The following is a 93,991-nucleotide window of genomic DNA, read 5'->3' on the forward strand; positions in this document are numbered from 1 at the left end:
CCGACCGGGGCGCTCGGCAACAGCGGCTTGATCGCCTTCCAGGCACCGTCGCTGAGGTGACTCGGGTAGCGTTTTTTTGCGTAATCTTCTTGCTGCATTTCTGGGGCATGTGGGCCACTTCCTAGAAAAAATCGTAGGTTAAGCCATTACGCGATTAATTTCCAAACAGCCTCTAAAGCGTATGTAAACCCTATTGCTAACTGAACTTTCTAGGAGGTTTTGTATGTAAATGTTAGCGAATAGAAACCTAGGTGTAAGCTCGCCGACGGCAAGGGCAAACCCGTGAGGGGTCCTTTGAACTCCGGAGGAAACGCCCCGTGCGGACCCGCATGCGGGGTGTGGAGGCCGGGGGAGAAAAACCCCCCGGCTATCCGATTATAGGCTTTCTGCATCCCAAAACGCCTATCCGCCGCCGGTGCGCTTTTCTTCACGCACTCGCTTGAAAATCTCCTCAGCAAGGTGTTCATGGGCTGCTGAACGAAACTCCTTATCGGTCATCACGCGCGAAAATATATCCTCGTTGTTTTCCATGCGGTCAATGAACAGCTCATCCAGCATGCGCTCCAGAAATGCGGAGAAGTTTGGCAGGTTGTTTGCCCTTGCCGCTTCAACGATTTTCTCATTTTCCTCTGCGCTTGCGGTGATCTGGTCGAAGAACAGTTGATCAGCTTCAGTAAAGTCTGTGCCAAAGCGCTCGTTGAGCTTTTCGACCAGTGACGACAGCGGCACTGGCTCCTCCCGTACAGCACTGGTGCCAACGTCGGTCGGACCTTTCAGGGGGTAGGCCTTGCCAGTTCCCAGTTCGATAGAACCTTCCGTCATCTGTTGCAGGCGGAAATAGCGCAAGGCCACTTCGTCGTCGAGCGCGAAGGCCTGTCCATCGCCCGGCGGGGGAAGCTTGGAAAGCAGGTTGCGAACGAAGGCGTAGAATTTTTCCAGTTCGCTATCCTGATACGGAATGATCTGCGACAGAAAAGCGTAGAGATTACGGTAAGCCGTCAACTGACCACGAAACTCTTCCTGTTCCGCTTCCTCCCTGTCACTGAAGCGCGCAACCGCCGCATCAAGCACCGCATTCATGACTCGGTGATCGGAAGCCGAGTGATCCCGTTTGCTCCGATACCACACCTCTGCGAAGGCATTAACATCATCGGGCGCAAATATGGCCCAACCCAGCAGCTTGTGTTGCAGCTCGGACAACTGGTGCGGATCGGCATTCTCGCCGACAGGCGTAGCCTCGTAGTAGGGCTTGAAGGCCTGATAGATATCGTCTTCCTCGTTGGCGAAGTCCAGCACGAAGGTACGGGCCTTGCCCGGGGCCACACGGTTGAGGCGCGACAAGGTTTGCACCGCCTGTACTCCCGCTAGCCGTTTGACCACATACATGGTCTGCAACAACGGCTGGTCGAAACCGGTCTGGTATTTTTCCGCGACCAGCAACACACGGTAATCCTCACGCTCGAAGGTTTCCGGCAGCTCACTTTCGGCAAGGCCGTCATTCATCGCGACCTCGGTGTAAGCGGAACCGGGGTCGTCTGGATCTTCAACGCTACCGGAAAAAGCGACCAGCGAGCGGATGCCGCAATAGCCGTTGTCCTTGATATAGCGGTCAAAGGCCAGTTTGTATTTCACCGCAGCCAGCCGCGAGCCAGTCACTACCATGGCCTTGGCGCGCCCGCCCATTTCGCTCATCACATACAAGCGGAAATGCTCGACAATCACCGAAACCACTTGCCCGATATTGACCGGGTGCAATTCCAGATAGCGACTCAGGGCTTTGGCGGCCTTCTTGCGCGGTACATCCGGATCGTTCTCCACCTGCTTGATCAGACCGAAAAAGCGCTTGTAGGTGATGTAGTTCTGCAGCACATCCATGATGAAGCCTTCCTCGATGGCTTGACGCATGGAGTACTCGTGAAACGGAGAGCTGCCGGAGGGGCCCGGCTCATCGAACAGGGCCTTGGTCTTGAATTTTGGCGTGGCGGTAAAAGCGAAAAAGCTAAGGTTCGGCTGCCGTGCCCGCTTCAGCGAATCCCGCAGGATCGCCGCCTTGGCCTCATCCGATAGCGCGTCGTCTTCTTCATCCGACAACTGGGCGGCAATCGCCGCCTCGATGCCATCCTTGTTCAGCATGCCCCGCAACTCGGAGGCCGTCTCGCCACTTTGGGAGGAATGCGCTTCATCCACAATCACAGCGAAACGCTTGCCAGCGGTGCTGATCTTCACGCCTGAGCCCTTTTTCTCCAGCGTGGAAAGCGCCTGAGAGATGAAGGGAAACTTCTGCAAGGTGGTGATGATAATTGGCGTGCCGCCAGACAGCGCCTGAGCCAGTTGCTGGGTGTTCTCGTCGATCTTCTCCACCACCCCGGTCTTGTGCTCGAACTGGTAGATAGTGTTCTGCAACTGCTGGTCCAGCACGCGGCGATCCGTTACCACCACCACCGAGTGAAAGACCTTCTGGTCTTCCGCGTCGTGCAGGCTGGCCAGCCGGTGCGCCAGCCAAGCGATGGAATTGGATTTCCCCGACCCCGCCGAGTGCTGCACCAGATAGTTGTGCCCCGAGCCATGAGCGCGCGCATGATCAACCAGCTTGCGCACCGCATCGAGCTGGTGATAACGGGGAAATATCATGGTCTCCTTGCGCACGGTGCGCGCACCCTTGTCGGTCTTGACCTGCCGCTCCTTCACCTCCAGGTGCATGAAGCGTTGCAGGATATCCATGAGGCTGTCTTTGGCCAGCACATCATCCCACAGGTAGTGGGTTTTCCAGTTGTTCTCCACCGGCGGGTTGCCCGCGCCATGATCATGCCCACGGTTGAAGGGCAGGAAGACGGTATCCTTGCCCTTCAGGCGCGTGGTCATCCAAGCCTCGTCCGGATCCACGGCAAAATGCACCAGGGCGCGCTTTTTGAAGGCAAATAGCAGATCGCGTTCATCGCGGTCCTGCTTGTACTGCTTGACGGCATCAGCCGCTCGCTGGCCGGTGAGCTGGTTTTTCAATTCGGCGGTGACCACCGGCAAGCCGTTCAGGCTCAGGGTGACATCGATAATGCAGCGGCGATTCTTGCCATCGGCCTTCTTCATCACAGAGGTGAAGGCAACTTGCCGGGTGACGGTCAAGCGGTTCAGCGCGTAGGCGGCTGCCGCCTCCGGGTTCATGCCGGAATTGGGGCGAAAGTGCGCCAGTCGGAAGGTCTTGCCGTAGCACTTGAAACCATAGCGCAGCACATGCAACGTGCCCTTGATCTCCAGCTCCTTGGCGAGACTGTCCAATACTGTCGCTCGGGTTTTGTCACCCAGCAAGGCTTCCAGTTGGCCCCATTTGGCCGCTTGGCTGTCCTGCAGAAAGCCGATCACATCCTCGGGGAACAGCGCCAGCGTTTCGTCATAACCAGTCGCTTCGCGCCTGTCGTAGCCGCCCACGCTGGTCAGGCCGGCTTCGATGGCGGTTTCAAAGGCGAGTTCGGAATGGCCACCCATGGATCAAATCTCCTGTACCGAGGTGTTCTGCAACTCGGCCAGCGCCTGGCCATGCACCTCATCAAAATGGTAATAGCGAATGGATGGGGCAGCGCGCAGTTGCCGATTGGGTTCAAGATAGGCATCCGGATTATCGTTCTCGGCGAAAACGAACTTGCGCAGATGGACCTTGCGCTTGTCACCCGTGTAATGCTCGATAGTGCGCTTGAGGCTGTGGACCCAGCAGGCACCTGCCTTGAGCTGCGGCACGATCTTCTCCGCGGTCAGGCTCTTGGACTTGAACTCAATACAATCGGCGCAGAACCGTTGTCCCCTAACATAGAAAATAACGAAATCGCAGCGCTTGGACCACGGCTTTGCGGTATCGTCCAGAAAGTGAAATAGCGCTGGTTTGTTCTTCCGCTTTGCCGTCTCGAAGTCATCATGGTCAAGCTTGAAGGCCATGCCGGAGCCCGGCAATAACAGTTCGATATTGCGTTTCTGGGGCTTGGTGTCTTCTGACCGAAAGTACTTCTCACTCAGAATGACCTTACCATCCGAACCATCATGAACGACATACTCGCTGTTTACATAGGCCTTTAGGTGCTCAAAGAAGGTGGAGGCCGCTAACGTCATTGCAGCCCTCCGATTTGGCCCGTGACGGCGGCGGTGATTAGGGCCGAGCGGTACTTTTCTAATTGATTTATTGACTCCCGAATTCTTTCGCCTACTGCTTCGTGCTCGTTGTCCGACTGTATGCACACCTTCCAAATTGCCGATGTTTCATCTAACGGCGGCACTGGAACCCAAATATCCCTTAGCTGCTGACTATCTATGCCACTTATCGTTACCTGCTTGGTAATCGAAAGAATTACAGCTCGACAAATAGCCGATTGGAAATAATACGATAAGAAGCCAGAGATCTTTTCGGCGTGCAAAGGTCTAATCCTAATCATCGAACTTTCAAACAAATGATCCTCTGAAAGATGGCTAATTCTTACTGACTTCCCTGAGCCTTCGAAAACCAAAGATCTGCGAGCAATTAGAAAATCTCCTTCTTTTAGCCCCCACTTCTCAACTTCTGACGTAGAAGCCAATACCCTGTCGTTTGTGCCGCCATCAAAAGTGACTCCCCTGAAGGCTTCCCCCATTTGCACGAAAGCAACGCCATCGACGGCAAACTGATCCTTCGGTTTGTACAGTCCATTGATGGTCCCCCCGTCTAATAGGAATCGTAAACGCTTCACCTCCCAATGCGCCGGAATATCCCCCAGCCAGTTGATGCCGGAGGGCTTCATGGGGGCGTCGGGGTTGAGGCCCTTGGTGACGGCTCGGGTGATCAGGGCCTGGCGCTTTTCCGCCAGCCGGTCCAGCAGGGCGCGCTTTTTCTCGATCAGACCGTCGATGCGGGCGGTCTTTTCATCCAGAAACTGCGCGATGCGGCGTTGGGTTTTGAGGGGTGGGAAGCTTACCTGAATCGCCGCGAGCTCATCCCGAGAGAGTTCAACGAATGTTGTTCCGTTAGCAACTGCATTCAGTTCAGGGACACGAGATTTGAGCAGATAGTATAGAAATGCTCCGTCAACGCGCTCATTTGGGATAATTCCACGACAACCTTGATTAAAGGTCATTGGTTCAGCAGTGATGGCCATATGACCGATGGGTGCCCGAGTTGAGATCAGGACCGACCCAACTGGCAAGATGTTTAAATTGTTTTCTATTACCGCTTTTTCAGTAACTTGGCGTTTTGTGAGAGCGATTCTATCGCCCACTAGTTTGCCTAAGTCTTCTGGCGTCGCCCATCTTACGTCACCATCCCAGTATTCGGCTTCACCACTAGCCGGCGTAGTTCCATTCTTAATTCGTCCGAAATAACGTAGCGAGCCTGAGTAGTTTGGAATCATCCCACCAACCCCTTCAACAGCCCGGCAATCTCCCCTTCCAGTTCGGTAATCTCCTGTTCGATCTCCTCCAGCGGGCGCGGTGGCTTGTAGACGTAGAAGTGCCGGTTGATAGGGATTTCATAACCCACCTTCGTTTTGCTGTAGTCCACCCAGGCATCGGGCACATGGGGCAGCACCTCGCGGGCCATATAGGCGTCTATATCGTCCCTAAAGGCGGCCACCAGCTCCTCATTAGGCTTGTCCGGGCCAAACTGCATGGGCAGGGGCAGTTGGGTACCCTCGGGCAAGGGGATGTTCTCGGTGTCGCGCAATTCGCTGTCCGGCTCCGGCCTGCCCTTGCTGTCGCGGCAGATTTCCGCGTTGGGGTCGCGTTCGCCCAGGGCGTTGAAGATGGCCTTTTTGATCGGTGCCGGGAGCTTGAGGCCAGCGGCTTTGGCAGCGGCGTTCAGCTCCGCTTCGAAAACGGCGCGGTCGATGAACTGCCCCTTGGGCGCCAGGCTGGCCAATAAGGTACGAATAGCCTCTTGCTGTTGTTGCCCTTCTGCGATCTCTTTGGCAGCCGCAGCCTCATTCTTGCGCTTTTTCGACGTGGCCAGGTTGGCAAAGGCGGTCTGTTCATCCAGCCGGGCGATGCGCTCGGGCGTGGCTTCGAAGTTCATACGCAGGGGGCGCTCCACCGTCACCTTGAGAAAGCCGAACTCGCGGTTCTCGAAAATGCGGGAGACCACGCGGGTTTCGGTGTCGCCGTTGATTCTTACATCAGCGGTTTCACCGTCCTGGTAGTTGCCATAGAGGCGGGTGAGATAACGGATCTGGTCTTCGGTGATCTCGTTACGCTTGTTGTTGAGGCATTTCTTCATGCGCTGGGAAAAGCGCGTGCCGTCGATCAGTTGCACCTTGCCGCGCCGCTCCGGGGCCTTGCGGTTGGTCACCAGCCAGACATAGGTGAAGATGCCGGTGTTGTAGAAAAGCTGATCGGGCAGCGCGACAATGGCATCGAGCCAGTCGTTCTCGATGATCCAACGGCGGATATTCGACGGCCCGGAACCGGCATCACCGGAAAACAGCGGCGAACCGTTGAAAACGATGGCGATCTTAGAGCCGACGGCGTCGTCATCCCCTTCCTTGTAGGGGTGCATCTTGGCGATCATGTGCTGCAGGAACAGCAGGGAGCCATCGTTGATGGCGGGCAGTCCGGCACCGAAACGCCCGGCAAACCCCATCTCCTTGTGTTCTTTCTCGACGACTGTTTTCTGGTCTTTCCACTCCACGCCAAAGGGCGGGTTGGCCAGCAGGTAGTGGAACTGCTTGCCCTCGAAGCCGTCGCGGGTTTTGCCATCGCCCAGGGTGTCACCCAGTACTATGCTGCTGGTGTCCTCGTCTTTGATCAGCATGTCTGAACAGCAGATAGCCCAGGACTCGTCGTTGTATTCCTGCCCGAACAGCGCCAGATTGGCCTGACTGTTCTGGTCGAGAATGAACTTCTCCGATTCCGACAGCATGCCGCCGGTGCCGCAGGCCGGGTCATAAATGGTGCGGTAGATGCCCGGTGTGTAAACATCATGCTCGCCGGTGTAGACCAGATTGGCCATCAGACGGATAACCTCGCGCGGGGTAAAATGGTCCCCGGCCTCTTCGTTGGCCTGCTCATTGAAGCGCATTACCAGATGCTCGAAGAGGTAACCCATTTGCAAGTTGTCGATGCGGTCTGGGTGCAGATCTACTTCGGCCATCGCCTTGACGATGGTGAACAGGCGGTTGCTGGCATCGAGCTTTTCGATCTGGTCGGTGAACTTAAAGCGCTCAAAGATGGCTCGGGCCGTAGGCGAGAAGCCATTAATATAGGCTACCAGGTTGGGCGCGATGTTCTCCGAGTCACCCAGCAACTTCTCGAAGGTAAACGGACTGGTGTTATAGAGAGGATGGGTGCGATTCGGGTCGGCTGCCTTGCCCAGCAGCTTATCCATGGCATTTTCCGGCATACCTTGAGCAGACAGCTTCTCGTATTGCTTCAGCACCGCGTCTTTGGTGGGCTCCAACACACAATCCAGTCGTCGTAGCACAACTATAGGCAGCATGACCAAGCGGTACTGAGGGGGGCGGTAAGGGCCGCGAAGACGGTTGGCTATTTCCCAGATGTGGCTTTTGAGTTGGTCGTGCAACTGCAAGTTCATTTAGGTGGTTTTCCTTTTGATATTCGTGCGCGTTTCTGTAGATAAAATTCTCACCAGTGATGCGCGAGAAGCCCACGGCTAAAGCCGTGGGGAGGGTGTCAACCAACCAGATGCGCCAAGCTTTGCGTGGCGCGCTAACGTCCGGCTCACGCGCCGGTTTGGAGCTGCCAAGCAGCGGAAAATCGTTCGCTGTGCAGCCGATTGTTAAACTCTTAATTGTACGTTATTCTGTACATGATAAACATCTTGTACAGGAGCGCCCCTATGGATGCCATCAGCTACACAGCCGCTAGAAGCAACCTGGCAAAAACTATGGAACAGGTCTGCGAAGACCATTCTCCGGTGATCATCACCCGGAGCAAGTCGCCGTCCGTGGTAATGATCTCTCTTGAAGATTATGAGGCGTTGCAAGAGACTGCATATCTCCTGCGCGCACCAAAGAACGCCCGTCGTTTGCTGGAATCCGTTGCCGAGCTGGAGCAAGGCGGCGGCCAAGAAAAAGAACTGCTTGAATGAAACTCATCTTCTCCGCAAACGCCTGGGAAAATTATCTGTACTGGCAGAAAACCGACAAAAAGCTCCTGAACCGAATCAACAAGCTGATCAAGGAGACGAAACGAGAACCGTTCGCGGGCGTCGGCAAACCGGAGCCCCTCAAATACAGTGTCGCTGGTTACTGGTCCCGCCGAATTAACGACGAACACCGCATGGTCTACAAGGTGACGGATGACGCATTGCTCCTTGCCCAGTTCCGGTATCACTACTGATTTAACGTTGAGGTTCACTGCTTGCGATTGAGTGTAGCGAAATTGCAATCCATGTGTAACCGCTTGTTATGTGCAATATGGGCAGGCTATTTCTGTTCAAGCAAAGAAGCAAAAGTCCTCGGCTGTATATTTATAGCCCCATTCATGTTGCTTTCAGCTTGGGCGTGCTAGGCTTGATTTCAAGGCTTAGCACGCAGTGCTTCAGTGCAGTACGGCAAAAGCATATAGGCAATCCCTGTCACCCTTGATCTTTGTTAGGAGGCGTTATGAAAAACACTCTGTTTTATTCTGCCCTGGCCGCCATGTTAGTGTTGGCATCGAGCGCGCAGGCGATTAAATTCAATCCGGACGCCCTGCGCTCCATGCAGGAAGAAGGTTTGAAAATCGCCAATCAATTGCATACCGAACGGCCATACCGGCTCGGCGGTCAATGTCTGCACCTTGAGGGGGATTTGCAGAACTTTCCGGCCAATGTGGTCTTGCAACCCTGCAATGACTCGGCGCATCAGCGCTGGCGCTTTGATGAACACAGTCGCTTTCGCAATCAAAGCGGTGCCTGCATGACGGTGCAAGGAGAGAATGCCATCGCCGGTGCCTGTGGTGAAGGGGATCCCTTTATCTGGACGCTGGGCACCAATGGACAGATGACCCACAAGGCCAGTGGACAGTGCCTCAGTGCACACGGTGATGCGAGCAAGCCTGGGACCAATGTCGGGATTGCCGCGTGTAATGGCAACGGCGCGCAACTCTGGCAGCCTTGAGGGCGCTTCGCCCCCGTTTGACGCCCGCTTGAATTGGGCGCATCCAGTCCCCATCATGGCCCAGATACAGGTATAATCTGCCCCACATCCTGTTTAACTCACGGTTGGAAACCTCTGCCAATATGCCTACCTATGATTATCGCTGTGAAAGCAATGGCCACATCGTTGAAGTGATGCACCGCATGAATGATCAGATCGCTACCTGGGGCGAGTTATGCACCAAAGCCGGGATTGAACCGGGCAATACGCCGCTTGATACCCCGGTCACCCGTTTGGCGACCGGCGGCAATGTGATCAGTCACAGCAGCAAAGGGGCGAGTGAACCCATGTCACCGTGCGCGATGGGGAATTGTGCCGGTGGCATGTGTGGTCTGGGCTAAGCGGATCCAGGCCCCGCGTATCACCCGGCGAGATGAAATCAGGCAGCCACGCGCTGCCTGATTTTGTTTGCACCTATCCAAGGTGAGTGGAGCGCATGGAGCAGTATAGCGGCACCGTGTTGGTGGTCGAGGATGAAGAAAAACTTGCGCGCATCCTGCTTGACTATCTCGAACGGGCAGGCTTTGTGGCGCATTGGCTGGGCGATGGGCGCGAGGTGGTGAGCTGGGTGCAGCAGCACGCGCCGGTGCTGGTCTTGCTGGACTTGATGTTACCCGGACGTGATGGCATGGACATTTGCCGCGAAATCCGCAGCTTCAGTCAGGTGCCGATCATCATGACCACGGCGCGGGTCGAAGAAATCGACCGCGTACTGGGGCTTGAACTGGGCGCGGATGATTACATCTGCAAACCCTACAGTCCTCGCGAGGTCGTCGCCCGCGTGAGTGCGGTCCTGCGACGCAGTGCAACCCCCGTACAAGACACCCCGGAAGGCCCGCTGCGGCTTGATGAAGCCCGGCTGCGCGTCAGCAGCCCGGTGGGGGAAATTGAGCTGACCTCGGTGGAATTTGCCCTCCTGCAAACCCTGTATCATGCCCCCGGCCGAATTTTTTCACGCGATGCCTTGATGGATCGTATCTACCGCGACGAGCGGATTGTGTCGCACCGTACCATCGACAGCCATATCAAAAAACTGCGCCGTAAACTGGCGACCTTGACACCGGATGAAGATCATATACATTCGGTTTACGGGGTGGGCTATCGTTACGAAGCGCCGCACTGAAAGCGACGGCTGGAAGCTGCCGCCACGTTTTATGCGGAGCTGGAGCTCCGCGCTCCCATGATATTCCAGGTTCCTTAATTATGTCCTCTGCCCTATTTGAAAGCCAACTCAGCAGCCTGTCTTTGTTACATCGCGGAAAGGTCAGAGATATTTATGCGGTGGATGCTCAGCGCCTGCTGATGGTTACCACCGATCGCCTGTCGGCCTTTGATGTCATCCTGCCCACACCGATTCCCGAGAAAGGCGCCGTCCTGACGCGCATCTCACGCTTTTGGTTTGAGCGCCTCGCCTCTCTCATTCCGCATCATCTGCTGCTTGATGACCTTGCCACCCTTGGCCTAAGCCCCGAGGAAATGACCGCCATTGCCTCGCGTGCATTGGTGGTGAAACGCCTCAAGGCCCTGCCGGTTGAAGCGGTGGTCCGGGGCTATCTGATCGGCTCAGGCTGGAAAGATTATCAACGCACGGGGTCTGTGTGCGGCATTGCCTTGCCAGCAGGCTTAACATTGGCGGAAAAATTACCCGAAGCGATCTACACACCCTCCACCAAAGCTGCGGTAGGCCGCCACGATGAAAATATCGACTTTGCCCAAACCGTGACATTACTCGGTGAAGCGCTGGCGCATCAGGTCAAGGACATGGCCCTGCGTCTCTACCACGAAGCAGCCGCCTACGCCCTGACCCGAGGCATCATCATCGCAGACACCAAATTTGAATTTGGCCTGGATGCAGACGGCACCCTGCACCTCATTGACGAGGCGCTGACCCCCGATTCCTCACGCTTCTGGCCGGTGGATCAATACCGTGCGGGGGAAAATCCGCCATCTTTTGACAAGCAATATGTACGCGATTACCTCGACACCTTGAACTGGGACAAAAAAGCCCCCGGCCCACAACTCCCCCCAGACATCGTGACCCAAACCGCACAGCGCTATCACGAGGCCTTGCAGCGCCTAACCCAGCAGGCATAAAAACGTCGTGGCATCTTGCAGATGCCGCCACTTGGGAGCGCCACGCACCAGCTCCGCAGCATGAAACGCCACCCACCCGAGCGGCACAACGTAGCGGCGGCTTCTAGCCGTCGCTTTTTTAGAGCGGCACAAAGATCGCCATCTGGTAGAAAGATTCTTTCAGAACATCAAACCGTTCAGGCGAATCGCCACGCGCGATGAGCGGCTGGCAAGGAACTACCACGCGCTATTGTGTCTTGTTTCTGCTGTCATCGGGCTGGGGGCTGGCTTGATGATTAACGCCTCCTGGGTAATGTTTTGCCTTTCCTGTCCAGAATCCTGCAGTCAATCTGCTCCTAAAAACCTAAACAAAGTTGCTTATGCGATTTTTAGGCACTTCGCTCTCCGTTGATAACACCCTTGCGGGCGAGCAACTGGAGTCCTGGTTGAGCAGTCCCAACCGAATGGCCGGTCAACACCGGCAACATGGGCGGTTTCAGCCGTCGAAACCCAGCTTGCGCCATAAAAGTGGCCTCGGCGTTCATCCTGAACAGAGAACAACTTTGCGATTCGACTTCGACCCCGACCAGGGAACGCGAAACCTTCGCGCTTGTAGATAACCTATCTACAATAGAGAATCCTTATAAACAATGAAGAAAAATCAAGAACTTTTTTTTGCTCTTGATGTAAGCGTGCTGTCATTGTCCTCAATGTCGGATAATCTCTGCCTGCGCATCGTATCAACGGGCAAGCCGTACATGAAAGCAGGTACTGGGCGTGCCCTTGATTCGATACAGACCTTCATTTAGCATCAATCACTTATTGATTTGGATATACACAATGAGCCATCCCTCCAACGAATTTTTACAATTTTGTCTGCGCCGGGGCGTGTTGCGCTTTGGTGAGTTTACCCTTAAGTCGGGACGCATCAGCCCGTATTTTTTCAATGCGGGCCTGTTTAATACCGGCGCGGATCTGGCCTGTCTGGGGCGTTTTTATGCCAATGGCTTCATCCACAACGAGATTAAGGTGGATACCCTGTTTGGCCCGGCCTATAAAGGCATTCCACTGGTTGCAGCCACTGCCGTGGCCTTGGCCGATCAGCATGGCCTGGATTTGCCTTATTGTTTTAACCGTAAAGAGGCCAAAGACCACGGCGAAGGTGGGCAGCTGGTGGGTGCGCCGTTAAGCGGGCGGGTGTTGATTGTCGATGATGTTATCACGGCTGGTACCGCCATCCGCGAGGCGGTGGACATTATCCAGGCCGCTGGGGCAACCCCGGTCGGGGTCTTGATTGCCCTGGATCGCCAGGAACGCGGTCAGGGCGAGCGCTCTGCCATTCAGGAAGTGGAGCAAAGTCTGGGTCTGTCTGTGTGGTCGCTTGCAAGCCTGAGTGATTTAATCGCATTTCTCGCCCAACAGGATGAAATGGCTCCGCATTTGGACGCCATGCGCGCCTATCGACGGCAATATGGTGTTTAACACCGCTATGCTTAGCGCCAAAATTCCGGACGTTCATGCCTTCAGTAAAGATCGCGCCACATATCCGTTTAACGCCAAGGTAATGATAAATAAGGAATTATTTCCATACTCCTAGGAGCAAGCCGGGAGATGTTGGGAACCTTTGCTTTTTTTTTGTGGTCGTTTTTAGCTTAACGCCGAGTCAAACATTCTTAACGGTTCATTTATTCAATCTGCTGGGAAGGCATCGTGATGCTGTTTGCTGTGTTATCGGGTTTTTTGCTGGCCACAGTGGCGCCTTGGTTGCACCGCCTGTTTGGCCGTCATAGCGGTTGGGCGCTGGGGGCCTTGCCGCTGGGGCTGTTTATGTATTTCGGCAGTTTTTTGCCCGAAATTCAGCAAAACGGCCCGCTGGTGATTGACTATCCGTGGGTGCCGGGGCTGGAGATTCGTCTGTCGTTTCTGGTGGACGGTCTGAGCCTGTTGTTTGCGATGCTGATCAGCGGGATTGGCTTTTTCATCATCAGCTATGCCGGGCGCTATCTGGAGTCGCATCGTGATCTGGCGCGCTTTTATGTGCTGATTCTGGCCTTTATGGCCTCGATGCTGGGGCTGGTATTGTCCAATAACCTCATTGCCCTGTTTGTGTTTTGGGAGCTCACCAGCATTACCTCCTATCTGCTGATTGGCTTTAATCATGAGGATGAGGATGCGCGCAAGGCCGCCTTGCAGGGCTTGTTTGTCACGGTGGGCGGCGGGCTTGCCCTGCTGGCGGGCCTGGTGATGCTGGGGATGGTGGCCGGTAGCTATGAGTTATCCGAGATTTTGACCCAAGGCGAGTGGCTGCAGGCACATCCGTGGTATTTGCCGATAGTGTTGCTGATTGTGCTGGGGGCGTTTACCAAATCTGCGCAGGTGCCGTTTCATTTCTGGTTGCCCAATGCCATGGCGGCGCCAACCCCGGTGTCGGCGTATCTGCATTCTGCCACGATGGTCAAGGCCGGGGTGTATCTGCTGGCGCGCTGTTATCCGGGGCTGGGGGGGACGCAGACCTGGCTGTTTTTGCTGGGGGTATTTGGCGCCATCACCATGCTCACCGGTATTGTCATGGCGGTGCGCAGTACCGGCATCAAGCGGGTGCTGGCTTATTCCACGGTGATGGCCCTGGGAACCATGACCATGCTCATCGGCTTGGGTACCGAGAAAGCGATTCTGGCGGCGATGGTATTTTTACTCGCCCATGCCCTGTATAAAGCGGCGCTGTTTTTGCTCGCCGGGGTGCTGGATCATGGTGCAGGCTGCAAGGATTTTCTGCAAACCGGCGGGCTGCGCCGGGCCATGCCGATCAGTACCCTGATTGCGGCCCTGGCGGCGTTGTCGCTGGCCGGGGTGTTACCGCTGTTTGGCTTTATCGCCAAAGAGCTTTTGTTTGAGGCCACCTTGCAGGCCCCGCGCTGGGCCTGGTTATTTGCCTTTGCCGCGTGGTCGGCGGCAATTTTGGTGGTCGCTGTGGCGGCGATCGTTGGCATTCGCCCCTGGTATGGGGCACCGGTCCAAACCCCGATTCCGGCGCATGAGGCCCCGCCGGCGATGTTGTTAGGCCCGGCGGTGCTGGCGCTGCTCGGGGTGTTTTTTGGCCTGTTTCCCTGGGTGATTGCCTACGGCTTGCTAGAACCTGCGGCCAGCAGCGTGTATGGCCAGCCGATCAGCCTGCCGCTGGCCTTGTGGCACGGCTTTAATCTCCCCTTGTTGATGAGTGTGCTGAGTTTGGTCCTGGGTTTGCTGGTGTATCGCTACTGGGATCAACTACGGGCGCAAACCGCGCTGCTGGATCAGTGGGTGCGCTTTGGCCCGGAGCGGGGATACGAAGCGGCCATGCAGGCGATGGTGCGGGTGGCCCATTGGCAGACCGCGCTACTGCAAAATGGTTATCTGCGCTATTACCTGATGGCGACGCTGTTGAGCACGGTGGTGCTATTGCTGGCGGCGCTGGCGCTCAATGCCAGTGCGGTGCAGTTTTATTTTGATCTGAGCGGGGTGATGCTGCACGAGTATGTGATTCTGGCAGTATTGCTGGCAGCGACGGTGATGGCCGTGACCACGCGCTCGCGCCTGGGCGCGGTGGCCTCACTGGGGGCGGTGGGTTTCGGGGTGGCCTTGATTTATGTGCTGTTTAGCGCACCGGATGTGGGCATCACCCAGATTCTGGTGGAAACTCTGACGGTAATTTTGCTGGTTTTGGTGCTGTTTCGTCTGCCGCGCTTCCTGGGGCTGACCTCAACCGCCTTGCGGGTGCGTGATGCGCTGATTGCCCTGACCGTGGGTGGCACCATCACGCTGCTGATGCTCAGTACCATTTCCACCCACTATTTTGACAGCATTTCCAGCTATTTCATCGAAAACAGTCAACCGGAAGGCTATGGGCGCAATATTGTGAATGTGATTTTGGTGGATTTCCGGGCGCTGGATACCCTGGGCGAGATCTTTGTGCTGGCACTGGCGGCAGTAGGGGTCTATGCGATGATCAAGCTGCGCGCTGACCGTCTGAAGAAAGGAGAATCATAAATGCCGATGTATTCATTGATTTTACGCTCGGCCAGTCATTTTCTGTTGCCGCTGCTGTTGCTGTTTTCGATCTTTTTGCTGCTGCGCGGCCACAATGAGCCGGGCGGCGGTTTTATCGGTGGTCTGGTCGCCTCGGCCGCGATTGCCTTGTATCTGTTTTCCATGGATGTCAAGGCGGCCCGGCAGGTGCTGCATATCGACCCGCGTGAGTTGCTGGGCTGGGGGCTGACCTTGGCAGTGCTTTCCGGGGTACCGGCGGTTTTTTGGCATCAGCCTTTTTTTACCGCGCAATGGCTCACGCTGGAGCTTCCGGCGCTCGGCGAGGTGAAACTCAGCACGGTATTATTGTTTGATATCGGCGTGTATATGGTGGTGATCGGCTCGGTGCTGACGGTGTTGTTAGCCCTGGCCGATGCCGATGATGCCAGGCATTAAGATGTGGCGGCATCATCTTGATGCCGCTTTAAACTGGTGTAAATACTGATGGAAACCTTGATGGCTTTTGTCGTCGGTGGTTTGTATGCCGCCGCGATTTATATGATCCTGCGCCGCTCCATTGTCAAATTGGTGATCGGCCTGGTGTTGTTGTCCAATGCCGCCAATCTGTTGATTTTTACCCTGGCGGATATGTCGCGGGGTGCCCCACCGCTGGTGCCGCTGGGGGCTTTGCAGCCCGCCGGTGCAGTGGCTGATCCGCTGGCTCAGGCCCTGATTCTCACCGCCATTGTCATCGGCTTTGGGGTGCTGGCTTTTGCCGTGGTGCTGATTCACCGGGCCTATGAAGTGGTCGGCGTGGATGATATGGACAAGATGAAGGACACTGATACATGAGACCGGAAGTAGCCTTACCGATTCTGATTCCACTGCTGGCGGGTGCGCTGTCGCTGGCCTTTTGGCGTTCGCGGGCGATGCAGCGCGGTATCGGCGTGGTGGGTACCGGGGTGATGATGCTCAGTGCCTGGGTATTGCTGTATACCACCTGGCAGGAAGGCTACCTGGTGATGCACATGGGCAACTGGCCAGCCCCGTTTGGGATTGTGCTGGTGGCCGATTTGCTCAGTGCCATCATGGTGGTGCTGGCAGGCATTACCGGCTTTGCCACGGCGATTTATTCGCTGGCAACCCTGGGCAAGCGCCATGAGCATTTTGGCTATTATCCCCTGATGCATCTGCTGCTGGCGGGGGTTAACGGGGCCTTTCTGACCGGCGATATTTTCAACCTCTATGTGTGGTTTGAGGTGATGCTGGTGGCCTCCTTTGCCCTGTTGATTCTGGGCGGGGAGCGGGCGCAGATGGAAGGGGCGATTAAATATGTAACCCTTAATCTGGTGTCCTCGGCGCTGTTTTTATCCGCCATCGGCCTGCTGTATGGTTTGATCGGCACCCTGAACATGGCGGACCTGGCAGATAAAATCGCCCAGCTGGAAGACCCCGGCATGGTCAAGGTGGTGGCGATGCTGTTTTTGGTGGCCTTTGGGATCAAGGCGGCGGCCTTTCCCTTTTTCTTCTGGCTACCGGCTTCCTATCATACGCCGCAGGTCGCCGTCTCGGCGCTGTTCGCGGGCTTGTTGACCAAGGTGGGGGTGTATGCCCTGTTCCGGGTGTTTACCCTGATTTTCAGTCTGGAAGATCCCTTCACCCAGAATGTCCTGCTATGGATGGCCGGGCTGACCATGCTCACCGGGGTGTTGGGCGCAGCGGCTCAATATGAGTTTCGGCGGATTTTGTCGTTTCATATCATCAGCCAGATCGGCTATATGATTTTGGGGCTGGCCCTGTTTACCCCGCTGGCCTTGATCGGCGGGGTGTTTTATATCATGCATCACATTATTGTGAAGGCAAATCTGTTTTTTATCAGTGGCTTGATCTATCGCCTCAAGGGCAGTTACGAATTGCGTGAGCTGGGCGGGGTGTATCGCAGTCATCCCTGGCTGGCCTTGTTGTTCCTGATTCCGGCGCTGTCCCTGGCGGGATTGCCGCCGCTGTCGGGCTTTTTTGCCAAGTTCATTTTGATCCGCGCCGGTATCGAGGCGCAAGCCTGGTGGCTGGTCGGTGTGGCGCTGCTGGTGGGGCTGCTGACCCTGTATTCCATGGTCAAGATCTGGTCTGAGGTCTTCTGGAAAGCCGCGCCGCCCAGTGCTGGCAAAACCCCGGAGCCGCGGACGCGCAACGATGCTTTGCTGTATCTGAGTATCGGCGGACTGGCGCTGCTAACGGTGCTCATCGGTCTGGGGGCGCAGCCGGTCTTTGTGCTGGCCGAACAGGCTGCGGCCCAGCTGCTTGATCCACGCGGTTATATTGAGGCGGTGCTTGGGGGTGAGGCATGATTGCCCTGGTGTGGAATATCCTGCTGGCCTTTATCTGGGTGGCCTTATCGGGCAGTTTTACCGGGGTTAACCTGCTGATCGGCTTTATCCTGGGCTATGTGCTGCTGGGCTTTGCCCTGCGCGATAAACCCGAGTTTGCGCATTATCGCGACAAGGTCCCCCGGTTCATCCGCTTTGTGGGCTTTTTCCTCAAGGAGCTGATCGTCTCCAATCTGCGGGTGGCGTATGATGTGCTCACGCCGACCCACTATATGCGCCCCGGCGTGATTGCCTTTGTCCTGGATGCCCGCACTGATGGCGAGATTACCATCCTGGCCAATCTGATTTCCCTGACACCGGGCACCCTGAGCCTGGATGTTTCAGATGATAAAAAGGTGCTGTATATCCATGTGATGTATCTGGATGACGAGACTGCCGTGCAACACCAGCTAAAATATCTGGAATCCCGCGTCCTGGAGATCTTGCGTTGAGAAACCGCCATGCTTGAATATACCTTGATGACGGCCTATGCCATTTTAAGCCTTGCGCTGGTGCTGGCCTTTATCCGTCTGGTGATTGGGCCTTCGCTGCCGGATCGGGTGGTGGCCCTGGAGCTGATTGCCTCGTTGATGATCGGCTTTATCGCCATTTATACCCTGTCTAGCAAAGCCACCGCCTTTTTGGATGTGGCGATGGTGCTGGCCTTGACCGCATTTTTAGCGGCGGTAGGCTTTGCCCGTCTGCTGGAAAAAGGAGCGCATCGTGATGCTGACTGAAATCCTGATTAGCCTGCTGGTGTTACTGGGGGCCTTGTTTATGCTGGTGGCCGCGCTGGGCGTGTTGCGGATGCCCGATCTGACCATGCGCCTGCACGCCACCACCAAGGCCGGGGTGCTGGGCGTGGGGTTGATCATGCTTGGCCTGGTGATTTATTTCATGAATCTGGGGGTGAGTGCCCGCGCCTTGGCGATTGTCGGTTTTACCATGCTGACCTCGCCGATTGCCGCGCACGTCATGGGCCGTGCGGGCTATGTCACGGGCGTGCCGATGTGGCAGCACAGCATCAAAGATGAGCTCAAAGGCCGCTACCACCCGCACACCCATGAACTGGCCAGTCATGCCCCGCCAGCCGACGCGCAGGCCCCACACGATGGCCACTGAAACCCCGCCGCTGCGGGTACATCTGCTGTATGAACACAACGCCGACCAACAACCGCACGGTTGCAGTGTCATCCGCTGGCTCCGCCCACTGCGCCATCCAAGCATTGCCGCCGCGCTGGAAGTGACCGCCGGGGTCGCTCTGCCCGCAACGCCGGTGGACATCCTCATCATTGAACGTCTGTGGGCACCGCATTTTACCCTTGCCAAGGCGCGCCAGCTGATGCAGGCGGCGCGTCAGATCGCGGGACGCTGCCTATATACCCTGGATGATAATCTGCTGGATCTGCATCTGGATCAAAACTGGCAGAGCTACCCCAGTGATGAGGAGCGCAATATTATCCGCTATCTGGCCCGCGAGGCCGATGCCCTGATTGTTTCTACGCCAGCGTTGGCAGCGCGCATGGCCGGTTTTAACGCACAGATTCATGTACTCCCTAATGCCCTGGATGAGGGATTATTTGCGGATGCCGCCGCCGCACCGCCGGATGCCGACCTGCCTGCCGCGACGCACGCGGCGCAGGCAGGTGCGTCGTGGCAGGCAGGCAAACCGCAAAAACGGCGGCTTGGCTATATGGGAACGCCCACGCATTTTGCCGATCTGATGCTGGTTTATGAGCCCTTGCGGGCTTTTTTGCACGACGATGCCCAAACGGAGTTGCAGATCCTGGGCATCTCCCAAAACCCTGAGCAAATCCAGGCCCTGTTTGCCGACCTGCCGGTGCGCGTGCTGGATACTCAGGGGGCTGTTTCCTATGAGGCCTTTGTGGCCTGGTGCGTTGACCATCTGCGCTGGGATTTTGCCATCGCGCCCCTGGAAGATAACCCCTTTACCCGCTGTAAATCAGACATCAAGTTTTTGGATTACGCCCTGCTGGGGATTCCCGGCATATACAGCCAGGTTGGGCCGTATGCACACAGCATACGCCACGAGTCCACCGGTTTGCTGGTACACAACCAGCCCGACGCCTGGCAGACGGCGCTGCATCGGCTGGCCACTGACGCTGCGCTACGCACACACATCCGTACCCAGGCCCATGCCGAGGTCAAGGCGCAGCGCACCCTGCAAACCCAGGCCAGCCAATGGCTAAACACCCTTAAAGCGCTGTAGACGTCGCGGCATTTTCCCAATGCCGCTGGTTAAGCCTGTTGCGCGTCGCCTTCCTGCCTGCCGCGACGCACGCGGCGCAGGCAGGTGCCAGCGCAACCTTGCGGATTGCCCCACACACGGATGCCACTGCTTGCCATCGCTTTTTTGCTCGGCGTCACTGCGCTGCATCAGCAAGCGAGTTTGCCGCCGCTGGCCTGGGCCTTTAGCCTGCTGGCTCTGGCACCCTTGCTGTGGCATCGCTGGGGGCGCGTGCTGTGGATGCTTGTTGCCGGATTTATCTGGGCCTTGTGGCATGTGCATGGGATCTATGGGCCAGCACTGGACCCCGCACTGGAAGGCATTGACCTCCACATCACCGGCGTGGTGCGCGGCATTCCCCAACAGCGGCAACGCGCCACCGTCTTTGCCTTTGAGATCACCGACAGCCGCAGCGAACTTAACAGCCCCTTGCCCAGGCAGGTACGTTTGAGCTGGTATGGCGTCGCCCCGGCGATTCACAGCGGCCAGCACTGGGCATTGACGGTGCGCCTGAAGCGCCCCAGCGGAATGCGCAATCCCGGTGGCTTTGACCATGAGCGCTGGCTGTTTCAGCAAGGCTATGCGGCGACGGGTTCGGTACGCAACCCCGGCGAGGCGCAGCGATTGCCGCTGGACCCGCCCGCTAAAACGATGGTCGATCGTCTGCGCGCCTCCCTCATAGACACCCTGCAGACGGCCTTGCCGGATGCGCACTATCGCGGCATTATCCTGGCCCTTTCCGTGGGTTATCGCGGCGAGATCACGCAAGCGCAATGGCAGACGCTGACCAGCACCGGCACCAACCATCTGCTGGCCATTTCCGGTTTGCATGTGAGCCTGTTGGCGGGAATCGGCTATCTGCTGACGGCCACCGTGTGGCGTTTTGCACTCACCCCGCTGTGTTTATGGCTGCCTGCCCAGCGGGCCGGATTGCTGGGAGCCTTGGCATTTGGCTTTGCCTATGCCCTGCTGGCGGGTTTTGCCATTCCCACCCAACGCGCCCTGATCATGCTCAGCGTTGCCTTGATTGCGCTGTGGTTTGGACGTGGGCGCCAACCCTGGAATGTCCTCTCGCTGGCGCTAATGGCAGTGTTGCTATGGGACCCGCGTGCGGTGCTGGCGGGGGGCTTCTGGCTGTCTTTTGCGGTGGTGGCGATCATCCTCTATGGCCTGGGTGGACGTACCCAGCAAGCGGGTAAAATTCGCACCGCCTGGCAGGTTCATTGGGTCAGTGCGGTAGGGGTGATTCCATTGACCATTCTGTGGTTTCAGAGCGCCTCGCTGATCTCGCCACTGGCCAATCTGGTTGCGGTTCCCTGGGTCAGTTTTTTAGTGGTGCCAGTGGTGCTCATGGGCGTACTGGTGGTGCATATTCATGAAGCCCTGGGGATTGGCCTGCTGACCTTGGCCGATGCGTTGATCTGCTGGTTGTGGTGGTTCATGGAATGGCTTGAATCCTGGCCGGGCGCGCATTATTACCTGGATGCCCCGCTGGGAGCTTTGCTGCTGGGCCTGCTGGGGGTGCTCTGGCTGTTGGCCCCCAAAGGCATGCCCGCCCGCTGGCTGGGTCTGGTCATGTTGCTGCCGGTGGTGTTTGTGCAGCGTGACTTGCCCCAGCACGGTGAGTTTCGTTTGATCATGCTGGACGTGGGGCAAGGGCTGGCAATGGTGGTCAAAACCCGCCAGCACACCCTGGTTTATGATACCGGGCCAATGTTCAGTGCGTCTTTTGATACCGGAGCAGCTGTGGTGGTGCCATATCTGCGTTATGCCGGACGTGCCCATATCCACCGCCTGCTGATCAGTCATGGCGATAGCGATCACAGCGGGGGTACGCAGTCGGTGCTGGATCAGATAGCACGCGTGGATAGCCTGTGGAGTCGCGATCTGCAGCAGTTTGTTCACCCCGATCATCAGCTCTGCCTGCAGGGGCAACACTGGCAGTGGGATGGCGTTGCGTTTACGGTCTTGCATCCCCCGCCGGGCTGGGGCAATGACAATATGTCGTCTTGCGTGGTGCTGATTCAGGGGCCGGGCGGCTCGCTGTTACTGACCGGAGATCTGGAATCGCTGGGCGAGACGGTGATGTGGCGTCATTACCGTGAACAGCTGGCGGTGGATGTATTGCAGGTTGCCCATCATGGCTCGCCTCATGCCACCCGCGAGGCCCTGCTCAACTGGGTACAGCCGCAGTGGGCCTTGATCAGCGCAGGCTATCGCAGCCGCTTTGGCCATCCGCATCCCGAAACCCTGGCGCGTCTTGAGGCCGTCGGCGCACAAACCCTGGACACCGCCACCCAAGGCGCCATCGAAGTGCGCTTTGTGCCTGAACGCGGGGTGCAGGTCTTACCGGGCTACCGTATCCGCACACAACGCCATTATCATCGTGAATAGGTCGGCTTTAACGTGTTGATTTACGATTGCTCCTTGCTGCGACGGCTAGAAGCCGCCGCCACGTCAAAAACACCCCTCCTTCAATCGTGCGCCCTGTGCTTTACCTGCCTGCCGCGACGCAGGCAGGTGGGATGGTATTCGATCCGCGTTCACTTTGTTTCGGAAAGTCGCAGTCCGCCAGCGCCCGATTCCGCCCTTGTTCCTTGGCTTGGTAAAGCGCGGCATCCGCCCGCTTCAAAAGCTCTTTCGGGCTGTCGTCCTGCAATTCATCCGTCGGAACCAAGGTCGCTACGCCGATGCTGGCGGTGACATGGCCGTAGGGCGACAGCGCGTGGGGAATCGCCAGCTGTTCCAGTTTCTGACAGATCCGCGTGGTCAGGCTCAGGGCCGCTTGGCGGTCGGTGGCCGGGGCGAGCAGGACAAACTCTTCACCACCGTAGCGCGCGGCCAGATCACCAGCGCGACAGGCGGCGTCAGCAACGACTCGCGCCACCTGACACAGACAGTCATCACCGGCCTGATGGCCGTAGTGGTCGTTGTACTTCTTGAACCAGTCCACATCGAGCAGCGCCACCGACAACGGTGAGCCGCTGCGCTGGGCGCGGTTCCATTCGTGCTGAAACACCTCATCGAAGCGGCGCCGGTTGGCGATTCCGGTCAGACCGTCGGTGTTGCTCAGGGCGGATAGACGCGCGTTCGCCGCTTCCAGTTCGCGGGTGCGCTCGGCGACTTTTTGCTCCAGCGTGTGGGTGTATTCCGCCTTCTCGGCGTATAACTGCGCATTGGTGATGGCAATGGCCGCCTGACCGGACAATAGCTGGAGAAATTCAATGCGATCCGCCGTGAAAGCGCCAGTCGTGATGCTGTTTTCGAGATACACGATAGCGACCGGCTTCCCTTGATTGAGTAAGGGATAACACAGGACAGAGAGCGGTTTGCTGGACTGAATGTACGGATCATGGACAAACCGCCCCGTACCGGCAGCGTTGTCGAGCACGACGCTTTCGAGCGTGCGTGCGACATAGTTGACAATGGATTCCGGCACGGCGGTAACACCAGACTCCGCACCAACAGCAATCGAAAAAGGCCCGAAGCTGCCGTCCTCGGCAGGCGTATGCAGCAGCAGGCATCCCGTGCGGGCGCCCGCGTTCTCCAAAAGGATCGCCATGAGTCTTTGCAGCAGCCGATCCAGGACAATTTCACCAGCGATGGCGCGGGACGCTTTCATGATGGCCGAGAGATCGAGAGATGCCGCGCTGGCCCTGGCATCGTTCGTATTGCGAGCGACCTGGAACGCATAAGGACTGAAGCTTGCTGGAAGCTGTGGAGACTGAAAGAAGCGCGGGTACTCGGTCTCCAGTTGCTTGACTTTCCGGATGGCGCCCCATTGCGCGTAGCAATATCGGGCTTCCAGCAGGTAGGCTCGCGCGCTGGCCTCTTTACCCCACGCGAGATAGAACTTGCCGGCCAGTTCGTTGGCCAGGGCTTCTTCCTGGATGTAGAGTTGTTCGTGGGCGCCGCTGATGGCGAGATCGTAGAGCTCGCTCGCCTCAATGCGACGACCGGCTACGCGATGCCGCTCCGCTTCGACGAGTTGCCATTTGTGCAAATAGTTCATGGGGGCATGCTGCGCCCAAAACCAAAGCTCGTCCTGGGATTTCGCCACGCGCTGTCGGTACGTTTCGGAACTGAGGTAGGGTGGTTGCACCGCATCCGCATCGGCGCGCGGCGCCAGCGCGATCAGAGACGCATAGAAATAGAGACCGGCTTCGAAATTGAAGCCTGCGGCACTGCCGATATAGTGTCTGGCCTGCTCGGCGTCGGCTTGAGCGAGCGCGTAGTTACCTAACAGGTACCGCAGCATCATGCGATGCACATAAAAGCCGGCCATGCGCAAGAAATCCCCCGATGCCTGCGCCTGAGCCACGAGCTGTTCTTCGTCAGCCTGCCGGTCGAATACGAGGGCAACATGCTTGGGATTATCCAGCAACGATACCGCTGTCTCCCAGTAGTTCAGGCAGTAGTTTGCCGCCGTCACTTGATTCAGGTCGAGACAATGCTGGCGATAGGCGCTGATCTGTGGTTCGATCTCGGACAGTGGCTTGCCGGACCAAAGCGCGTGCTGGGAAAATGCCTGCGCATTGTAACCGGCGTACTCCAGATTGCCTGTTTCCAGCGCCGTTTCATAGCCCGCTTGAAAAATCGGCAGCGTCTCACGCAAGTGAACCGAGCGATGATATAAGCAGATTCCGACCACATTATAGGTCGCGGCGCGGACGCTTTTCGCCTCATCCTGCGAGGCCATATTCAGTGCGAGCCGGCTAAAGCGGGAGGCGGTCGCGACATCACGCGCCACATTCGCAAGAATCACGGCGTAACACGCAAAATTGAACGCTGAGGCAGGCGTATGACCATGACGAAGCGTAAAATTGACCTGCAAAGCGTACAGCAGGGGCAGAAGAGAAGTTCCCACCTGGAAAGAGGCGGCGAAGATGCTGGCGATAATCCGCACGACGGCGATGGTTTTGCGGTCGGTCATGGGCGGGAGGCGGGAAAGCTCCTCGATCGACTGGTCCCCGATTAACCGGGAGACCTCCTGGATCGCCTGTTGAATATCCTCGCCGGTTGGGTTCTCGGGAAACTGCACGCCCAGCTCGTTCAGTATCGCTAATGCCGTGGATATGGCTTCGACCGGCTGGTTTCTGGACACCAGTGCCTGGATCTTAACGATGGCGCTGTCGATTTGGTCCAGTACATCCCTGGAATGAGCACCGATCGCAGCGATGACTTGATCCATTCGGTCGTTATCGCCTGTCAAGGACGCCATTTCCGCTGCAAGGTCGTGCAATGCCAGGGCGAGTGCGTAGTGCTGATGCCAGCCATCGTCGCCCAATACCTTCAGACCGATTGCCGCATACGCGCTCGCGGCTGGGTAGGCGGCGGCCGCTCTCGCCTTTTTGCAGGCCAGGAGATTGAGCCGCGCCAGCTCGACGCGTTCGTTCGGGTCGTCGATCAGCCGGAGACAACGATTCAGTTGCTCAACGATGGCAAAGACAGCGTTTTCTCTTTCTGCCCAAGACACCTGCGCGAGCAATGACCGGCCGATTTGATAATGGCGTGTTGCCTGATCCTGTTCCGGGATCAGTGAATAGGCCGCCTGCTGGATGCGATCATGACCGAATTTATAATCCAGGATGAGCAGATCCTCGTTCGGCGGCGATCGCGATACCACCAGCCCCTGGTTCATTGCCAACCGAAGATCCGCACCCACATCTGCGGCGCTGCGATCCAGGACGGTTGACAGGGTTGACAGATCGAATTTCACCCCCTGGCAGGCCGCGAAGGCCAGCAGCCTCTGAACGGATACCGGCAGCTTCCGCAGCCGTCCGACCATGAGATCCACGACATTGTCGCTGAGTCCCATGGCATGGATCCGTTCGAGATCCCAAGTCCACCGGTTGTCGGATGCGACGAAGCGCAGCAGTTCCTCGCCATGAAGACGCTTCAGGAACTCCTTGACGAAAAATGGATTGCCATCCGTCTTGCGCATCACTAAATCAATCAGTTCCCGACTCTCCTCGATCGACCGATGCAGCGTCTCGGCGATCATTTGCCCAACGTGCGCGGAATCCAGCGGCCTCAAAAAGAGCTGTTCGACGGCGATGTTTTTGCGGCGCGCCTGCTCGATCAACAGCATGAGGGGATGGCTTGCAGAGACTTCATTGTGCCGGTAGGCGCCGATCAGCAGGCAATGCGTGATGCGACGGTCTTCAAGGAGTCGCTCGATCAAACTCAGTGTCGCCAGATCCGCCCACTGCAGATCGTCAAGGAACATCACCAACGGCTGGTCGGCGCGGCAAAATACTCCGATAAATCGCTGTAAAACCAGATTAAACCGGTTCCGTGACTCGACGGATCCCAACTCGGGTACGGGAGGCTGCTTGCCGATAATCAATTCCAGGGCCGGAATCACATCGACCAGCAACTGTCCGTTCACGCCCAGCGCTTCCGTCAAGTCCGCCCGCCATTGCATCAGTACCGACTCCGGCTCGCTCAGCAGCTTTTTAACCAAATCTGTGAACGCGTCGATGACTGCGGTATAGGGCGTCGTGCTTTTGAACGGGTCGAATTTTCCTGAGACAAAGCGCGCTCGCCGCTCGGTGATGGGTCGGTAGAGTTCCTGAACCAAACAGGACTTCCCGATGCCGGAGTATCCCGTAACCAGCACCCATTGGGCGCCGTGCCAAGCGGGTGACGACCGCTCTCCGGCAAGGTCTACAGCAGCGGACTCCGACGCTGCGGCTCCACCGGCCATGCGCTCGAACGCATCAACGAGCGCGGCGCGTTCGTGGCGGCGTCCATAGAGCTTTTGCGGAATCTGAAACTGGCCGGAGATGTCCTTTGTGCCCAGTGGGAACGAAGTGATCCGTGCGTCTTTTTCCCATTGAACCAGGCATTCCGACAAATCCGCTTGCAGTCCGCTGGCGCTTTGATAACGATCCTCCGCGTTCTTCGCCATGAGCTTCATGACGATATCAGACAGTGCGGCAGGAAAATCCCCGGAATCCGCGTCGTCACCCCGGAGTCGACGCCGGTGGAGAGGCACAGGTTCTCTGGCGATATGACAATGCACCAACTCCATCGGGTCGGTGCTGACAAAGGGCGGAGCGCCCGTCAACATTTCATAGAAAGTCGCGCCCAGCGAATAGAAGTCCGAGCGATAATCCAGGGTGCGATTCATGCGTCCGGTCTGTTCCGGGGACAGATAAGGGAGGGTTCCTTCCAATTCCCTCGGCGCCTTGAGCAAGGGCGTCTCTCGGTCGAGTTGGGTGGCAATGCCCAGATCAATGATTTTGACCACCCCGGTCGCCGGGTTGACGACAATATTGGACGGATTAATATCCTTGTGAATGATATGGTGCGCGTGCAACTGCTTGAGGCCCTCCGCTATTTTCAGGGCCAAAGGGAGGAATTCGCCGAGTGTCAACGGCTGTTTGCGTTGCGCAAGCCACTGTCCGATGGCTATCCCGCCAACATCTTCCAAGATGATAACGAAGCTCTTCCGTTGCTCCTCTAGAGCGTAAGCCCGAATGACATTCGGCGATTGCAGCGACCCAATGAGCTGATACTCCTGCCGGTAGCGGCGGATTTGCTCGGGCGTTGGGTATGGCGACTTGAGCTTTTTCAACACCACGGGCTGGTTGTCCGCAACCCGTATAGCGCGATAGACCTCCGAGTTGTCGCCACTGTGCAGAAGTTTCAAATTCGCGTAGTTGGCAGTCATGTGAGTTTTTTCCGGCAATGTTGATCAAGCCCGCACCAGCCGCACCCATTGCCGCTTCACACTGTCGAGCCGAATAAACTGTGCGCAACCCGGCACATTGTGCAGGCGTTCCAGGATGGCGGCTTCATTCTACCAGCAGCAGTTTCTAACCCAAAGATAAAAGCCCGTATAATGGTCCTAGGTGTAAGCTCTGATTATTCTGCTTTGTCTGCGTGCCAGCCACCGAAAACCAGTCACTTTTAGCGAGATGTGAACCCTGCATGACCCTAGTGCCTAAGCCCAAAAGCATACTTGCGATTGATGATAATCCAGAGAATCTGGATGTGGTCAGGGCCGCCCTGAGCGCAAACTATATCGTCAAGGCGGCGACCAATGGCTTGCTTGCGCTCAAAATCGCCCAAAGCCAGCGACCGGATTTGATCTTGCTAGACATCATGATGCCTTCCATGGATGGCTATGAGGTCTGCCGCCGCCTCAAAGAACACCCAGATACTCGCGATATCCCCGTCATTTTTCTCACCGCACGGGGCGGGGTGCAGGATGAAACTCGAGGTTTTTCGCTGGGTGCGGTGGACTACATCTCCAAGCCGATCAATGCGGCCATCCTGCATGCGCGGATTCAGACGCATATCGCCTTGCACGAGGCCAAGCGTCGTCTGGAAGCGCAAAACCAGGCTCTGATTGAAGCGGCACAGATGCGCGAGGATATTGAGCGCGTCATGCGCCATGATCTTAAATCGCCACTGAACAGTATCATCGGCACCCCGCAGCTATTGCTGATGGACGATAATTTGACACTTGAACAGCGTGAGATGGTCAAAGACATCGAGGAAGTGGGCTGGCGCATGATGAATATGATCAATATGTCGCTGGTTTTGCTGAAAATGGAATACGGCATTTATGAACCACAGCTGGCTGAAGTGGATCTGCTCAAAGTGCTGCGTGATGTGCTGAATGATGAGCGCTTCTGGCAACAGGGACGTGATATTCAGGTACACATCTTGCTTAATGAACAGCCAGTGACTGCCGAGGACCAAATCATGATGTTCTCGGAGGAGTTAGTCTGTTATTCGATGCTGGCGAATCTGTATAAAAATGCTCTGGAGGCCTCACCTAACGGCGCGGTGATTGACATCGCATTCACGGAACAGCGAGATACCCTCGAGATTCGCATCCGCAATGCGGGCGAAGTCCCCGAGACGATCCGGGCGCGGTTTTTTGAAAAATTTGTCACCGCCAACAAACCCAACGGCACCGGGCTTGGGACCTATTCAGCCCGTTTGATTGCCAAGGCACTGGGCGGAGCGATTGCCCTAGATTGCAGCCAGGAAGGACACACCATTATCCACATCACCTTGCCTAAAACCACCAGCGAGCGCTAGTGCGGAGGTTTTTTTGCCATGAAGATACTTATTACCGGCGGTACCGGATTTATCGGGCGACACCTGGCCAATCGTTGGGCGGCCCAGGGACACGCGGTGATTGTGCTCAGTCGTCAGGCCCAGGCGCCCGGTGCAGCTGGGCTGCACCCGCAGGTGCGCATCCTGGCATGGGATGGCGTTAGTGCGCAGGGCTGGGGGAGTGAGCTTGAGGGTGCCGATGCCATTGTCAACCTGGCTGGCGCAAATATCGCCGGCGAGGGCTTGTTGCCAACCCGCTGGAGCGCGGAGCGTAAAGATTTGATTACCCGCTCGCGGGTGGCAGCAGGACAGGCCGTGGTGCAGGCCATCACTGCTGCTACCGTCAAACCGCGTGTTTTGCTGCAGGCCTCGGGGATTGATTATTATGCCGCGCAGCCTTCCATGGAGTTGCCGCCGGTCAATGAAGACTCCCCACGCGGGGAAGGCTTTCTTGCCGAGGTCTGTGCGCAGTGGGAGCAGGCCACCGCGCCTGTTGAAATCTTGGGGGTGCGCCGTGTCATCATGCGCACCGGGGTGGTGCTCAGTGACAACGGGGGTGCGCTTCCACGCATGGCTTTGCCGTTTCGCTTCTTTGCCGGTGGCACCCTGGGCAATGGGCAACAGCCGGTATCGTGGATTCATCTGGAGGATCAGCTCGGTGCCATAGAATTTCTGCTCGCGCAGGAGGCAGCCCACGGCGCGTTTAATCTGTGTGCCCCGCATCCGTTGAGTAATGCCGCCTTCATGCGGGAACTCGGACGTGCGCTACACCGCCCTGCCCTGCTACCGGCTCCGGCCCTTGCACTTAAACTGGCCCTGGGCGAGATGTCTACCCTGCTGCTCAGTGGACGCCGCGCCCTTCCCCAGCGATTACTGGATATGGGCTATGTCTTTCGCTATCCGACGGCAGACACAGCGCTTGCTGCCCTCTATGCCCCGTGATATTACGCCGTGTGTTGTTTAAACCATCTCACGCCCCCGCGCAGGGTGCGGCTTAAGGCCGCACCCTGCGCGGTTTATGTTGCACCCGTGTGTAAATTGCCCAGCCACATCATGCACAGACACAGGACTACGCCCCCGCATATGCTTTCCCGCTTACTGATTGTTGTTTGCGCCCTGTGGATGCTTGGCGGATGTACAGCCAGCCCACCGGCGCGCCCCACCGATGATACTCCGCCAGCCCCCTTGCTAACATCGCCCCTGCCCATCTTCTACGATGCGGTTCCCGACGACGATGTATTTGCCAATCTGCTCTATGAATTGCTGGTGGGCGAGATTGCCGGTCATCTCGGACAGCTGGACATTTCCGTGGAACATTATCTGCGCGCCGCGCAGCTCAGTCATGAGCCCCAAGTGGCAGAACGCGCCACCCGCATCGCTCTCATTGCCGGGGCGGCGGATCTGGCCATCGAAGCCGTACAGCGCTGGCTGGTACTGGCCCCGGAGAATCTGGATGCGCGTCAGGTTTTAGCGGCCTTGCTGGTCAACGAAGGCCGGCCCGAGGAGGCACTCGGGCACCTGGAATACCTGATGCAGCGGGTGCAACAGGTTGAGGATAATGGCTTTGGTCTGGTCGCCAGTCTGCTCAGTCGCAGCCAGGATGCCCGCGCCGCCACCCAGGCCATGCGCCTGCTGGCACAGCGCTATCCCAATGATATCCGCGCCTATCTGGCACTGGCTAATCTGGCGGCACACCATCAAGACTATGCCGGCGCCCTACTGGCTGCAGAGCAGGCCCTGCGCATCCATCCGCAGTCGATGCCCGCCCGCATGATCAAAGCGCGTGCCTTAAGTGAAACCGGTCAGGCCGCTGCGGCGCTGGAATCCCTGCAACGCCTGCTCCAGGATCATCCCGATAACCATGAACTGCGTATGACCTATGCACGGATGCTGTTGCGTGAGCGGCGTTTTGACGAGGCTCAGACCGTATTTAGCACGCTGATCCAACGCCGTCCGCACGACAGCGACCTCATCTACACCCTGGCTTTGCTGCATATTGAAGCGGAACAGTATCAAAGCGCCGAGCGCCTGCTGCGCCAGCTTCTGGAACTGCGCGTGCATGAACAGGAAGCGCGCTACTATCTGGGACGCATTGCCGACATCACGGGGCGGCCTGCACAGGCACTGCAATGGTATGAGCGGGTCAGCGATGGTGATTACTGGCTGGAAGCCCATAGCCGTGCTGCCACCCTGCACGCCCAGGCCGGACGGTTGCATACTGCCCGTGAGCGCTTTGAGCGGCTGCGCTTTGAAAGCGTCCACTCTGATGAAACCGTGCGCCTGTATCTGCTGGAGACGCAAATTCTGCGTGATCAGCGCGCCTATGCAGAGGGCATGACGCTGCTCAACGAGGCGCTGGAGTTCTACCCCGACGATCCGCAACTGCTGTATGCCCGCGCCTTGATGGCCGAGCGCCTGGACCGCCTGGACATCCTTGAAGCCGATTTGCGCACCATTTTGGCCCAGGATCCCGACAATGCCGCTGCGCTCAATGCCCTGGGCTATACCCTGGCGGATCGCACCGATCGCTATCAGGAGGCCTACGGCTATATCATCCGCGCCTATGAACTGGTTTCCGATGATGCCGCGATCACCGACAGTCTGGGCTGGGTGCTGTTTCGTCTGGGGCGCCTGGATGAGGCTGAAATCTACTTACGCCGGGCCCATGCCATGCTTGAAGATGCCGAAATCGCCAGCAATCTGGCCGCACTTTTGTGGGCACGCGGTCACTATGACGAGGCGTGGGAGATTTTGCGCACCGCCCTGGAAGCCGATCCTGCGCATGAACGTCTGTTACGCCTGCAACGGCAGTTCAGCCACGATGAATAAGGCGCTGCTGCTGTTGCTGTGGCTGGGCATCTGGCTGACGGGCTGCACCACATTGCCACCGCTGTCAAATGAAGATCAGGCCGACCGTTGGCAAGACCGCCAGGCCGAACTTCTCCAGCTACAACACTGGGTCATTCATGGGCGCATTGCCTTGCGCCATGAAGATGAACAATGGCATGCCAATGTGCGCTGGCGTCAGGATCAGGCCGAGTTTGATATTCAACTCTTTGGCCCTTTCGGGCGCGATATTGCCCGGATTCAGGGCAATAGCGAAGGCGTCACCCTGCGCACCGGCGAAGGCGAGCACTACCTGGCCCGCCATGTCGATGAACTCACCCAGCAGGTGCTCGGCTGGCCCCTGCCCGCCGCCGGGCTACGCTACTGGATCCTGGGCCATCCCCTGCCCACCGCTGAGCACACGCTCAAGCTCGGCGCCCAGGGACAGCTTGAATCCCTGTACCAATCGGGTTGGGAGATTCGTTATGAGCGCTACAATGACGCCCCTTTGCCGCTGCCACAGCGGATGCGTCTGCAGTATGAAAACATCTACCTGCGCCTGCTGATTGACGAATGGCATCTGCAACCAGACGCCCCGCCGTTCAACCCTAACTTCGGCGTCTAAGGTTTTTTATGGGCACAGAATTTGACGTGATTGCCGCATACTTTGATTTGCCCAGCTCGCGTGAGGATGTGCTGCTGGGGGTGGGGGATGATGGGGCTGTGTTGCGGGTGCCGCCGGGGTATGTGCTGGTGGTAAGCACCGATACCTTGGTCGCCGGGGTGCATTTCCCCCAGGATACCCCGGCGCAGGCGATTGGCCACAAAGCCTTGGCGGTGAATCTAAGCGATCTGGCAGCGATGGGAGCGCAACCCGCCTGGGTCACGTTAGCGCTGACCTTGCCTGCAGCAGATCGTGCCTGGATCAGTGGCTTTATGCAGGGCTTTCGCGGCCTGCTGGAGCAGGAGGGGGTGGCGCTGGTCGGCGGGGATACCACCTGCGGGCCTTTGTCAATTACTGTGCAAGCCTTGGGATGGGTCGAACCGGATAAGGCGCTCAGACGCGATGCCGCCCGCCCGGAGGAGTTGATCTTTGTCACCGGCACCCTCGGTGATGCGGCGGCGGGCTTACACTGCTGGCAACAGGGCATTCAAACGCCACACAGTCCCGCCCTGATTGAGCGCCTGTGCTATCCCACGCCGCGCTGTGCGCTGGGGACACAGTTGCACGCCTACGAGGTGCGGGCAGCCATTGATATCTCGGATGGTTTATGTGCGGATCTGGGGCATATTCTCAAAGCCTCTGCGCTGGGGGCTACCCTGTATCTGGAACATCTGCCCCTGTCGGCGGCGCTACAGGCCCATTTACACCAGCATCCCGTGGCGCTTGAACAGTATCCCGCCCTCAACGGCGGTGATGATTATGAACTTCTGTTCACTGCCCCCGCGCCGGCTGAGAAAGATTTGCGCCGCCTTTGCACCGCCTTACAGATTCCACTGACCTGCATCGGCCATACCCACACCACCCCCGGTTGCCTGCTGCAAACGCCTGACGGTAGGCATATAAGCCTAAGCCGCCGGGGCTATGAGCATTTTGCGCCTGCCTGCTGAGACCACGCCCTGCGTCTTCCCTGTCCATGACAGTGAAAGCGGCAAAGTATCGGTTATACTAACCGCCAACAATATCCCCATGGCCTCACCCCTCATAAGCGCGCCGCACGGTGCGTGAGGGCCGTATATGGAAGGTAGTGCGGCCTGCTGATGCCAAAAGGGACATGATTATCATTTTTATTTATTACCACTGTCCTGAGTCTTAAAACATGCCCGAGATGACACAAGAACATGGTGTTGACAGCGCGGATATACCCTCCAGGGAGCTGCCGACGGTGGTCGGAATCGGGGCATCGGCAGGCGGCATTGAGGCGCTAAGCCGGTTGCTGCGCGCCTTGCCGGAAAACACCCATTTCAGCTATGTCATCGCGCAGCATTTGTCCGCCGAACACCCCAGCATGTTGACTGATATTTTAGGGCGCGAGACCCAGTTGCCGGTGATGGAACTGGAAGACGGCTTTGCGCCTGCGCCCAATACCATCTACATCACGCCGGCAGCGGCAAATGTCCTGTTTGAAGAAGGGATTTTTCGGCTCAAGGAAACCACCGTCCGGGGAACGCCCAAGCCTTCCATTGATCTACTGTTTCGCAGCCTCGCCATGGATCTGGGCGAGCTGGCCATTGGGATTGTGCTGTCTGGCACCGGCACCGATGGCGCAGAGGGCGTGAAGGCCATCAAGCAGGCGGGGGGTTATGTGCTGGTGCAAAGCCTGGACACCGCCAAATATACCGGGATGCCGCAAGCAGCGGCGGATACCGGCGTGGCTGACGAGATATTGCCCCCTGAAGGCATTGGGGAGGCCCTGACGCGCTTAAATCAGCATTTGCCCACGCCAACCGCTTTGTCTTCTTTGCCGCAAAATCTGGGCAAGCACACCGAGCTTGAGCGCATTGTGCGTCTGGTGCGTACCCGTACCGGGGTGGATCTGGGGCTCTATAAAGAAGCGACGATGTTGCGCCGTTTGCAGCGCCGTTTGCATGAAAGCAATGCCGCCTCCTTGGGTGAATATCTGGATCTGCTTGAGCATCGCCTTGATGAAGCCGAGGCGTTGGTCAATACGCTGCATATCGTAGTCACCAGCTTTTTTCGTGATACCGAGGCCTTCAATGCGCTCAGTACCTTCATTCAATTGATTGTGCAGCGCAAACCCACGGATGAGGCCCTGCGTATCTGGATTGCGGGATGCGCCACCGGCGAGGAGGCCTATTCCGTGGGGATGCTGGTGCTGGAAGCCATGCGCGAACAGACCAAGCACCTCAAAGTACAAATCTATGCCACCGATGTGGATCTGGATGCGCTGGCCACTGCCCGGCGCGGGGTCTATTCCAGCAGCGCCATTGAGTTACTGGATCGTGCCCTGTTGCAGCGCTATTTTCACAAGATCAAGGATTGCTATCAGGTCAATCAGGTGTTGCGTGAGCTGATCGTTTTTGCCAAACACGACCTGATCAAGGATCCGCCCTTCTTGCATCTGGATATGGTGAGCTGTCGCAATCTGCTGATCTATTTTAAAAACGATATTCAAGGGCGCGTTCTGGAAACCTTCCATTACGCCCTGCGCAGTTATGGCTATCTGTTTTTGGGGCGTTCTGAAACCACGCATTGTCGTGAAACCTTGTTTGTCACCGTCTCCAAGCCGGCCAAGCTGTACCAGCGTAAGCCGGGTGATTCCAGCTATATTCCCCCAATCCAGCGCCTGGGTAACGGTGGCGGGGCAGCCAGCGCCACGGCCATAGAACAGCGCAGCCCAGGGATTTTGGAGCGCATTCTGGATTCCTTGCAGCAAAGCTATGTGCCGCCGGGTCTGTTGCTGGATGAGCGTCTGGATATTCGGCGGATTTTGGGCAAAGGTGGTCAGTATCTGCGTCACAAAGAAGGCCAGACCAGCTTAAACGCGGTGGAGCTGATACCCAAGCATCTCGGGCTGGATCTGCGGGCGCTGGTGGCCAAGTCCAAGCGATCCGGGATGCCGGTGCATGGGCGCACGGTGAAATATCGGCTGGACACCGAGGAAGTGGCGGTGCGCCTCGTGGTGAGGCCGCTGGTGGATGATAGCGCCGAGCTACTGTATCTGGTGCTGTTTGAACCGCAAAACCTGAGTGTGCCGGTTGCCGACCATTCGGCCTCGCTCGGACCGGCGGATGAAGACAGTGTGCGCGCCCTGGAGCACGAGCTGGCCGCCACCCGCGAACATCTGCAAACGGTGGTGCAGGAGCTGGAAACCACCAATGAAGAACTGCAATCGACCAACGAGGAACTGCAATCGGCCAACGAGGAGCTGCAATCGACCAATGAAGAGCTGGAAACCTCCAACGAGGAATTGCAAGCCACCAACGAGGAACTGTCTACAGTCAATCAGGAACTGCAAGGCCGCTCCGAGCAATTGGCCCTGGTCAACAGCGACCTGCAAAACATCAAAGACAGCCTGCCCTATCCGATCATTGCCATCGACAGCCATTTATGCGTCAAGCACTTCAATCAGGAAGCACAGCGCATTTTCAATCTGAACAATGAGGATATGGGCAAAAATGTGGCGACGCTGCAGGCACTGGTCAGCGTCTCTGGTCTGGTTGAGCGTCTGGATCAGGTGATTCGCTCAAGCCAGCCCTTTGAACAGCAAATCAGCGCCCCCGGCGATTATCTGATGCGCATTCAACCGTATGCGGGCACCAAGCATCACGGGGCGGGGGCGATTCTGACCTTTTGGGATAATGCCGAGATCATCAAAACCCAAAACGAACTGCGCGAAAGTGAGAACCGTCTGCAGCAAATCCTCAACCACTCGCCGTTATGGGATTATGTCAAGGACCGGGGTGGGCGCTATCTGTTGATCAATCGACGAATGCTGGAGGTCATCGGTTATCAGGCCGCCGAGGTCATTGGACGGGTGGATGAGGAGCTGTTTAGCCCCGAGATCACCCGCATTTTTCGCCAGGCCGACCATCAGGCGCTGACCAGTGAAAAAGTGGTTGAAATCGAGCATTGCCTGCACATCGGCGGCAAGGACGTGATCCTGCTGGCCTCGCATTTCACCTTGCGCGATGCTGCCGGCATTGCCTATGCGGTGTGTATGAAAGCCCTGGATATCACCGCCCGCAAAGCCAATGAGATGCTGGTCAACCTGCAATCACAGGCCCTCAATGCCAGCGCCAATGGCATTGCCATCACTGCGGGTACCAACGACTTCCCCATTATCTATGTCAACAAAGCCTTCAGCAGCATTACCGGCTACACGCTGGAAGAGTCCAAAGGACGCAGCTTTGGCTTTTTATTCGAGGCGCTGGCAGACGATCAGGCCCCGGCCCTGGCGAATATTCATCTCGGCATGCAAAACGGCAAGGTCGTGCATACCCTCGTGCGCAGTCGGCACAAAAATGGCACGATTTTCTGGAATGAGTTATCCATTTACCCCATTACCGACGAGCACGCCCGGATCAGTCATTTTGTCGCCGTGCAAAATGATGTCTCCGAACAGGTCAAAGCCCGTCACGAGCTGGCAGAAAATGAACGCCGCCTGCGCCATGCCCAGTTGTATGCCCAGGTATGGAGTTTTGAGTGGGATATCGAAGAAGACCGCTTCCACTCGCTCAACATCGCCAATGACATCTTCGGCCAGATCGAGGCCATTCAGATCCCTAATCTGCGCAGCTTTTTGCGCCTGCTGCATCAGGACGACCGCCACAGCGTCTATAGCGCCATGATCGCCTGTCGCGATGGCAAGGCCGATGCGCTGGATATTGAATACCGCCTGCACGATGATCTGCTGGGTGATCGCTGGCTGCATACCCGGGCGGCGGTGGATTGTGAAAACGGACGCCAGCGCAAGCTGTTAGGGTTGACCCAGGACATCACCGAGCGCAAGCTGGGCGAGCTGCATCTGGCCGCCGCCCGCGATGAAGCCGAAAAGGCGAACCGGGCAAAAAATGAATTTCTCTCGCGCATGAGCCACGAATTGCGCACTCCGCTCAATGCCATCTTGGGTTTTGCCCAGTTGCTGGAGGTCGATGAGCAGCAAAGCGAGACGCACCGTGATTCCATTCAGGAAATCCTGCGTGCCGGTTGGCATCTGTTGGCGCTGATCAACGATATTCTGGATCTGTCACGGCTGGAAACCGGGCGTCTGGAGGTACAGCGGGAGCTTGTCGATACCAAATCGGTGATTGAGGAATGTATCAGCGCCTTGATGCCGACCACGCGCCCGCGCCATATCAGCATCAGCAAGGAGCTGGATGCAGGTATGCTGGTGTGGGCGGATCGCACCCGCCTTAAACAGGTGCTGCTCAATATTATCTCCAATGCCATCAAATACAACCGCGACCAGGGCACGGTGGTGATTCGCTCCAAACCCGGCAAAAACGGTAATGCCTACATCATCATTGCCGACAGCGGCATCGGCATGAGCGAAGAGCAGACCAAGCGTCTGTTCCAGCCTTTTGAGCGTTTGGGCCGGGAGATGTCGGAGGTAGACGGTGTTGGTATCGGTCTGTCATTATCCCAGCAGCTACTGGATATGATGCATGGCACGGTGCAGGTAGAAAGCACGCCCGGCAAAGGCAGCGTTTTCACGGTGATGCTGCCCTTACATGATGAGGTTGACGATGCGGGGTACGGTGGCATGATCGTGCCCCCGCCGCCTGTGCCTGCTGAAGCGGGCGAGGTACCGGCACTAAGCCATGATAATTTCATCAAAGTCCTTTATATTGAAGATAATCCGGCCAATTTAATGGTGATGCGCCGTCTCATGGACAGTCATCCCAATATTGCGCTGGCCGAGGCCAACACCGGGCGGCTGGGGATTGAGTTGGCGCTGGCCACACAGCCACAGCTGATTTTGCTGGATTTGCATTTGCCGGACATGACCGGCTTTGAGGTCCTTAAGCGGTTGCGCGCCGAGCCAGAATGTACGCACACGCCGATCATCGCGGTGAGTGCCGATGCCGGGGTGAGCCGGATAAAAGAGGCTTTGGGCATTGGCTTTGATGATTATGTGGTCAAACCCTTTCGCCTGGCTGATCTCGAACGTGCCGTGTTAAAGTTTTCCAGGCCGTAAAGCACCGCTGGGCGTGTCTGTCCAGGGGCCCGCAACTCCAAGGAAGCGCTAAACGTGTACAACCTGAGTCTGCAAGTCTTACGCACCGACACCTCCGGCATGCCGCTTGAGTGGATTGATTATCAACAGGCAGTACGCCTTTACTTTGCGCAGCAGGTGGCCTACACCTGCGGCAGTCTGCTCTATCGCATTCGCGGGGGTGTGCAGGCGCGTAGCGGGCGACGCAGCCTCATTGAGGTCAATTCCATCATCGCCACCCACGGCACCAACCGCGCCCTGCGTAGCGGCTATGTACCGCCTTTGAACAACCGGGCGCTGTTTCGCCGTGATGCCTGTTTATGCCTGTATTGCGGACAGCCGTTTAAACGCCATGAGCTTTCCCGCGATCATGTCACTCCGATTACTCAGGGCGGGCGCGATGTCTGGGAAAATGTGGTCACTGCCTGTAAGCGCTGCAATAATCACAAGGCCGGACGCACCCCTGAGCAGGCGGGAATGCAGCTGCTAGCCGTGCCGTTTATGCCCACCCATGCCGAGTATATTTACTTGCAAAGCCGCCATGTGCTGAGCGACCAGATGGCGTTTTTAAAGGCCCATTTCCCGCGCAGCAGTCCCTTACGTCAGCGTGCGCTGCAATAACACAGCCGCCGCTGATTTTCTCTCATCATTAGCTGAAACCACATGCACTATATTGGCGAATCCAACCACATCCATGGCGAGGCAGAATGCCTGGGCGTTTTACTGGCCAACACCGGCACCCCAGATGCCCCGACAGCCCCGGCCCTGCGTCGCTATCTCAAACAGTTTTTGTGGGATCCGCGAGTGGTCGAAGTGGCCAGACCGCTGTGGTGGGTGATTCTCAACGGTGCCATCCTGCAGGTACGCCCGCGCCGTAGCGCTGAACTTTACGCCAAGGTCTGGACCCCGGAGGGTTCGCCCTTGCTGGCCATCACCAAAGCCCAGGGACAGGCCCTGCAAAGTGTGCTTGAGCAGCGCCTGCCCGGCCCGGTGCGGGTTGCCATCGCCATGCGCTATGGACATCCCAGCGTTGCCGAGGCTTTAGAACAGCTGCGTCAGGCCCGCGCCCGGCGTATCCTGGTATTGCCGCTGTATCCACAATATTCCGCCTCCACCACCGGCTCAATCTTCGACGCCCTGGCGGAAAGTTTCACGCGCTGGCGCTGGGTGCCTGAGCTGCGCTTTATCAACCACTACTATGACGCGCCTACTTATATCGAGGCCCTGGCACACAGCGTGCGCAGCCATTGGGCGCAACAAGGCCAGCAGGACTACCTGATGATGTCATTTCACGGCGTCCCCAGAAGCTACCTGCTCGCCGGTGATCCCTACCACTGCCACTGCTTTGTCACCGGTCGCCTGCTCGCCGAACAGCTCAAGCTGGAACGCACCGCCTGGGAGCTGACCTTTCAATCTCGCGTAGGCAGTCAGGAATGGCTCAAACCCTATACCGAAGAAACCCTCAAACTCTTGCCCCGTCAAGGCATCAAACGGATCAGCGTCATTTGCCCCGGCTTTGCCGCCGACTGTCTGGAAACCCTGGAAGAAATCGCCGTAGAAAACCGCAAAAACTTCCTCAAAGCCGGTGGCGAACATTACAGCTACATCCCCGCCCTCAATGGCCAGGACATGCACATTGAAACCCTCGCTCAGCTGGTCATACAACACACCCAAGGCTGGCCCGAGGCGGCACCGGACTATGACGCCGTCCAAGAAGCCGTCAAGGCTGAGCTCACCCGACAACGCGCCATGGAAAAAGGCGCCTCGCGGTAATCCCTGCATCCGTTTTGCGCCCATAAAAAAAGCCTGCCACATTGGGCAGGCTACAAACCTCTTGGGGGGGAGGCTGGGATCTCCTATCACCTGGCTGAAAATCGGTACCGTGGCAGCTATCTTAAGACTGCTTTCGCCTGAGGCGACACGGTAGGCACTTAAAAACGTTTCTTAACCTGTCTTGACAGTTGCTTAGCTTAATAGGTTCAAGCACTTTTAAAATTTTTTAGGTTGCCGGGCTAGGCTGTTGTTATAACCTAGTATTTAACTAGGATTTAGGCTTATTGTACTAAACCTAGTATTTATGTCAACTATTATTTGCAGAATTTTTTACAGCGCCGCCATCTGGCAAAACGCGGCAGGACCGGGTTTACTCCCATGCCCCGTGGGTGCGTGCAGCGGCCGGATCGGGATTTAAGGCAGGCAGTGGGCGTGGGGGTGCGCTGTGCGGCAGCGGGAAGTGAATGCGAAAACAGGCACCCCCTTCGGGGCGGACGAGGTATTCCAGCCGTCCGCCATTGCTTTCGCACAGTTCGCGGGCGATGTACAGACCAAGCCCGGTGCCACTGCTGTGCTGGGCGTGGCTGACAAAGGGTTCAAAGATTTGTTGGCGCCAGCCCAGCGCTACCCCACAGCCATTGTCGATGACATCAAGTACGCTGTGTTGTGAGATGGGATGCGTGCCGCCAACCAGTTCAATGAGAATGTCGGGCTTGGGACGGGCGGCATGGGCGAGTGCGTTTTGGCACAGATTCCACAGAATCTGGTGCAGTTGCTGTGGATCAAACATGACCTGAGAATCTGCGGGTTTGACCTGAATCTTGAGTTGCGGCGCGGCCAGCCCGTGATGGGTTTTGAATTCCTGGGCAAATTGCTCAAGCCAGGGGCTCAAAGGCATTAGGCCATGCTGGTGCGGGGTGCGCCGCGACATGCACAGCACGTCCTGGATCACGGTGTTCATGCGCTGTGATTGTTCGCGGATAATTTTGAGCAGGCGTTGATCGGCAGGGTTGTGGCTTAAGGCCGGTGATTCCGCCAGCAGTTGTGCCGCATGGCTGATGGCGCCGAGGGGATTGCGGATTTCATGGGCGATGCTGGCGGTCAACCGCCCTACAGAGGCCAGCTTGGCGGCTTGCATCTGGCGGCGCATCTCGGCGGTGTCGTCTAAAAAAATCAAGGCTCCGGTGGCACCTTCCATGGTCCACGGACTGAAGCGCACCCGCAATTCCGGACTTTGATCATTGCCGTCAAGCTGCACGCTGCCCAGTCCATCAGGGGCGGTTTTCCAGGCATGAAAGGCACGGTGCAAATCGGCGGATAGGGGTTTTAGGGATTCCACGGGACGGGGATGCAGGCCCAGAAGATTCCAGGCGGCGGCGTTGATCAGAAAGGGATAGCCCTGTTGGTTCACGGCAATAACGCCGGCTTGCATACTGTCAATGATATGCGCATTGAGCCGCGTCATATTGGCCAGATCGGTACTGTGGCGCTTGGCCAGGGCTTCGCTTTCACGCGCCCGCTTGGCCAGGGTGAGTGCCAGTAAGGCCGTTGCCAGCAGACCGGCCCCCAAAAGCCCCGTCTGGGTAAAGGCGCCATCACCAAACTCATGTACCAGGGCACGCACTAACTCGCTGAGCAGTAAGGCAAGAAAGGTTAGCGCCGCCAGCAATAGCGCGGTGCGTCCCTGCAATAGCAAACTCAGCCCCGCCACGGCAGGAATCGCCAGCGTCCCCAAACCGCTTTCCACACCGCCACCGGCCTGGGTTACCCAGGTGATCATGACGATATCGGCACCGGCATGCAGATACACTTGCCAGTTAAAGGGCACCCAGCGAGGCAGGGCGCTTAACAGCATTAACCCGCCCCCGGCCAGCAGGTAGGCATTGAGCGCCCACAAAAAGCGCTCGCTGTCTTGCAGGCCGACGCGCTCCAGGCCAGTATCGGTAAAATGCAGCACAAACAGCAAGGTAATGGCGAGCAGTCGATACACGCAAAACAGGCGCAAGGAGCGCCACTGCATCCCTGCGGTGTGCCGATGGGTGGGCTGCAACGGGCTTAATAATCCGGTTCGTTGCCCGGTTTCCATTTGATATTACAGCCCAGGCTGGGTTTTTGCTCTGCCGTTATCGCCTGCCCACTGAGCAAGGCATCCACCGCCTGGCGCATATCCGCGCCGGTCACCATCACATCATTGCCTGGCCGGGCGCCATCAAACTGGCCACGGTAGACTAAGCGACGCTCGCCATCAAACAGGAAAAAATCCGGGGTACAGGCCGCCTGATAAGCCTTGGCGGTTGCCTGGCTCTGGTCATACAGATAGGGGAATGGATAAGCAAAACGGCGCGCATCGTCTTGCATCTTCTCCGGGCTGTCCTCCGGAAAATTGTCGGCATCGTTGGCATTAATGGCGATCATCGCCAGCCCCTGGGGGATATATTCGCGCCCGAAACGCGCCAGTTCATGACGGAGCATCTGCACAAAAGGGCAGTGATTGCAGATAAACGCCACCAGATAGCCTTTGGCCTGGGCAAAGTCATCCAAGCTTATGGTGTTGCCGGTCACTACGTCCGGCAAGCTGAAAGGCGGGGCCTGGGTTCCCAGGGCCAACATCGTAGACGGAGTGCGTGCCATGTTGTTCTCCTCAAAGATTATTTGAATATTTTGTTATCGTGAGACTTAGCGGTCAATCACCTCAAGCGAAGTCGGGGCTTAGCCGTATTGCGTGAAAAGCCCCTGCCTTGAGGCATGGGGAAGGATAGCGCGGCCTGCGCAGCCAGGTCTATCATGTTAACGTGTCTTGTTAAACCGGCAATCAAATAGCTACGCATTGTGCGATGATGTGTTGCATGAAAAAAGAGGATGCCAGAACCCTGTACCCGGCGGCGCAGGAAAAAAAGCGCAAGACGGCGATTCGTCTTTTAAAACACAAAGCACTATCCCATCTTCGCAAACTGCAAAAGCCGCCCAAGCGGGTAGCGAGCTATTTCCAGGCCGGATCCATTCAATATGCAGCGGTGTAGCTATTTGGTTGGCGGATTAATATCTTACATCTACCGTGGCAAAACGGGTCATTGTTAACGCCTCCTCATCAGCCAAGCAGATACACATCCATGCGGGTGCTGGAGCCCATGAGCTGATGGCTTGGGCGGCAACCGCCCAGAGGTTCTGCTTTGGCGGGACGTTTAACCACTACGCGCTTTTGTGCCACACCCAAAGCCTGCTGCAATACCTGTGCGGCATCTTCATCCTCGCCCAGTAATTGCTTGAACACTCGCATTTCTTTTTTTACCAGCGCGGATTTGTCCCGCTGCGGATACATGGGGTCCAGATAGATGACTTCGGGGCTTTGGGCGGGGGTTAGGTCTGCCAGATAGGTGCTGGCCTCGCTGTGCTTAAGGCGCATGCGCACGATGATGGGGGCGGTAGGTGGGTGCTGTTGGGCGCGGTGCAGGGCATCTTCCAGCAGGGCGTGAATGATGGGGTGGCGTTCTAGCAGGGTGACATGACATCCCAGGCTGGCCAGGATAAAGGCATCACGCCCCAGACCTGCGGTCACATCCAGCACGCCGGGGCGGTGACCGCCCTTTAAGCCCACCGCACGGGCAATGGCTTCGTGGCGAATGCTGCCGTGTGTCTTGCGATAGCCAAGCTTTCCGCTGATAAAATCGGCATACACCGGGCCTTGTTGGGGATTTTCGCCATCATGCAAGGCTAGGCCATGCTCACCATAGCGCAGATAAAGCCCGGCGGTTTGCGCTTGCTCGCTAGACGGACAAAATAAAAGGCCCAGGCGTTGCGCCAGGGCCTCGGCAGGTGCCTGCAGCGTGGCGCTACAGGCACAGACACACAGCTTAGGACTTCTTGCCACCTTTAGCACTGCCACCGCTTTCTGCGGCCTTTTCAATCTGGCGGGTGATCATCCATTGCTGACCGATGGAGAGCAGGTTGTTGACAAACCAGTACAGCACCAGACCGGCCGGGAAGAAGGCGAAGAACACCGTGAAGATGATCGGCAAGGCCAGCATGATCTTTTGCTGAATCGGGTCCATCGGCGGCGGATTGAGCTTATGCTGCACAATCATGGAAATACCCATGAGCAGCGGCAGCACAAAGTAAGGGTCACGCGTGGACAGATCCTGAATCCAGAAAATCCACGGGGCCTGGCGCAATTCCACGCTTTCCAGCAGGGTCCAATACAGCGCGATAAACACCGGAATCTGCACCAGAATCGGCAAGCAGCCTCCGAGCGGATTGATCTTCTCCTTTTTATACAGCTCCATCATAGCCTGATTCAGCCGCTGTTTATCATCCGCATAGCGCTGTTTGAGCGCCATCATCTTCGGATGCACAGCGCGCATTTTCGCCATGGAGCGATAGCTTGCCGCCGAAAGATGATAAAACACCAGCTTGATCATGATGGTGAGAATGATGATCGCCCAGCCCCAGTTACCCACAAAGCTGTAGATGGTTTTCAGCAACCAGAACAGCGGTTTGGCGAGGAAGGTAAAGATGCCATAGTCAACCGTCAGTTCCAGACCGTGAGTAACCTCAGACAGCCGGTCTTGTAACTTTGGCCCCACCCAGAACTGTGTGCTGAAGGTATCGGCATACCCGGGATTGATCACCAACGGCTCAGAGCGCATCCCGATGATATATTCCGGCCGGGTAGGTGTACCCACGCCCCGGGTATAGAACATATTCAGCTCGGATTCGTCGGGGATCCAGGCCGTCAGGAAATAATGCTGAATCAAGGAAATCCAGCCACCCTGTACATCTTGATCCACGGGCTTGCTGGCCATCTCTTCCAGCGAGATTTTTTCATAGCGGGTGTCGAAATACGCCCCGCCGGTGAAGGTATATAAAAACCACGATTCCCGATCCGGGGTGGAGCCATGACGGATCTGGCGATACTGACGGCCAATCCAGGGGTCCTGGCTGTCGTTGATCACCTCATGGGAGACATCAATCAGGAAATCGCCGCGCCGGAAGGTGTAGGTTTTGATCACCTGGATGCCATCCGGGCCGGTCCAGGTCAGCGGGACGGTGAGCTCATCGGCGCCATTGAGACGATACTCAGCCTGCTCAAAGCTGTACATGGCATGATGACTGGGGGCGCGGCCTTCGCCATCGGTACCGGGCACACGATCATGAATCAAACCAGACTGGGCAATATAGCGGCGGATGCGCTCATCAAGCAGGCGCACCGGAATATCTGGCGTATTCAGGCTGACCGGATAGGTCGGCAGATCGGCTTGTACCAGATCACCCCCACGGGGGTCGATCAGAATATCCAGAACATCCGTGACGACCCGAATACGGGGACGCTCAGGCTCCATACTGGCCAGCGGCGTTTGCGGGGCATCTCGTGCCTCGGAAATGGGGGCATCGGGAATATCACGCGGCGGCGAGGCCTCATCACCTAGTACGGCGCGCTCATGGGCCGTGGGAGCGACCGGCTGCGGACCATAATCACGCTGCCAGGCTTGCCACACCAAAAAGAGGGTGAACAGCAGAAAAAGATAAAGGACGGGGCGAAAGTTATCCATGTTCAAGGCTTCTTATGAAGGTTTTCTGGTACGGGGTCGTATCCGCCTTCACACCACGGATGACAACGCAACAGGCGACGCACCCCCAGCCACGTCCCGCGTAATGCTCCGTGCATCTCAATGGCTTCCATGGTGTAACACGAACACGAGGGCGTAAACCGGCAATGCTGGCCAATAAAAGGACTGAGGGTATAACGGTATATCTTGATCAGCAGGATCAAAAACTGGCGGATTATTTGCTCAACCGTAGCCACAATTTTTCCAATGCCCCCCGGAGTTGAGCATTCCGAAGCTCGGCCGCACCCGGCCTGCACATAAATACCAGATCAAAGGAGCCAAGGCGGGCCTGATTTTGGCGAAAGGATTCACGAATCAAACGCTTGATGCGATTACGCGCCACCGCTTGACGGGCGCACTTGCGTGATATGGCAAGCCCAAGCCGGGGGCCGTCACCGTCGTTACTGCGCAACACAACACTAAAGGGATGCACAAACACCCGCTGGGCATCCGTAAATACCCGGCGATACTGCGTTGGCGTGATCAGCCGGGATGACTTGGGATAGCGCTGTGTCGTCTCGCCAAGGTTCAAGGTTTAGGGGCAAAGCCGCACACGCCCTTTTGCCCGGCGTGCCTTAAGAACAGCACGTCCGCCTTTGGTGGCCATTCTGGCACGAAAGCCGTGGGTGCGTTTACGGTGCAGTTCACTGGGCTGATAAGTTCTTTTCATCGTCGTATGTCTTGATTAAGCGCTGTTCGGTTGAGGGAATATTTAAGGAAACGGCACTCATTTGGAGTGGATCAGATAGCCTGCATGCGCCAATCCGCCTGAGTTCTCAATGCACAAGATCGCTATCCTTGAGGCAAGCATGAACACTTGCAACGGCAGCGCCTGCTGCGCATCGGCTTTAAGGGGGGGAATGCTAAAGGGGATAGGTCCTAGTGTCAATATAAACCATCCACTTAAGGAATTGCTGAGTTAATTGGCAGTTTGTTGACGCGTGTGGGTTGGGCTTCTAAACGCGAAGGGATATACTAGGCGTGGCTGGCAACCTTAACTGCTCTACCCGTGGCAAGCCCGTCCGGTAACGGCGGCACTATGGCGGGGATGGTCCCTGTTGTAGCCGGGAAGGTCAGGCCTGTGGTGGCGTTGTGCCGGTGCAGGAAAAAACCGCGCGGTTTTGCGCATGATGATAGCAAAATTAGATTGATGTCGAACGCAAACACCTTAAAACCCAAACGTCCGCCTTTATATACTCCGGAAGAGCGCGCCCGCCGTGATGCTTCACGCTGGACCCTGGTGCAGGGGATTCTGGCGCCGCTGCAATTTGTGGTATTTTTGATCAGCCTGTATTTTGTGCTGTATTTTTTAGCCACCGGTGAGGGCTATCTCGCCGCGACGATTTCGATTGTGATCAAAACCTTGATCCTGTATACCATCATGGTGACCGGGGCTATCTGGGAAAAGGAGGTCTTTGGCCATTATTTGTTTGCCAAGGCGTTTTTCTGGGAAGATTTTGTCAGCATGTTTGTCATTTTGCTGCATACGGTGTATATGGCTTCACTGATCTGGAAGTTTTTGACCCCTGAGGAACAGATGTGGGTGGCCCTGGCAGCCTATGCCATTTATGTCATCAATGCCGCGCAGTTTTTGTATAAATTACGTCTTGCGCGCCTGTCTGCACAGGCCGAAGATGAGGCTGCGGCTGCTGCCCGCGCCGCCAATCCTGAGCCGGTGAAATGAGTACAGCGCCTATCTCTTCTCCACGCCAAGCCTGCCATCCGGCCAGTGAACTTACGGTGTTGCGTGAGCGCGGCCAGCAGACGGTTTTTTGCGGTCTCACCGGGATTATCTGGCTGCATCGCAAGATTCAGGATGCCTTTTTTCTGATTGTGGGTTCACGCACCTGTGCCCATTTGATGCAATCTGCCGCCGGGGTGATGATTTTTGCCGAGCCGCGTTTTGGCACGGCGCTGCTTACCGAGCGTGATGTTGCCGGTTTGGCCGATGCCAATGAGGAGCTGGATCGGATCTGCGTCACTTTGCTGGAGCGTCGCCCGGATATTTCTACCCTGTTTTTGGTGGGTTCGTGTCCTTCCGAGATTATCAAGCTGGATTTGTCCAAAGCCGCTGAGCGTTTGAATGCGCGGCTGGGGGCAAAGGTCCGGGTGCTGGATTATTCAGCCTCCGGCCTGGAAACGGCCTTTACCCAGGGTGAGGATGTGGCGCTTAAATCCATGGTGCCCTTGCTGCCGGAAACCGATGCCAAGCAGCTTTTGGTGGTGGGTTCGATGGCCGATATTGTCGAAGATCAGTTTCAGCGTATCTTTACACAACTGGGAATTGAGTCGGTGCGCTTTTTTCCGCCGCGCCGGGCCACGGATTTACCCCCGGTGGGCAAGCAGACGGCGCTGCTACTGGCCCAGCCCTTTAATCATTCCACGGTGCGGGCCTTGATGGCTCGCGGGGCGCAGCTATTGAGTACGCCCTATCCTTTCGGCGCAGAAGGCACTACCGCCTGGTTGCAGGCGGCGGCAAATCACTGGGGAATCAGCGAGGCCCACTTTGCGCAGGTGACCGCGCCCTTGATTGAGCGGGCCCGCACCGGGTTGGCCAAATACCGCGAGCAGTTGGTCGGCAAGCGTTTATTTTTTATGCCCGATTCGCAGCTTGAAATTCCTCTGGCGCGGTTTTTACAGCGTGAGCTGGGGATGGTACTGGTGGAAGTGGGCACGCCGTATCTGGATCGGCAGATGATGGCCCCGGAGCTGGCCTTGCTGCCCTCGGGTGTGACCTTGAGTGAGGGACAGGATGTGGATGCCCAGCTGGATCGGGTACGCGCCAGCCGCCCGGATCTGACGGTATGCGGCCTGGGTTTGGCTAATCCGCTGGAGGCTGAGAATCTGACCACCAAATGGTCCATTGAGCTGGTGTTTACGCCGATTCATGGTTATGACCAGGCGGCGGATTTAGCCGAGATTTTTGCACGGCCATTGCGGCGTCGTGCGCAACTGGTGGTATGAGAATCCCAAGATGCAGCTGACGATTTGGACCTATGAAGGGCCGCCGCATGTCGGTGCCATGCGTGTGGCAACCTCCATGCAGGGCCTGCACTATGTGTTGCATGCCCCGCAGGGCGACACCTATGCAGATTTGCTGTTTACCATGATTGAGCGCCGCGATCATCGCCCGCCCGTCACCTATACCTCGTTTCAGGCGCGGGATTTGGGGGCAGATACCGCAGAACTACTTACCCAGACAGTGGCCAGGGCCTATGAGCGCTTCAAGCCACAGGCGATGCTGGTTGGTGAATCCTGCACCGCCGAACTGATTCAGGATCAGCCAGGTGCGCTGGCCCAGGGAATGGGCCTGCCGATTCCGGTGATTGCTCTGGAGCTGCCGTCTTATTCCAAAAAAGAAAACTGGGGGGCGGCTGAGACTTTTTATCAGCTGGTCAGAACCCTGCTGCATGATCTCATTCCCCCGCCGGGTAGCGGCCCGCGTGAGCGCCCTGCCGGACAGCCTCCTCGTGCCAATATTTTAGGCCCAACGGCCCTGGGTTTTCGCTGCCGCGATGATGTGGTGGAGATCACGCGCCTGCTGGCGCAATTGGGGATTGAGGTCAATGTGGTGGCGCCGCTTGGCGCATGTCCCTACGATGTGCGGCTTATCCCTGAGGCAGATTTTAATATCAACCTGTATCCGGAGGTCGCCCACAGCGCGGTTTCCTGGCTGCAGCGCACCTTCAAGATGCCCGCAACCAAGATTGTTCCCATTGGCGTGGGCGCTACGCGTGAATTTATCGCAGAAGTCGCGGCCCTGGCTGGGGTTGATCCGGCTCCGGTCTTGAGCAAGGAACAACCGGGGGTGGCGGCCTTAAGTGCCTCGCAGTCACGGCTGCATTGGTATTCGCGTTCGGTGGACTCGACCTATCTGACCGGCAAGCGGGTGTTTATCTTTGGTGATGCCACTCATGCCTTGGCAGCGGCGCGTATTGCCCGCGATGAAATGGGTTTTGAGGTGGTCGGACTGGGAACCTATGCGCGTGAATTTGCCCGCGAGGTGCGGGCGGTAGCACAGGAACTGGGCATTGAGGCGCTGATTACCGAGGATTATCTGGAAGTCGAGGCCGCCGTCGCCGCCTTGCATCCTGAACTGGTCTTGGGAACGCAGATGGAGCGCCATATTGCCAAACGCCTGGGCATCCCCTGTGCGGTGATTTCGTCGCCAGTGCATGTGCAGGACTTTCCGGCGCGCTTTGCCCCGCAGATGGGCTTTGAAGGGGCGAATGTCATCTTCGATACCTGGATTCATCCACTGATGATGGGACTTGAAGAACATTTGCTGGGCATGTTCAAGGAGGATTTTGAGTTTCATGATCAGGCCTCGCCTTCCCATCTGGGCAAGGCCAGCCTGCCTGCCGCGACGTACGCGGCGCAGGCAGGTGAGCCGCGTGCTGTTGCCAGCAGTGCGCCCCAAGAGGCCGTCGCGGCCCCGGTTGCCGGTGATGATACCCCGCACTGGGCCCCCGAGGCGGAAAAAGAGCTGAGTAAAATCCCCTTCTTTGTAAGGGGCAAGGCCCGTCGCAATACCGAGCGCTTTGCGCGTGAACGCGGCGTTACAACCATTACCACAGAGACCCTCTACGATGCCAAAGCACACTTCGGCCGCTGATCCGACTGCCGTGCGCGTCGTGATCGTTACCCTCGACAGCCATCTGGCCACCGCCGCCGAGCGCGCACGCCCGATGCTTATGCGCGAGCTGCCAGGACTCACCTTAACCCTGCATGCCGCGTCTGACTGGGCGGATGATCCTGCGGCGCTGGATCGTTGCCGGGCAGATATTGCCCAAGGCGACATCATTATTGTCACGATGCTGTTTATGGAAGAACACATTCAGGCGGTATTGCCGGCCCTGCAGGCCCGTCGCGAACACTGCGATGCCATGGTAGGTTGCCTGGCGGCCGGGGAAATCGTGCGCCTGACCCGTCTGGGGCAGTTTACGATGGATGGCTCGCAAAAAGGCCCGCTGGCGCTGCTCAAGCGGCTGCGCGGCAAACAGGATGATCAGCCCGACAGCTCCTCGGGTGCCAAGCAGATGGCGATGTTGCGGCGCATCCCGAAAATCTTGCGCTTTATTCCGGGAACTGCGCAGGATGTGCGCGCCTATTTCCTTACCCTGCAATACTGGCTGGCCGGCTCCGATGAAAACGTCGCCAACATGGTGCGTTATCTGATCAACCGCTATGCCGATGGTCCGCGCAGTGGGTTGCGCAATAAATTCAAGGTGGATGCCCCCCTGGAGTATCCAGAGGTTGGGGTCTACCATCCCAACATCAAAGACCGCATCACCGATCAACTCAAAAAACTCCCCAAAACCGCCCAGGGCAAGGGCACGGTCGGGGTGCTGGTGATGCGTTCTTATGTCCTGGCAGGGAATACCGCGCATTACGATGGCATGATTGCCGCATTGGAAGGGCGCGGCCTGACCGTGATTCCAGCCTTTGCCAGTGGCCTGGATGCGCGGCCTGCCATTGAGCGCTTTTTTATCAAGGATGGCAAAGCCACGGTTGATTGCGTACTGTCGCTGACCGGTTTTTCCTTGGTCGGTGGCCCGGCCTATAACGACGCCAAGGCCGCAGAAGAGATCCTTGCCAGTCTGGATGTGCCCTATATCGCCGCCCATGCGGTGGAATTTCAGACCATGGTGCAATGGCGCTCCTCGGATAATGGCCTGTTGCCGGTTGAGGCCACCATGATGGTGGCGATTCCGGAGCTGGATGGCTCGATTGGGCCAACGGTGTACGGCGGGCGCTGTGAGGCCGTCAATGGCGTGTGTCAGGGCTGCAAACAGGCCTGTCAATTGCCAGAGGGGCACGATGAGCGGGATATGCATGTGTGCCGTGAGCGGGTGGATATGCTGGCTGCGCGTGTGGAAAAACTGGCCACCCTGCGTGCTACCAAGCCCGCCGAGCGCAAGATCGCGATTACCATTTTCAATTTCCCGCCCAATGCCGGCAATACCGGTACCGCTGCCTATCTGGGCGTTTTTGAGTCCCTGTATCGTACCCTGGGCGCGCTCAAGCAGGCCGGTTATCAGGTGGACATGCCTGACAGCGTAGATACCCTGCGCGAGCGCATTGTCAATGGCAATGCCCAGACCTTGGGCGCCCATGCCAATGTCTATACCCGCATTTCGGTCGATGATCATGTGCGCCGCGAGCGCTATCTAAGCGAGATAGAGGCCCAATGGGGCCCCGCTCCCGGACGCCAGCAAAGCGATGGCGGCTCGATTTTTGTGCTCGGTGAGCGCTTCGGCAATGTCTTTATCGGCGTACAGCCCGCCTTTGGCTATGAAGGCGACCCGATGCGCTTGCTGTTTGAGAAAGGCTTTGCCCCGACCCATGCCTTCTCGGCCTTTTATCGCTATCTGCGCGAGGATTTTGGCGCTCATGCGGTCTTGCATTTTGGCACCCACGGCGCGCTGGAATTCATGCCCGGCAAACAGGCCGGGATGTCTGGCGATTGCTGGCCGGATCGCCTGATTGCCGATTTGCCCAATTTTTACCTGTATGCCTCCAATAATCCCTCGGAAGGCACCATTGCCAAGCGTCGCTCTGCGGCTACCTTGATCACTTATATGACGCCACCGGTGGCTCATGCAGGTCTGTATCGCGGTCTGCTGGATCTCAAGTCCTCCATTGACCACTGGCGCAATCTGGAGCCCAGTGCCACGGAGGACCGGGCGCGCTCCATCAGCGTGATTCAGGCACAAGCCGCAGAACTGGAATTGACCTCGGCAGAACCGGCCTGGACGCTCGAAGAATCAGAGGCCAAGATCGTTAGCCTGAGCGAGGCGGTGCTGGAACTGGAATACACCCTGATTCCGCATGGCCTGCATGTGGTGGGCGAGGCGGCCAACGAGCAGGAGCGCCGCGAATTGCTCAGCTCCATTGCCGAGGCATCGACAGGCAGCCGTCTGCCCGAGGCAGCGATTGCGGCGCTGGTGAGCGGCGCCACTGCCGAGAAGGCCCTGAAGGCCGCGCAGTTTGAAGGCAATGAAGATAATTTGGCGCTGTTTAACGAGCTGGTCAATACCAATCGCCTGCTCTCGCAAGACCATGAGCTGCCCGCCATTATCCGCGCCCTGGATGGTCGCTATATTCGTCCGGCCCCGGGAGGGGATGTGTTGCGTACCCCCAGCGTTCTGCCGACCGGGCGCAATATGCACGGCTTTGATCCCTTCCGCATTCCCAGCACCTTTGCGATGGCCGATGGCCTCAAACAGGCCACGATTTTGCTGGATCGCTATATGCAGGATGGGCATCCCTTGCCGGAAAGCATTGCGATGGTGCTGTGGGGAACCGACAACCTCAAAAGCGAAGGTGGCCCGATTGCCCAGGCCCTGGCCTTGATCGGTGCCAAACCCCGTTTTGACGGCTATGGGCGACTGGCGGGTGCGGCGTTGATTCCGCTGGAGGCGCTGGGTCGCCCACGCATTGACGTGGTGATGACCCTGTCGGGGATTTTCCGCGATTTGCTGCCCTTGCAGACTCGTCTGCTGGCTGAGGCGGCCTTCCTTGCCGCGACCGCCGATGAACCCATTGAGCAAAACTTTGTGCGCAAACATGCGCTGGAATATCAGGCCAAGCATCAATGTGACCTGGAAACGGCGGCCTTGCGCGTCTTCAGTAATGCCGATGGGGCCTATGGCTCAAATGTCAATTTCATGATCGACAATTCCTGCTGGAATGAGGAAGATGAGCTGGCCGAGACCTATACCCAGCGCAAGAGCTTTGCCTATGGGCGCAAAGGCCGTCCAGTCAAGCAGGCGCAATTGCTTGAAGCGGTGATGGGCAAGGTGGAGCTGGCCTATCAGAATCTTGATTCGGTCGAGCTCGGCGTGACCACCGTGGATCACTACTTTGATACGCTGGGCGGCATCAGTCGCACGGTGCAGCGTGCCAAGGGTGGTGATACGGTGCCAGTGTATATTGGTGATCAGACCAAAGGCGAAGGCACGGTGCGCACCCTGTCTGAACAGGTGGCCCTGGAAACCCGCACCCGGATGCTTAACCCCAAATGGTATGAAGGGATGCTCAAACACGGCTATGAAGGCGTGCGCCAGATCGAATCGCATGTCACCAATACCATGGGGTGGTCAGCGACCACCGGCCAGGTTGCGCCGTGGGTGTATCAACAACTGACGCAAACCTATATCCTTGACCCGGTCATGCGTGAACGCATGGCGGCCCTTAACCCCACGGCCTCGGCCAAGGTCGTCAATCGCCTGATTGAGGCCCACGAACGGCAATACTGGACTCCCGATCCAGCCATGCTGGAGGCCCTGCGCCAGGCGGGTGAGGAGCTGGAAGACCGCCTTGAAGGCATTACTCCTGAAAATACAAAATCTGAGGCGGCTGCATGAGTATTGGCAAAATCCCCCTGGTGGCGATGAGCACTGGGGGAGCGGCTGCCCCGCCGGATGGCGAGGGCAGTGTACAGTTTCATTTAGACCCATCGGTCAATATCGGCAAGGCCAAGGTCTTTGCGGTGTATGGCAAGGGGGGGATTGGCAAAAGCACCACATCGTCCAATTTATCGGTGGCTTTTTCCAAACTGGGCAAGCGGGTCTTGCAGATTGGCTGCGATCCCAAGCATGATTCCACCTTTACGCTCACCAAGTGTCTGGTGCCGACGGTCATCGACGTGCTGGAATCGGTGAACTTTCACACCGAGGAACTGCGGGTTGAAGATTTTGTGTATGAGGGCTATAACGGTGTCATGTGCGTTGAGGCGGGTGGTCCACCGGCGGGCACCGGCTGTGGCGGCTATGTGGTTGGCCAGACGGTCAAGCTCTTAAAAGAGCACCACCTGCTTGAAGAAACCGATGTGGTGGTGTTTGATGTGCTTGGGGACGTGGTCTGCGGGGGCTTTGCTGCACCTTTGCAACATGCAGACCGCGCCCTGATTGTCACCGCCAATGATTTTGACTCGATTTTTGCCATGAACCGGATTGCCGCCGCCATCATGGCCAAGGGCAAAAATTACAAGGTGCGCATGGCTGGCGTTGTCGCCAATCGCAGTGATGCCACCGACGAGATTGACCGCTTTAATCAGGTGGTGGGTCTTAAACGCATGGCCCATTTTCAAAATCTGGATATCATCCGCAGAAGCCGTCTGAAAAAGTCTACACTGTTTGAGATGGAGGCGCTTTCTGCCCAGGATGAGGCGGAGCTGAAAATGGTGCAAAATGAATATCTGCAATTGGCTGAGGCCCTCTGGGCAGGCACCGAGCCATTGGCGGTAAAACCCATGAAGGACCGGGATATTTTTGATTTATTGGGGTTTGATTGATGGCTAAGGGTTCATACGAAAAACGGCGCGGCCAGATTGAAAATTATTTTGATCGTACCGCCGCCAAGGCGTGGGAGCGCCTGACCTCCAATGCACCTGTCAGCCGGGTACGCGCCACGGTGCGCGCCGGGCGCGATGAGATGCGTGCGACGCTACTGAGCTGGCTGCCGGAGGATTTAAACGGGCGGCGGGTGCTGGATGCCGGTTGTGGCACCGGTGCCTTTGCCTTTGAAGCTGCCCGGCGCGGGGCTGAGGTGGTTGCCATTGATCTGTCACCGACCTTGGTGGATCTGGCACGCGAGCGCATGCCCAAGGATTTGGGGCCGGGATCCATTGATTTTCGTGTCGGCGACATGTATGACCCTCATTTAGGTGACTTTGATCATGTTGTTGCCATGGATTCGCTGATTCATTATCAGGTCCATGATACTGTAAGCGTCTTGGCAGGACTGGCGGCAAATACCCGGCATTCGATGGTGTTTACCTTCGCGCCGAAAACCCCGCTATTGGCAGTCATGCATGTCAGCGGCCGATTATTTCCCAGAGGCGATCGTTCGCCCTCGATTGTGCCGGTGGCGGAAAAAAAATTGCGTACCCTGATAACGGAAGAATCACGCATGGGTGGCTGGCGCATTGAGCGCACCCAGCGCATTCAGCGCGGTTTTTATACCTCACAAGCCCTGGAGATTGTTCGTTTGTCAACTACCCCGCCCTAAAGGGCGGAGCTTGCCTGCCTGCCGCGCCGCACCTGCCTGCGCCGCGTGCGTCGCGGCAGGCAGGCGCGGCGCAGGCAGGTGAAAGCAAGCTAGGTTGACCAGCCTAAGCCCGCCTGACCAGAAAGGTCGAAAGGGGCTACGTGTACAACAGGTCGTTAAGACTCACCGGCAGATGCTTCCTCAGTCTGCCGCTCTGGAAGGTCAGGATCATGCTGACGCAAGGTAAAACGTCGAAGGTTTTGATCGCCGCGCCAGCGGGAGCCGGTTGTACACATTGGCGAGGGGAGCGAGCCGCAAGGCTCCGTCACCAGGCCCTTACGGGCAGAGCCTCACGGCCCAGCAGGTGGAAGGCCTGCACCTAACGATTTCCGGCGGCTGCAATACCACAGCCGCTATCCCTCCCCGGCCTGAAGGCTGGGGTTTCTCGCGGAGGAACTGATGAGTCAAAAGGCAGCAAACGAGGGTATCACTAATTTCTGGCGTACCATCGGCCCTCGTTTTCTCCCCTTTGCAGATGCGGCGACCAAGGAACTGCCACTGACGCAGATTCTGCGTCTGTCGCTGTTTCAGATTTCTGTGGGCATGGCGGTGGTGCTTTTGACCGGCACCCTAAACCGGGTCATGATTGTCGAGCTGGGCGTGCCCTCATCACTGGTGGCGCTGATGGTTGCCCTGCCTTTGGTCTTTGCCCCTTTTAGAGCCTTGCTGGGCTTTCGCTCCGATACGCATCGCTCCAAGCTGGGCTGGCGGCGGGTGCCGTTTATCTGGATGGGCACCATGCTGCAGTTTGGCGGCCTGGCGATTATGCCCTTTGCCTTGCTGGCACTGTCAGCGGATTATGTCCCCAACTATATCGGTTATACGGGGGCGGCCCTGGCCTTTTTACTGGTAGGGGCGGGTTTTCATACCACCCAGACGGCCGGGCTTGCGCTGGCAACAGATCTGGCGCCTGAGGAGGTTCGTCCCAGGGTTGTGGCACTGCTGTATGTGATGTTGCTGCTAGGTATGGTCGGCAGTGCCCTGATCTTTGGCGCCTTGTTGCAGGATTTCAGTGAGGAACGCCTGATCCGGGTGATTCAGGGCGTGGCGGTGGCCACCATGGCATTAAATATTCTCGCGCTGTGGAAGCAGGAAGGGCGCGATCCCAGCCGTACCCGAGGGAGTGGTCCTCGGCCCAGATTTTCCGAGGCTTGGCAAACCTTTTCTCAGCAGGGTCGTACCTTGCGGTTTTTAGTGGCAGTCGGTCTGGGAACGGCTGCATTTACGATGCAAGACATTCTCCTTGAGCCTTACGGGGGTGAAATCCTGGGGCTTTCGGTGAGTGCAACAACAATGCTGACCGCCTTGTTTGCCGGGGGAACCTTGGTTGCGTTCGCCCTGGCAGCAAAAGTGCTCTCCAGCGGCTTTGATCCACACCGTTTGGCCGCACTGGGGATCTTGGTTGGCGTTGTTGCCTTTTCATTGGTGATCTTTTCGGCACCAATGGATTCTCCCATGTTCTTTCGCATTGGCGCCGCTTTGATCGGTTTTGGGGGTGGACTTTTTATTGTCAGCACCCTGATCATTGCCATGGGACTAGTGCATGGGGGACAAAGTGGTCTCGCCTTGGGGGCGTGGGGCGCGGTGCATGCAACCGCTGCCGGTCTGGGTGTTGCCTTGGGGGGTGCCATTAACGATGCGGTATCCTGGCTTGCCGCACGCGGGTTACTCAGCGCATCCTTGGATTCGCCAGTAACCGGGTACGCCGTGGTGTATCACCTGGAAATCTTGTTGTTGTTTGCCACCTTGGTTGTAATTGGCCCGCTGGTGCGCTCGGCGCCAACGGCCTCATTGCAGCCGCCTTCGAAATTCGGCATCGCCGAGTTTCCTAACTAAAAAACTTTAGCCTTAAGCTAAGGAGGTTATCTCATGGGAATCGGTTCTATTACAGAGTATATGGATGTAGGCCAACTGGTGATCTGGACCTTTTGGTTTTTCTTTGCTGCGCTGGTGTATTATCTTCGCATGGAAGACAAGCGTGAAGGTTATCCGCTGGAAGCTGATCTGCCGGATGCCTCTGGCAAGATTGGCCTCAGAGGGTTTGATTTTCCGCCTATTCCTGCACCCAAAACCTTTTTGCTCGCCGATGGCGGTACTGTGACGGTACCCAACGACAAGCGTGATACTCGCCCGATTGCCGCTAAACCGGTAGCCCCTTGGCCAGGTGCGCCCCTGCATCCCACCGGCAACCCGATGCTGGATGCTGTGGGTCCTGCAAGCTATACCGAGCGTGCGGATGTCCCTGATCTGACCATCGAAAAAGAACCCAAAGTCGTGCCGATGCGCTCAGCCAAGGGCTTCTCCATTCATCCCAAAGATCCTAATCCGATTGGCATGACTGTTTTTGGTGCTGATGGTGAAGTCGGTGGCAAGGTCGCGGATGTCTGGGTAGATCGTTCCGAGCCGCAGATCCGCTATCTGGAAGTAGAACTGAGCGGCGGAGGTCGTCGTTTGCTGCCGATTTATCTGGCTCGCGTCAATGCCCGTGGCAAGAAAGTCACCGTGGAATCCATCATGGGCAACCAGTTTGCCAATGTACCACGGACCAAGAGCGGTGGCAGTGTCACCCGTCGTGAAGAAGACCGTATCTCGGCCTACTACGCCGGCGGAACCCTTTACGCCAAGCCGATTCGTACGGAGTCCTGGTTGTGAGAGAGCACGAAATAGAGCCGGTCAGAGGTTTGCCAGAGCCGCTACCAGCAGGGGAAGAGATGCTTTGGCAGGGATCGCCTACCTGGGGTAGTCTTGCCCTTCGCGCCTTTCACGTAAGGAAAGTCGCGATCTATTTCGGTTTGCTGGCGATCTGGCGTGCAGCCTATGTGATGAACGACGGCCACCCCTTGGGGGAGGCCGTCATTTCCGCCCTGTGGCTGGTAGTGTTGGGATTGATCACCATGGGGATTTTATCCCTGCTGGCCTGGGCACATGCCCGGGTCACGGTTTACACCATCACCAACAGGCGGTTGGTGATCCGCTTCGGGGTGGCCTTTCAGATGATTGTCAATTTCCCGTTTAAGGTGATTGAGTCCGCCTCCCTGAAGACCTATGCCAATGGCAACGGCGATATTCCGCTGATTTTGACCAAGGGCCAACGTGCCAGTTACATTCTGTTGTGGCCAAACGTGCGTCCTTGGCAATTTGTCAGGCCGCAACCGATGCTGCGTGGTATTCCCGATGCCACTGGGGTTGCCAAGATTTTCAGCGAGGCGCTCCAGGCCGATCTTGCGCTGCGTACCGCACAGCAGCCGGCTGAAGCTGAAGTATCAGCCGCAGCCGATGCAGCTACGCCAGTTAAGGATCAAGTCTGAGCTCATGATGCCTCGCATCTTTGTACAGACCCGCCGATTCATGTCCGAGCCTGCTTTGCGTGCGGCAGCAATGCTTCTGTTGCTGTGTTGCCTGGCTTTTTTGCAGCTGGCGCACGCAGGGTTTGGCGACGATGAGACCTTGGCCGGACAAAGCCGCGATCTGGTCTTTCAGTCGCAAGAAGGCGGCGTGCTGGCCATTTATGCCCTGGATGCACAGGGCCACCCTCATTTGATTGAAACCCTGGCCTCGGGTGAAGGAGGCTTTATTCGCGGTGTTGTGTTCCAGGGCCTGGCACGCGAGCGTAAACGTCAAAACATCGCCATGGATGCGCCGCTACGTCTCAGTGGTGGCAGTGGAGGGCGCTTGCTGCTCGAAGACACCTTCACGGGTGAAGCCATCAATTTACGGGCGTTTGGACCCAGTAACGCGCAGTCATTTGCCGCGCTATTAAGTGCCGCCCTGACTGTGCACTAGCCCACGCGGGTCCTTGCGGCCCCCCTTTCTGGCAGAAGTGACGCGTGCTTGAATACGGTTTGCCGGTGCTGTTCACCCTCTTTATCTGGTGGTTTAGCACCGGATTCATTCTCTATCTTGATGGTTTACCTAAAAAAACCTTTCGCTACAGTCTACTTGGCGCCACGCTAGTGCTGCTGGCGGCGCTGTATGGGCTTGCTCACAGCGCCCACGATACCAGCATCTTCGCGGCGTATCTGGCCTTTAGCTGTGGTCTGCTGGTCTGGGGCTTTATTGAAATCACCTTTTTAATGGGGGTGATTACCGGCCCCAGACGCACACCCTGCCCTGCTCAATGTAGCCAGTGGCAGCGTTTTTGGTATGCGATTCAGGCGATTTTGTATCACGAGCTGGCGATTATTGCCTGTGCCGTGCTGATTGCCTGGATGACCTGGGGCGGCGCCAATCAGGTTGGCTTGTGGACCTTCCTCGTCTTGTGGATCATGCGTCAAAGCACCAAGCTCAATCTTTTTTTGGGCGTGCGCAATCTCGGCGAGGCGATGTTACCCGCACATTTGCAGTACCTTAAAAGCTTTTTTGTCAGAAAGCCCATGAATTTTTTGTTTCCGGTGTCGGTGACCCTATCCACCATTGTGGCCACCTTGATGCTACAGACCATATGGCTGGCCGAGGCGGGCAGTTTTGAGGCCGTGGCCTTGACCTTGGTAGCCACGCTGGTGGTGCTGGCGATTCTGGAACACTGGTTTTTGGTGTTGCCAATTCCCTTTGAGGCGCTGTGGAGCTGGGGGCTGCGCTCCCATGAAGAAAGCGCCATCCACGAAGAAGCCACCGATGAGCTGAAAAAAGACCCAGGCAGTCAGGGTGACGCCTTGCGCTGTCGCTCAACGGTCAAACAGGGTGCCTGAGGGGCTGGATGCGCCAAAAACATAGCCGCACACCCCGCCTTGTCGCTACAATCTCCATTTGCTAAAAAATACACTACATCAGGATACCCTTTGCATGAGTGATCAGAAAAAACCATCCCACACCTTTAAGCAGGTGCGCATTACGCGCAATGGCGGTCGTGTTGTCTATCAACCTGCGGTTGAGGGGGTTTAAGTATGTCAGTTCCATTTCCTTTTTCTGCGATTGTCGGGCAAGACGAAATGAAGCTTGCCATCTTGATTGCAGCGGTAGATTCCAAGGTTGGCGGGGTGCTGGCCTTTGGGGATCGTGGCACCGGCAAATCCACCACCGTGCGGGCGCTGGCGGCCTTATTGCCCAAGATGCGGGTGGTGGTGCATTGCCGTTATGGCTGTGATCCGCAGCGTCCGGCGGGATTGTGCGAACTGTGCAAGGGCGGCGGGAAAAAAGGCAGTAAGAAGGACGAAGCCGAGGCCGAGCTGAAAGGGCGTCTGGTGCAGGTGCCGGTGGTGGATCTGCCCTTGGGTGCCACAGAGGATCGCGTGGTGGGTGCCTTGGATCTGGAACGCGCCCTGACGCAAGGCGAAAAAGCCTTTGAACCGGGTTTGCTGGCACGCGCCCATCGCGGCTTTCTCTATATTGATGAGGTTAACCTGCTGGAAGATCATCTCGTCGATCTGCTGCTTGACGTGGCGGCCTCCGGGGAAAATGTGGTTGAGCGTGAAGGGCTGAGTGTGCGCCATCCTGCGCGCTTTGTGCTGATTGGTAGCGGTAACCCTGAAGAAGGCGAACTCAGGCCGCAGCTGTTAGATCGTTTCGGCCTGTCGGTGGAGGTCAAAACCCCTGAAGATTTGCTTACCCGCATCGAAGTGGTGCGCCGCCGCGATGAATACGAAAAAGACCCGGAGGCCTTCGCCAACAAATGGAAAAACAAGGATGCCAAATTGCGCCGCCAGATCAGCAATGCGCGTGACCGGCTCGAATCGGTCAAAGTGCCTGACGCTGCCCTGGAGCGTGCGGCAAGGCTATGCATGAGTCTGGGTACTGACGGCTTGCGCGGTGAGTTGACCCTGGTGCGCGCTGCGCGTGCCTTCGCCGCCCTGGAAGGCGATGACACCGTAGAAGACAAGCATCTGCGCACCATTGCCCCGCCCGCGCTGCGTCACCGTCTGCGCCGCAACCCGCTCGATGATGCCGGTTCGGGAACCCGCGTAGCCCGTGCCATTGAGGAGTTATTTGGTTCCCATGACGCCTGATCCACGCAGCTACACCCCCTGGGATGATGCAACCTTTGTCGCTGCATTGTTTGCCGTGGACCCGGTGGGCACGGGTGGCGTGTGTTTGCGGGCGTTGCCGGGGCCGGTGCGCGATCAATGGCTCAACCATACCCGCGAGCTGTTACCGCCGGAGGCTCCGGTGCGGCGCGTACCGGTACACATTGCCGATGGTCGCCTGCTGGGTGGCCTGGATCTGACCGCTACCCTGCAGGCCGGACGTCCGGTGGCGGAGCGTGGGGTTTTAGCGGATGCGCATAACGGTGTGGTCATCATGGCGATGGTGGAGCGCTTGCCCACCGCGATGGCCGCGCGCCTTGCCGCCGTGCTGGATGCCGGTGAGGTTGCGCTGGAACGCGATGGTATTGCGCTGCGCTCCCCCGCCAGACTGGGCGTAATTGCGCTGGATGAAGGCATCTCCGAGGATGAGCGCCCGCCCACGGTATTGCTGGATCGACTGGCCTTTCTGTTGGATCTTTCCGGCATTGCCTACCAGTCGGCGGTGAGCTTTCCCTATGATCTTGAGCAGATCACCGAGGCCCGCCACCGTCTGCCGCAGATCGAGGTCAGCGAGAGCATCCTGGAAGTGCTGTGTGCCACCGCGCTGATGTTTGGCATCACCTCGCTGCGTGCTCCCTTACATGCCTTAAAGGTCGCACGCGCCTCAGCAGCACTGGCCGGACGCAATGAGGTCAGCGCCGAGGATGCGGCCATTGCCGGTCGTTTGGCACTAGCCCCTCGTGCCACCGTCATCCCGGTGATTGAGGAAGAATCCCAGGAAAACGAGGCCGAAGAAGCACCGCCAGAACAGCCCCCCGAGCCACCCCCGGATCAGCCGCCCCAAAACGACGAGCCTCCCAAGGAAGATGAAGAGTTGCAAATTGATATGGATCAGCTGCTGGAAGATCTGGTGCTGGAAGCGACCAAGGCCGCGATTCCAGCCGGTTTACTGGCGCAGCTCAAGGTCGCCGGCGGCAGCAGTCGTGGTCAGGCGCGTAGCGGCGGACGTGCCGGCGCGGTGCAAAAATCGCGGCAACGGGGCCGTCCTGCGGGCACCTATCGCGGCGAATTGCGCTCCGGGGTGCGCCTGAATGTGATTGAAACCCTGCGTGCGGCAGCGCCCTGGCAGCCGATTCGTCGGCGTGAGCGATTGCGGGAACTGGCCGAGGACATCGCCCGACGAACGGCTCGCGTGGAGGTGCGCAGTGATGATTTTCGCATCACTCGCCTCAAGCAACGCTCCCAGACCACCAGCATTTTTGTCGTGGATGCCAGCGGCTCCGCCGCCTTGCATCGTTTAGCTGAGGCCAAGGGCGCGGTGGAACTGCTGCTGGCCGATTGTTATGTACGCCGCGACCGCGTGGCCCTGATTGCCTTCAGGGGCAGCGGCGCGGAGTTGCTATTGCCACCGACCCGCTCACTGGTGCGCGCCAAGCGCAGCCTTGCCGGTCTGCCCGGCGGCGGCGGTACGCCCCTGGCCGCTGGTATCGAAGCCGCCTGGGCCTTGGCGGATACCGTCAAGCGTCAGGGCGATACGCCGGTACTGATCTTTCTGACTGACGGCAAGGCCAATATCGGGCGCGATGGTAATCCTGGCCGGGCCAAGGCCAATGAAGACGCGATCACCGCCGCCCGCATGATCCGCGTCGATGGCATGACCGCGCTCCTGGTCGACACCTCACCGCGCCCGCAACCCACCGCACAAACCTTGGCCCAGGAGATGGGCGCCCGCTATCTGCCACTGCCCTTTGCAGATGCCAATACCCTGTCCATCGCAGTGCAGGCGGTGACGGCCTAGGTTTGTCTTCCCGCTGCACGGGAAACCACGCATGGACACGAATATATTTCGTATAAATTTTCGTGTTCATACGTGGTCCAAACGCCGACGCAGAACAGGTACTTAGTGCAAGCGTGCCGCATCGACCGCGTGCCTGTGCGATATTTTATTCAGCGCAGCTCAGCCTGCGCCGTCCCAGGGGCTTGTTATGTCCACCGAACACGATACCGACCACATCATCGGCTACACCCTGGATCAGCGGCGTTATCTCAATGTAACCAACCGCTGTACCCTGCGCTGCCGGTTTTGTCCCAAATTTAATGACGACTGGGTGGTGCGCGGCTACTCCATGCGCATCGGCCAGGAACCCAGTGTGGCCGCCATGATTGCCGCTGTCGGTGAGCCTGCGCAGTGGGAAGAAGTGGTGTTTTGCGGCTTTGGCGAGCCGACCTTACGGCTGGCCGAAATTTTGGCCGTGGCTCAGGCCATCCGCCCGCAGGCACGACGCATCCGCATCAACACCGACGGCCTGGCCAACCGGGTGCATGGCCGCGATGTCACCCCGGAGCTGGCGGGCTGGATTGATGCCTTGTCGATTTCGCTCAATGCCCAGGACGCAGAAACTTACGCACGCTGGACCCGCCCCCGCCATGAGGATGACTATGACGCCATGCTGGATTTTACCCGGCGCGCCCGCCAGCACGTCCCGGAGGTGGTGCTGACGGCGATTGACGGTCTGGAAGGGATCGATATTGCCGCCTGTGAGGCCATTGCCCAAAGCCTGGGCGTCGGCTTTCGCCGCCGCTATCTAGGGCGTGTGGGTTAGATCGTGGCGCTCACCGACTACATCAACACCCTCGGCGCCCACCTGCTAAAAACCCACGGCCAGCGGGTGCATAAACTGACCCTGCACGCCGGTTTTATCTGTCCGAATATGGACGGTCAGGCCGGACGCGGCGGTTGCAGCTTTTGTAATAACGCCAGCTTCTCACCCCAGGTGCGTGCCCATCAAAGCGGCGAAATTGCCCGCCAACTGGCCAGTGGGCGCGCCGTGATTGCCAAGCGCACCCGCGCCCAACGCTACCTCGCTTATTTTCAGGCCTATACCAACACCTATGCCGACTTCGATGAGCTGCAAAAGCGCTACGATGAGGCCCTGGCCCAACCCGGTGTCATTGGCCTGTCCATCGGCACCCGCCCCGATTGCGTCCCGGATAAAGTCCTCGACCTGCTCGCCCGCTATCAGGATCAAGGGCATCTCATCTGGCTGGAACTGGGCCTGCAATCGGCCTTTGATGAAACCCTGCAGCGCGTCAATCGGGGGCACGGCTTCAAGCAGTATCAAGACGCCATCCGCCGCGCCCATGCCCGAGGGCTGGCGGTATGTACCCATCTGATCATCGGTCTGCCGGGAGAACGCGCCTGGCATGCTCAAGAAAGCCTGAGCCGGGTCCTGGAATGCCAAAGCGAAGGCCTGAAGCTGCATCCTTTGCACATCGTGCGCGGCACCCAACTGGCCCGCCTGTGGCGCAGCGGCGACTATCAGCCCCTGGGCTTTGATGAATACCTCAATATTGCCGCAGATCTCATTGAAATGACCCCCGCTGAAGTGATTTTTCACCGCCTGACCGCCACCGTGCGCCCACCCCTGCTCTTGGCGCCGCACTGGTGCGCCTGGAAATGGCGGGTTCTCAACGGCATCGAACACGAACTCGCCCGCCGCCAAACGCATCAGGGCAAACACTTCCCAGGTATGGCGACACCGAGCACCAGCTCGGCATAAAACCATGCGCTGAAGCGAAAAACACTTGATCATGTTCAATCCCCGCCAGTATCTTAGCCACCGCCTGATCTTTTTCGGCATAGCCATGCTGGTGGCGCTGCTGGGCGCGTTCTGGATCACGCCTCAAGGCGAGCCGACGCTACGCCAGCAATCTGCCACCGTGCTTGAAGTCAATGAAGGCAGCGCCACCAGTCTGCGCACCGGCAGCCCCGCTACCCTGGTCACCATCCGCGTGTTATTGCCGGATGACACCCAAACCCGCGTACAGGTCTTTGGTATCATTCCTGCCGTGGGTGATACCGTCACGCTATTTGAGGCAGAATATCCCGACGGCACCCGCCGTTACCGCATGACGCGATGACGGTGAGGCAATACCGCAAGCCCCGGATGAGACTTTGTCGTTGCTGGCTTTTTCCGTGGCTGGTCTTGCTTCCCTGTGGGCGTGTGGTAATATCGCGACTCAATGACACGTTAAATGACGAGTTGCATGGCTTCGAGGTATTTCCCTTGGTGCCTGCATAAGCCCATAATGCTTTGATGCTGGGCGCATGTCGAAGCTCTATACAACTGGCAGCTATGGAAACCGAAGACTCCAAGCATATCGCTGAAAAAGAATTGAGGATGCTGGAAACACGGCTTGGCGAGCTGATGAACCTCTGTGATCGTCTGAAAGAGGATAATCGCCGCCTGCGTGAACAGCTTGCCTATCTTAATAGTGAGCGCTCAAATTTATTTGATCGCAGCGAGCAGGCGCGGGTGAAAGTTGAGAGCATGATTGGACGCTTGAAGAATATGGAGCAAGGGACGTGAGCGAAATGATTACAAAACAGCCAGTGGTGCGTTTTGAACCCGTTTCTGTTAGCATTCTGGGCAAGGAGTATCAGGTTTCTTGTCCTGAGACCGAGCGCAATGCCTTGCTGGCCTCGGCAACCCTGCTGGATCGGCGGATGCGTGAGATCCGCGATAGCGGTAAAGTCGTTGGTGGTGATCGTATCGCCGTGATGGCCGCGCTCAATATCACGCATGAGATGTTGATGATGCGCAATCAGTATGATGACCTGAATCAGGCGCTGACAGGCCGTTTGCGCAGTCTGACGAGAAAAGTCGATGGGGCGCTGGAAAAGCATGGAGAACCCTCGGCAGATGCTTCATCCTGAGTTGATTTTGTTTTAGTTTTGGGCACCTCTGCGGTGTTCGTGTGCGGCTGGGTATTATCCTTGAGCTAATAAACGACCCCGGGAGCTGAGTAGTGTATGCGCTTGTGCAGGTCCGTCTTGTCACGGAAAGCCTTCCGTATACCCGAGGCACCCACTTGAACGATCGGTTCAAGGTTGAAAGTCTGCCACGGCATTTGTGCGGAGTGTGCCCTCTTTAACGTGTGTTGTCCCCGCGATGTCTTGCCAAGGTGCGCGCCCTCATCATTCCGGGCGGGTGTCCGGCGTTCCATGGTGCCTTTTCCCGTGACTGTCTCCCCTGATATCCTTGATTTGGTGACATTGCGCCGCGATTTGCGCCGACAACGCGCCATGCTGAGTCGTGCAGCGCAAGCGCAGGCCGCCGAGAGGATTGCCAGACAGCTCATCCATTGCCGCTGGTTTCGCGCGGCTCGTCATATCGCCGCCTATCTCCCCCATCGTGGCGAAGTGGATCCCATGTTGATGGTGGACACGGCCCGCTTGGCCGGTAAACGGCTCTATCTTCCGCGCATTCATCCGCATCATCCTCGCTGCATGGATTTTCTGCCCTGGACGCCGCAGACGCGCTTATCTCCTAACCGCTTTGGTATTCTGGAACCTCACGGCGTGCGTGTGGATACTATTCCCATCACCCGCCTGGATCTGGTATTAACGCCCTTGCTGGGCTTTGACCGACAGGGCCGCCGCCTGGGCATGGGGGGTGGCTATTATGATGCAAGCTTTGCCTTTTTGCGTCAGCGCCGCCATTGGCACAAACCGTATCTGGTGGGTCTGGCCTATGAATTTCAAGGGCTTGAGGCCCTGCCTTCGCGCCCCTGGGATATTCCCTTAACGGCGGTGATTACCGAACGCCGCCTGTATTCCTTTTGTGCCCGGCATGGCACTGTCCACCCTGTTATGATTTTTCCCGATGAGCCTGCATAAATTATCCGTCCATACCCATGCTGCGCAGCTTGACGCCATTGAGCAGCTGTTCACCGACCACGGCGCGCTGTCTATTCTGCTTGAAGATGCCGGCGATTATCCCTTGCTGGAACCCGCGCCCGGAGAGATGCCGATCTGGCCAGACACCCTGATGGCGGGTCTGTTTGCCGATGATCATCGCTTTAATGAATTGCAACAGGCCTTGCAGGAACAATTTGGCATTCCGCTCGCGCATATTCGTCAGGAATTACTGCCGCAGCAGGACTGGGTGCGGACCTGTATTGAAGATTTCAAGCCCACGGCCTTTGGCTCGCGCCTGTGGATCTGCCCAAGCTGGCATACTCCACCCGATCCGCAGGCCGCCAATATCATCCTTGATCCGGGTCTGGCTTTTGGCACCGGCACGCACCCGACCACGGCCATGTGTCTGCGCTTTCTCGATGCGCATCTGCAACAGGATCACACGGTTTTGGATTATGGCTGTGGTTCAGGCATTCTGGCGATTGCCGCCTTACGCTTAGGCGCGGCGCGGTCCTGTGCGGTGGACATTGATCCGCAGGCACTGATTGCCACCTGGGAAAATGCCATGCGCAACGGGGTTGAGGATTGGCAGCTAAGCATCATTCCACCGGCACAAATCCCCGCCGATGTGCAGTTTGATCTGGTCCTTGCCAATATCCTTAGCGGGCCTTTGGTGGCCTTGGCCCCTACCCTGGCCGGGCTTTGCCGGGTTGGCGGTGAAATCGTGCTGGCGGGTTTGCTGGTGCGTCAGGTTGCGGAAATGACCGAGGCCTATCAGCCGTGGTTTAGCCTGCAGCAGGTCGAAGAAGTCGAAGGCTGGGCCTTGATGCACGGGGTGCGCTACCATGATGGATAGCTGGCCTTTCGCATATTATCCCCGTTGTGCCGGGCGGGTGCCCGGCGTTCCCTATTAACAATGCCACCCTCGTCCACCCCGCCCACTGCCGACGCGCTGACAGTGCCGCTGGCGCTGCAAGAGGATCTGCTGCGCTCCGCAACGCAGGCCAGGCGAGGCCATGCGCATCGCTGGGGCATTGGCTGCCTGCTGTTGCTAGGGGTCTTGTTGGCACAGTTTGGCTACTATCAGCAGCCGACATGGTTAGCGGATGTATCGCTTGGCTCGCCACAGGCCAGCGAGACCTCCCTTGTGCTGGTCGGAATCACCATCTATACCCACCCCAGCGCCCCGCAGGCCCTGATTGTCATGGGCTCTCTGGAAAATCGGGGCAGCAAGACCGTGCCACTGCCCTCGCTAACCTTAAGTTTTTCCAATCAACGCGGCCAGGAACTGGCACGCCGTACCTTCGCCAAGCACGATTATCTCGCGCAAAACCAATCGGTTAAAACGCATATTGGCGCGACAGAAATCATCGACATCACGTTTGAACTGATTGACCCCGGCCCAGATGCCATTGGCTATCAAATGCGCATCACGGGACATTGATCGCGCAAAAAGGGCGCTTTAGATAAGCAATAGTGCCTCATCCTTGCCATCCTTTGGTTTGTATTTTGGACAATGTTGGTCGACAATAGCGCCATGACTATTTCCACAAGAACTGCCACCTGCTAGCCTGGCCTTAATGACCCATGTCTGAGTTTGCCGCACGCCCTGCCCATTCATCCCGGCCCAAGCCGTTGCTGACGCGGCTGATGATTCCGCTGGCTACTTTACTGGTGGCGCTGTTGTCGGGGAGCGGGGTGTTATTGTGGCAGGCGCACCAGCAACGTCTGACGGAGCATCATCGCTATTATCTGGCGGATCGACGGCTGGAGTTGCAAAAGTCGATGGTGCATCAGGTGAAGGGTCTGGCCAGCAGTTTGCAGGTGATGGTTGCCGATACCCGCCTGCAGCAGGCCTTACAGGCGCGAGACCGTGAGCGGCTGTTGGCGGATTGGGCAGAGGTGTTCGCGGCCCTCCGGCAGGCCAATGCGATCACCCACCTGTATTTTTTTGATGTCGAGCGCATCTGCCTGCTGCGGGTGCATAATCCCCCGCATTATGGGGATCGCATTGAGCGTTTCACTGCCCGCAGTGCCGAGGCCAGTGGGCAGTTGGCCTATGGTATTGAGCTGGGGCCGCTGAGTACCTTCACCCTGCGCGTGGTGCAGCCGGTGTTTGTTGCAGGCCAGCTCATCGGCTATGTGGAGCTGGGGCGGGAGATTGAGGATGTGCTGGCCGGTTTGCACAGCCGCGACGGGGATGAAGCCGGGGTTTTCATTCACAAGCGCCATCTACAGCGGGAGCGTTTCGAGGCCGGGATGCAGCGCCTGCAAAGGCCCACTGACTGGCATCAGCTCGCTGAGTATGCACAAATTTATGCCTCCACGCCTTGGCTGGCTGAGGTCTTGATTCAGCTCAACGCCTCAAACCTCAATCCGTCTTCACACCTGCCGCTGTATGGTGATCTTGTTGAGCCGCTGTCATCCCTGGAAAACCCCTGGCTTGCATTGCAAGATCAGCTCCCCGGCGAGCGTTATATGACGCTGACACGCAACGGGCAAAGCTGGCAGGTCTTGTTGTCGCCATTGCGCGATGCGGGGGGGCATTACATCGGCAAACTGCTGGTTTTGCATGATATTACTGCTGTACAGCAACATTTCCACCGCCAGCTGCTGGTTTTTGCCGGGGCAGGCGGGGTGTTACTGCTATGTCTGCTGGCCTTTGTGTTTGCCTTATTGCGCAAAACCGATCAACACATCCGCGCCCAGCACCATGAACTGGAACAAAGTGAGGCGCGGCTAGCGCGTTCCCAGGAGATTGCGCATGTCGGCAGCTGGGAGCTGGAGGTAGCAACCGGACAATTGCGCTGGTCAGATGAGATTTACCGTATCTTTGGTTTGCAACCGCAGCATTTCGATGCCACCTATGCGGCCTTCCTGGAGGCGGTGCATCCGCAGGACCGCCAGCGCGTCGATCAGGCCTATCAGGACTCGCTGCACGGCGCTCAGGACTATGAAATTGAGCATCGCGTGATCCGCGCCGACACCCAGGCACTGCGCTATGTTTATGAAAAATGCCAGCATGAGTGTGATGCAACGGGGCAGATCGTGCGCTCTGTCGGGATGGTGCAAGACATCACCGAGCGCAAACAGGCCGAGTTGGACCGCCAGCATACTGCAACCGTGTTACGGGCCATTCTCAATGCTACCGATGAGGGGATTTTGGCGGTGGATGGGCAGGGCGCCTTGCTGTTTACCAACGAGCGTTTCCTGCGACTGTGGCGTTTATCGCCGGTACGCCTGCAATATGAGGATAAGGCGCAGTTGTTGGCCTATGCCGCGCAGCAGCTGGTAGACCCGGAGGCCTTTTTAACCCTGATCAATGAACGCCATCGCGGTGAGATCAGCCGTCTGGACGTGATTCATTTTCAGGATGGGCGCGTCTATGAGTGCTATTCCTGCCCGATGTATCTGGGCGAACAGCGCGGGCGCGTGTGGTCATTTCGTGATGTCAGTCGCCGCCAGCAAACCGAGGAGGCCTTGCTGCAAAACAACCGCCAGCTCGAAACCGCCATTGCCCGTGCCAATGAACTGGCCAGCAAGGCTGAACAGGCCAATATTGCCAAAAGCCATTTTCTCGCCAATATGAGCCATGAAATCCGCACACCGATGAATGGTGTCATCGGCATGACGGGCTTGCTTTTGGACACAGAACTCAATACCGAACAGCGCCGCTATGCTGAAATCGTACACACCAGTGCAGACGCTTTACTGACGCTGATCAATGATATTCTGGACTTTTCCAAAATCGAGGCGCACCGCCTGGATCTGGAAATGCTGGATTTCAACCTGCTGGAACTGCTGGAGGATTTTGCCGCTACGCTGGCGGTGCGGGCCCATGAAAAGGGGCTGGAATTATTGTGTTTTGCCGATCCCAATGTGCCAACCCAGGTGCGGGGCGACCCCGGACGTTTGCGCCAGATCCTGACCAATCTGGTCAGCAATGCCATCAAATTCACCCAGCAGGGCGAGGTCGTCGTGCGCGTGTTTTTAATGGCCCAAACCGCCCAGGAATGCACCCTGCATTTCTCCGTGCGCGACACCGGCATCGGCATTCCCGAGGAAAAACAAGACATTCTGTTTGAAAAATTCACCCAGGTGGACGCCTCTACCACCCGCCGTTATGGCGGCACCGGTCTGGGGCTGGCGATTTCCAAACAACTGGCTGAACTGATGGGCGGTGAAATCGGCTTGCACAGCCAGGAAGAAAACGGTTCGACCTTCTGGTTTACCGTCTGTCTGGGCAAACAGGAACAGGGCCAGGCAGAGATACAAGCACAAGGTAACCCCGATTTGCACGGGGTGCGCATTCTGGTGGTGGATGACAACGCCACCAACCGCGAAATTTTGATCACCCGGCTCAATCTGTGGGGCATGCGGGTCAGCGATTATGCCGACGCGCTCAGCGCGCTGGAAGCACTCAAACAGGCGGTCAGCGTACACAAAGACCCGTTTAAACTGGCGATCATTGACATGCAAATGCCCGAAATGGACGGCGAAACCCTGGGCACCCTGATCAAAAGCGATGCCAGCTTACAAAGCCTTAAGACCATCATGTTGACCTCGCTGGGGATGCGTGGCGATGCCAAACGCTTTGAGCAAGCCGGATTTTCTGCCTACATCACCAAACCGCTGCGCCACCTTGAGCTGTTTAATGTGCTCTCTGACCTGATGGCAGAAGGGCCACAGACACAATCACGCCGCATCCTGACCCGTGAGCGGCCTGCCCAGATGCCACAACATCATTTCAATGTGCAGGCCCGCATCCTTCTGGCTGAGGACAACATCACCAACCAAAAAGTCGCCCTGAGTATCCTCAAGCGCCTGGGCCTTAAAGCCGACACGGTAGCTGACGGCGCCGAAGTGCTGGTCGCTTTGAAAACCATCCCCTACGACCTGGTGTTGATGGATGTGCAGATGCCGGTCATGGATGGTCTTGCCGCCACCCGCGCCATCCGCGACCCGCAGACCCCGGTGTTTAATCATGCCATCCCGATCATCGCCATGACCGCCCATGCCATGCAGGGCGACCGCGAGCGCTGCCTGCAAGCGGGCATGAACGACTATGTGCCCAAGCCTGTCAGCGCCACCATTTTAGCCGAAGCGCTCAAGCGCTGGCTGCCTGCACAGGACTCCACCAAGGCGCCGGCCGGCGGCGCTGCGGCGGAAGATGAAACCGCGCTACCCGCCACAGCCACCACACCCAGCGACGACGATCATGCTGAAACAGCATATGTGCAAACCTGTTCAGCCGGTTTGAGCGAGGCCCTGCAAGCCCCGCTGTTTGATCGCGTCGATCTGTTATTGCGCATGATGGACGATGAACAACTTGCCTATTGGGTTATTCAGGACTTTCTGCAGGACACTCCCGCCGAACTGGCCCAATTACAGCAGTATTGCGAGGCCGAAGACCTCAAGGAAATCAAACGCCAGGCTCATTCCATCAAAGGCTCAGCCGCCAACGTCGCCGCCAAACGCCTGCAAGCCGTTGCCTTTATCATGGAACAGGCCGCTGACGTCGGCGACCTCGCAGCAGCACAACGCCTGTTACCCGAAATCATGCAACAATTCAATGCCGTACAAACGATATTACGCGCCCAGCCGGTGAGTCCTTCGTAGGTCAAGGGCGAGTCGGGAATGGCTACTGGTATGTTGTGAGGCTGCTGGAGGTGCTTTTTAGTCTTGCCGTGACGTTGCATCGCGTGCGGGGCTTTTTTCCTTTGCCTGTTCTTCGCGTTCAATGCGATCCAGTTCGGCGTCCATCGCCTCCGGGCTTAAGGGGGTATACTCAAAGCGCTTGCTCGCCTGGGCGGTGTTATGTTCGGCCATCTGATCCCAGCCCTGGGTGTTGATATCCGGCGCGGGATTTTCTGAATGTGTGGTGCGCCCAAAGCCTGCTCCCGTACCAGGGCCTGACGGCGGCGGTTCGTCATCCGGGTCCTCGGCGGCCTCGGCTTCATCAGGGCGGCGCTTGATCATTACTCGCGACAGTAACAGGCCGATCTCAAACAGCACCCACACCGGCAAGGCCAGCAAGGTTTGCGAGATGATGTCTGGAGGGGTCAGCAGCATTCCGATCACAAAGGCCCCGACAATCACATAAGGGCGCTTGGCCGCCAGTTTTTGCGGGGTGGTCAGGCCCATCCACACCAGCAAGATGGTGGCAATCGGAACCTCAAAGGCAATCCCGAAGGCCAGAAACAGCAGGATGATGAAATCCAGATAACGGCCAATATCGGTCATCACCGCCACGCCCTCCGGGGCGGTGGAGGTAAAGAAGGCAAATATCAGCGGGAACACCACGAAATATGCAAAGGCCATGCCCACATAAAACAGCAGGGTGCTGGAGGCAATCAGCGGCAGCGCAATGCTGCGCTCATGCTGATATAAGCCTGGTGCGACAAAGGCCCAGACCTGATACAGCAGATAGGGAATCGCCAGGATAATGGATAGCATCAGCACCAATTTGAAGGGGATCAAAAAAGGTGCCGCCACATCAATGGCGATCATGCTGTTACCTTCAGGCAGATGCGCCATCAAAGGCTCGGCAACGAAGCTGTAGATAGGGTTGGCAAAGGGCGCCAGGGCGATAAAAATCACCAGCACGCCGAGTACCATCCGTAACAGGCGTGTACGCAGCTCCAGCAGATGGGAAAGCAGGGTGCCTTCACCTTCAGTGGCGTTGGCTTGGGGGTCTTTTTCGGGCGGCATCTAGGGTGGCGAGTCGGGCAGGCGCGATGCTGCAGGAGGTTGTGCGGCCTTGGAAGAAGATATCTCAGGCGCTGAACCGGCCTGCGATTCGGCGGCCTTGGATGACTTGTCGTGTGATGCGTCGCTATGCATCAATTGCGTGGTCTGATCTACTTCCTCGCGCAGGGTCTGTTCGGTATCGCGAAACATTTGCTTGAGTTCGCGGATTTCCTGGTCTTGTTGTTGTAGCAGGCGTTTGAGCTCCTCCGTTTGCAGCTCGCGCTCAATGTCTGAGCGGGCACTGGAGACAAAACGGCGGATATTGGCCACCCAGCGCCCGGCCTCACGCGCAAGCCCTGGCAAACGCTCTGGCCCTACAATCAGCAAGGCCAGCACCGCAATGATGGTGATTTCCCAAAAGCCAATATCAAACATAGATGCGGCGCGTTAGGCCGGATAGGCGTGCGGGTTAAATGGAACGATGATCATGTGATCCATGCGGGGCTTGCTGCGCTGCCGGGGAGGCGACATGGGTTGCCTCGGCATCAATGATTCGTCCGGGTTTTTCTTCCATCTGTGCCGGGCCTTTAGGGGCCTCACCGCCTGCAGTGCTTGTGGTCGTGTTATCACCCGCTGCTTGCGCCTTGGCGCTCTGGCTATCATCCTTATCCTCACCGCCTTCGCGTAAGGATTGACGAAAGTTTTTAATCGCATTCCCCAAATCACCACCCATATTGCGCAGTTTTTTGGTGCCAAACAGCAATACCACAATCAACAAGACGATCAACAACTGCCAGATGCTAATGCCACCAATACCCATGGTCGCGATACCTCATGAAAAGGATTGAGAAAGGATTGCCGTCACTGTGGCGTTTATGGGGTGCGCGATGCCTTTTCGTCAAGCCCCGACAGGCCGAAACGTCGCGCCAGCTCAGCCAGCACCTGTTGATGATCCAGTCCTTGATGGGCTAGCAATACCAAGGTATGAAACCACAGGTCTGCCATCTCATAAATCAGCGCATCCGGGTCAGGATTTTTGGCGGCGATAATGGTTTCGCTGGCTTCTTCGCCGATTTTTTTCAGGATGCTATCCAGCCCCTTGGCATACAAAGACGCTACATAAGAGGTCTCGGGCGCCGCATGGCGACGCGCTTCAAGCACCTCGCTTAAGCGGCTGAGAATGGCCTCGGGATGCTGCGGATTCGTGCTCATATCGTGGGCTTCACCGATGAATAAATATCTGCCGGATCTTTAAGAACCGGGTCTACGCTGTGCCACTGCCCATGTTCAAGACGGCGGTAAAAACAATGCGCCCGGCCCGTATGACAGGCGATGCCATCGATTTGTTCGACCCTTAACAGCAGCGCATCCCCATCACAATCCAGACGCAGCTCATGCACGCGCTGCACATGGCCTGAGCTTTCGCCTTTATGCCATAGCCGCTGACGTGACCGCGACCAGTAAACCGCCTCGCCACGTTCTACGGTATGTGCCAGGGCTTCGCGGTTCATCCAGGCCAGCATCAACACATGCTGACTGAGGTGATCCTGAGCAATCACAGGAATCAGACCCTCCGGATTCCAGTGTATCTGTTCAAGCCATTGCGGTGAAGGCATACCGACTCCTTGCATAAGCATAACCGCCTAGATTTTGGCAATCCGGGAGATCAAGGCCTGCAAAACCTCCTCCGCCTGCTCATTGGCGACCTGACAGGTGCCTGCATTGGCATGTCCGCCACCGCCGTATTCAAGCATCAGCTCGCCAATGTTGACCGTACTGTTGCGGTTAAGAATGGATTTACCCACCGCAAACACGGTGTTTTGCTGTTTGAGTCCCCACATCACATGAATCGAGACGGTGCATTGCGGATACAGCGCATAAATCATGAAACGGTTGCCGGCGTAAATGGTTTCCTGCTCGCGCAGATCCAGCACCACCAGATCACCGTGTACAGTGGCGCAGTCGTGAAGCTGTTGCTTGAACTGCGCCTCCTGATTGAAATACAGCTCGGAACGCTCCTTGACATCCGGCAGGTCCAAAATCTGGGTAATGGAGTGCAAGCGACAGTAGTCAATCAGCTCCATCATTAGCTGATAGTTGGAGATGGTGAAGTCGCGAAAGCGCCCTAAGCCGGTGCGTGCATCCATCAAAAAATTCAGCAACACCCAGTCCGTGGGATTAAGAATTTCCTCACGGCTGAACTGCGCAGCATCCGCCTTATCCACCGCAATCATCATCTCATCAGAGATACTGGGAAATTTTTCCTTGCCGCCATAATAGTTATACACCACACGCGCCGCAGAGGGGGCACTGGCATCAATGATGTAATTATCCCTGGCACCCTGATTGCGCAGCGTCTCGCTAAGGTGATGATCAAACACCAGGTGCGCGGACTCGACATAAGGCAAATTGGTGGTAATGTCGCGCCCGGTGATCTCAATCTTGCCATCTTGCATATCCTTGGGATGGACAAACTTAATATCATCAATCAGATCCAGCTCATTGAGCAGCACGGCGCAGACCAGCCCATCAAAATCACTGCGCGTCACCAATCGGTATTTGTGTGTATGTGTAGCCATGACGCTCCCGCTTATGTATTTAATTGATTTTTCTAGTCATTACCTATACAGGTACCTACAGGAAAGTTTTGCCAGGCAGTACCCATCCCACCACCCCGGTGGACAAACTGTCCTGTAGATAACCGCGCTAGTCTAGCAAAGCCTTGGCGTATCTGCACAGCCATGATGCCAGGCATGGCATGATAAAAGCCCCTGCCGTAGCGCATTCAAGATGCTGTGAGGCGGCGGTTTCTCGGCACGCATCGTTTCTTGTTTCTCCAATGCCTGGCAAGAATGCCCGGATGCGCAAAATGGCGCTGGCTATCTACAGGACGATCCGTTATACTTGCGCCCAGTTGTGCAATTGCAGCATTCGGTCTAGTTTAAAAATATCTCCCCTAGGTTTACGCCTAGATCTAACCGAGGGACTGTACACACAGCCCCATCGCCTCCGACCTGCCCTTCGAACTCCATACGTTCATTTGACCGTTTGGCATCGCGAAAACCGGTTGGTGCCGATGTGCGTGATGCCCGCATGGGTTCACGCCCCAAGCCCATCGAAGTATCTCCATGACCGGGTTATGCCTTGGTCCTTGATGCCGCGATGTTTCTAAAGCCTGTCATTTTACGGGCAATGGTCTGGTGTGCGCTTGTTTCGCCAGAACAAACGAGGAATCTTGTATCTATGAGTTTTGAATCACTTGGTCTTGAAAATGCCCTGCTGTCCGCCATCGAAGCGACCGGCTATACCACCCCAACCCCAGTACAAATTCAGGCCATTCCAGCGGCGCTGACCGGGGCGGATTTGTTGGTGTCTTCGCATACGGGCAGTGGCAAGACCGCCGCTTTTACCTTGCCGTGCCTGCAACGCTTGATTGAGCAACGCGCTCAACCGGGCAGCGGTCCTCGGGTGTTGGTGTTGACGCCAACGCGTGAGCTGGCACAGCAGGTAGAAAAAGCGGTCAAGACCTACGGGCGCAAACTGCGCTGGCTGAATACCGCCTGCCTGGTCGGTGGCGCGCCCTTTATTGCACAGGCCAAACAACTGTCGCGTCCGGTGGATGTGGTTGTGGCCACGCCAGGACGTTTGATTGACCATCTCAATCGCCGCAAGCTCAAGCTTAGCGATGTGCAGATGTTAATTCTGGACGAAGCCGACCGCATGTTGGACATGGGTTTTGCCGAGGACATTGAAACCATCGTCGCGGCCACTCCGCAGGATCGTCAGACCCTGTTGTTTTCCGCAACGCTGGATGGTGTCGTTGGCAATCTGGCACGCAAGCTCACCACCGATGCACAACGCATCGAGATTGCCCCGGCGCAAGAGCGTTCCGGTAATATCGAACAGCGCTTATTGTTGGCCGATAACCTGACCCATAAGACCCGCTTGCTGGAATCGCTGCTGGAAAGCGATGATCTGCAACAGGCCGTGGTGTTTACGGCCACCAAACGCAGCGCCGATGAATTGTCCATCAGTCTGCGTGAAAAAGGCTTTGCCGCCGATGCCTTGCATGGCGACATGCAACAGCGGGCACGCAATCGCACCCTGGATAAGTTGCGCAATGGGCGCATTTCGATTCTGGTGGCCACCGATGTCGCCGCACGCGGCATTGATGTCGCCGGGATCAGTCATGTGATCAACTTTGATCCGCCGCGTTGCGCAGAAGATTATGTCCATCGTATCGGGCGTACTGGGCGTGCAGGTCGTGATGGGATTGCGATTACCCTGAGTGGGCCGCGTGAAATCGGCGTGATTCGCGCCATTGAACGCTATACCGGCAAATCCATTGAGGTGCATGTGATTGAAGGCTTGGAGCCGGTTTCGCGTGTTCCGTCCAGCCGCCGTCCACCGGCCGCTCGCGGTAAGCATCATCACCACGGTAGCCGTGATCGCAGCGCACAGCCCAATGGCCGCAGCAGCTTTCGCAATGCCCGTCCCGGTAGCGGCAAAGGGCGCAGCAGCGCGCATGGCGGTGGTTATGCCCATGCCCGCTCTGCCACCCCCAAGGCGCAAACCGTTTAGTCCTCTTGCACCTTGGGAATGAGCTCCCCACCGTCAGGCATGGTACGTCTGGCGGTATCCAGGGGATCATCCCAGGGTGTGCGTCCGCTGACAAAGTAGACAAAGGACAAAACCTCCGCAACGGCGATATAGAGATTTTCCGGAATCTCATCGCCGAGCGGAATTTGCGCTAATGCCTGGGTCAGCAACGGATCTTCATGCACCGGCACCCCGTGTTCACGGGCAATCTCCAAAATACGCGCTGCTGTATCATCAACCCCTTTAGCGGTCAAGCGCGGTGCGCTACCCGGTCCATCGTATTGCAGGGCAATGGCTTTGCGCGGTTTAGGGGTATCCTGTCGATCACCACTCATGATGTTTTTCTGCCATTTCCATGTTTAATCTGTACTCACACATGGCTGTCCACCATGCCTTGCGGGTCTTTGCGCGCCTGCTCTGCGGGCGGCGTGGTTGGTGGCGGTTCACCGGCATAGCAGCCCATATTGCCAATCAGCAGTTCCCGCGCTGTTAATCCCTCGCGCAAACGCGGCAAACTTTCGCCCAGGCGCTTTACCGTACCCGCTGTCTCGGCCCAAAAATGGGTGCTCACCCGATCCCCGCAGACCGTGATGCGAATCCGTACCGCACCCAGCTCGGGTAAATCCAGCGCCATCTCGGCCCGCCACGTCGGGTCTTTGTCCTCCTTGCCGCCCTGCTGGGTATCTTTTTCCAGCAATAAATGAATCAATTCCATCGCGTTTTGTGCCCGTAACGGCAGCTCCATCAGCCAACGCGCCTGTCCCTGCTCGGCACTTTCTGCATTGGCAACCTGATGCAATACCACCCGCGACAAGGCCCCTTGGGTACGAATCTTTAACATTTCCAATAAAGCCTCACGCGAAAACAGCGCCAGATCCACCGGTGCAGCGCGGGCTTGCGGTGTCGGCGAACCCTCACGCCGGGGCGGCGGTAATTCTGCAGCGCGCCGCATCCCCTCCTGATACAAAGAACGCAGCAAGGCCGGGGGCGGATTAGGCATGGAGCGCAGCCGCTCGGCCAGTGACAGCAAAATGGATTTCAGATCCTGGGGCGGCGCTGAGACAGAATCACTGCTGCTGATCGCCTGAATACGGGACTCATAAAACATGCCAGAACGCAGAATCGCCTTGCGCAAACCCTCCGCCTGCGCCATCTGCGCCGGGGTTGGCAAAAGACGTAGCAGGGCTTCATTGAGTTGCTTGATCTGCTCGGGCAAAAGACTTTGCGCTTTGCCTTGCTGCTGGCTGGCCAGTTGATTCAGAAGCTCCAGCAAAGGCAGCTGAGCACTTTGTACAGGCAGTGACTGGCGCACCTGTCTGGCCAGGGCATTGACCATCTCCGGGGAAAAAACCGGCTGGCTGGGCGGCGATGCGACGGCTGGCGGTGTTGCAACCGGGGCTTGAGGGGTTGCAGCTGGCACCGGATTGGCCAGCGTCAACATCGGTTGCGGCCCGACACTGACCACCCGTAAAGCCACGCTCTCACCGGCCGCCATAGGTATGGGCATTCGCGCCGCCACGGCTTGTTGTCCAAGCTGCATCAGGGTGGTGCCGTCACGCGCCGAATGCCCCAGCGCGTGCAGCGTCATGACCTGACCGGCCTGCCACTGCTGCGTTGATAGCGTCGGCGGCAGGCTCAAAAGCACCGTATTTGGCGCCACACTGGTTGCTGCCAGCGGCGTACTCAGCGGATTGGTTTGCCCGGTCACGGTAGTGGATGGTGGCACTATTGCCGTCGGTGTCAGTGCCGTTTGCATTAAAGGCGCTTGAGGCGGTGCTTGTGCCAAGACTGGATTCAGTCCTGTTGGCAGAGACGGCGCATTGACGACAGGGCTGCTCACTGCGGGCATTGGTATGACCATACCTAAGGTGGGGCGTGGGCTAAGGGTCAATACCCGCAATTCCAGCGCTTGACCGGGATTCACCGGTATCGGCAAACGCAATTCCACGCTCTGATTATTCACCTGCACCAAGGTTGTGCCATTTTGAGCCGAAGTGCCAATTACCTGCGCTTGCAAGCTCTGACCCGATTGCATCAGTTGTGAGGCCAGCGAGGGCGGTACCGGGGTGTTAATCGGGATGACCTGCTGTGTGGGTGGTGTTGGCGCTGGCGTAGCGGCTTGAATTTGAGGCGCATTTGGCGGCGTTGATGATGGTGGTACTGCCGCTTGTACTTGGTGAGCGGGGGCAGTGCTTGGCGGGGTTGCTGTTGCTGCTTGTGGCGCTGCCGCTGTTTGGGCGGTCACTGCCGGAGCCGGAGCAGACGGCGTTGGCAGCGGTGCGGTCTGAGCAGGGGGTGTTGTTTGTGGTACGGGGGTATTCACAACCACACCTAAGACAGGACGCGGGCTGAGGGTTAAAATTTTTAATTCCAGCGCCTGGCCCGGATTCACCGGCACCGGCAAACGCAATTCCACGCTTTGATTATTCACCTGCAGCAAGGTCGTGCCCGTCTGTGCTGAAGTACCCATCACCTGCGCCTGCAACGTCTGACCGGGTTGTATCAGCTGCGAAGCCAGCGACAGTGGTACGGGTGTGTTGATGGGAATGACCTGCTGGGTGGGAGGCGTTGGCGCTGGCGTAGTGGCTTGAACTTGAGGCGCATTTGGCGGATTTGATGGTACAGCCGCTTGAGAGGTGCTCGGCGGTGCAGGCGTGATATTTGTCGGTGTGACTGGCTGCGGGGCAGGACCAGACGGTGTTGGCGGCAGTGCGGGAGCAGGAGTATTTACAACCACACCTAAGGCAGGACGCGGGCTGAGTGTCAAAACCTTTAATTCCAGCGTTTGGCCGGGATTCACCGGCACCGGCAAACGCAATTCCACGCTCTGATTATTCACCTGCAACAGGGTTGTGCCATTTTGAGCTGAAGTGCCAATTACCTGCGCCTGCAACGTCTGACCCGGTTGCATCAATTGTGAGGCCAGTGACGGTGGTACGGGCGTGTTGATGGGAATGACCTGCTGTGTAGGCGTCGTAGGTGCCGGTGCCGCCGCTTGGGCTTGCGGCGCTGCCATTTGCGGAGTGCTGGGCAGTGCAGGCGTGATATTCGGTGCGGTAACCGGCTGCGTGGCGGGAACAGAGGCCGCAACGGGTGGCGCAGTCGCTGCGGTGGATGTGGATGAGGGTGCCGTTTGCAACAGGGAAAACGCAGAAGCCAGGCGCAGACTGGGCTGCGGGGTGGCGGTAAATACGCGCATATCGACCGCATTGCCCGGCTGCATCAGTATCGGTAAACGCACCGCCACCGGCTGTCCTTCCAGGCGTAATAAGGTCGTCCCTTCCGGCGCAGAAGGTGCCAGAACCTGCGCGCTGAACTGCTGGCCAATTTGCCATGCTTGGGTCGAAAACCCCTGTGGCACGCTCACTGAAAGCGGTGCCACATAGCGCGCCAATAGCGCAAGCTGCTGTACCGCCTTGGTGCCTTCTGGCGTCGAAGGCGTTGGGGTATAGGCCAGATTGCTTGCAATGGACGTGGTCACGCGGGTGCCGGGGGTTGGCGGGGATGAAGCTGGCGGAGCCTGACTGGTGCGTTGTTCAGCCAGGGTAAAACTCAGACGCGGCTCCAGCGTCAACACCTTAAGCTGCAAGCTATCGCCGGGTGTCGCAGAAACTGGCAGGCGGGCTTCCAGTCGATGTCCCGCAATCTGCACAGGCGTCATGCCTTCCTGCGAGGTCTGCCCGGTGACTCGCAAATGCACGGTTTGCCCCGGTTGCAGGCCCAATGCCTGAGGCACACTCGCCGTTGAGGTGCCTACAGCAGGCACCGGCCGTGGTATCTCCATCTCGCACCTCTTCGCATCACAATGAGCATCCCATTATAGCGATCCCTGCCACGAAAACCCGCCACCTCATGCCTTGCACCTTTAAGGCATTTTCAGCGTCGATCCAACCTCACAGGCCAGGAACGGCGAGAACAATGCAAGATTTTGCAAGATTTCCACGCTAGCGATCGGCTTAACATAGCATTATACTCAGGCATCCGAAAAGAGCAAAAAACAGTTCTTGATTTTTTCTTCATTGTTTATAAGAATTCTCTATTGTAGATAGGTTATCTACAAGCGCGAAGGTTTCGCGTTCTATGGTCGGGGTCGAAGTCGAATCGCAAAGTTGTTCTCTGTTCAGGATGAACGCCGAGGCCACTTTTATGGCGCAAGCTGGGTTTCGACGGCTGAAACCGCCCATGTTGCCGGTGTTGACCGGCCATTCGGTTGGGACTGCTCAACCAGGACTCCAGTTGCTCGCCCGCAAGGGTGTTATCAACGGAGAGCGAAATGCCTAAAAATCGCATAAGCAACTTTGCTTAGGTTTTTAGGAGCAGCTGCTGCGGATGACTGAAAACCTATGTAGGTAGCATTTTGGTAGTGTTTCAGGAGCAGCCCTGTGAGTTTATCCTCATTTGAGGAAAAGATTTTACAGGCCTGGACATTACCTTTTTTATAAAGAACTTAAACCGTATTTTTTCTAATGGCCGTGGTGTCCTGATGGCCATTCTCCTACCGTGTGGTCGGTATTTGCTGCGGAGACGCTGATGAAACATATCGTTAAGTTAAGAGATCACTCAGGCAAGGTGCTCTATACCACACAAGTCAGCAGCACCGTGCCCGGTTCACGCACCCGCCTTGGACAGGATGCGCAAGGACAGCCTACCATCGAAACCACGGCCTATGGACGTGATGGGACCTGCTATCGCGCCATCACCAATAGCGAAGGTTATACCCATCACGAAGTGATCAGCCCCGATGGGCGATGCGGCGAAATCGACACCCATCTGCTCGGTGCTGAAACGCTCATCCAGCTCAATAAAAGTAGCGGCGCGCCCGAGATTGTCACTTACCTCGTGTTATCGTCGGCGGCATCCCAGGCCATGTCAGGAATGCTGCGCATCGTCGTTCGCAGTGACGCCCGCGTGCAAGGCAGCACACACTATGAAATATTCGACAAATCCGCCCAAACCTGGAACCCCACCAGCATAAAGCTTGACCTACCCATCCCCTGGCTGCATTCTTACCCGCCACACGGGAACGCCGAGTCAGGCAGAATGCACGCCAACGCCCAGTGAACACCGGCACAATGCCGACGCAATGATACGCCGTCGCACTCATGCCAAGATCAAGGTTCGCACCCCGCACTCATCAACACCTATCCGTTTACTGAAATGCTGCGGACACGCGTGATTTCTTCTTTATCAGAATCTCATAGCAACAGTTTAGGCCTTGATTTTTATCAAAAGCAATGCCGAGCGAGGCTCGGCATTGCTATTTAAGTTAGGCGAAGTGGCGGGTTTCGCCAGGGCCGGTGACGTTGGTGACGCAGCGGCCACACAGTTCCGGGTGGTCGGGGTGTTGACCGACGTCGGGGCGGTGGTGCCAGCAGCGGGTGCATTTGGGGTGGGCGCTGGCGTGGACTTTGATGTGTAAGGAGGTGCCATCCGCGAGGCGCGCCGAGACGGCATCGGTGGGGGCGGTGTCTGCGGGATAGGCTTGTGCCTCGGAGGTGAGCAGGACAAAGCGCAGTTCATCACCTAAGCGGGTGAGTACGTCAAGGGTGGTGCCTTGGGCATAGAGTTCGATCTGGGCATCCAGGGAGGAGCCGATCTGGTCGGCGTTGCGCAGGCGCTCCAGTTCGGGGCCGATGAGTTGGCGCACTTCCAGTACGCGTTGCCAATCGGTGTCGTTGAGTGGGGCGTTGGGGTCGCTGGCGGGCAGGCCGTCATGCCAGCTGGCAAAGAATACCGATTCCCCGCGATGGCCGGGCAGGTGTTGCCAGATTTCCTCGGCCGTGAAGGAGAGGATCGGTGCCAGCCAGCGGCTCATGGCCTCGATGATGTGATACATCGCGGTTTGCGCCGAGCGGCGCGCTTGGCTATCGGTGGGCGTGGTGTATTGGCGGTCTTTGATGACATCCAGATAAAAGCTGCCCATTTCTACTGAACAGAAGTTATGCACCCGCTGATAGATTTGGTGAAACTGGTAGCTGTTGTAGGCCTCGATGACGCGGTACTGTAGCTGGCTGGCCTGTTCTAAGGCCCAGCGATCCAGCGGCAGGAGTTGGGCGGCGGGCAGCATGTCGGTATCTGGATCAAAGCCGTGCAGGTTGGCCAGCAAAAAACGGGCGGTGTTGCGCATACGGCGGTAGGCATCGGCGGTGCGCTTGAGGATTTCATCGGAGACGGCCATTTCTGCACTGTAGTCGGTGGCCGCGACCCACAGGCGCAGGATGTCGGCGCCCAGGCTATCGACGACCTGCTGCGGGGCGACGACGTTGCCCCGCGATTTGGACATTTTTTGTCCCTTGGCATCGACGGTGAAGCCGTGGGTCAGCACTTCGCGATAGGGGGCGTGGCCGTGCATGGCGACAGAGGTCAGCAGGGAGGATTGAAACCAGCCGCGATGCTGGTCAGAGCCTTCCAGATAAAGATCTGCCGGGTGGTGCAGTTCGGGATGTACGGCGCTGACGGTGGCGTGGGTGACACCGGAATCAAACCAGACATCCAGGGTGTCGCGCACGGCTTCGTAGTGTTCGCAATCTTGCGGGTCAAGCAGGGTGGCCGGGTCGAGTTCAAACCAGGCTTCGATACCGTCTTGTTCGACGCGCTGGGCGACCTGTTCGAGCAGTTCCAGGCTGCGCGGATGCAGGGCAGCGGTGTGGCGGTGTACGAACAGCGGAATCGGTACGCCCCATTTGCGCTGGCGCGAGATGCACCAGTCCGGGCGGTTGGCGATCATGCCCTCAATGCGGGCTTGGCCCCACTGTGGGGTCCAGCCTACCTGGGGAATGGCGGCGAGCGCGGTTTGCCGCAGGCTCGCTTGTTCCATGCTGATGAACCATTGCGGGGTGGCGCGGAAGATGATGGGGGTTTTGTGACGCCAGCAATGGGGGTAGCTGTGGCGCACGGTTTCATGACACAGCAGCCGCTGGCGTTTGGTCAGCAGTTCAATGATGGCGCCATTGGCTTCAGTGACGCTCTGGCCGGCGAAAAATTCGGTGTCTGGTAAAAAGCGCCCATCGCCGCCAACGGGGTTATATACGGGCAGGCCGTAGCGCTGGCCGATGATGTAGTCGTCCTGACCGTGGCCGGGTGCGGTATGTACGGCGCCGGTGCCGGCTTCCAGGGTGACATGTTCGCCGAGAATCACCGGGACTTCGCGGGCATAGAAGGGGTGGCTTAGCATCAACCCGGCCAGGCTTTTGCCGGGGAAGGTGGCCAGCACGGTGGCGCTGCGTCCATAGCGCGTGAGGGCGGCTTCCCACAGTTCCTCGGCGAGGATCAGCGCCTGAGCCTCTGGGGTTTCGGCGTTGATTTGCAGCAGCACATAGTTAAAATCAGGATGCACGGCGACCGCTTGATTGGCGGGCAAGGTCCAGGGGGTGGTGGTCCAGATCACCACGGCGATGGGCCCTTGCACGCTTGCCGCATCAGGAGCATTGTCCAGGCGTTGCAGCAGGCTGTGTGCCTCGTTGAGCGGAAAGGCAACATCAATGGCGCTGGAGCGTTTTTCTTCGTATTCAACCTCGGCCTCGGCCAAGGCAGAGCCGCAATCTACACACCAATGCACCGGCTTGTCGCCCCGGTGCAGATGGCCATTGGCAATGATGCGCCCCAGAGCGCGGATGGTGTCGGCCTCGATTTGATAGCTCATGGTCAGATAGGGACGCTGCCATGCCCCCAGAACGCCCAGACGCTTGAAGTCAGCCCGCTGGGCATCAACCTGGGCGGCGGCATAGTCACGGCAGGCGCGGCGAAAGCTGGTGGCATCGACGCTGTTTTTGCCGAGTTGTTTTTCGACCTGTAATTCAATGGGCAGGCCGTGACAGTCCCAGCCGGGTACATAGGGAGCATCAAAGCCGCTGAGGGTCTTGGCTTTGATAATAATGTCTTTGAGGATTTTGTTGACCGCATGACCGATGTGGATGTTGCCGTTGGCGTAGGGGGGGCCATCTGCCAGCACAAAGCGGGGGCGGCCCTGGCAATGCTGGCGTAATTTGGCATATAAGCCGGTGGTTTCCCAGTGATCAAGCATCTCGGGTTCGCGCTTGGCGAGGTTGCCGCGCATGGGGAAATCGGTTTGTGGCAGGTTCAGGGTGTTTTTATAGTCAGTCACGGTGATGGTCTTAAGCGTTAAAATCAATTTATAGCCTGGGAGCGCGCAGCTCCAGCTGCGCCCTGTGTTTTTAAACCTATAGGGCCTACGGCCTTGTAGCGGAGCTGGTGCTCCGCGCTCCCAGGAGAAAAAAACCGGCGGATGGCATGGACGAATCCGGGATAAACGGGTATGATAAATCCCCTTTCATTGATGCGCCCGTAGCTCAGCTGGATAGAGCGCTGCCCTCCGGAGGCAGAGGTCAGGGGTTCGAATCCCTTCGGGCGCGCCATCTTCCCTGCGCTTATTTATGAGCTCGATTTCGCCACATCACGACGTGGCGACCACTGCAGCAATTCTTCTTTGTGCAGCCAGATATGGCGTGAGCCACGCGGCAGATTGGGCACCTCCGACAGCATCCGAATAGCATCTTCAGGACAGGCTTCGACACACATGCCACAAAAGATACAGCGCGCATAATCTATCGCAAAATGCGCCGGATATTTAGGGTGCGCGGGGTCTTCAGCGTCAAAGGCGGCTTCAATCTCAATCACTTGCGCCGGGCAAACTGTAGCACAAAGGTTGCAGGCGATGCACTGCGGCTTGCCATTGGCCCGCTGGGTGAGGATATGCTTGCCGCGATTGTGGGCGGCATAATCGGGGCGGCGCTCTTCCGGATAATAGACGGTCAACGCGCCTTTGCGTCCACGCATCCAGCGCCACAGATTGCGCAAAAACACCCCGGAGGTCAGGCTCAGGCCACGCACCACCTCGGGCAGGTAGGATTTCTCCCACAGGTTCATCTCGGCCTTGTTCCAGTATTTTTTGCGTTTATAGGGGGTGTGATACATATCAAAAAACCTCATGTGGGCGCGGGCAGCATTGGCTGCGCCACGTTTTTCATGGCTCCGCCCAAGGGCGCCGGTCCCGGATGTTGCCATATCAATACTGCATGGCAAAGACGACGATGGCGGTGACGAGCAGGTTGATCAGGGTCAGCGGCAGTAAAATCCGCCAGGCAAACTGAATCAGCTGGTCATAGCGCAGGCGCGGCAAGGTCCAGCGTACCAAAACCAGAAAGCCGCAGACCAAAAACACCTTGGTCCAGAATACGCTGATCTGGGTGAGTATCACCGCCCAATGCGGCAGATTCCATTCCACCCCGCCGGGGAATACAAAGCCCTGATCACTCATGAACGGCAGATTATAGCCTCCCAAAAACAGGGTGGTAAAAATCGCCGCAATCACCACAATTTCAATGAACTGGGCAAACATGAACAGGCCCATTTTCATCGCGCTGTATTCGGTGAAAAAGCCCGCGACCAGCTCTGATTCCGCCTCCGGCAGGTCAAAGGGGATGCGCTGGCTTTCTGCCTGGGCGGCTACCAGAAACAATAAGGCCGCAAACGGCTGCAAAAATATCCCCCAGGCGGGTAAAAATCCCCACAGGATGGCCGATTGCTGCTCAACGATGGCCACCAGATTAACCGTGCCATAGATCAAGATCAGGCCGACAATGGCCAGCCCCAAAACCAGCTCATAGGAAATCATTTGTGCCCCGGCACGCACCGCACCGAGCAGGGAAAACTTATTATTAGACGACCAGCCGGCCAGCATGGCACCGATGATGGTCAGGCCGCCAAAGGCAAATAACACCAAAAGCCCGGCATCCAGGGCGGCAATCTGCAAAGGATAGCTTTTATCGCCAAACCACTGCGCCACGGTCTCGCTGCCGGGAAACAGCGCCGCCGGACTGAGCGAACCGCCGAAAGGAATCACCGCAAAAACCAGCAACACCGGCACAAACATCACCCAGGGGGCGAGCGTATAAATCAGCGGATCGTGGGCGCGGGGTTTGAAATCCTCCTTGAGCAGCATCTTGAGGCCATCGGCAATGCCATGAAACAGGCCCCACCAGATCAGTTTGATCTGGGTAAAGGGCAGGCGCAGATAGGCACGGTTGGCACCGATACGATCCGACATGATCGCCGCTTGTTTGCGCTCAACCCAGGTCAGTAACAGACCAAAGGTCAGCAGCATGACGATGATGTAACTGATCAGCAGGGTATGGATAAACAGATCCTGAAACATGGGGTGTGTGACCTTGGTTGTTTAATGAGCGCCTACGCGGATGATTTGCTCGGTGGGCCGGTAATAATCAACCGAAATCCGTTCTTGCGCATACTCCGTTTTGCGGGTGCCACGCAGCCGATACACGCTGACGCGATAGCCGGGGCTGCCGGGCTGCTCAACAAAACGCGCCCCCGGTTTTAGCGTGGGGTCTACAACCGTCCGGGTTGGCGGGGGAATTTCTTCCAGATGCCGACTTTGTACGCGAATCACCGGCGGGCTAAAGGCGCTGGGGCCATAGATTGCCGTATGCAGCTGGGCGTCTTCAAGCCAGGCTAGTAATAATACCGGAAAGGCATAGGGATTTTGCAATTGCAGATCCCGGTGTCCGTAGGCAATCGCGGCATCCATGCCGACCGGGACATAGCCGACCGGGAGCGAATGACTGTGGCGCTCGATGATCTTGAAACCAGCGCGCAGGGCGGCTTGATAGAGATTGGTGCTGAGCTGACAGATACCGCCCCCCGCATCCTCGCGCAGTTGCCCGTTGATGATGACCGGAGCCAGCTGATAGCCCTCGGTCAGGCTGGCATGTCCAACCACCTGATTAAAGGAAAATACCGCCTCAGCGGCCAGGCGATACCCGTTGATTTTACGGCTTGCCGTCTGGATGTTTTGGCGACGCGCGTGATGATCATCCAACGTCGTGGTAAACGCAGACAGCGGCTGACTGAAATCATCGCGTCCCTGCAATACCTCCTCGATCTTGATGCGCGTGAGCGGAAAGTTGATGTCGGAAAATTCATGGTTGGCAATGCGCTCTTGCAACTGCTCCAGCAATGGCTCGGCCTGCAGATACAGGCCATCAATCCCCTCGCGTACTTTGATTTTTCCTTGCTCGATCGCCACCTCTGAATAGATCGGATCGCGACGAATGCTGTGTGCCTGTAGATCAACCCAGCGCCTCAGGGCATCAAGATCATACTCTACGACAAATTCCAGATAACGCGGACGTTGTTGCTTTGTCTGTTGAAGCGCCGCCAGACGCTCCCCGAAGGTACGCTGTTGCAAGGCATCCCGTAACGCGGTCTGTATGGCGTGCGCAGGGTAATGGGCTTTAATTTCATCAAGATGCAGAATATCTTCTTGCCAAAGCTCGTTCTCTATCCAAAAATTTATATGAATGCTTGACGGGAGATTTTCCTGAATCAGCAGCAAGGCCTCGTCAACCGTCAAATCCGCGACAGAAATGCCATTAACCCAGAAATTTTGCGGGAGTTGATCTGCTTTATACAGAAGATAGGCAGACATACCCAGCGTTGCAAACGCAGTGGTGAGTATGCATATAAATAATGATCGCTGTAAGGCCGCAAGCAGGCGTGAAGGCTTCATAGGCTAGGCATAAATTACTCTGCAAGCATGGCCAGTTCAATGATTTTCTGTCGCCCAATTTTTTCCGCTGCGATGAAAATATCACTATTGATCGGGGTCCCCGCTGCCGCAATCAACTGGCCGGTATGATCATAAAAATCCTTGTGAATCACCTTGCCCAACAAAAAGGATTTTTGTTTTTCCACGAAATATTCAATCGAGCTGGATTTTTCATGTGCCTCATCCGCGCTGCTTTGTGTCGGTGTGACCTCGGGCGAAGGCTGTGGCGTCGGCTCGGATTTTACCGAGGATACCGCTTTAGTAACAATGGTTTGCGTCGGATAACGTTCTTTTCCAGCGGCAGCAGATTTTGGCGGTGAGGCCGTGGTGTAAAACAGTTCTTCGGCGCGATCAGTCACCGTGATGAGATGCTCGCCCAGGCTGATAATATCCTCGGCGGCAATAGGGGTGTCCGCATGACCGGATTGCGATTTTACAATAAGCTGGGTAATTTGCCCGCTGTCTGTGTCGATCGTATATTCTTCAACCACGCCCAACAAGCGACCTTTGCGGCTGATGACTTTCTCATCAATGACCCGCACCCTTTTTTCCAGAATGCCGCTGATAAAGTTGATTTGTGCAAGGTCAATCAGGCTGCTCTGATGCTCAATGGTCATCGCATAGCCACCAATCCCGATCGCTGATTTAAAAGGAATGGCAACAATCGCTTCTGTTTTATGGTTCTCCGTCTTTTCAACCAAAAAAAACTCCACGCTTTTTTTCTCCGGGTTCACCACCATATCCTTGACGAAGCCGAGCTCCTTGCCTTCTGTAATGCTGATAACCAGCGTGTTTATTATTTCTTTGCTGTTTTTCATAAAAACCCCCGTGTTTTAATAGGCTATTGACCAAAAAAAACAATATCATCCTCAATGATTTTCTGGTATTGAGATAAATCCCGTAGCGGTGAAGCCAGTGTTTTTCTTCCCAGTTCTGCAATTTTTTTATGCAAGCCATATTCGGCATAAATTGCTTTTAGATGGTAATAAGCAATGGCAACCTGATCTGCATCCGCTGCTTGCAGACAGACCTGGGTAAAAGAACGCTCTGCGTCATCATGACGATCTTCTTCCTGAGCAATCATACCATCCATCAGAATGATTTCCGCCAGCATATAAGAGAGTGCCTTGGGTGGTATAAGCGGCGTTTCCGCTTCAACGGCCACAGAAGCGCTATCGGCTAGCGGTTTGGTGTCTTCCACGGCTGGCACTGCGCAGTGGTCCGCATTCAAGGCGATGACATTGTTTTCGTGTTCAGGGTGCGGAGCCTGTGGCAATTTTTCGGCCATAAACGTATTTTTGTTATTGCGGTGCAGCTCATCAGACAGAAATACATGAGTGGCATGCGGCGTAAAGTATTTATTTTTCAAAATCCTTTTTTCATCATTAAAGCGTGATGCTTCGTCGCTGGCGTGGGTGTCATGCCGCTTGAAGTTTTCAGGGATAATGAGTTTTGCTTCTTTATCCGTTTTATGGGCGTGCGCAGGCGAAGCCTTTTCTCTAAAAACAGGTTCTTTGCGTATGAGCATATCATATACCATGGTTTTTTTTCCGTCGATCACGGACGGTATGGGCATACTGTTTAGCCGCAATAATGGAGATACAAAGCCGATCATCAGTGCAGACAACAGTAGCAACACAAGGCTTAGCGGTAAACTCAATGTGCTGATGAGCACCGGAAATAATGCCGCCAAACATAAACTGATTGAAAAAATGCCTTTATATTTCCATAGCCGATGGCTTTGGGTGATTCTCCGATGCAGGTATAAAAGCGGAAAAATCACCCCTGCGGCAAATAGCAAAGATGCAAAATAAGGAATCAAGGAAATTCCCCTCCTGCACGAGCGGATAAGAAAAAAAGAAGCACTCTAATTGCGTATCAGGATCGCCATGTGCGCCATACTGAGAAAGTCATTTTTCTTCAGCTGTTTGTAGATGAAATCAACAAATTTGGGGTTATGCTCAACGGCTTTGACAAATTTTTGTAAGATTTCAATGATATGCGACTCGGTAAACGCCTCCTTGTGAAATGCGGCGTTGCCAATCAGCAGCATCTTGATCATGGCAAAATGCACAATCAGCATGGCATAACTGGATAAGGGCGAGTCTTCTTCAGTGAGCGGGAACATGCGCGAGAACGCATAGTTCACCAGATAGTTTTCCAGAATGTATTCGCGTGACTGCATGAACGGTTGATACCACTGCTGGTAAGCCTCTTGATAGCGCGTGGCGTTTTCCTCGTCGGTGTCTTTAAGGTCAAAGCCAATGCCTTGCAGGAAGTTCCAGAAGGCTTTGCTAAAACCTTCATTGCTACCAGAAAACACTTTATGTTCAATGATTTCCTTGCTCAGCTTCATTTGCAATACCGACTCGACCGGGATCTCATCGAGCAGCTCATTGAACATGCCTTGCACGATCATGCGCGTATAACGCTCGATTTCCTCGGGGATTTTTTCAGCCTCGTTGGCGTCGAGGTATTCCTGCACCTTATTGTAAAACATGCCAAGGATGACTAGGCGTTTCCACAGCTCCAGGTCACGGGTCTTGATGATCTGCACACTAAAGGCGCGCAACTCCATGAAATAGGCCAGATCCTGCCGCTTGGCATTGACGGCATCCAGATCAATCCGCTTGGTAAAAAAATCACGCCCATGCAGATCAAGCGTGGTTTCTTCAAATTCAAGCCCTGCTTCATTGAGCAAGACCAGCTCAGCCGCCAGAGGGCATGAAAGGCTCAAGGAGCGTTCTATGGGCAGGCCCTTGATGAAATTCGTGCGACGCGGATACAACATGCAGACATTGCACAGATACTCAGGGCCAAGCTTGGCCTGCAGACGGCACAACTTGTCTTCGGTCAGAAAGGCGCAGGAGTTTTTTTGCTTGTCCTGCAAAAGCTTACCAAAGGACTCCTTGGTGGGATTGCTGCGATTACGCTTGTAGTATTGATCAATGATCGGCTTGATCTCGGTATCGGTCACCCGTTTGACCCGTTTGTAATGCGGCTCATCGACAAAAATGGTCCATGTACCCTCACAGCAATTATCCGGACATTTTTGCCCATCACAGCGAAATTCTTGTAAGTACTTGGGCACAATTGCTTTATGCATGAGAAAACGACTCCAAAGCAGGTTGATCTAAGGTAGATAGCGCATGGCGCAGAGACAGCAACGGAAACCTCCGGCCCAGGCTTTAACGAGATTATGGCACAGAGCAGCAAATAAACTTAAGCATACTTATTGCGCAATTTGAGTGATACCGTCGAGATATCGCTGATGAATAAGCCTTCGTTAGCGTGTGTGACCGGATGCAAGGCTGTTTTATGCATGATGTATGCCGACTGCCTAAGAGGCTGTTTGGAAATTAATCGCGTAATGGCTTAACCTACGATTTTTTCTAGGAAGTGGCCCACATGCCCCAGAAATGCAGCAAGAAGATTCGCAAAAAAACGCTACCCGAGTCACCTCAGCGAGGGCGCCGGGAAGGCGATCAAGCCGCTGTTGCCGAGCGCCCCGGTCGGGCGCCCTCGTAAGCTCAGCATGCGCCAAGTCATCAATGCGATCTTCTATGTCCTGCAGACGGGCTGCCAGTGGCGTCAGCTGCCGCACGACTTTCCTGCCTGGTCGGCAGTGTACTATGACTTCAATCGCTG

Annotated in this window: 76 protein-coding genes, 1 tRNA gene, 1 other RNA gene and 2 pseudogenes; 52 read left to right on the plus strand and 28 right to left on the minus strand. The window is 57.0% G+C overall.

Annotated elements, in window-relative coordinates; translation table 11 throughout:
* From THISIDRAFT_RS07835 to THISIDRAFT_RS07855, 5 genes and pseudogenes are all read right to left on the minus strand, one after another.
* Positions 1 to 109 (minus strand): annotated as a pseudogene (locus THISIDRAFT_RS07835) (transposase); the annotation flags it as partial.
* A gap of 293 nt (positions 110 to 402) precedes the next feature.
* The gene (locus THISIDRAFT_RS07840) at positions 403 to 3,480 is read right to left on the minus strand and encodes a type I restriction endonuclease subunit R (protein WP_006786627.1); all 3,078 of its coding nucleotides are present in this window, start codon (positions 3,478 to 3,480) and stop codon (positions 403 to 405) included.
* A gap of 3 nt (positions 3,481 to 3,483) precedes the next feature.
* The gene (locus THISIDRAFT_RS07845) at positions 3,484 to 4,095 is read right to left on the minus strand and encodes a hypothetical protein (protein WP_006786626.1); all 612 of its coding nucleotides are present in this window, start codon (positions 4,093 to 4,095) and stop codon (positions 3,484 to 3,486) included.
* Entirely contained in the window at positions 4,092 to 5,363 is a 1,272-nt protein-coding gene (locus tag THISIDRAFT_RS07850; RefSeq protein ID WP_006786625.1) for a restriction endonuclease subunit S, read from the minus strand. The genes THISIDRAFT_RS07845 and THISIDRAFT_RS07850 overlap by 4 nt, the downstream gene beginning before the upstream one ends.
* Positions 5,360 to 7,537: a type I restriction-modification system subunit M gene (locus tag THISIDRAFT_RS07855; RefSeq protein ID WP_006786624.1), complete on the minus strand. Its 2,178-nt coding sequence runs from the start codon at positions 7,535 to 7,537 to the stop codon at positions 5,360 to 5,362. The genes THISIDRAFT_RS07850 and THISIDRAFT_RS07855 overlap by 4 nt, the downstream gene beginning before the upstream one ends.
* Before the next feature lie 264 nt (positions 7,538 to 7,801).
* Between THISIDRAFT_RS07855 and THISIDRAFT_RS07860 the strand changes: the two genes are divergently transcribed.
* From THISIDRAFT_RS07860 to THISIDRAFT_RS07935, 16 genes are all read left to right on the plus strand, one after another.
* A complete protein-coding gene (locus THISIDRAFT_RS07860; protein ID WP_006786622.1) occupies positions 7,802 to 8,053 on the plus strand; it encodes a type II toxin-antitoxin system Phd/YefM family antitoxin in 252 nt (83 codons plus the stop codon).
* A complete protein-coding gene (locus tag THISIDRAFT_RS07865; RefSeq protein ID WP_006786621.1) occupies positions 8,050 to 8,304 on the plus strand; it encodes a Txe/YoeB family addiction module toxin in 255 nt (84 codons plus the stop codon). Before THISIDRAFT_RS07860 ends, THISIDRAFT_RS07865 begins: the two co-directional genes overlap by 4 nt.
* 266 nt (positions 8,305 to 8,570) lie before the next feature.
* Entirely contained in the window at positions 8,571 to 9,065 is a 495-nt protein-coding gene (locus THISIDRAFT_RS07870) for an RICIN domain-containing protein (RefSeq protein ID WP_006786620.1), read from the plus strand.
* A gap of 122 nt (positions 9,066 to 9,187) precedes the next feature.
* Positions 9,188 to 9,445: an FmdB family zinc ribbon protein gene (locus THISIDRAFT_RS07875; RefSeq protein ID WP_006786619.1), complete on the plus strand. Its 258-nt coding sequence runs from the start codon at positions 9,188 to 9,190 to the stop codon at positions 9,443 to 9,445.
* A 95-nt stretch (positions 9,446 to 9,540) separates the two neighbouring features.
* Positions 9,541 to 10,227, plus strand: a complete 687-nt coding sequence (locus THISIDRAFT_RS07880; RefSeq protein ID WP_006786618.1) for a response regulator — start codon at positions 9,541 to 9,543, stop codon at positions 10,225 to 10,227.
* Between the two features lie 80 nt (positions 10,228 to 10,307).
* A complete protein-coding gene (locus THISIDRAFT_RS07885) occupies positions 10,308 to 11,198 on the plus strand; it encodes a phosphoribosylaminoimidazolesuccinocarboxamide synthase (RefSeq protein ID WP_006786617.1) in 891 nt (296 codons plus the stop codon).
* An 819-nt stretch (positions 11,199 to 12,017) separates the two neighbouring features.
* Positions 12,018 to 12,659 carry an orotate phosphoribosyltransferase gene (gene pyrE / locus THISIDRAFT_RS07890; RefSeq protein ID WP_006786616.1) on the plus strand — a complete coding sequence of 214 codons (642 nt, stop codon included), beginning with the start codon at positions 12,018 to 12,020 and terminating at the stop codon, positions 12,657 to 12,659.
* Positions 12,660 to 12,890: 231 nt separating this feature from the next.
* The gene (locus THISIDRAFT_RS07895; RefSeq protein ID WP_006786615.1) at positions 12,891 to 15,203 is read left to right on the plus strand and encodes a putative monovalent cation/H+ antiporter subunit A; all 2,313 of its coding nucleotides are present in this window, start codon (positions 12,891 to 12,893) and stop codon (positions 15,201 to 15,203) included.
* Positions 15,204 to 15,638 (plus strand): Na+/H+ antiporter subunit B, encoded by a 435-nt coding sequence (locus tag THISIDRAFT_RS07900; RefSeq protein WP_006786614.1) that lies wholly within the window; start codon positions 15,204 to 15,206, stop codon positions 15,636 to 15,638.
* A gap of 48 nt (positions 15,639 to 15,686) precedes the next feature.
* A complete protein-coding gene (locus tag THISIDRAFT_RS07905; RefSeq protein ID WP_040851587.1) occupies positions 15,687 to 16,034 on the plus strand; it encodes a Na+/H+ antiporter subunit C in 348 nt (115 codons plus the stop codon).
* Positions 16,031 to 17,530 (plus strand): Na+/H+ antiporter subunit D, encoded by a 1,500-nt coding sequence (locus THISIDRAFT_RS07910; RefSeq protein WP_006786612.1) that lies wholly within the window; start codon positions 16,031 to 16,033, stop codon positions 17,528 to 17,530. The genes THISIDRAFT_RS07905 and THISIDRAFT_RS07910 overlap by 4 nt, the downstream gene beginning before the upstream one ends.
* Positions 17,527 to 18,000, plus strand: a complete 474-nt coding sequence (locus THISIDRAFT_RS07915; RefSeq protein WP_006786611.1) for a Na+/H+ antiporter subunit E — start codon at positions 17,527 to 17,529, stop codon at positions 17,998 to 18,000. Before THISIDRAFT_RS07910 ends, THISIDRAFT_RS07915 begins: the two co-directional genes overlap by 4 nt.
* A 9-nt stretch (positions 18,001 to 18,009) precedes the next feature.
* Entirely contained in the window at positions 18,010 to 18,285 is a 276-nt protein-coding gene (locus tag THISIDRAFT_RS07920; protein WP_006786610.1) for a monovalent cation/H+ antiporter complex subunit F, read from the plus strand.
* Positions 18,278 to 18,670, plus strand: a complete 393-nt coding sequence (gene mnhG / locus THISIDRAFT_RS07925) for a monovalent cation/H(+) antiporter subunit G (RefSeq protein WP_040851610.1) — start codon at positions 18,278 to 18,280, stop codon at positions 18,668 to 18,670. Before THISIDRAFT_RS07920 ends, mnhG begins: the two co-directional genes overlap by 8 nt.
* Complete coding sequence (locus tag THISIDRAFT_RS07930; protein ID WP_006786608.1) at positions 18,660 to 19,778, plus strand: glycosyltransferase family protein; 1,119 nt, start codon at positions 18,660 to 18,662, stop codon at positions 19,776 to 19,778. The genes mnhG and THISIDRAFT_RS07930 overlap by 11 nt, the downstream gene beginning before the upstream one ends.
* Positions 19,779 to 19,898: 120 nt before the next feature.
* Positions 19,899 to 22,190, plus strand: a complete 2,292-nt coding sequence (locus tag THISIDRAFT_RS07935; RefSeq protein WP_006786607.1) for a DNA internalization-related competence protein ComEC/Rec2 — start codon at positions 19,899 to 19,901, stop codon at positions 22,188 to 22,190.
* Between the two features lie 100 nt (positions 22,191 to 22,290).
* Here the strand turns inward: THISIDRAFT_RS07935 and THISIDRAFT_RS07940 are convergent, their stop codons facing one another.
* A complete protein-coding gene (locus THISIDRAFT_RS07940) occupies positions 22,291 to 27,474 on the minus strand; it encodes a diguanylate cyclase (RefSeq protein ID WP_006786606.1) in 5,184 nt (1,727 codons plus the stop codon).
* A 260-nt stretch (positions 27,475 to 27,734) separates the two neighbouring features.
* Between THISIDRAFT_RS07940 and THISIDRAFT_RS07945 the strand changes: the two genes are divergently transcribed.
* The 8 genes from THISIDRAFT_RS07945 to hemH all read left to right on the plus strand — a co-directional run bounded on the left by THISIDRAFT_RS07945 (position 27,735) and on the right by hemH (position 40,153).
* The gene (locus THISIDRAFT_RS07945; RefSeq protein ID WP_006786605.1) at positions 27,735 to 28,856 is read left to right on the plus strand and encodes a hybrid sensor histidine kinase/response regulator; all 1,122 of its coding nucleotides are present in this window, start codon (positions 27,735 to 27,737) and stop codon (positions 28,854 to 28,856) included.
* Between the two features lie 18 nt (positions 28,857 to 28,874).
* Complete coding sequence (locus tag THISIDRAFT_RS07950; protein WP_006786604.1) at positions 28,875 to 29,816, plus strand: TIGR01777 family oxidoreductase; 942 nt, start codon at positions 28,875 to 28,877, stop codon at positions 29,814 to 29,816.
* Between the two features lie 141 nt (positions 29,817 to 29,957).
* Positions 29,958 to 31,703 (plus strand): tetratricopeptide repeat protein, encoded by a 1,746-nt coding sequence (locus THISIDRAFT_RS07955; RefSeq protein ID WP_006786603.1) that lies wholly within the window; start codon positions 29,958 to 29,960, stop codon positions 31,701 to 31,703.
* Complete coding sequence (lolB, locus tag THISIDRAFT_RS07960) at positions 31,696 to 32,325, plus strand: lipoprotein insertase outer membrane protein LolB (protein ID WP_006786602.1); 630 nt, start codon at positions 31,696 to 31,698, stop codon at positions 32,323 to 32,325. Before THISIDRAFT_RS07955 ends, lolB begins: the two co-directional genes overlap by 8 nt.
* Before the next feature lie 8 nt (positions 32,326 to 32,333).
* Positions 32,334 to 33,311, plus strand: a complete 978-nt coding sequence (gene thiL, locus THISIDRAFT_RS07965; protein WP_006786601.1) for a thiamine-phosphate kinase — start codon at positions 32,334 to 32,336, stop codon at positions 33,309 to 33,311.
* A 209-nt stretch (positions 33,312 to 33,520) separates the two neighbouring features.
* A complete protein-coding gene (locus THISIDRAFT_RS07970) occupies positions 33,521 to 38,362 on the plus strand; it encodes a chemotaxis protein CheB (RefSeq protein WP_006786600.1) in 4,842 nt (1,613 codons plus the stop codon).
* A gap of 99 nt (positions 38,363 to 38,461) precedes the next feature.
* Complete coding sequence (locus THISIDRAFT_RS07975; RefSeq protein WP_050984845.1) at positions 38,462 to 39,001, plus strand: HNH endonuclease; 540 nt, start codon at positions 38,462 to 38,464, stop codon at positions 38,999 to 39,001.
* 42 nt (positions 39,002 to 39,043) lie between these two features.
* Complete coding sequence (gene hemH / locus THISIDRAFT_RS07980) at positions 39,044 to 40,153, plus strand: ferrochelatase (protein ID WP_006786598.1); 1,110 nt, start codon at positions 39,044 to 39,046, stop codon at positions 40,151 to 40,153.
* A gap of 370 nt (positions 40,154 to 40,523) precedes the next feature.
* On the opposite strand, the gene THISIDRAFT_RS07985 is transcribed toward hemH, so the two are convergent.
* The gene (locus THISIDRAFT_RS07985; RefSeq protein WP_006786597.1) at positions 40,524 to 42,239 is read right to left on the minus strand and encodes a sensor histidine kinase; all 1,716 of its coding nucleotides are present in this window, start codon (positions 42,237 to 42,239) and stop codon (positions 40,524 to 40,526) included.
* Positions 42,209 to 42,784: a thioredoxin family protein gene (locus THISIDRAFT_RS07990; RefSeq protein WP_006786596.1), complete on the minus strand. Its 576-nt coding sequence runs from the start codon at positions 42,782 to 42,784 to the stop codon at positions 42,209 to 42,211. The genes THISIDRAFT_RS07985 and THISIDRAFT_RS07990 overlap by 31 nt, the downstream gene beginning before the upstream one ends.
* Before the next feature lie 215 nt (positions 42,785 to 42,999).
* Here THISIDRAFT_RS07990 and THISIDRAFT_RS07995 point away from each other — a divergent pair, with 215 nt between their 5' ends.
* Complete coding sequence (locus tag THISIDRAFT_RS07995) at positions 43,000 to 43,173, plus strand: hypothetical protein (protein WP_246585352.1); 174 nt, start codon at positions 43,000 to 43,002, stop codon at positions 43,171 to 43,173.
* Positions 43,174 to 43,241: 68 nt separating this feature from the next.
* On the opposite strand, the gene THISIDRAFT_RS08000 is transcribed toward THISIDRAFT_RS07995, so the two are convergent.
* Genes THISIDRAFT_RS08000 through rpmH form a run of 5 tightly spaced genes read right to left on the minus strand, consistent with a single transcriptional unit; the run spans position 43,242 to position 46,426 of the window.
* On the minus strand, positions 43,242 to 44,021 hold the full coding sequence (locus tag THISIDRAFT_RS08000; protein ID WP_246585353.1) for a class I SAM-dependent methyltransferase: 780 nt from the start codon (positions 44,019 to 44,021) through the stop codon (positions 43,242 to 43,244).
* Complete coding sequence (gene yidC, locus THISIDRAFT_RS08005; protein ID WP_006786593.1) at positions 44,005 to 45,699, minus strand: membrane protein insertase YidC; 1,695 nt, start codon at positions 45,697 to 45,699, stop codon at positions 44,005 to 44,007. Before yidC ends, THISIDRAFT_RS08000 begins: the two co-directional genes overlap by 17 nt.
* Before the next feature lie 2 nt (positions 45,700 to 45,701).
* Entirely contained in the window at positions 45,702 to 46,013 is a 312-nt protein-coding gene (yidD, locus tag THISIDRAFT_RS08010) for a membrane protein insertion efficiency factor YidD (RefSeq protein ID WP_418896130.1), read from the minus strand.
* Positions 45,932 to 46,288 carry a ribonuclease P protein component gene (gene rnpA / locus THISIDRAFT_RS08015; RefSeq protein ID WP_040851584.1) on the minus strand — a complete coding sequence of 119 codons (357 nt, stop codon included), beginning with the start codon at positions 46,286 to 46,288 and terminating at the stop codon, positions 45,932 to 45,934. The genes yidD and rnpA overlap by 82 nt, the downstream gene beginning before the upstream one ends.
* A gap of 3 nt (positions 46,289 to 46,291) precedes the next feature.
* A complete protein-coding gene (rpmH, locus tag THISIDRAFT_RS08020; RefSeq protein WP_083824567.1) occupies positions 46,292 to 46,426 on the minus strand; it encodes a 50S ribosomal protein L34 in 135 nt (44 codons plus the stop codon).
* Positions 46,427 to 46,906: 480 nt separating this feature from the next.
* Between rpmH and bchF the strand changes: the two genes are divergently transcribed.
* From bchF to THISIDRAFT_RS08135, 23 genes are all read left to right on the plus strand, one after another.
* A complete protein-coding gene (gene bchF / locus THISIDRAFT_RS08025; protein ID WP_040851582.1) occupies positions 46,907 to 47,440 on the plus strand; it encodes a 2-vinyl bacteriochlorophyllide hydratase in 534 nt (177 codons plus the stop codon).
* Complete coding sequence (locus THISIDRAFT_RS08030; RefSeq protein WP_006786590.1) at positions 47,437 to 48,720, plus strand: ferredoxin:protochlorophyllide reductase (ATP-dependent) subunit N; 1,284 nt, start codon at positions 47,437 to 47,439, stop codon at positions 48,718 to 48,720. Before bchF ends, THISIDRAFT_RS08030 begins: the two co-directional genes overlap by 4 nt.
* Before the next feature lie 10 nt (positions 48,721 to 48,730).
* Complete coding sequence (gene bchB, locus THISIDRAFT_RS08035; protein ID WP_006786589.1) at positions 48,731 to 50,371, plus strand: ferredoxin:protochlorophyllide reductase (ATP-dependent) subunit B; 1,641 nt, start codon at positions 48,731 to 48,733, stop codon at positions 50,369 to 50,371.
* Positions 50,346 to 54,125 (plus strand): magnesium chelatase subunit H, encoded by a 3,780-nt coding sequence (locus THISIDRAFT_RS08040; protein ID WP_006786588.1) that lies wholly within the window; start codon positions 50,346 to 50,348, stop codon positions 54,123 to 54,125. Before bchB ends, THISIDRAFT_RS08040 begins: the two co-directional genes overlap by 26 nt.
* The gene (gene bchL / locus THISIDRAFT_RS08045; RefSeq protein WP_006786587.1) at positions 54,122 to 55,054 is read left to right on the plus strand and encodes a ferredoxin:protochlorophyllide reductase (ATP-dependent) iron-sulfur ATP-binding protein; all 933 of its coding nucleotides are present in this window, start codon (positions 54,122 to 54,124) and stop codon (positions 55,052 to 55,054) included. The genes THISIDRAFT_RS08040 and bchL overlap by 4 nt, the downstream gene beginning before the upstream one ends.
* The gene (bchM, locus tag THISIDRAFT_RS08050) at positions 55,054 to 55,770 is read left to right on the plus strand and encodes a magnesium protoporphyrin IX methyltransferase (RefSeq protein WP_006786586.1); all 717 of its coding nucleotides are present in this window, start codon (positions 55,054 to 55,056) and stop codon (positions 55,768 to 55,770) included. Before bchL ends, bchM begins: the two co-directional genes overlap by 1 nt.
* A gap of 438 nt (positions 55,771 to 56,208) precedes the next feature.
* Complete coding sequence (locus tag THISIDRAFT_RS08055; protein WP_006786585.1) at positions 56,209 to 57,645, plus strand: BCD family MFS transporter; 1,437 nt, start codon at positions 56,209 to 56,211, stop codon at positions 57,643 to 57,645.
* A gap of 33 nt (positions 57,646 to 57,678) precedes the next feature.
* Positions 57,679 to 58,461 (plus strand): photosynthetic reaction center subunit H, encoded by a 783-nt coding sequence (puhA, locus tag THISIDRAFT_RS08060; protein ID WP_006786584.1) that lies wholly within the window; start codon positions 57,679 to 57,681, stop codon positions 58,459 to 58,461.
* Positions 58,458 to 59,117, plus strand: a complete 660-nt coding sequence (gene puhB, locus THISIDRAFT_RS08065) for a photosynthetic complex putative assembly protein PuhB (RefSeq protein WP_006786583.1) — start codon at positions 58,458 to 58,460, stop codon at positions 59,115 to 59,117. Before puhA ends, puhB begins: the two co-directional genes overlap by 4 nt.
* Before the next feature lie 40 nt (positions 59,118 to 59,157).
* Entirely contained in the window at positions 59,158 to 59,592 is a 435-nt protein-coding gene (gene puhC / locus THISIDRAFT_RS08070; protein WP_139063961.1) for a photosynthetic complex assembly protein PuhC, read from the plus strand.
* Positions 59,593 to 59,636: 44 nt separating this feature from the next.
* Positions 59,637 to 60,497 carry a putative photosynthetic complex assembly protein PuhE gene (gene puhE / locus THISIDRAFT_RS08075; RefSeq protein ID WP_006786581.1) on the plus strand — a complete coding sequence of 287 codons (861 nt, stop codon included), beginning with the start codon at positions 59,637 to 59,639 and terminating at the stop codon, positions 60,495 to 60,497.
* A gap of 195 nt (positions 60,498 to 60,692) precedes the next feature.
* Complete coding sequence (bchI, locus tag THISIDRAFT_RS08080) at positions 60,693 to 61,751, plus strand: magnesium chelatase ATPase subunit I (protein ID WP_006786579.1); 1,059 nt, start codon at positions 60,693 to 60,695, stop codon at positions 61,749 to 61,751.
* Complete coding sequence (locus tag THISIDRAFT_RS08085) at positions 61,741 to 63,567, plus strand: magnesium chelatase subunit D (RefSeq protein WP_006786578.1); 1,827 nt, start codon at positions 61,741 to 61,743, stop codon at positions 63,565 to 63,567. Before bchI ends, THISIDRAFT_RS08085 begins: the two co-directional genes overlap by 11 nt.
* Before the next feature lie 187 nt (positions 63,568 to 63,754).
* Positions 63,755 to 64,372 (plus strand): TatD family nuclease-associated radical SAM protein, encoded by a 618-nt coding sequence (locus THISIDRAFT_RS08090; protein WP_006786577.1) that lies wholly within the window; start codon positions 63,755 to 63,757, stop codon positions 64,370 to 64,372.
* A 3-nt stretch (positions 64,373 to 64,375) separates the two neighbouring features.
* Entirely contained in the window at positions 64,376 to 65,329 is a 954-nt protein-coding gene (gene mnmL / locus THISIDRAFT_RS08095; RefSeq protein ID WP_006786576.1) for a tRNA modification radical SAM protein MnmL/YtqA, read from the plus strand.
* A gap of 31 nt (positions 65,330 to 65,360) precedes the next feature.
* Positions 65,361 to 65,690: a hypothetical protein gene (locus tag THISIDRAFT_RS08100; RefSeq protein ID WP_006786575.1), complete on the plus strand. Its 330-nt coding sequence runs from the start codon at positions 65,361 to 65,363 to the stop codon at positions 65,688 to 65,690.
* A 215-nt stretch (positions 65,691 to 65,905) separates the two neighbouring features.
* Positions 65,906 to 66,139 (plus strand): TIGR02449 family protein, encoded by a 234-nt coding sequence (locus THISIDRAFT_RS08105; protein ID WP_006786574.1) that lies wholly within the window; start codon positions 65,906 to 65,908, stop codon positions 66,137 to 66,139.
* A 5-nt stretch (positions 66,140 to 66,144) separates the two neighbouring features.
* Complete coding sequence (locus THISIDRAFT_RS08110) at positions 66,145 to 66,486, plus strand: cell division protein ZapA (RefSeq protein WP_006786573.1); 342 nt, start codon at positions 66,145 to 66,147, stop codon at positions 66,484 to 66,486.
* A 22-nt stretch (positions 66,487 to 66,508) separates the two neighbouring features.
* Positions 66,509 to 66,694, plus strand: a non-coding RNA gene (gene ssrS, locus THISIDRAFT_RS08115) — 6S RNA.
* Positions 66,695 to 66,789: 95 nt separating this feature from the next.
* The gene (locus tag THISIDRAFT_RS08120; RefSeq protein ID WP_246585354.1) at positions 66,790 to 67,449 is read left to right on the plus strand and encodes a 5-formyltetrahydrofolate cyclo-ligase; all 660 of its coding nucleotides are present in this window, start codon (positions 66,790 to 66,792) and stop codon (positions 67,447 to 67,449) included.
* On the plus strand, positions 67,436 to 68,326 hold the full coding sequence (gene prmA / locus THISIDRAFT_RS08125) for a 50S ribosomal protein L11 methyltransferase (protein ID WP_006786571.1): 891 nt from the start codon (positions 67,436 to 67,438) through the stop codon (positions 68,324 to 68,326). The genes THISIDRAFT_RS08120 and prmA overlap by 14 nt, the downstream gene beginning before the upstream one ends.
* 60 nt (positions 68,327 to 68,386) lie before the next feature.
* On the plus strand, positions 68,387 to 68,914 hold the full coding sequence (locus THISIDRAFT_RS08130; RefSeq protein WP_006786570.1) for a DUF3426 domain-containing protein: 528 nt from the start codon (positions 68,387 to 68,389) through the stop codon (positions 68,912 to 68,914).
* 143 nt (positions 68,915 to 69,057) lie between these two features.
* Positions 69,058 to 73,089 (plus strand): response regulator, encoded by a 4,032-nt coding sequence (locus THISIDRAFT_RS08135; protein WP_006786569.1) that lies wholly within the window; start codon positions 69,058 to 69,060, stop codon positions 73,087 to 73,089.
* Between the two features lie 57 nt (positions 73,090 to 73,146).
* Here THISIDRAFT_RS08135 and tatC read toward each other — a convergent pair whose 3' ends face one another.
* The 6 genes from tatC to THISIDRAFT_RS08165 are packed head-to-tail and all read right to left on the minus strand — an operon-like array spanning position 73,147 to position 76,739.
* Positions 73,147 to 74,181 carry a twin-arginine translocase subunit TatC gene (gene tatC / locus THISIDRAFT_RS08140; RefSeq protein ID WP_006786568.1) on the minus strand — a complete coding sequence of 345 codons (1,035 nt, stop codon included), beginning with the start codon at positions 74,179 to 74,181 and terminating at the stop codon, positions 73,147 to 73,149.
* A complete protein-coding gene (tatB, locus tag THISIDRAFT_RS08145; RefSeq protein ID WP_006786567.1) occupies positions 74,182 to 74,595 on the minus strand; it encodes a Sec-independent protein translocase protein TatB in 414 nt (137 codons plus the stop codon). It abuts the gene before it with no gap.
* Positions 74,596 to 74,629: 34 nt separating this feature from the next.
* Positions 74,630 to 74,980, minus strand: a complete 351-nt coding sequence (tatA, locus tag THISIDRAFT_RS08150; protein WP_006786566.1) for a twin-arginine translocase TatA/TatE family subunit — start codon at positions 74,978 to 74,980, stop codon at positions 74,630 to 74,632.
* Positions 74,981 to 75,033: 53 nt separating this feature from the next.
* Positions 75,034 to 75,372 (minus strand): phosphoribosyl-ATP diphosphatase, encoded by a 339-nt coding sequence (locus tag THISIDRAFT_RS08155; protein ID WP_006786565.1) that lies wholly within the window; start codon positions 75,370 to 75,372, stop codon positions 75,034 to 75,036.
* Positions 75,369 to 75,776: a phosphoribosyl-AMP cyclohydrolase gene (gene hisI, locus THISIDRAFT_RS08160; protein WP_006786564.1), complete on the minus strand. Its 408-nt coding sequence runs from the start codon at positions 75,774 to 75,776 to the stop codon at positions 75,369 to 75,371. Before hisI ends, THISIDRAFT_RS08155 begins: the two co-directional genes overlap by 4 nt.
* A gap of 27 nt (positions 75,777 to 75,803) precedes the next feature.
* Complete coding sequence (locus THISIDRAFT_RS08165; protein WP_006786563.1) at positions 75,804 to 76,739, minus strand: hypothetical protein; 936 nt, start codon at positions 76,737 to 76,739, stop codon at positions 75,804 to 75,806.
* Positions 76,740 to 77,403: 664 nt separating this feature from the next.
* Here THISIDRAFT_RS08165 and THISIDRAFT_RS08170 point away from each other — a divergent pair.
* Entirely contained in the window at positions 77,404 to 78,741 is a 1,338-nt protein-coding gene (locus THISIDRAFT_RS08170; RefSeq protein WP_006786562.1) for a DEAD/DEAH box helicase, read from the plus strand.
* On the opposite strand, the gene THISIDRAFT_RS08175 is transcribed toward THISIDRAFT_RS08170, so the two are convergent.
* Positions 78,738 to 79,094 (minus strand): EscU/YscU/HrcU family type III secretion system export apparatus switch protein, encoded by a 357-nt coding sequence (locus tag THISIDRAFT_RS08175; protein WP_006786561.1) that lies wholly within the window; start codon positions 79,092 to 79,094, stop codon positions 78,738 to 78,740. The two genes, THISIDRAFT_RS08170 and THISIDRAFT_RS08175, sit on opposite strands and share 4 nt — an antisense overlap.
* Before the next feature lie 35 nt (positions 79,095 to 79,129).
* The gene (gene fliK, locus THISIDRAFT_RS08180) at positions 79,130 to 82,543 is read right to left on the minus strand and encodes a flagellar hook-length control protein FliK (RefSeq protein WP_006786560.1); all 3,414 of its coding nucleotides are present in this window, start codon (positions 82,541 to 82,543) and stop codon (positions 79,130 to 79,132) included.
* 746 nt (positions 82,544 to 83,289) lie between these two features.
* Between fliK and THISIDRAFT_RS08185 the strand changes: the two genes are divergently transcribed.
* Positions 83,290 to 83,820 carry a hypothetical protein gene (locus THISIDRAFT_RS08185; protein ID WP_006788607.1) on the plus strand — a complete coding sequence of 177 codons (531 nt, stop codon included), beginning with the start codon at positions 83,290 to 83,292 and terminating at the stop codon, positions 83,818 to 83,820.
* Between the two features lie 205 nt (positions 83,821 to 84,025).
* On the opposite strand, the gene ileS is transcribed toward THISIDRAFT_RS08185, so the two are convergent.
* Positions 84,026 to 86,863 (minus strand): isoleucine--tRNA ligase, encoded by a 2,838-nt coding sequence (ileS, locus tag THISIDRAFT_RS08190; protein ID WP_040853244.1) that lies wholly within the window; start codon positions 86,861 to 86,863, stop codon positions 84,026 to 84,028.
* Between the two features lie 194 nt (positions 86,864 to 87,057).
* On the opposite strand from ileS, the gene THISIDRAFT_RS08195 reads away from it, so the two are divergent.
* A tRNA-Arg gene (locus tag THISIDRAFT_RS08195) sits at positions 87,058 to 87,134 on the plus strand.
* Between the two features lie 16 nt (positions 87,135 to 87,150).
* Here the strand turns inward: THISIDRAFT_RS08195 and THISIDRAFT_RS08200 are convergent.
* The 6 genes from THISIDRAFT_RS08200 to fliB all read right to left on the minus strand — a co-directional run bounded on the left by THISIDRAFT_RS08200 (position 87,151) and on the right by fliB (position 93,449).
* Entirely contained in the window at positions 87,151 to 87,693 is a 543-nt protein-coding gene (locus THISIDRAFT_RS08200) for a 4Fe-4S binding protein (protein ID WP_006788605.1), read from the minus strand.
* 91 nt (positions 87,694 to 87,784) lie between these two features.
* A complete protein-coding gene (locus THISIDRAFT_RS08205) occupies positions 87,785 to 88,933 on the minus strand; it encodes a complex I subunit 1/NuoH family protein (RefSeq protein WP_006788604.1) in 1,149 nt (382 codons plus the stop codon).
* Between the two features lie 21 nt (positions 88,934 to 88,954).
* Positions 88,955 to 90,223, minus strand: a complete 1,269-nt coding sequence (locus tag THISIDRAFT_RS08210; RefSeq protein ID WP_040853239.1) for a VanW family protein — start codon at positions 90,221 to 90,223, stop codon at positions 88,955 to 88,957.
* A gap of 95 nt (positions 90,224 to 90,318) precedes the next feature.
* Positions 90,319 to 91,161, minus strand: coding sequence for a PRC-barrel domain-containing protein (locus THISIDRAFT_RS08215; RefSeq protein ID WP_006788602.1), 843 nt, complete (start codon positions 91,159 to 91,161; stop codon positions 90,319 to 90,321).
* Between the two features lie 23 nt (positions 91,162 to 91,184).
* A complete protein-coding gene (locus tag THISIDRAFT_RS08220; protein WP_006788601.1) occupies positions 91,185 to 92,165 on the minus strand; it encodes a hypothetical protein in 981 nt (326 codons plus the stop codon).
* 45 nt (positions 92,166 to 92,210) lie between these two features.
* Positions 92,211 to 93,449 carry a flagellin lysine-N-methylase gene (gene fliB / locus THISIDRAFT_RS08225; protein WP_006788600.1) on the minus strand — a complete coding sequence of 413 codons (1,239 nt, stop codon included), beginning with the start codon at positions 93,447 to 93,449 and terminating at the stop codon, positions 92,211 to 92,213.
* Positions 93,450 to 93,751: 302 nt separating this feature from the next.
* On the opposite strand from fliB, the pseudogene THISIDRAFT_RS08230 reads away from it, so the two are divergent.
* Positions 93,752 to 93,991: pseudogene (locus THISIDRAFT_RS08230) on the plus strand (transposase); the annotation flags it as partial.

Source organism: Thiorhodospira sibirica ATCC 700588 (genome assembly GCF_000227725.2).
GTDB lineage: Bacteria > Pseudomonadota > Gammaproteobacteria > Ectothiorhodospirales > Ectothiorhodospiraceae > Thiorhodospira > Thiorhodospira sibirica.

Coding starts and splice junctions, on each gene's coding strand:
- THISIDRAFT_RS07840 (WP_006786627.1), bottom strand. CDS start 3,480: ATGGGTGGCCATTCCGAACTCGCCTTTGAAACCGCCATCGAAGCCGGC.
- THISIDRAFT_RS07845 (WP_006786626.1), bottom strand. CDS start 4,095: ATGACGTTAGCGGCCTCCACCTTCTTTGAGCACCTAAAGGCCTATGTA.
- THISIDRAFT_RS07850 (WP_006786625.1), bottom strand. CDS start 5,363: ATGATTCCAAACTACTCAGGCTCGCTACGTTATTTCGGACGAATTAAG.
- THISIDRAFT_RS07855 (WP_006786624.1), bottom strand. CDS start 7,537: ATGAACTTGCAGTTGCACGACCAACTCAAAAGCCACATCTGGGAAATA.
- THISIDRAFT_RS07860 (WP_006786622.1), top strand. CDS start 7,802: ATGGATGCCATCAGCTACACAGCCGCTAGAAGCAACCTGGCAAAAACT.
- THISIDRAFT_RS07865 (WP_006786621.1), top strand. CDS start 8,050: ATGAAACTCATCTTCTCCGCAAACGCCTGGGAAAATTATCTGTACTGG.
- THISIDRAFT_RS07870 (WP_006786620.1), top strand. CDS start 8,571: ATGAAAAACACTCTGTTTTATTCTGCCCTGGCCGCCATGTTAGTGTTG.
- THISIDRAFT_RS07875 (WP_006786619.1), top strand. CDS start 9,188: ATGCCTACCTATGATTATCGCTGTGAAAGCAATGGCCACATCGTTGAA.
- THISIDRAFT_RS07880 (WP_006786618.1), top strand. CDS start 9,541: ATGGAGCAGTATAGCGGCACCGTGTTGGTGGTCGAGGATGAAGAAAAA.
- THISIDRAFT_RS07885 (WP_006786617.1), top strand. CDS start 10,308: ATGTCCTCTGCCCTATTTGAAAGCCAACTCAGCAGCCTGTCTTTGTTA.
- pyrE (WP_006786616.1), top strand. CDS start 12,018: ATGAGCCATCCCTCCAACGAATTTTTACAATTTTGTCTGCGCCGGGGC.
- THISIDRAFT_RS07895 (WP_006786615.1), top strand. CDS start 12,891: ATGCTGTTTGCTGTGTTATCGGGTTTTTTGCTGGCCACAGTGGCGCCT.
- THISIDRAFT_RS07900 (WP_006786614.1), top strand. CDS start 15,204: ATGCCGATGTATTCATTGATTTTACGCTCGGCCAGTCATTTTCTGTTG.
- THISIDRAFT_RS07905 (WP_040851587.1), top strand. CDS start 15,687: ATGGAAACCTTGATGGCTTTTGTCGTCGGTGGTTTGTATGCCGCCGCG.
- THISIDRAFT_RS07910 (WP_006786612.1), top strand. CDS start 16,031: ATGAGACCGGAAGTAGCCTTACCGATTCTGATTCCACTGCTGGCGGGT.
- THISIDRAFT_RS07915 (WP_006786611.1), top strand. CDS start 17,527: ATGATTGCCCTGGTGTGGAATATCCTGCTGGCCTTTATCTGGGTGGCC.
- THISIDRAFT_RS07920 (WP_006786610.1), top strand. CDS start 18,010: ATGCTTGAATATACCTTGATGACGGCCTATGCCATTTTAAGCCTTGCG.
- THISIDRAFT_RS07930 (WP_006786608.1), top strand. CDS start 18,660: ATGGCCACTGAAACCCCGCCGCTGCGGGTACATCTGCTGTATGAACAC.
- THISIDRAFT_RS07935 (WP_006786607.1), top strand. CDS start 19,899: ATGCCACTGCTTGCCATCGCTTTTTTGCTCGGCGTCACTGCGCTGCAT.
- THISIDRAFT_RS07940 (WP_006786606.1), bottom strand. CDS start 27,474: ATGACTGCCAACTACGCGAATTTGAAACTTCTGCACAGTGGCGACAAC.
- THISIDRAFT_RS07945 (WP_006786605.1), top strand. CDS start 27,735: ATGACCCTAGTGCCTAAGCCCAAAAGCATACTTGCGATTGATGATAAT.
- THISIDRAFT_RS07950 (WP_006786604.1), top strand. CDS start 28,875: ATGAAGATACTTATTACCGGCGGTACCGGATTTATCGGGCGACACCTG.
- THISIDRAFT_RS07955 (WP_006786603.1), top strand. CDS start 29,958: ATGCTTTCCCGCTTACTGATTGTTGTTTGCGCCCTGTGGATGCTTGGC.
- lolB (WP_006786602.1), top strand. CDS start 31,696: ATGAATAAGGCGCTGCTGCTGTTGCTGTGGCTGGGCATCTGGCTGACG.
- thiL (WP_006786601.1), top strand. CDS start 32,334: ATGGGCACAGAATTTGACGTGATTGCCGCATACTTTGATTTGCCCAGC.
- THISIDRAFT_RS07970 (WP_006786600.1), top strand. CDS start 33,521: ATGCCCGAGATGACACAAGAACATGGTGTTGACAGCGCGGATATACCC.
- THISIDRAFT_RS07975 (WP_050984845.1), top strand. CDS start 38,462: ATGCCGCTTGAGTGGATTGATTATCAACAGGCAGTACGCCTTTACTTT.
- hemH (WP_006786598.1), top strand. CDS start 39,044: ATGCACTATATTGGCGAATCCAACCACATCCATGGCGAGGCAGAATGC.
- THISIDRAFT_RS07985 (WP_006786597.1), bottom strand. CDS start 42,239: ATGGAAACCGGGCAACGAACCGGATTATTAAGCCCGTTGCAGCCCACC.
- THISIDRAFT_RS07990 (WP_006786596.1), bottom strand. CDS start 42,784: ATGGCACGCACTCCGTCTACGATGTTGGCCCTGGGAACCCAGGCCCCG.
- THISIDRAFT_RS07995 (WP_246585352.1), top strand. CDS start 43,000: ATGAAAAAAGAGGATGCCAGAACCCTGTACCCGGCGGCGCAGGAAAAA.
- yidC (WP_006786593.1), bottom strand. CDS start 45,699: ATGGATAACTTTCGCCCCGTCCTTTATCTTTTTCTGCTGTTCACCCTC.
- rpmH (WP_083824567.1), bottom strand. CDS start 46,426: ATGAAAAGAACTTATCAGCCCAGTGAACTGCACCGTAAACGCACCCAC.
- bchF (WP_040851582.1), top strand. CDS start 46,907: ATGTCGAACGCAAACACCTTAAAACCCAAACGTCCGCCTTTATATACT.
- THISIDRAFT_RS08030 (WP_006786590.1), top strand. CDS start 47,437: ATGAGTACAGCGCCTATCTCTTCTCCACGCCAAGCCTGCCATCCGGCC.
- bchB (WP_006786589.1), top strand. CDS start 48,731: ATGCAGCTGACGATTTGGACCTATGAAGGGCCGCCGCATGTCGGTGCC.
- THISIDRAFT_RS08040 (WP_006786588.1), top strand. CDS start 50,346: ATGCCAAAGCACACTTCGGCCGCTGATCCGACTGCCGTGCGCGTCGTG.
- bchL (WP_006786587.1), top strand. CDS start 54,122: ATGAGTATTGGCAAAATCCCCCTGGTGGCGATGAGCACTGGGGGAGCG.
- bchM (WP_006786586.1), top strand. CDS start 55,054: ATGGCTAAGGGTTCATACGAAAAACGGCGCGGCCAGATTGAAAATTAT.
- THISIDRAFT_RS08055 (WP_006786585.1), top strand. CDS start 56,209: ATGAGTCAAAAGGCAGCAAACGAGGGTATCACTAATTTCTGGCGTACC.
- puhA (WP_006786584.1), top strand. CDS start 57,679: ATGGGAATCGGTTCTATTACAGAGTATATGGATGTAGGCCAACTGGTG.
- puhC (WP_139063961.1), top strand. CDS start 59,158: ATGTCCGAGCCTGCTTTGCGTGCGGCAGCAATGCTTCTGTTGCTGTGT.
- bchI (WP_006786579.1), top strand. CDS start 60,693: ATGTCAGTTCCATTTCCTTTTTCTGCGATTGTCGGGCAAGACGAAATG.
- THISIDRAFT_RS08085 (WP_006786578.1), top strand. CDS start 61,741: ATGACGCCTGATCCACGCAGCTACACCCCCTGGGATGATGCAACCTTT.
- THISIDRAFT_RS08090 (WP_006786577.1), top strand. CDS start 63,755: ATGTCCACCGAACACGATACCGACCACATCATCGGCTACACCCTGGAT.
- THISIDRAFT_RS08100 (WP_006786575.1), top strand. CDS start 65,361: ATGTTCAATCCCCGCCAGTATCTTAGCCACCGCCTGATCTTTTTCGGC.
- THISIDRAFT_RS08105 (WP_006786574.1), top strand. CDS start 65,906: ATGGAAACCGAAGACTCCAAGCATATCGCTGAAAAAGAATTGAGGATG.
- THISIDRAFT_RS08110 (WP_006786573.1), top strand. CDS start 66,145: ATGATTACAAAACAGCCAGTGGTGCGTTTTGAACCCGTTTCTGTTAGC.
- prmA (WP_006786571.1), top strand. CDS start 67,436: ATGAGCCTGCATAAATTATCCGTCCATACCCATGCTGCGCAGCTTGAC.
- THISIDRAFT_RS08130 (WP_006786570.1), top strand. CDS start 68,387: ATGCCACCCTCGTCCACCCCGCCCACTGCCGACGCGCTGACAGTGCCG.
- THISIDRAFT_RS08135 (WP_006786569.1), top strand. CDS start 69,058: ATGTCTGAGTTTGCCGCACGCCCTGCCCATTCATCCCGGCCCAAGCCG.
- tatC (WP_006786568.1), bottom strand. CDS start 74,181: ATGCCGCCCGAAAAAGACCCCCAAGCCAACGCCACTGAAGGTGAAGGC.
- tatB (WP_006786567.1), bottom strand. CDS start 74,595: ATGTTTGATATTGGCTTTTGGGAAATCACCATCATTGCGGTGCTGGCC.
- tatA (WP_006786566.1), bottom strand. CDS start 74,980: ATGGGTATTGGTGGCATTAGCATCTGGCAGTTGTTGATCGTCTTGTTG.
- THISIDRAFT_RS08155 (WP_006786565.1), bottom strand. CDS start 75,372: ATGAGCACGAATCCGCAGCATCCCGAGGCCATTCTCAGCCGCTTAAGC.
- hisI (WP_006786564.1), bottom strand. CDS start 75,776: ATGCCTTCACCGCAATGGCTTGAACAGATACACTGGAATCCGGAGGGT.
- THISIDRAFT_RS08165 (WP_006786563.1), bottom strand. CDS start 76,739: ATGGCTACACATACACACAAATACCGATTGGTGACGCGCAGTGATTTT.
- THISIDRAFT_RS08170 (WP_006786562.1), top strand. CDS start 77,404: ATGAGTTTTGAATCACTTGGTCTTGAAAATGCCCTGCTGTCCGCCATC.
- THISIDRAFT_RS08175 (WP_006786561.1), bottom strand. CDS start 79,094: ATGAGTGGTGATCGACAGGATACCCCTAAACCGCGCAAAGCCATTGCC.
- fliK (WP_006786560.1), bottom strand. CDS start 82,543: ATGGAGATACCACGGCCGGTGCCTGCTGTAGGCACCTCAACGGCGAGT.
- THISIDRAFT_RS08185 (WP_006788607.1), top strand. CDS start 83,290: ATGAAACATATCGTTAAGTTAAGAGATCACTCAGGCAAGGTGCTCTAT.
- THISIDRAFT_RS08200 (WP_006788605.1), bottom strand. CDS start 87,693: ATGTATCACACCCCCTATAAACGCAAAAAATACTGGAACAAGGCCGAG.
- THISIDRAFT_RS08205 (WP_006788604.1), bottom strand. CDS start 88,933: ATGTTTCAGGATCTGTTTATCCATACCCTGCTGATCAGTTACATCATC.
- THISIDRAFT_RS08210 (WP_040853239.1), bottom strand. CDS start 90,223: ATGTCTGCCTATCTTCTGTATAAAGCAGATCAACTCCCGCAAAATTTC.
- THISIDRAFT_RS08215 (WP_006788602.1), bottom strand. CDS start 91,161: ATGAAAAACAGCAAAGAAATAATAAACACGCTGGTTATCAGCATTACA.
- fliB (WP_006788600.1), bottom strand. CDS start 93,449: ATGCATAAAGCAATTGTGCCCAAGTACTTACAAGAATTTCGCTGTGAT.